This is a genomic window from Novosphingobium aquiterrae (assembly GCF_042434435.1).
Lineage (GTDB): Bacteria > Pseudomonadota > Alphaproteobacteria > Sphingomonadales > Sphingomonadaceae > Novosphingobium > Novosphingobium aquiterrae.
Window position 1 is genome coordinate 279,662 of record NZ_JBHLTL010000006.1, and the last position, 109,255, is coordinate 388,916.

At 65.3% G+C, this 109,255-nt stretch carries 113 protein-coding genes and 1 pseudogene (2 of these 114 cut by a window edge); 60 read left to right on the forward strand and 54 right to left on the reverse strand.

Features of this window, described 5'->3' with window-relative positions; all coding sequences use genetic code 11:
• From ACFFF7_RS11100 to ACFFF7_RS11110, 3 genes are all read right to left on the reverse strand, one after another.
• Window positions 1–98, reverse strand: the beginning of a protein-coding gene (locus tag ACFFF7_RS11100; RefSeq protein ID WP_379481417.1) for an ExbD/TolR family protein. 439 nt of this gene lie to the left of the window's left edge; only the first 98 of its 537 coding nucleotides appear in the window; the start codon lies at window positions 96–98; its stop codon lies off the left edge, out of view.
• 117 nt (window positions 99–215) lie between these two features.
• Window positions 216–986 carry a MotA/TolQ/ExbB proton channel family protein gene (locus ACFFF7_RS11105; protein WP_379481418.1) on the reverse strand — a complete coding sequence of 257 codons (771 nt, stop codon included), beginning with the start codon at window positions 984–986 and terminating at the stop codon, window positions 216–218.
• A gap of 87 nt (window positions 987–1,073) precedes the next feature.
• Window positions 1,074–1,730 carry an energy transducer TonB gene (locus tag ACFFF7_RS11110; protein WP_379481419.1) on the reverse strand — a complete coding sequence of 219 codons (657 nt, stop codon included), beginning with the start codon at window positions 1,728–1,730 and terminating at the stop codon, window positions 1,074–1,076.
• Window positions 1,731–2,065: 335 nt separating this feature from the next.
• On the opposite strand from ACFFF7_RS11110, the gene ACFFF7_RS11115 reads away from it, so the two are divergent.
• Window positions 2,066–2,926, forward strand: a complete 861-nt coding sequence (locus ACFFF7_RS11115) for a hypothetical protein (RefSeq protein ID WP_379481420.1) — start codon at window positions 2,066–2,068, stop codon at window positions 2,924–2,926.
• Window positions 2,927–3,032: 106 nt separating this feature from the next.
• Window positions 3,033–4,346 (forward strand): homoserine dehydrogenase, encoded by a 1,314-nt coding sequence (locus tag ACFFF7_RS11120; protein ID WP_379481421.1) that lies wholly within the window; start codon window positions 3,033–3,035, stop codon window positions 4,344–4,346.
• Here the strand turns inward: ACFFF7_RS11120 and ACFFF7_RS11125 are convergent.
• On the reverse strand, window positions 4,343–4,777 hold the full coding sequence (locus ACFFF7_RS11125; protein WP_379481422.1) for a hypothetical protein: 435 nt from the start codon (window positions 4,775–4,777) through the stop codon (window positions 4,343–4,345). The two genes, ACFFF7_RS11120 and ACFFF7_RS11125, sit on opposite strands and share 4 nt — an antisense overlap.
• 156 nt (window positions 4,778–4,933) lie before the next feature.
• Here ACFFF7_RS11125 and glpX point away from each other — a divergent pair, with 156 nt between their 5' ends.
• From glpX to ACFFF7_RS11145, 4 genes are all read left to right on the forward strand, one after another.
• On the forward strand, window positions 4,934–5,911 hold the full coding sequence (glpX, locus tag ACFFF7_RS11130) for a class II fructose-bisphosphatase (protein ID WP_379481423.1): 978 nt from the start codon (window positions 4,934–4,936) through the stop codon (window positions 5,909–5,911).
• A 91-nt stretch (window positions 5,912–6,002) separates the two neighbouring features.
• Complete coding sequence (locus ACFFF7_RS11135; protein ID WP_379481424.1) at window positions 6,003–6,938, forward strand: ribose-phosphate pyrophosphokinase; 936 nt, start codon at window positions 6,003–6,005, stop codon at window positions 6,936–6,938.
• Entirely contained in the window at window positions 6,938–7,720 is a 783-nt protein-coding gene (hisN, locus tag ACFFF7_RS11140; RefSeq protein WP_379481425.1) for a histidinol-phosphatase, read from the forward strand. The genes ACFFF7_RS11135 and hisN overlap by 1 nt, the downstream gene beginning before the upstream one ends.
• A 52-nt stretch (window positions 7,721–7,772) precedes the next feature.
• The gene (locus ACFFF7_RS11145) at window positions 7,773–9,515 is read left to right on the forward strand and encodes a DEAD/DEAH box helicase (protein WP_379481426.1); all 1,743 of its coding nucleotides are present in this window, start codon (window positions 7,773–7,775) and stop codon (window positions 9,513–9,515) included.
• Here the strand turns inward: ACFFF7_RS11145 and ACFFF7_RS11150 are convergent.
• Genes ACFFF7_RS11150 through ACFFF7_RS11170 form a run of 5 tightly spaced genes read right to left on the reverse strand, consistent with a single transcriptional unit; the run spans window position 9,512 to window position 13,353 of the window.
• The gene (locus ACFFF7_RS11150; protein ID WP_379481427.1) at window positions 9,512–9,973 is read right to left on the reverse strand and encodes a GreA/GreB family elongation factor; all 462 of its coding nucleotides are present in this window, start codon (window positions 9,971–9,973) and stop codon (window positions 9,512–9,514) included. The two genes, ACFFF7_RS11145 and ACFFF7_RS11150, sit on opposite strands and share 4 nt — an antisense overlap.
• Before the next feature lie 10 nt (window positions 9,974–9,983).
• Window positions 9,984–11,561 (reverse strand): GMC family oxidoreductase, encoded by a 1,578-nt coding sequence (locus tag ACFFF7_RS11155; RefSeq protein ID WP_379481428.1) that lies wholly within the window; start codon window positions 11,559–11,561, stop codon window positions 9,984–9,986.
• Window positions 11,562–11,600: 39 nt separating this feature from the next.
• Window positions 11,601–12,509 carry a sterol desaturase family protein gene (locus tag ACFFF7_RS11160; protein WP_379481429.1) on the reverse strand — a complete coding sequence of 303 codons (909 nt, stop codon included), beginning with the start codon at window positions 12,507–12,509 and terminating at the stop codon, window positions 11,601–11,603.
• A 3-nt stretch (window positions 12,510–12,512) separates the two neighbouring features.
• Window positions 12,513–12,914 (reverse strand): hypothetical protein, encoded by a 402-nt coding sequence (locus tag ACFFF7_RS11165; RefSeq protein WP_379481430.1) that lies wholly within the window; start codon window positions 12,912–12,914, stop codon window positions 12,513–12,515.
• A gap of 7 nt (window positions 12,915–12,921) precedes the next feature.
• Complete coding sequence (locus ACFFF7_RS11170) at window positions 12,922–13,353, reverse strand: protein tyrosine phosphatase family protein (protein ID WP_379481431.1); 432 nt, start codon at window positions 13,351–13,353, stop codon at window positions 12,922–12,924.
• Between the two features lie 296 nt (window positions 13,354–13,649).
• Here ACFFF7_RS11170 and ACFFF7_RS11175 point away from each other — a divergent pair, with 296 nt between their 5' ends.
• The 7 genes from ACFFF7_RS11175 to ACFFF7_RS11205 all read left to right on the forward strand — a co-directional run bounded on the left by ACFFF7_RS11175 (window position 13,650) and on the right by ACFFF7_RS11205 (window position 20,462).
• Window positions 13,650–14,426 (forward strand): cold-shock protein, encoded by a 777-nt coding sequence (locus ACFFF7_RS11175; RefSeq protein WP_379481432.1) that lies wholly within the window; start codon window positions 13,650–13,652, stop codon window positions 14,424–14,426.
• 149 nt (window positions 14,427–14,575) lie between these two features.
• Window positions 14,576–15,769: an aspartate aminotransferase family protein gene (locus ACFFF7_RS11180; protein ID WP_379481433.1), complete on the forward strand. Its 1,194-nt coding sequence runs from the start codon at window positions 14,576–14,578 to the stop codon at window positions 15,767–15,769.
• Entirely contained in the window at window positions 15,766–16,692 is a 927-nt protein-coding gene (gene argF / locus ACFFF7_RS11185) for an ornithine carbamoyltransferase (RefSeq protein ID WP_379481434.1), read from the forward strand. Before ACFFF7_RS11180 ends, argF begins: the two co-directional genes overlap by 4 nt.
• A complete protein-coding gene (gene hslO / locus ACFFF7_RS11190) occupies window positions 16,689–17,597 on the forward strand; it encodes an Hsp33 family molecular chaperone HslO (protein WP_379481435.1) in 909 nt (302 codons plus the stop codon). Before argF ends, hslO begins: the two co-directional genes overlap by 4 nt.
• Before the next feature lie 210 nt (window positions 17,598–17,807).
• Window positions 17,808–18,125, forward strand: coding sequence for a DUF3617 domain-containing protein (locus ACFFF7_RS11195; protein ID WP_379481436.1), 318 nt, complete (start codon window positions 17,808–17,810; stop codon window positions 18,123–18,125).
• Window positions 18,126–18,166: 41 nt separating this feature from the next.
• The gene (gene queC, locus ACFFF7_RS11200) at window positions 18,167–18,865 is read left to right on the forward strand and encodes a 7-cyano-7-deazaguanine synthase QueC (protein WP_379481437.1); all 699 of its coding nucleotides are present in this window, start codon (window positions 18,167–18,169) and stop codon (window positions 18,863–18,865) included.
• 19 nt (window positions 18,866–18,884) lie between these two features.
• Complete coding sequence (locus tag ACFFF7_RS11205) at window positions 18,885–20,462, forward strand: spinster family MFS transporter (protein WP_379481438.1); 1,578 nt, start codon at window positions 18,885–18,887, stop codon at window positions 20,460–20,462.
• 14 nt (window positions 20,463–20,476) lie between these two features.
• Here the strand turns inward: ACFFF7_RS11205 and ACFFF7_RS11210 are convergent, their stop codons facing one another.
• The 5 genes and pseudogenes from ACFFF7_RS11210 to ACFFF7_RS11230 form a co-directional block, all read right to left on the reverse strand.
• Window positions 20,477–21,007, reverse strand: coding sequence for a superoxide dismutase family protein (locus ACFFF7_RS11210; RefSeq protein WP_379481439.1), 531 nt, complete (start codon window positions 21,005–21,007; stop codon window positions 20,477–20,479).
• An 84-nt stretch (window positions 21,008–21,091) separates the two neighbouring features.
• Window positions 21,092–22,168 (reverse strand): OmpA family protein, encoded by a 1,077-nt coding sequence (locus ACFFF7_RS11215; protein WP_379481440.1) that lies wholly within the window; start codon window positions 22,166–22,168, stop codon window positions 21,092–21,094.
• A 201-nt stretch (window positions 22,169–22,369) separates the two neighbouring features.
• Window positions 22,370–22,804: a DUF2793 domain-containing protein gene (locus ACFFF7_RS11220; RefSeq protein WP_379481853.1), complete on the reverse strand. Its 435-nt coding sequence runs from the start codon at window positions 22,802–22,804 to the stop codon at window positions 22,370–22,372.
• Window positions 22,776–23,222: pseudogene (locus tag ACFFF7_RS11225) on the reverse strand (terminase large subunit domain-containing protein); the annotation flags it as partial. The gene ACFFF7_RS11220 and the pseudogene ACFFF7_RS11225, both read right to left, overlap by 29 nt.
• Window positions 23,219–23,704 carry a hypothetical protein gene (locus tag ACFFF7_RS11230; protein ID WP_379481441.1) on the reverse strand — a complete coding sequence of 162 codons (486 nt, stop codon included), beginning with the start codon at window positions 23,702–23,704 and terminating at the stop codon, window positions 23,219–23,221. The gene ACFFF7_RS11230 and the pseudogene ACFFF7_RS11225, both read right to left, overlap by 4 nt.
• A 183-nt stretch (window positions 23,705–23,887) precedes the next feature.
• Here ACFFF7_RS11230 and ACFFF7_RS11235 point away from each other — a divergent pair, with 183 nt between their 5' ends.
• From ACFFF7_RS11235 to ACFFF7_RS11245, 3 genes are all read left to right on the forward strand, one after another.
• A complete protein-coding gene (locus tag ACFFF7_RS11235; RefSeq protein WP_379481442.1) occupies window positions 23,888–24,193 on the forward strand; it encodes a YdeI/OmpD-associated family protein in 306 nt (101 codons plus the stop codon).
• 63 nt (window positions 24,194–24,256) lie between these two features.
• Window positions 24,257–24,898, forward strand: a complete 642-nt coding sequence (locus ACFFF7_RS11240) for a YqaA family protein (protein ID WP_379481443.1) — start codon at window positions 24,257–24,259, stop codon at window positions 24,896–24,898.
• Complete coding sequence (locus ACFFF7_RS11245; protein ID WP_379481444.1) at window positions 24,895–25,518, forward strand: glutathione S-transferase family protein; 624 nt, start codon at window positions 24,895–24,897, stop codon at window positions 25,516–25,518. Before ACFFF7_RS11240 ends, ACFFF7_RS11245 begins: the two co-directional genes overlap by 4 nt.
• Here ACFFF7_RS11245 and ACFFF7_RS11250 read toward each other — a convergent pair.
• The 4 genes from ACFFF7_RS11250 to ACFFF7_RS11265 all read right to left on the reverse strand — a co-directional run bounded on the left by ACFFF7_RS11250 (window position 25,511) and on the right by ACFFF7_RS11265 (window position 29,513).
• Window positions 25,511–27,163, reverse strand: coding sequence for a hypothetical protein (locus ACFFF7_RS11250; RefSeq protein WP_379481445.1), 1,653 nt, complete (start codon window positions 27,161–27,163; stop codon window positions 25,511–25,513). The genes ACFFF7_RS11245 and ACFFF7_RS11250 overlap by 8 nt on opposite strands.
• Window positions 27,164–27,225: 62 nt before the next feature.
• Window positions 27,226–28,014 (reverse strand): GDSL-type esterase/lipase family protein, encoded by a 789-nt coding sequence (locus ACFFF7_RS11255; RefSeq protein WP_379481446.1) that lies wholly within the window; start codon window positions 28,012–28,014, stop codon window positions 27,226–27,228.
• On the reverse strand, window positions 28,007–29,260 hold the full coding sequence (gene spt / locus ACFFF7_RS11260) for a serine palmitoyltransferase (RefSeq protein ID WP_379481447.1): 1,254 nt from the start codon (window positions 29,258–29,260) through the stop codon (window positions 28,007–28,009). Before spt ends, ACFFF7_RS11255 begins: the two co-directional genes overlap by 8 nt.
• Window positions 29,261–29,273: 13 nt before the next feature.
• Window positions 29,274–29,513, reverse strand: a complete 240-nt coding sequence (locus tag ACFFF7_RS11265; protein ID WP_379481448.1) for an acyl carrier protein — start codon at window positions 29,511–29,513, stop codon at window positions 29,274–29,276.
• A gap of 390 nt (window positions 29,514–29,903) precedes the next feature.
• Between ACFFF7_RS11265 and ACFFF7_RS11270 the strand changes: the two genes are divergently transcribed.
• Window positions 29,904–30,728: an AraC family transcriptional regulator gene (locus ACFFF7_RS11270; RefSeq protein WP_379481449.1), complete on the forward strand. Its 825-nt coding sequence runs from the start codon at window positions 29,904–29,906 to the stop codon at window positions 30,726–30,728.
• 31 nt (window positions 30,729–30,759) lie between these two features.
• A complete protein-coding gene (locus ACFFF7_RS11275) occupies window positions 30,760–31,665 on the forward strand; it encodes a CPBP family intramembrane glutamic endopeptidase (RefSeq protein ID WP_379481450.1) in 906 nt (301 codons plus the stop codon).
• A gap of 168 nt (window positions 31,666–31,833) precedes the next feature.
• Here the strand turns inward: ACFFF7_RS11275 and ACFFF7_RS11280 are convergent, their stop codons facing one another.
• Window positions 31,834–32,211, reverse strand: a complete 378-nt coding sequence (locus tag ACFFF7_RS11280) for a response regulator (RefSeq protein ID WP_379481451.1) — start codon at window positions 32,209–32,211, stop codon at window positions 31,834–31,836.
• A gap of 37 nt (window positions 32,212–32,248) precedes the next feature.
• On the opposite strand from ACFFF7_RS11280, the gene ACFFF7_RS11285 reads away from it, so the two are divergent.
• The 5 genes from ACFFF7_RS11285 to ACFFF7_RS11305 are packed head-to-tail and all read left to right on the forward strand — an operon-like array spanning window position 32,249 to window position 35,481.
• The gene (locus ACFFF7_RS11285) at window positions 32,249–32,518 is read left to right on the forward strand and encodes a DUF3572 family protein (RefSeq protein WP_379481452.1); all 270 of its coding nucleotides are present in this window, start codon (window positions 32,249–32,251) and stop codon (window positions 32,516–32,518) included.
• Window positions 32,519–32,522: 4 nt separating this feature from the next.
• Window positions 32,523–33,137, forward strand: a complete 615-nt coding sequence (locus ACFFF7_RS11290) for an HAD family hydrolase (RefSeq protein ID WP_379481453.1) — start codon at window positions 32,523–32,525, stop codon at window positions 33,135–33,137.
• Between the two features lie 10 nt (window positions 33,138–33,147).
• Window positions 33,148–33,609, forward strand: coding sequence for a RidA family protein (locus ACFFF7_RS11295; protein ID WP_379481454.1), 462 nt, complete (start codon window positions 33,148–33,150; stop codon window positions 33,607–33,609).
• A complete protein-coding gene (locus ACFFF7_RS11300) occupies window positions 33,581–34,360 on the forward strand; it encodes a glycerophosphodiester phosphodiesterase family protein (protein WP_379481455.1) in 780 nt (259 codons plus the stop codon). Before ACFFF7_RS11295 ends, ACFFF7_RS11300 begins: the two co-directional genes overlap by 29 nt.
• Window positions 34,357–35,481 (forward strand): GNAT family N-acetyltransferase, encoded by a 1,125-nt coding sequence (locus tag ACFFF7_RS11305; RefSeq protein ID WP_379481456.1) that lies wholly within the window; start codon window positions 34,357–34,359, stop codon window positions 35,479–35,481. The genes ACFFF7_RS11300 and ACFFF7_RS11305 overlap by 4 nt, the downstream gene beginning before the upstream one ends.
• Window positions 35,482–35,484: 3 nt before the next feature.
• Here ACFFF7_RS11305 and ACFFF7_RS11310 read toward each other — a convergent pair whose 3' ends face one another.
• A complete protein-coding gene (locus ACFFF7_RS11310; RefSeq protein WP_379481457.1) occupies window positions 35,485–35,823 on the reverse strand; it encodes an SEL1-like repeat protein in 339 nt (112 codons plus the stop codon).
• A 343-nt stretch (window positions 35,824–36,166) separates the two neighbouring features.
• Here ACFFF7_RS11310 and dksA point away from each other — a divergent pair, with 343 nt between their 5' ends.
• From dksA to ctrA, 5 genes are all read left to right on the forward strand, one after another.
• On the forward strand, window positions 36,167–36,625 hold the full coding sequence (gene dksA, locus ACFFF7_RS11315; RefSeq protein WP_379481458.1) for an RNA polymerase-binding protein DksA: 459 nt from the start codon (window positions 36,167–36,169) through the stop codon (window positions 36,623–36,625).
• A gap of 123 nt (window positions 36,626–36,748) precedes the next feature.
• Entirely contained in the window at window positions 36,749–37,108 is a 360-nt protein-coding gene (locus tag ACFFF7_RS11320) for a PilZ domain-containing protein (protein ID WP_379481459.1), read from the forward strand.
• A gap of 66 nt (window positions 37,109–37,174) precedes the next feature.
• On the forward strand, window positions 37,175–38,647 hold the full coding sequence (locus tag ACFFF7_RS11325; protein ID WP_379481460.1) for an ABC transporter substrate-binding protein: 1,473 nt from the start codon (window positions 37,175–37,177) through the stop codon (window positions 38,645–38,647).
• Between the two features lie 44 nt (window positions 38,648–38,691).
• Complete coding sequence (locus ACFFF7_RS11330) at window positions 38,692–39,117, forward strand: DUF4112 domain-containing protein (protein WP_379481461.1); 426 nt, start codon at window positions 38,692–38,694, stop codon at window positions 39,115–39,117.
• 193 nt (window positions 39,118–39,310) lie between these two features.
• Window positions 39,311–40,006, forward strand: coding sequence for a response regulator transcription factor CtrA (gene ctrA, locus ACFFF7_RS11335; protein ID WP_379481462.1), 696 nt, complete (start codon window positions 39,311–39,313; stop codon window positions 40,004–40,006).
• A gap of 160 nt (window positions 40,007–40,166) precedes the next feature.
• Here the strand turns inward: ctrA and ACFFF7_RS11340 are convergent, their stop codons facing one another.
• Window positions 40,167–40,988 carry a helix-turn-helix domain-containing protein gene (locus ACFFF7_RS11340; protein ID WP_379481463.1) on the reverse strand — a complete coding sequence of 274 codons (822 nt, stop codon included), beginning with the start codon at window positions 40,986–40,988 and terminating at the stop codon, window positions 40,167–40,169.
• A 127-nt stretch (window positions 40,989–41,115) separates the two neighbouring features.
• On the opposite strand from ACFFF7_RS11340, the gene trmB reads away from it, so the two are divergent.
• Window positions 41,116–41,832 (forward strand): tRNA (guanine(46)-N(7))-methyltransferase TrmB, encoded by a 717-nt coding sequence (gene trmB / locus ACFFF7_RS11345; RefSeq protein WP_379481464.1) that lies wholly within the window; start codon window positions 41,116–41,118, stop codon window positions 41,830–41,832.
• A gap of 6 nt (window positions 41,833–41,838) precedes the next feature.
• On the opposite strand, the gene ACFFF7_RS11350 is transcribed toward trmB, so the two are convergent.
• The 3 genes from ACFFF7_RS11350 to ACFFF7_RS11360 form a co-directional block, all read right to left on the reverse strand.
• Window positions 41,839–42,021 (reverse strand): hypothetical protein, encoded by a 183-nt coding sequence (locus ACFFF7_RS11350; RefSeq protein WP_379481465.1) that lies wholly within the window; start codon window positions 42,019–42,021, stop codon window positions 41,839–41,841.
• A gap of 17 nt (window positions 42,022–42,038) precedes the next feature.
• Window positions 42,039–42,368, reverse strand: coding sequence for a hypothetical protein (locus tag ACFFF7_RS11355; protein WP_379481466.1), 330 nt, complete (start codon window positions 42,366–42,368; stop codon window positions 42,039–42,041).
• Window positions 42,369–42,486: 118 nt separating this feature from the next.
• Window positions 42,487–43,083, reverse strand: a complete 597-nt coding sequence (locus tag ACFFF7_RS11360) for a group III truncated hemoglobin (protein WP_379481854.1) — start codon at window positions 43,081–43,083, stop codon at window positions 42,487–42,489.
• Here ACFFF7_RS11360 and ACFFF7_RS11365 point away from each other — a divergent pair.
• A complete protein-coding gene (locus ACFFF7_RS11365; protein ID WP_379481467.1) occupies window positions 43,078–43,485 on the forward strand; it encodes an RrF2 family transcriptional regulator in 408 nt (135 codons plus the stop codon). The genes ACFFF7_RS11360 and ACFFF7_RS11365 overlap by 6 nt on opposite strands.
• A gap of 89 nt (window positions 43,486–43,574) precedes the next feature.
• Window positions 43,575–44,342: a sulfite exporter TauE/SafE family protein gene (locus ACFFF7_RS11370; RefSeq protein WP_379481468.1), complete on the forward strand. Its 768-nt coding sequence runs from the start codon at window positions 43,575–43,577 to the stop codon at window positions 44,340–44,342.
• Between the two features lies 1 nt (window position 44,343).
• Here ACFFF7_RS11370 and ACFFF7_RS11375 read toward each other — a convergent pair whose 3' ends face one another.
• On the reverse strand, window positions 44,344–45,213 hold the full coding sequence (locus ACFFF7_RS11375; protein WP_379481469.1) for an HpcH/HpaI aldolase/citrate lyase family protein: 870 nt from the start codon (window positions 45,211–45,213) through the stop codon (window positions 44,344–44,346).
• 5 nt (window positions 45,214–45,218) lie between these two features.
• A complete protein-coding gene (locus ACFFF7_RS11380; protein ID WP_379481470.1) occupies window positions 45,219–47,501 on the reverse strand; it encodes an NADP-dependent malic enzyme in 2,283 nt (760 codons plus the stop codon).
• A gap of 109 nt (window positions 47,502–47,610) precedes the next feature.
• Here ACFFF7_RS11380 and mutS point away from each other — a divergent pair, with 109 nt between their 5' ends.
• Window positions 47,611–50,226 carry a DNA mismatch repair protein MutS gene (gene mutS / locus ACFFF7_RS11385; RefSeq protein ID WP_379481471.1) on the forward strand — a complete coding sequence of 872 codons (2,616 nt, stop codon included), beginning with the start codon at window positions 47,611–47,613 and terminating at the stop codon, window positions 50,224–50,226.
• 24 nt (window positions 50,227–50,250) lie between these two features.
• On the forward strand, window positions 50,251–50,445 hold the full coding sequence (locus ACFFF7_RS11390) for a hypothetical protein (protein WP_379481472.1): 195 nt from the start codon (window positions 50,251–50,253) through the stop codon (window positions 50,443–50,445).
• Here the strand turns inward: ACFFF7_RS11390 and ACFFF7_RS11395 are convergent.
• The 5 genes from ACFFF7_RS11395 to ACFFF7_RS11415 are packed head-to-tail and all read right to left on the reverse strand — an operon-like array spanning window position 50,434 to window position 54,702.
• A complete protein-coding gene (locus tag ACFFF7_RS11395; RefSeq protein ID WP_379481473.1) occupies window positions 50,434–51,687 on the reverse strand; it encodes a WcaI family glycosyltransferase in 1,254 nt (417 codons plus the stop codon). The genes ACFFF7_RS11390 and ACFFF7_RS11395 overlap by 12 nt on opposite strands.
• Window positions 51,684–52,853, reverse strand: a complete 1,170-nt coding sequence (locus ACFFF7_RS11400) for a nucleotidyltransferase domain-containing protein (protein ID WP_379481474.1) — start codon at window positions 52,851–52,853, stop codon at window positions 51,684–51,686. Before ACFFF7_RS11400 ends, ACFFF7_RS11395 begins: the two co-directional genes overlap by 4 nt.
• 12 nt (window positions 52,854–52,865) lie before the next feature.
• Window positions 52,866–53,441, reverse strand: coding sequence for an LptA/OstA family protein (locus tag ACFFF7_RS11405; protein ID WP_379481475.1), 576 nt, complete (start codon window positions 53,439–53,441; stop codon window positions 52,866–52,868).
• Window positions 53,441–54,085, reverse strand: coding sequence for an LPS export ABC transporter periplasmic protein LptC (locus ACFFF7_RS11410; RefSeq protein WP_379481476.1), 645 nt, complete (start codon window positions 54,083–54,085; stop codon window positions 53,441–53,443). The genes ACFFF7_RS11405 and ACFFF7_RS11410 overlap by 1 nt, the downstream gene beginning before the upstream one ends.
• The gene (locus ACFFF7_RS11415; protein ID WP_379481477.1) at window positions 54,082–54,702 is read right to left on the reverse strand and encodes a ribonuclease D; all 621 of its coding nucleotides are present in this window, start codon (window positions 54,700–54,702) and stop codon (window positions 54,082–54,084) included. The genes ACFFF7_RS11410 and ACFFF7_RS11415 overlap by 4 nt, the downstream gene beginning before the upstream one ends.
• Before the next feature lie 70 nt (window positions 54,703–54,772).
• Here ACFFF7_RS11415 and ACFFF7_RS11420 point away from each other — a divergent pair, with 70 nt between their 5' ends.
• A complete protein-coding gene (locus tag ACFFF7_RS11420) occupies window positions 54,773–55,462 on the forward strand; it encodes a uracil-DNA glycosylase (protein ID WP_379481478.1) in 690 nt (229 codons plus the stop codon).
• On the opposite strand, the gene ACFFF7_RS11425 is transcribed toward ACFFF7_RS11420, so the two are convergent.
• The 5 genes from ACFFF7_RS11425 to ACFFF7_RS11445 form a co-directional block, all read right to left on the reverse strand.
• Window positions 55,459–56,349: a DcsG N-terminal domain-containing protein gene (locus ACFFF7_RS11425; protein ID WP_379481479.1), complete on the reverse strand. Its 891-nt coding sequence runs from the start codon at window positions 56,347–56,349 to the stop codon at window positions 55,459–55,461. The genes ACFFF7_RS11420 and ACFFF7_RS11425 overlap by 4 nt on opposite strands.
• 44 nt (window positions 56,350–56,393) lie before the next feature.
• Window positions 56,394–57,830: a glutamate synthase subunit beta gene (locus ACFFF7_RS11430; protein ID WP_379481480.1), complete on the reverse strand. Its 1,437-nt coding sequence runs from the start codon at window positions 57,828–57,830 to the stop codon at window positions 56,394–56,396.
• Window positions 57,831–57,841: 11 nt separating this feature from the next.
• On the reverse strand, window positions 57,842–62,482 hold the full coding sequence (gltB, locus tag ACFFF7_RS11435) for a glutamate synthase large subunit (RefSeq protein ID WP_379481481.1): 4,641 nt from the start codon (window positions 62,480–62,482) through the stop codon (window positions 57,842–57,844).
• Between the two features lie 231 nt (window positions 62,483–62,713).
• Window positions 62,714–64,522 carry a hypothetical protein gene (locus ACFFF7_RS11440; protein WP_379481482.1) on the reverse strand — a complete coding sequence of 603 codons (1,809 nt, stop codon included), beginning with the start codon at window positions 64,520–64,522 and terminating at the stop codon, window positions 62,714–62,716.
• A 45-nt stretch (window positions 64,523–64,567) separates the two neighbouring features.
• Window positions 64,568–65,797, reverse strand: a complete 1,230-nt coding sequence (locus tag ACFFF7_RS11445; RefSeq protein WP_379481483.1) for a TIGR04063 family PEP-CTERM/XrtA system glycosyltransferase — start codon at window positions 65,795–65,797, stop codon at window positions 64,568–64,570.
• Window positions 65,798–65,861: 64 nt separating this feature from the next.
• Here ACFFF7_RS11445 and ACFFF7_RS11450 point away from each other — a divergent pair, with 64 nt between their 5' ends.
• The 6 genes from ACFFF7_RS11450 to ACFFF7_RS11475 all read left to right on the forward strand — a co-directional run bounded on the left by ACFFF7_RS11450 (window position 65,862) and on the right by ACFFF7_RS11475 (window position 71,011).
• On the forward strand, window positions 65,862–66,005 hold the full coding sequence (locus tag ACFFF7_RS11450) for a hypothetical protein (protein ID WP_379481484.1): 144 nt from the start codon (window positions 65,862–65,864) through the stop codon (window positions 66,003–66,005).
• On the forward strand, window positions 65,998–67,362 hold the full coding sequence (locus ACFFF7_RS11455) for a DUF5935 domain-containing protein (RefSeq protein ID WP_379481485.1): 1,365 nt from the start codon (window positions 65,998–66,000) through the stop codon (window positions 67,360–67,362). The genes ACFFF7_RS11450 and ACFFF7_RS11455 overlap by 8 nt, the downstream gene beginning before the upstream one ends.
• 2 nt (window positions 67,363–67,364) lie before the next feature.
• On the forward strand, window positions 67,365–68,465 hold the full coding sequence (locus tag ACFFF7_RS11460) for an acyltransferase family protein (RefSeq protein ID WP_379481486.1): 1,101 nt from the start codon (window positions 67,365–67,367) through the stop codon (window positions 68,463–68,465).
• Window positions 68,466–68,578: 113 nt separating this feature from the next.
• Entirely contained in the window at window positions 68,579–69,028 is a 450-nt protein-coding gene (locus ACFFF7_RS11465) for a MaoC family dehydratase (protein WP_379481487.1), read from the forward strand.
• Between the two features lie 51 nt (window positions 69,029–69,079).
• On the forward strand, window positions 69,080–70,264 hold the full coding sequence (locus ACFFF7_RS11470; protein WP_379481488.1) for an acetyl-CoA C-acyltransferase: 1,185 nt from the start codon (window positions 69,080–69,082) through the stop codon (window positions 70,262–70,264).
• 117 nt (window positions 70,265–70,381) lie between these two features.
• A complete protein-coding gene (locus ACFFF7_RS11475; protein WP_379481489.1) occupies window positions 70,382–71,011 on the forward strand; it encodes a DUF4126 domain-containing protein in 630 nt (209 codons plus the stop codon).
• Here ACFFF7_RS11475 and ACFFF7_RS11480 read toward each other — a convergent pair.
• Window positions 71,008–72,252 carry a polyhydroxyalkanoate depolymerase gene (locus ACFFF7_RS11480; RefSeq protein ID WP_379481490.1) on the reverse strand — a complete coding sequence of 415 codons (1,245 nt, stop codon included), beginning with the start codon at window positions 72,250–72,252 and terminating at the stop codon, window positions 71,008–71,010. The genes ACFFF7_RS11475 and ACFFF7_RS11480 overlap by 4 nt on opposite strands.
• Window positions 72,253–72,420: 168 nt before the next feature.
• Between ACFFF7_RS11480 and ACFFF7_RS11485 the strand changes: the two genes are divergently transcribed.
• From ACFFF7_RS11485 to ACFFF7_RS11495, 3 genes are all read left to right on the forward strand, one after another.
• Entirely contained in the window at window positions 72,421–74,250 is a 1,830-nt protein-coding gene (locus ACFFF7_RS11485; protein WP_379481491.1) for an ABC transporter transmembrane domain-containing protein, read from the forward strand.
• Window positions 74,251–74,253: 3 nt separating this feature from the next.
• Window positions 74,254–75,063: an undecaprenyl-diphosphate phosphatase gene (locus tag ACFFF7_RS11490; protein ID WP_379481492.1), complete on the forward strand. Its 810-nt coding sequence runs from the start codon at window positions 74,254–74,256 to the stop codon at window positions 75,061–75,063.
• Window positions 75,064–75,182: 119 nt separating this feature from the next.
• The gene (locus ACFFF7_RS11495; RefSeq protein WP_379481493.1) at window positions 75,183–75,482 is read left to right on the forward strand and encodes a hypothetical protein; all 300 of its coding nucleotides are present in this window, start codon (window positions 75,183–75,185) and stop codon (window positions 75,480–75,482) included.
• A gap of 81 nt (window positions 75,483–75,563) precedes the next feature.
• Here the strand turns inward: ACFFF7_RS11495 and phhA are convergent, their stop codons facing one another.
• A complete protein-coding gene (gene phhA, locus ACFFF7_RS11500; protein WP_379481494.1) occupies window positions 75,564–76,505 on the reverse strand; it encodes a phenylalanine 4-monooxygenase in 942 nt (313 codons plus the stop codon).
• A gap of 105 nt (window positions 76,506–76,610) precedes the next feature.
• Between phhA and ppk2 the strand changes: the two genes are divergently transcribed.
• The 5 genes from ppk2 (at window position 76,611) to ribA (ending at window position 80,647) form a co-directional block, all read left to right on the forward strand.
• On the forward strand, window positions 76,611–77,390 hold the full coding sequence (gene ppk2 / locus ACFFF7_RS11505) for a polyphosphate kinase 2 (RefSeq protein ID WP_379481495.1): 780 nt from the start codon (window positions 76,611–76,613) through the stop codon (window positions 77,388–77,390).
• 127 nt (window positions 77,391–77,517) lie between these two features.
• Window positions 77,518–77,685, forward strand: a complete 168-nt coding sequence (gene rpmG / locus ACFFF7_RS11510; RefSeq protein ID WP_086490179.1) for a 50S ribosomal protein L33 — start codon at window positions 77,518–77,520, stop codon at window positions 77,683–77,685.
• Window positions 77,686–77,737: 52 nt separating this feature from the next.
• A complete protein-coding gene (locus ACFFF7_RS11515) occupies window positions 77,738–78,385 on the forward strand; it encodes a LolA family protein (RefSeq protein ID WP_379481496.1) in 648 nt (215 codons plus the stop codon).
• A 418-nt stretch (window positions 78,386–78,803) separates the two neighbouring features.
• Entirely contained in the window at window positions 78,804–79,595 is a 792-nt protein-coding gene (locus tag ACFFF7_RS11520; protein WP_379481497.1) for an exodeoxyribonuclease III, read from the forward strand.
• The gene (gene ribA / locus ACFFF7_RS11525; RefSeq protein ID WP_379481498.1) at window positions 79,544–80,647 is read left to right on the forward strand and encodes a GTP cyclohydrolase II; all 1,104 of its coding nucleotides are present in this window, start codon (window positions 79,544–79,546) and stop codon (window positions 80,645–80,647) included. Before ACFFF7_RS11520 ends, ribA begins: the two co-directional genes overlap by 52 nt.
• Window positions 80,648–80,650: 3 nt before the next feature.
• On the opposite strand, the gene ACFFF7_RS11530 is transcribed toward ribA, so the two are convergent.
• From ACFFF7_RS11530 to ACFFF7_RS11545, 4 genes are all read right to left on the reverse strand, one after another.
• Window positions 80,651–81,598 (reverse strand): right-handed parallel beta-helix repeat-containing protein, encoded by a 948-nt coding sequence (locus ACFFF7_RS11530; RefSeq protein ID WP_379481499.1) that lies wholly within the window; start codon window positions 81,596–81,598, stop codon window positions 80,651–80,653.
• 73 nt (window positions 81,599–81,671) lie between these two features.
• Window positions 81,672–81,935 (reverse strand): hypothetical protein, encoded by a 264-nt coding sequence (locus ACFFF7_RS11535; RefSeq protein ID WP_379481500.1) that lies wholly within the window; start codon window positions 81,933–81,935, stop codon window positions 81,672–81,674.
• A gap of 1 nt (window position 81,936) precedes the next feature.
• A complete protein-coding gene (locus ACFFF7_RS11540) occupies window positions 81,937–82,140 on the reverse strand; it encodes a type II toxin-antitoxin system antitoxin (RefSeq protein ID WP_379481501.1) in 204 nt (67 codons plus the stop codon).
• Window positions 82,141–82,149: 9 nt separating this feature from the next.
• Complete coding sequence (locus ACFFF7_RS11545) at window positions 82,150–83,061, reverse strand: SPFH domain-containing protein (RefSeq protein ID WP_379481502.1); 912 nt, start codon at window positions 83,059–83,061, stop codon at window positions 82,150–82,152.
• A 273-nt stretch (window positions 83,062–83,334) separates the two neighbouring features.
• Between ACFFF7_RS11545 and ACFFF7_RS11550 the strand changes: the two genes are divergently transcribed.
• A complete protein-coding gene (locus ACFFF7_RS11550; RefSeq protein WP_379481503.1) occupies window positions 83,335–83,508 on the forward strand; it encodes a DUF465 domain-containing protein in 174 nt (57 codons plus the stop codon).
• Window positions 83,509–83,582: 74 nt separating this feature from the next.
• Window positions 83,583–84,593: a TerC family protein gene (locus tag ACFFF7_RS11555; RefSeq protein ID WP_379481504.1), complete on the forward strand. Its 1,011-nt coding sequence runs from the start codon at window positions 83,583–83,585 to the stop codon at window positions 84,591–84,593.
• On the opposite strand, the gene recQ is transcribed toward ACFFF7_RS11555, so the two are convergent.
• Entirely contained in the window at window positions 84,590–86,371 is a 1,782-nt protein-coding gene (gene recQ / locus ACFFF7_RS11560) for a DNA helicase RecQ (protein WP_379481505.1), read from the reverse strand. The two genes, ACFFF7_RS11555 and recQ, sit on opposite strands and share 4 nt — an antisense overlap.
• Before the next feature lie 82 nt (window positions 86,372–86,453).
• A complete protein-coding gene (locus ACFFF7_RS11565; protein ID WP_379481506.1) occupies window positions 86,454–87,236 on the reverse strand; it encodes a hypothetical protein in 783 nt (260 codons plus the stop codon).
• A 169-nt stretch (window positions 87,237–87,405) separates the two neighbouring features.
• On the opposite strand from ACFFF7_RS11565, the gene ACFFF7_RS11570 reads away from it, so the two are divergent.
• On the forward strand, window positions 87,406–87,828 hold the full coding sequence (locus ACFFF7_RS11570; protein ID WP_379481507.1) for a GFA family protein: 423 nt from the start codon (window positions 87,406–87,408) through the stop codon (window positions 87,826–87,828).
• Window positions 87,829–87,831: 3 nt separating this feature from the next.
• On the opposite strand, the gene metH is transcribed toward ACFFF7_RS11570, so the two are convergent.
• Genes metH through ACFFF7_RS11595 form a run of 5 tightly spaced genes read right to left on the reverse strand, consistent with a single transcriptional unit; the run spans window position 87,832 to window position 93,917 of the window.
• Window positions 87,832–90,447: a methionine synthase gene (metH, locus tag ACFFF7_RS11575; RefSeq protein WP_379481508.1), complete on the reverse strand. Its 2,616-nt coding sequence runs from the start codon at window positions 90,445–90,447 to the stop codon at window positions 87,832–87,834.
• Window positions 90,444–90,977, reverse strand: a complete 534-nt coding sequence (locus tag ACFFF7_RS11580; protein WP_379481509.1) for a GNAT family N-acetyltransferase — start codon at window positions 90,975–90,977, stop codon at window positions 90,444–90,446. Before ACFFF7_RS11580 ends, metH begins: the two co-directional genes overlap by 4 nt.
• Entirely contained in the window at window positions 90,977–92,038 is a 1,062-nt protein-coding gene (locus tag ACFFF7_RS11585; protein ID WP_379481510.1) for a homocysteine S-methyltransferase family protein, read from the reverse strand. The genes ACFFF7_RS11580 and ACFFF7_RS11585 overlap by 1 nt, the downstream gene beginning before the upstream one ends.
• Window positions 92,035–92,940, reverse strand: coding sequence for a methylenetetrahydrofolate reductase (metF, locus tag ACFFF7_RS11590; RefSeq protein ID WP_379481511.1), 906 nt, complete (start codon window positions 92,938–92,940; stop codon window positions 92,035–92,037). The genes ACFFF7_RS11585 and metF overlap by 4 nt, the downstream gene beginning before the upstream one ends.
• Window positions 92,937–93,917: an ArsR/SmtB family transcription factor gene (locus tag ACFFF7_RS11595; RefSeq protein ID WP_379481512.1), complete on the reverse strand. Its 981-nt coding sequence runs from the start codon at window positions 93,915–93,917 to the stop codon at window positions 92,937–92,939. The genes metF and ACFFF7_RS11595 overlap by 4 nt, the downstream gene beginning before the upstream one ends.
• Window positions 93,918–94,084: 167 nt before the next feature.
• Here ACFFF7_RS11595 and ACFFF7_RS11600 point away from each other — a divergent pair, with 167 nt between their 5' ends.
• The 7 genes from ACFFF7_RS11600 to ACFFF7_RS11630 all read left to right on the forward strand — a co-directional run bounded on the left by ACFFF7_RS11600 (window position 94,085) and on the right by ACFFF7_RS11630 (window position 100,085).
• Complete coding sequence (locus tag ACFFF7_RS11600) at window positions 94,085–94,297, forward strand: hypothetical protein (protein ID WP_379481513.1); 213 nt, start codon at window positions 94,085–94,087, stop codon at window positions 94,295–94,297.
• Window positions 94,298–94,382: 85 nt separating this feature from the next.
• A complete protein-coding gene (locus ACFFF7_RS11605) occupies window positions 94,383–94,619 on the forward strand; it encodes a hypothetical protein (protein ID WP_379481514.1) in 237 nt (78 codons plus the stop codon).
• A gap of 70 nt (window positions 94,620–94,689) precedes the next feature.
• Window positions 94,690–95,598, forward strand: coding sequence for an SDR family NAD(P)-dependent oxidoreductase (locus ACFFF7_RS11610; RefSeq protein WP_379481855.1), 909 nt, complete (start codon window positions 94,690–94,692; stop codon window positions 95,596–95,598).
• 12 nt (window positions 95,599–95,610) lie between these two features.
• Entirely contained in the window at window positions 95,611–96,777 is a 1,167-nt protein-coding gene (locus ACFFF7_RS11615) for an acyl-CoA dehydrogenase family protein (RefSeq protein ID WP_379481515.1), read from the forward strand.
• Window positions 96,778–98,010 (forward strand): CoA transferase, encoded by a 1,233-nt coding sequence (locus ACFFF7_RS11620; protein ID WP_379481516.1) that lies wholly within the window; start codon window positions 96,778–96,780, stop codon window positions 98,008–98,010.
• Window positions 98,007–99,221: an acetyl-CoA C-acetyltransferase gene (locus tag ACFFF7_RS11625; protein WP_379481517.1), complete on the forward strand. Its 1,215-nt coding sequence runs from the start codon at window positions 98,007–98,009 to the stop codon at window positions 99,219–99,221. Before ACFFF7_RS11620 ends, ACFFF7_RS11625 begins: the two co-directional genes overlap by 4 nt.
• A 12-nt stretch (window positions 99,222–99,233) precedes the next feature.
• Window positions 99,234–100,085: an HTD2 family dehydratase gene (locus ACFFF7_RS11630; RefSeq protein ID WP_379481518.1), complete on the forward strand. Its 852-nt coding sequence runs from the start codon at window positions 99,234–99,236 to the stop codon at window positions 100,083–100,085.
• Here ACFFF7_RS11630 and arfB read toward each other — a convergent pair whose 3' ends face one another.
• From arfB to pabB, 4 genes are read right to left on the reverse strand one after another with little or no spacing between them, the layout of a single operon-like run.
• Window positions 100,086–100,505 carry an alternative ribosome rescue aminoacyl-tRNA hydrolase ArfB gene (gene arfB / locus ACFFF7_RS11635; protein WP_379481519.1) on the reverse strand — a complete coding sequence of 140 codons (420 nt, stop codon included), beginning with the start codon at window positions 100,503–100,505 and terminating at the stop codon, window positions 100,086–100,088.
• The gene (locus ACFFF7_RS11640; RefSeq protein ID WP_379481520.1) at window positions 100,486–101,154 is read right to left on the reverse strand and encodes an RluA family pseudouridine synthase; all 669 of its coding nucleotides are present in this window, start codon (window positions 101,152–101,154) and stop codon (window positions 100,486–100,488) included. Before ACFFF7_RS11640 ends, arfB begins: the two co-directional genes overlap by 20 nt.
• A complete protein-coding gene (locus ACFFF7_RS11645; protein ID WP_379481856.1) occupies window positions 101,151–102,266 on the reverse strand; it encodes a pyridoxal phosphate-dependent aminotransferase in 1,116 nt (371 codons plus the stop codon). The genes ACFFF7_RS11640 and ACFFF7_RS11645 overlap by 4 nt, the downstream gene beginning before the upstream one ends.
• Before the next feature lie 47 nt (window positions 102,267–102,313).
• Entirely contained in the window at window positions 102,314–104,113 is a 1,800-nt protein-coding gene (pabB, locus tag ACFFF7_RS11650) for an aminodeoxychorismate synthase component I (protein ID WP_379481521.1), read from the reverse strand.
• Between the two features lie 112 nt (window positions 104,114–104,225).
• On the opposite strand from pabB, the gene ACFFF7_RS11655 reads away from it, so the two are divergent.
• Window positions 104,226–105,800: a helicase HerA-like domain-containing protein gene (locus ACFFF7_RS11655; protein WP_379481522.1), complete on the forward strand. Its 1,575-nt coding sequence runs from the start codon at window positions 104,226–104,228 to the stop codon at window positions 105,798–105,800.
• A gap of 102 nt (window positions 105,801–105,902) precedes the next feature.
• Window positions 105,903–108,563 carry a M1 family metallopeptidase gene (locus ACFFF7_RS11660; protein WP_379481523.1) on the forward strand — a complete coding sequence of 887 codons (2,661 nt, stop codon included), beginning with the start codon at window positions 105,903–105,905 and terminating at the stop codon, window positions 108,561–108,563.
• Window positions 108,564–108,566: 3 nt separating this feature from the next.
• Here ACFFF7_RS11660 and ACFFF7_RS11665 read toward each other — a convergent pair whose 3' ends face one another.
• Window positions 108,567–109,255 carry the 3' portion of a sensor histidine kinase gene (locus ACFFF7_RS11665; protein ID WP_379481524.1) on the reverse strand. The gene runs 724 nt beyond the window's last position, so only the last 689 of its 1,413 coding nucleotides appear in the window; its start codon lies beyond the right edge, outside the window — the gene reads right to left on this strand; it ends in the stop codon at window positions 108,567–108,569.

Below are 109,255 nucleotides of genomic sequence, written 5' to 3' on the forward strand. Positions count from 1 at the left end.
ATGATCAGAAGCACCAACATCACGTCCACCAAGGGCGTGGTGTTGATATCCGACATCGGCTTTTCATCGCCGCCGGCGTCGCCAACTGCCATAGCCATGTGTTACATCCTATTCTAGCGTTACCGGACCGGGATCATGCCGAAAGGCTGGTATCGATCCCGGCGGAAGCCGCGGACCGCGGCGGGACAGGTCCCGCCGCAGTCCGGGCATTATGCTTACGCCTTGGCGGCAGGGGCCGGCGCAGCAGCCGGCTTGGCGGCAGGAGCCGCAACAACCGACGGACGCACAGCGCCGCGCGAGTTGATGTAGGCCAGCACGTCGGTCGAGAAGCCCGAAAGCAGCTCGGAGATGCGCTTGTTGCGGGCCTGCAGGTAGTTGTAGGCAAGCACGGCCGGAACGGCGACGAGCAGACCAACCGCGGTCATGATCAGCGCTTCACCGACCGGGCCGGCGACCTTGTCGATCGAGGCCGAGCCGGCGATGCCGATGGCGATCAGCGCGCGATAGATGCCGACCACGGTACCGAACAGACCGATGAACGGCGAGGTCGCGCCGACGGTGGCGAGGAACGGCAGGCCGGTGGCGAGACGGGCGTTGACCGAAGCTTCCGAACGGGCCAGCGATCCGTGCAGCCAGTCATGCGCTTCCATCGAATCGGTCATCTTCGCGTGCTGTTCTTCAGCGGCGAGGCCGTCGTCGACGATCTGGCGCCAGGCGCTGTTCTTTTCCAGCTTGGCGGCGCCTTCCTTCAGCGACGGCGCGCGCCAGAAGTTGCTGCGCAGGTCGTTGTACTGGTTCAGGATGCGCTTCTGGTCGGCCCACTTGGTGAACAGGATGAAAAACGAACCGAACGACATGATCGCCAGAATGGCGGCAACCGCCAGGGCGATCCAGTTCGGCTTGCCATCCGGGAACATCATTTCCTGAATGCCGAACTTGTTCTGCGGGGCCGCGTTGGCTGCAGCGGCGAGAAGTTCAAAAACCATGCGATAGTCCTCTCAAGAGAAATAACTTAAAATCAAAACCAGGATTTTGCCACGTGACCCGGCGGGGACGCCGCGGCAGCGGAAAAATCAGTCCTTCGGAATCTGCCAGCGCACCGAGCTGGACCAGGCACCCGCCACCGGATTGCCTTCCCCGTCCATGGCCGGATTGAAGCGGCCGCGGCGGGTGATCAGCGAGCAGGTGGTCGAATCGAGTTCGCCCGATCCGCTTGACCCGGTGACGTCGCACGAGGTCACGCGGCCATCGGCGCCGACAGTGACGCGGAACCGGGTCACGCCTTCTTCCTCGCGGCGCAGCGGCCCCGAGGGATAGTCGTTGGCATTGGCCCACGAACCCGGATTGCCCTTGGGCTGTGCGCTCTTGGGCTGGAACCTGGGCGGCGGCGGCGGAGCCGGCACCGGCGCGGGCGGGGCGATGATCGGCACGACCGGCGCAACGGGCGGCGGCGTCGTCACCGTAGTGATCGGCGGCGGCGCGACGTTGACGTTGATCTTCACCGGCGGAGCCACGATCGGCGGCGCAGCAGCCTGCTTGGGCGGCGGCGGCGGCTCCTTCTTGGGCTCTTCCTTTTTGATGTCGACGGTCGTTACCTTCTTGAGGATGTTCCTCACACCCTCATAAGCCAGCCCGGTAATCAGCGCATAGCCGACCACCAGGTGGAGCAGGGCAACGACGACAAAGGCAGCAATGCGATTGCCACTCACTTCTCGGTCAGCGTAGGCCATTCAGACGGATCACTCCTAACAGTCCCACCGGGCCAAAACCCGGATCCGACGTCCGAAGCCGCAAAACGGATCCGGACGCCCAAATTTGTTTACATCCACCCTGTCGGTCAATCCGGAAATCCAGCTCGCTCCCGATGTGCTGACTGCCCGGATCGCGGACCTTTGTTGTATTTTGGCCCGGCTTTTCCCGTGCTTTAACCGCGCGGCGACAGGTGCGCAACGCTTTATCCATTAACGGACAATTCACCTGTGTTAAGATCAAAAACCCATAGTTTGCGCATGATTCCGTCAATTTTGATGATTTTTCCCGATTGCCCGATGGGGCAGGAGTACCCATGACCCGTACCGCCGCATTCCTATTTCCTGTCGCGATTGCTGCCCTTGCCCCGCTTGGCAGCGCCCCCGCATTGGCCGATTCGCAGAACGCTGCGGCGACTCGCGCGGCGCCGTCCTCGCCAACCTATGCCGATCTTGTCGACCTGGCCGATGGCGCCCCGATGGTGGTGCGCGCGCAAGTGCGCAGGGCCGTGCCGGTCGAGCCAGCGCGCGCCAAGGGCGTCCGGGCAGGCTGGATCCGCACCTATATTGAAGCGCGGACCGAGGCACTGATCGGGGGCACGCGCCCGTTGGGTGAAAAGCTGGTCTACCTTGTCGACGTGAAGGCCGATGCGAAGGGACGCCCGCCGAAGTTGGGCAAGCAGTCGGTGATCCTGTTCGCACGGTCCGTGGTTGGCCGGCCGAGCGAGCTGCAACTGGTTGCCCCCGACGCGCAACTGCCCTGGAGCGCACCGCTGGAATCGCGGGTCAAGAGCGTGCTCGAGGAGCTGTTCGCGGTCGGCGCACCCCAGCGCATCACCGGTGTGCGCGAGGCGCTGCATGTTGGCGGCGCCCTTGCCGGAGAAGGCGAGAGCCAGGTCTTCCTGAGCAGCGCCAATGGCGAGCCGGCGGCGCTCACCGTTTCGCGCGTGCCGGGGCAGGCGCCGCAGTTCGGTGCATCCTTTTCCGAGCTGGTCGGCGCCGCACAGGGCCTGCCCCCGCGCGATAGCCTGGCCTGGTACCGCCTGGCCTGCTTCCTCCCGCAGACGCTTCCGGCCCGAGCCAATATCGCAGAATCGGTCGCGGATCGCGCTGCCGCGGCGCTGGATTATGCCGCCATCGTCGAGCAGTTGGGGCCCTGCGCGCGCAGCCGCGGCTAGCCCAGGCACAGCGTAAGGATATTTCGCGAAGTCGGCAGAGAAGCCGCCGATTCTTGCTTGCCGCGGCAAGCCGGGCTGCCTAAGGCGCGCGGCAAAAGGGGATCATATGGCAGACACTCCCGCACCTTTGCGGATCGCGCTGGCCGGGCTCGGCACCGTCGGGGCCGGGGTCATCCGGCTGATCGAAGCGAACGCGGCGCTGATCGCGCGCCGCGCCGGTCGGCCGCTGCAAGTCACAGTGGTTGGCGCGCGTGACCGGACAAAGGACCGGGGCGTCGATCTGTCGCGCTATGCCTGGGAAGACGACATGGTCATCATGGGCGAACGCGCCGATGTCGACGTGGTCGTCGAGATGGTCGGCGGATCGGACGGGTCGGCGCTGGCCTGCGCGCGGACCACGATCGAGGCGGGCAAGGCGCTGGTCACCGCCAACAAGGCGATGATTGCGCACCACGGCCTGGAACTGGCTGCCAAGGCCGAGGAGGCCAAGGTCGCAATGAAGTTCGAGGCGGCAGTGGCCGGCGGGATACCGGTGATCAAGGGCCTGCGCGAAGGCGCCGCCGCCAACGAGATCGAGCGGGTCTATGGCATCCTCAACGGGACCTGCAATTACATCCTTTCGACCATGGAAGACACCGGGCGGGATTTTGCCGACGTCCTCGCCGAAGCGCAGTCCAAGGGCTATGCCGAGGCTGATCCGGCCTTTGATGTCGAGGGCATTGATGCGGCGCACAAGCTGTCGATCCTGGCGGCGATTGCCTTTGGCGCACGGCTCGATTTTGCGGCGGTCGACGCCGCCGGGATCACCCGGCTGCGTGCCGCCGATATCGCCCAGGCCGATGCGCTTGGCTATGTCATCCGCCTGATCGGCATGGCGGAAACCATGGAATCGCCGGCCGGCAAGGTCCTGTTCCAGCGGGTCCAGCCGCACCTGGTGGCTTTCGATCATCCCTTGGCGCACGTCGATGGCGCGACCAACGCCGTCGTGGCCGAAGGTAATTTCTCGGGCCGCCTGCTGTTCCAGGGTGCCGGTGCTGGCGATGGGCCGACGGCCAGTGCCGTGGTTGCCGATCTGATCGATATCGCCCGTGGTGAGATCGGCGCACCGTTCTCGGTTCCGGTTGGCGAGCTTGAAGCCATGTCAGCCGCCGATGCGGGCAGCCGCACGGGCCGCGCCTATGTCCGCCTGATGGCTGCCGACCGTCCGGGTGTGCTGGCAGAGATCACCGCCGCGTTCCGTGATGCCGGCGTGTCGATCGAAAGCCTGATCCAGAAGGGGCGGTCCGACGACCAGCCCGTCATGGTCGCGCTGGTTACCCATGAAGGGCCGGAGAGCGCGGTAGCCGAGGCTGTGCGCCTGCTCAGCGGCTCTGACAGCCTGGCCGAGCCGCCACTGGTACTTCACATCCTGGCTGACTAGCGCGCCGCCTTTTCACCCTTGGCGACAAGATCCGCATCGGACCCTTCCGGTGCTTCCGGGATCGCCTTGAGATCGATGTAATAGACGGGCGGCGGAACATAGCCGCCGATTATGCAGTTGGGCTGACCCTTGCACGATCCGCGGTCCAGTTGCGGCGCTGACGGCATGCCGGTGCGCAAGGCAGCGCGCGATGTGGGATCACTGTCGGCCGATGAGGGCACGCGATAACGCGCGCCATCCTCACGAGCGCAGACAACGATCTCGTCGCCTGTCACAGGTGCACAGCTTTTCTTGGGTGGAACAGCAGACAGCACGCGCTGCGCATTGGCCAGAACTTCGGCGACGCGTGCATCGGTACCGGCTTGCGATTGCGCGTGGGCAGGCCATGCCAGCACAAGCGCAGCAATCACAGACGTGGCTCGAACTGACACGCGATTCCCCGCCTGACCCTGCGTCAGGATCAAGCCCAACGGCAATTAACTCTCTGTGAACGCCAGACCTCGACATTGTCCGGCGGGCTGGCTAAGCGGCGCGCTACATAGGTATGCATTCCGTTCAGAATGCCGACGCGCAAGGATCAGACATTCATGACGACGCCCGCTTCAAAGGTCCTCGACCGCGTTCTTGTGCTGGAAATGGTCCGCGTTACCGAAGCGGCTGCGATCGGTGCTTCGAAGCTGATCGGTCGCGGCGACGAAAAGGCCGCCGATGCAGCGGCGGTCGAATGCATGCGCGCCGCGCTCAACGAATTGGCGATGGACGGGACCGTGGTGATCGGCGAGGGTGAGCGGGACGAGGCGCCAATGCTCTACATCGGCGAAAAGGTCGGCAGCGCGATCGGCACCGGCCCGAAGATCGACATCGCGCTCGATCCGCTGGAAGGCACGACGATCACCGCCAAGGCCGGGCCGAACGCGCTGGCCGTGCTGGCCGTGGCCGAAGAAGGCAACCTGCTCAACGCGCCCGACGTCTACATGGACAAGCTGGCGGTCGGTCCGGGCTATCCCGAAGGCATTATCGATCTTGCCAAAAGCCCGACCGAGAACGTCAAGGCCGTCGCCGCGGCCAAGGGCGTTGCGCCCGACGAAATCATCGTCTGCGTGCTTGACCGGCCGCGCCACGCCGATCTGATCGCCGAACTGCGCGGCCTGGGCTGCGGCGTCGTGCTGATCGGGGACGGGGATGTCGCCGGAGTGATCGCGGTGACCAATCCCGAAACCACCATCGATCTCTACATGGGCCAGGGCGGCGCACCCGAAGGTGTCCTGGCGGCAGCGGCGCTGCGCTGTGTCGGCGGGCAGTTCAATGGCCGCCTGGTCTTCCGCAACGAGGACGAGCGCGCCCGTGCCCGCAAGTGGGGCATTGCCGATCTCAACCGAATCTACACCCGTGATGAACTGGCCAAGGGCGATTGCATCTTTGCCGCGACCGGCGTGACCGATGGCTCGCTGCTCAAGGGGGTCAAGCGTTTGCGCGGCGGCTTGCTCACCACCCATTCCGTGGTGATGCGGGCCAGCACGGGGACAGTACGCTGGGTCAGCGGCGAACACCGCAACAAGGGCTGATACCCACCTTTCCGGACCGCGACGGCTTGCATTCGCGCGCGCCTTTGGCCAAGGCCCGCGCAGGCTGAATCGCGCGGGGAAGGGCGACGACATGAAGATCTTGGCCGGCAACTCCAACCTGCCGCTGGCGCGCGCGATCGCGGGCTATCTCGAACTGCCACTGACCCATGCCGACGTCCGGCGATTTGCCGACGACGAGGTCTTTGTTGAAATCCACGAGAACGTCCGCGGCGAGGACGTTTTCGTGGTCCAGTCGACCAGCGCACCGGCCAATGACAACCTGATGGAACTGCTGATCTGCATCGATGCGCTGCGCCGCGCCTCGGCCAAGCGGATCACGGCGGTTCTGCCCTATTTCGGCTATGCTCGGCAGGACCGCAAGCCAGGCCCGCGCACGCCGATTTCGGCCAAGCTGGTGGCCAACCTGATCACAACTGCCGGCGCCGACCGCGTGCTGGCGGTCGATCTCCACGCCGGGCAGATCCAGGGCTTTTTCGACATCCCGACCGACAATCTCTATGGTGCCCCGGTCATGGCGGCCGACATCCTGACCCGCTCGGGCGAGCAAAACCTGATGGTCGTCTCGCCCGACGTCGGCGGCGTGGTCCGCGCCCGCGCGCTCGCCCGTCGGCTCAATAACGCCCCGCTGGCGATCGTCGACAAGCGCCGCGACAAGCCCGGTTCGTCCGAAGTGATGAACATCATCGGCGACGTAACAGGACGCCATTGCATCCTGATCGACGACATCATCGATTCGGGCGGCACGCTTTGCAACGCGGCCCAGGCCTTGATGGATGACGGCGCCGCCAGCGTGACCGCATACCTGACCCACGGCGTCCTCTCGGGCAGCGCGGTGGAACGCGTGACCAATTCGGCATTGAAGGAATTGGTAATTACCGACACGATCCAGCCGACCGAGGCCGCTCTGGCTTCGGCCAAGATCCGCGTTCTCACCATCGCCCCGCTGATCGGCGAAGCGATCCACCGCATTGCCGAAGAAAGCTCGGTCTCGAGCCTGTTCGACTGATGGCGCTCGACGCGGAACTCGCACTAGCCAACCGGCTCGCCGATGCTGCGCGCCATGTCATCCTGCCCTTCTTCCGCACCGGACTCGGCAGCGAACGTAAGGCCGACCGTTCCCCGGTAACCGAGGCCGATCGCGCCGCGGAAGAGGCAATGCGGCGGCTGATCAAGGCCGAGTTTCCGCGCGATGCGATCCACGGTGAAGAGTTCGGTGCGGAGGCTGGCAATTCCGGGCGGACCTGGGTGCTCGATCCCATCGACGGGACCACCGCCTTCCTGGCCGGCCGGCCAATCTTCGGCACGCTTATCGCGCTGGTCCAGGAAGGATGGCCGGTACTGGGCGTGATCGACCAGGCCGTGCTTGGCGAACGCTGGATCGGTGCGACCGGGCAGGCGACCACCCTAAACGGCAGCGCGGTGCGGACGCGGGCTTGCCGCTCGCTTGCCGATGCGGCCATTGCCACCACCGGGCCGCACTATTTCGATGACCACGACGGCGCCCATTTCATGGGCCTGGCCGCCAAGACCGATCACAAGCGGATGGTGATGGGCGGCGACTGCTACAACTATGCCATGCTGGCGATGGGCCAGCTCGACGTGGTCTGCGAGGCCAATCTCAAGCTGCACGACTATGCCGCGCTGGTCCCGGTGGTCGAAGGCGCCGGCGGGACCATGGCCGACTGGAACGGCGAACCGCTCCACGCCGCCAGCGACGGCCGCGTCCTGGCCCTGGGCGATCCGGCGCGGCTGGAGGACGTGGTCGAAGCCCTGGCCTGCAACCACTGATTGAAAAGAACGCAAGCCAAAAGCGCCTGCACGCTGTAGGGGCGCGCAGATCATGACCTTCCCCGATGTAACGCCGCTTCTTGCCGAAGCGCTCACCGCCCATGGCTATACTGCGCTAACCCCCGTCCAGTCGGCGGTGATCGAAACAGGCGCGAAGGGCCGCGATCTGGTGGTTTCGGCCCAGACCGGATCGGGCAAGACCGTCGCTTTCGGGCTGGCCATGGCCGACGAGCTGCTGGGCGAATCGGGGCTACCGCAAGCCGGCGCACCACTCGCACTGGTGATCGCGCCGACCCGCGAGCTGGCCCTGCAGGTCAGCCGCGAACTGATGTGGCTCTATGCCAAGGCCGGTGCGCGCATTGCCACCTGCGTCGGCGGAATGGACCCGTCGAAGGAGCGCCGTGCGCTCAGCTATGGCGCGCATATCGTTGTCGGCACGCCGGGGCGGCTGCGCGATCACCTCGAACGCGGCGCGCTCGACCTGTCGGCGATGCGCGCGGTGGTACTCGATGAGGCCGACGAGATGCTCGACATGGGCTTCCGCGAGGACCTCGAAGAGATCCTCGATGCCACCCCGTCAGGCCGCCGCACGCTGCTGTTCTCGGCGACCATGCCCAAGCCGATCGTCGCCCTGGCGCGGCGCTATCAGCACGAAGCGGTGCGGATTTCGACCGTGGGCGAGGATCGCGGCCACGGCGACATCGCCTATCAGGCGGTGACGGTCGCCCCGGCGCAGATCGAGCACGCGGTGGTCAATCTGCTGCGCTTCCACGAAGCCGAAACCGCGATGCTGTTCTGCGCTACCCGCGACAACGTCCGCCACTTGCACGCGACGCTGATCGAGCGCGGTTTCGCGGCTGTCGCGCTGTCGGGCGAGCATAGCCAGAGCGAGCGCAACAACGCCCTGCAGGCCTTGCGCGACCGCCGCGCGCGGGTCTGCGTCGCCACCGATGTCGCCGCGCGCGGGATCGACTTGCCGACGCTGAGCCTGGTGATCCATGTCGAGATCCCGCGCGATGCCGAAGCGCTGCAACACCGCTCGGGCCGCACCGGGCGCGCGGGCAAGAAGGGCACCGCAGTGATCGTGGTCCCCTATCCGCGCCGCAAGCGCGTCGAATCGATGCTGCGCGGCGCGCGGATCGAGGCCGAATGGCGCGAGGCACCGACCCCGGACGACATCAGGCGCAATGACCGCGAACGCCTGATCGCGGCGCTGCTCACGCCGGTTGAGCTGGACGAGGAAGATCGGGAGATCGCTGCCCGGCTGCTTGCCGAGCGCAGCCCTGAAGACATCGCCGGTTCACTCGTCCGCGCGCACCGCGCCGCCATGCCTGCGCCTGAGGAGCTGATCGCCGGCACGCACGAGGCTCAGCGCGCCGCCCAGGCCGAACGGCATCGCCCGGGGTTCGAGGACGTGGTGTGGTTCCGCATGGACGTCGGCCGCCGTCAGAATGCCGACGCGCGCTGGATCCTGCCGCTGCTTTGCCGCCGCGGCCACATCACCCGCAACGAAGTCGGTGCAATCCGCATCGGTCAGGGTGAGACGCATTTTCAGGTGCCCACCGCGGTGGCGCGCAAGTTCGCCGACGCGGTAAAGCGCACCGCCGGGATCGACGGCGACGACGAAAGCGGAATCACGATCGAACAGTCGGAAGCCCCGCGCGAGCAGGCCCGCGAACGCCGCAAGGGCCCGCCGCCCAAGCCGCATCGCGGTCAGGGCGGACCCGGCGGCGCGGGCCCCAGAACGGGACCGCGCGTGTTCCACAAGGGCAAGCCGAAAGGCCCGCGCAGTTAGTCGAGGCTGATCGCGACCACTTCGATGGCCGCATCCTTCCCGCCAAAATCGAGCTGATCGCCAACCTCGGCACCGATCAGCGCGCGGGCAAGCGGCGCGGTGAAGGCGATCCTGCCACTGGCTGGATCAGCTTCGTCGTGGCCGACAATGTCGATCTTGCGCGGCTTGCCGCCCAGCAGCATTTCAACCTTGCTGCCAAAGCCGACCATGCCGTCGGCGCGCGGTTCGGTCAGCTCCGCCGTGGCCAGCCGGGTGCGCCAATAACGCAGGTCGCGCAGATGCGCCTTGCGCTGATCGTCTTCGCTCAGCGTGGGCAGCGCCACTTCCAGCTCTGCGACCTTGGCCTCCAGCAATCGCAAGCCGCGCGCCGTGACCAGGTTCGGCCCCGGCGGGATCGGCAGCTCGAACCGGGGTTCGAGATGCTCCTCATCGCTCTCGCGGCGGAAGGCGACGCTCATGGCAGGGTCATCACGCCAGCGCGGCCTTGACGAAATCGGCGGCGCGTTCGCCAATCATGATCGAGGGCGCGTTGGTGTTGCCCGATACGAGCCGCGGCATCACGCTGGCATCGGCGATCCACAGCCCGTCGATACCGCGTGCCTTCAGTGTCGGATCGACGACCGAAAAGTCATCGCTGCCCATCCGGCAGGTGCCAACCGGATGATAGACCGTGTCGGCCCGCTCGCGGATCAGCGCGTCCAGTTCCGCATCGTTGTCGAGGTCGATCGGATAGCGGTCCTTGGGCTTGTAATCGCTGAGTGGCGGCGCCTCGGCAATGCGGTGAGACAGGCGCACGCCCTTGCGCAGCACGGCAATGTCGCGCGGATCGTCGAGGAAGTTGGGATCGATCGCCGGCGCGGCGGCGGGGTCGCTCGACGCCAGCCGCACCGTGCCGCGGCTCTCCGGGCGCAGCACGCAGGCATGGATCGAAAAGCCGTGGCCCTTGACCTTTTCGCGGCCGTGATCCTCCAGCATTGCCGGGACGAAGTGGTACTGGATATCAGCAGCGGGAACGTCTGCCGAAGTCCGCCAGAACCCGCCGCCTTCGGCAAAGCAGGTGGTCATGATGCCGGTGCGCTTGAAGCGGTGCTCGATCACCGCCTTGGCCATGCGCCAGGTACCGGCAAGGCTGTCACCGAAGAAATCGCGCGACTGCGTTTCCCAGCTCGACACGTAATCGATATGATCCTGCAGGTCGCTGCCGACCGCTTCGCGGTGCAGCGCAACGGGAATGCCCTGTCCGGAAAGATGCGCGGCCGGTCCGATGCCCGACAGCATCAGAATCTGCGGTGATCCGAAGGCACCCGCCGACAGTACGACCCCGCCGCTGGCCCGCAGCACTTCCTGCTGGCCGCCGAACCGCACCGCCACGCCGGTAACCCGGCCTTCCTCTATCACCAGCCGCTCGACCAGCGCCCCGGTGCGGATCGTCAGGTTGGGACGCGGGGTGAGGTAGGCGCGTGCCGCGCTCCACCGCTCGCCGTCCTTCTGGGTGACCTGGTAAAGCCCGAAGCCGTCCTGTGCGGCCCCGTTGAAATCCGGGTTGGCGCCTAGCTGCAGTGCCGCGGCACTGGCGACGAAGGCCTTGCTGCCGGGATTGGGCCAGCGCTGGTCCATGACGTTGAGCGGCCCGTCCCCGCCGTGAAAGGCGTCGGCGCCGCGCTCATTGTGCTCGGCGCGGCGGAAATAGGGCAGGACATCGTCATAGGACCAACCGATGCAGCCCAGCGCGGCCCATTGATCGTAATCGAAGCGGTTGCCGCGGATATAGACCATCGCGTTGATCGCCGACGAGCCGCCCAGTCCGCGGCCGCGCGGCTGGTAACCCAGGCGGCCGTTCAAGCCCTTCTGTGGGACCGTTTCGAACCGCCAGTTCGACGCCTCGGGGATGAAAGGCATGAAACCGGGGGTCTTCACCCGGATCGTATCGTTGCTTCCGCCGGCTTCGAGCAGGCAGACCCGGCGGCGGCCGTCTTCACTCAGCCGGCCGGCCGCGGCGCTGCCCGCGCTGCCCCCGCCAATCACGATGATGTCGAACTGGTCCATTTCCCTCGGCTCCTCTGCCAAGGGGGATTAAGCGTTCGATTAATCGGGTGCAACCGTGCCGCCGCGATTATCCTGCAGCGCCTGCCAGCGCGCCCGGATCATGTCGGAGGTGTCGCGGCTGCCATCGTGGGTCCAACCCGGCGCGCGGACCATGTAGCCCAGCTTGGCAGACCATGGCGCATGCCACACGTCCCGGAAGATTCCGATCCATTCGTGAAAGGCGGTCCACAGCAGGTTGAAGCTGCCGAGCTGCTTGACGATGCCGTAGTGAATCCGCACCCCGTCCAGCTCGGGCTGGAACGTGCCGAACATCCGGTCCCAGACGATGAACACTCCGGCATAATTGCGGTCGAGGTACTGCGGATTGATCGCGTGGTGGACGCGGTGGTGCGCGGGGGTGTTCATTACCGCTTCGAACCAGCGCGGCAGGCGGCGGATCGCCTCGGTATGGATCCAGAACTGGTAGACCAGATTGACCGCGCCGACCGTCGCGATCATCGCCGGGTGGAAGCCGATCAGTACCGGCCAGATGCGGAACACGAAGGACAGCGCCGGAAACCCGGTCCATGTCTGGCGCAGCGCGGTCGACAGGTTGTAGTGCTGGCTGGAATGGTGATTGACGTGGCTGGCCCAGAACCAGCGGACCCGGTGACCCGTGCGGTGCGCCCAGTAATAGTTGAAATCGTCGAGCACGAAGCAGGCGATCCACGCCCACCAGGCCCAGCCAATTTCGGCCACGCGAAGGCCATAGAGCGCAAGGGCCAGCACGGTGAACAATCCGGCGAAAAGCGCCCCGGCAACGGTGCTGCCCAGCCCCATCGCCAATGATGCCAGTGTGTCGCGCGCTTCATACGAAGCGGGTGCGCGGCGCCGGGCCCAGGCGACCTCGATCAGGATCAGCAGGATGAAAAAGGGGACGGCATAGTCGACCGGGCTCAGTGCTGGCATGGTTCAGGTCCCCAGTCGGCGCAGGCTGCTGGCCCACAATTGGGCCTGGTCGCCAAGGTCTAGCGTGACCGAGCCAAAGCGGCGCTCTTCCGTCCCGATCGTCAGGAAATTGCGGTCGAGCCGCGCATGGGCATGGGAATCGAGCACCCGCGCGGCGAATTGCGCGCCGTGGCGGCGCAGCAACAGGACGCGGCCCGAGGCATCGCGCAGCAAGGCCCCGATGCCGGCCCGATCAAGAACGATTTCGGCGGGCTCGAACCCGCAGAGCGCGCCGCGCGCCAGTTCGGCTGCCTCGGCCTCGTCGCGCAGGCGCACGTCGCTGCCCAGCCGCAGCCGCCCGACCAGCCAGGCCACCCCGAGTATCGCGGCGAGCGAGGCGGCAAGCTTGATAAGCTCGAACAGCAAGACAGCGCTAGTCGGCATTGGCCGCCAGCATGTCGATAATCGCCTGCACCGGCGAAAGGTCATAGCCGGCGCGCGCCGCAGCCGCGCTCAGGGCCTGGGGGTTCTTGCCCCTGCTTGCTTCGGCCAGCGCCCACAGCAGGGTCGAACGCGTACCCGAGCGGCAATAGGCCAGTATCGGTTTGTCGGTGGATGCCAGCGCGGCGGCCATCGCCTTGAACTGGCCTTCGGAAAACCCGGCATGGGTAACGGGTATTGCGACGTATGCCATTCCGGCGGCCTGCGCCGCTGCCGCGATGGCGTCGCCAGGGGTTTGGTCCTCGCTCTCGTCCTCGGGGCGATTGTTGATGACCAGGCCGAAGCCCTGCGCGGCGGCGGCGGCGACATCGTCCGTTGTGATCTGCGGGCTGACGGAAAAGTGATCGTTCAAGGCGCGGAACATGGGGGATCGTTCACTCCGGACGGGGCGGCGCAGGTTCGCGCCGATTGCCAACTCCCTCTGCCAAGCGCCCCTTTCGGTGGCAAGCGCTTCGGCCGCGATCGCGTGTAAATCGTGCATAAATGTCACGGGGGGCGCACGCCGCAGCCACCTGCCTGAATCGATTCGCCAATCGCTGCAAGATCGGCTATCAGGCAGTGTGCGGATAGACGGCTTCAGGCCTGCAACCGCTTGGCCGTGACGATTCGTCCGCGTTTTGGCCATGTTTCGTGGGGCGATGCGAAGGTTTATTCGGGTTTATGGGTTTTGATAGAGGACGTCGCGGCCGGGGTCGCGACAAGCGGGACGGTTTCGGCGAAGAGAGCTTTGATCCGTTCGCTGGCGGCGGCGGTGGTGGTGGTGACCGTTTCGGCGGCGGCAGCGACCGTTTCGGTGGCGGTGGTGACCGCTTCGGCGGCGGCGGCGGTGGTCGTGGCGGTTTTGGCGGCGGTGATCGCGGCGGCTTCGGCGGCCCGCGTGGCGGCGGCGGCGGTGGTGGCGGCTTCGGCGGCCCGCGCGGCGGCGGCGGTGGTGGCGGCGGAATGCCGGCCCAGGTCGTTGGCGAAGGAACCGGCACAGTCAAGTTCTTCAACGGCGGCAAGGGCTTCGGCTTTATCCAGCGCGATGAAGGCGGCGAAGATGTCTTCGTCCACATCAGCGCGGTCGAGCGCGCCGGGCTGGAAGGCCTGGCCGAAGGGCAGCAACTCAAGTTCACGCTGGTTGATCGCGGTGGCAAGGTCTCGGCCAGCGACCTCGAAGTGGTTGGCGACGTGATTCCTGTGGCCAAGCGCCCCGAGGCACCGCAGCGCGAGCTGACCGGTGAACGGGCAACCGGCACGGTCAAGTTCTTCAATGCCATGAAGGGCTTCGGCTTCATCACCCGCGACGATGGACAGGCTGATGCCTTTGTTCACATCAGTGCGGTTGAGCGTTCGGGTATGCAGGGTCTCAACGAAGGCGATCGGCTCGAGTTCGATATCGAAGTCGATCGACGAGGCAAGTACTCGGCGGTCAACCTGGCGCCGCGTCAGGATTGATCCCGATTGCAGCCGCACCGGGGGTTGTCCCCGGGCCTGCCTAGTTATAAACGCGTGCAAATGGCGGCCCCTAAGTCTTCTCGGACTCTGGGGGCCGCCATTTGTCGTTTTCGTTTTCCCGCAATTCAAGTGAAGCGAAGGAAGTACCCATGTCGATTACCCCGCTGATGCCAGTCTATCCCCGCTGCGGCTTTCGCCCGGTGCGCGGCGAACACTGCCACCTGATCGGGGAAGATGGCAGGCGATATCTCGACTTTGCGGCGGGCATCGCGGTCAACCTGCTGGGCCATTCGCACCCCGGCCTGATCGGCGCGATTCAGAAGCAGGCCGAGACGCTGATGCACGTGTCGAACCTCTATGGAAGCCCGCAGGGTGAGCGTCTGGCCCAGCGGCTGGTCGACCTGACCTTTGCCGATACGGTGTTCTTCACCAATTCGGGGGCCGAGGCGGTGGAATGCGCGATCAAGACCGTGCGCGCCTATCACCAGCACGGCGGCGACGATCACCGGTTTGAGATCATCACCTTCAAGAACGCCTTCCACGGCCGGACGATGGCGACGATCAGCGCGTCGAACCAGGAGAAGATGCACAAGGGCTTCATGCCGTTGCTCGCCGGGTTCAAGTACGTCGACTTCGACGATCTCGAAGGCGCCAAGGCCGCGATCGGCCCCAACACCGCCGGCTTCCTGGTCGAACCGGTGCAGGGCGAAGGCGGTATCCGTCCGGCCTCCGATGCTTTCATGCAGGGGCTGCGCGCGCTGGCTGACGAACACGGCCTGCTGCTCGCACTGGATGAAGTGCAATGCGGTGTAGCCCGTTCGGGTACGTTCTATGCCTATGAACAATACGGGATCGAGCCCGACGTGCTGGCCACGGCCAAAGGTCTGGGCGGCGGCTTCCCGATCGGCGCCTGCCTGGCCACAGAAAAGGCCGCGCGCGGCATGGTGATTGGCACACATGGGTCGACTTACGGCGGTAATCCGCTGGCAATGGCCGCGGGCGAAGCGGTGCTCGATGCTGTGGCCAACGACGAATTCCTGGCCGAGGTCCGCGCCAAGAGCGAGCGGTTGCGCAGCCGGCTCGAGCAGTTCATCGGCAACTATCCGGGGCTGTTCGAACTGGTCCGCGGCAAGGGATTGATGCTGGGGGTCAAGATGACTCACGAAAGCCGCGCATTCGTTGCCCACCTGCGCGACAATCACCAGCTGCTGACCGTGGCCGCGGGCGACAACACGCTGCGCCTGGTTCCGCCGCTGGTGATCGAGGATGCCGAGATGGACGAGTTCTTCGACAAGCTGTCGGCTGGTGCCGCCAGCTACCAGCCGCCCGAGCCGGTGCAATGACCCGCCATTTCCTCAACCTGGCCGATGCCGGGGGCGACGCGATCGCGGCAATGCTGAACGACGCGATCGAGCGCAAGGCGGCGCGGCAGGGGTGGGCCAAGGGCAAGCCCGATGCCGATGCGCCTTTGTCGGGCCGCGTTCTGGCGATGATTTTCGAGAAGAATTCGACCCGGACCCGCGTCTCTTTCGACATGGCGATGCGTCAGCTTGGCGGCAGCGCCATTATCCTCGAGGCTGGATCGACCCAGCTCGGCCGCGGCGAAACCATCGCCGATACCGCGCGGGTGCTCAGCCGGATGGTCGATGCGATCATGATCCGCACCGACGATCACGCCAAGATCGAGGAGATGGCTGCCCATGCCACAGTCCCGGTGATCAACGGGCTGACCGACCAGTCGCACCCGTGTCAGATCATGGCCGACCTGCTGACCCTGATCGAGCAGGGCAAGGCACTGCCCGGGCTTGAGCTGGCCTGGCTGGGCGATGGCAACAATGTGCTGAGCTCGATCATCGAGGCGGCGGGGCTGCTCAAGTTCAATGTCCGCGCCGGAACGCCGCAGGGTTACGAGCCTGACGCGGATTTCGTCGCGCGCGCCCGCGCCGCCGGGGCGACGATCACCCTGACCCGCGACGCTGCCGAAGCGGTGCGCGGCGCAGATGTTGTGGTCACCGATACCTGGGTGTCGATGGGCCAGGAGCATGCGCATAATAAGCTTGCCGCGATGGCACCATACCAGGTCAATGCGACGTTGATGGCACAGGCCGCGCCCAAGGCAGCGTTCCTCCACTGCCTGCCCGCGCACCGCGGCGAGGAGGTGACCGACGCGGTGATCGACGGGCCGCAATCGGTGGTTTGGGACGAGGCGGAAAACCGCATTCACGCCCAGAAATCGGTGTTGCGCTGGGTCTTCGGTCAACTGTGAGCGCGCCAGAGCATATCCCGGCCGACGAAACCGGCTTTGACCGGATTCTCGGTTTTACCATCCCTTCGCGCAATGGCCGCGGCCGGGTGGTGCGGCTGGGGCCGGTGCTGGAGACGATCCTGTCGGCCCACGCCTATCCGGCGCCGATCAAGCACATCCTGGCCGAAGCGCTGGTGGTTGCGGCGCTGATCGGCTCGTTGCTCAAGGATGACGAAGGTCAGCTGACGATGCAGGCGCAAACCGAAAGCGGTGTCGTCGATCTGCTGGTCTGCGACTATCGCGGCGGAGAACTGCGCGGCTACGTTCGCTTCGATGCCGACCGGCTGGACTTGATCGGTGCCAATCCGTCGCTCTATGCCCTGTTCGGCAAAGGCTATCTGGCGATCACTCTCGATATGGCGACCACCGGCCAGCGCTATCAGGGTATCGTCCCGCTGGAAGGCAATTCACTGGCCGAAGCGTGCCAGAATTACTTCGCGCAGAGCGAGCAGGTGCCGACCCTGATCCGCGTCGGTGTTCGTTCCGATGGTCAGGGCTGCATCGCCGGAGGCTTGCTGATCCAGCATCTCGCCGACGGCGAGGAAGGGCGCGAGCGACTGCACGTCCGGCTCGATCATCCCGAATGGGAACACCTTGCCGTTCTGGCCGGGAGCACGCGTCACGATGAACTGGTCGATCCGGATCTGTCGCTGGAGGCTCTGGTCTGGCGGCTCTTCCACGAGGAAGACGAAGTGCGGGTTGAGGCTGGTCGACGGCTTTCGCGCGGATGCCGTTGCAGCGTGGCGCATTATCAGTCGGTGATCGGACAATTCGCCGAGGCGGATCGCGCTGAAATGCGCAATGACGCGGGTCTGATCCTGGTCGATTGCGCATTTTGCTCGAAGGTCTTCGAGATAGCCGACTAGCTGCTCAATTCGTCGACAAAAAAACACACTTGGTCGCGGATCGTCGCCATGTTACAAGGATGATGGCGAATCCCGCGCGAAATGCTGTGCGCGAAGCGTTCGATTGGATTGGAAGACGTGCGTAGGAAACTGTTCCGACAAGCTGCTGCAGCAACCGCGGTTTTCCTGCTTGGCCTTGCCCCGGCCAACGGGGGAGGTCAGTCGCTTGGCATGCTTGACGCACTCGATGCCGGCAACTGGGAACTTCGCGTGCGGGGTGAGGGCGGTGCGCCCCAGCGCATCTGTATCGATCACGGCCGCAAGCTGATCCAGCTGCGCCATCAGGCAGACATGTGCGACCGTTTTGTCGTGCAGGACGGCGCGAACGAAGTCACGGTGCAGTACACCTGCCGTGGACGCGGCTATGGCCGGACCCATATCCGGCGTGAGACCAACCGCCTGGTCCAGATCGACAGCCAGGGCATCGCCAAGGGTCTTCCGTTTGAGTTCACGGCCGAGGCGCGCCGGATCGGCGACTGCGCGAATTGAGCAAGGTTGCTTCGGCGGCATCCACCCGCTAGCCGGAAGGGATGATCGACCCTGGTACCGGATCGGAAAAGCGTGCGGTTGTCCTGTTGTCAGGTGGTCTCGATTCGATGGTCACCGCCGCCTTGGCGCGGGAGTCGGGCTTTGCCATCAACGCCCTGACGATCGACTACAACCAGCGTCACCGGATCGAGCTGGACGCGGCCAGCAAAATCGCCGCGGTGCTTGGCGCGGAACGCCACGTAACCTTGCCGCTCGATTTGCGGCAGTTCGGCGGGTCGGCGCTGACCGCGGATATCGACGTACCCAAGGACGGAGTCGGTCCGGAAATTCCGGTGACCTATGTTCCGGCCCGCAATCTGGTCTTTCTATCGCTCACCCTGGCCTGGGCGGAGGCGCTGGGCGCACGCGACGTCTTTATTGGGGTCAATGCGCTGGACTACTCTGGCTATCCTGATTGTCGTCCGGAATTCATCGCCGGCTTTGCCGAGCTTGCGCGACTCGCAACCAAGGCGGGCAGTGAAGGCGATCGCTTTACCGTCCATGCGCCGCTGCAATTCATGGGCAAGGCCGACATTGCACGTGAATGCATCCGGCTGGGCCTTGATCCGGCGCTGAGCTGGTCCTGCTACGATCCCTTGCCAGACGGACGCGCCTGCGGGCGCTGCGACAGCTGCAGGCTGCGCCAGGAGGGGTTTGAAAAGGCTGGGATTGTCGACGGAACCCGCTACGCTGCGGCATAATCGTTAGGGAGACTACGCGGTGTCGGATGAAAAGGATGCGGTTTCTGCGCAGGGAACCGCGACGCGTTATTCGTGGTACGTGCTCGGCGTTTTGGTGCTGGTCTATATCATCAACTTCATCGATCGGCAGATTCTCAGCATCCTGGCAGAAGACATCAAGGCCCACTTCGGACTCAACGATTCCGATCTCGGCTTTCTGTTCGGTGCCGCCTTCGCCGTCTTCTATGCGCTGTTCGGGATTCCGCTAGGACGGCTTGCCGACAACTGGAACCGCAAAAAGCTGCTGAGCGTCGGACTCGCCTTGTGGTCGGCGATGACTGCCTTGTCGGGCCTGGCGCGAAGCCACCTGACCCTGTCCCTTGCCCGGATGGGGGTGGGTGTCGGTGAAGCGACTGCCAGCCCGACCGCCTATTCGCTGATCTCGGACTATTTCCCCAAGCGCCAGCGCGCGACGGCTCTGGCGATCTATTCCTCGGGCCTTTATCTTGGCGGCGGCGTGTCGCTGCTGATCGGCGCGCGCATCGGGCAGGCCTGGAACCACACCTATCCCGCTGGCGGGCCATTCGGATTGGTGGGCTGGCAGGCCGCGTTTTTGATTGTCGGATTGCCTGGATTGATAATGGCGGCCTGGGTTGCAACGCTTCGCGAACCGATCCGCGGGGCGATGGACGGAACGGTAAGTCCCGTGGCGCCAACCCCGTTCCGCAGCTTCCTCACCGATCTGTCGAGCATCGTTCCGCCATTCACACTGTTTGGCGCGTGGCAGCGCGGCCCTGCTGCTTTGGCGATCAATCTGGCGGTGGCCGGAGCTGCTGCGCTGGTCGCGTGGCTGATGATCGCCCTGACTCACAATCTGCCGCAATGGTCCGCGATTGCGTTTGGCTATTACGCGGTATTCTCCTGGGCGTGTACGTTGAAGGCCCGCGATCCGGCCACGTTTCGACTTATTTGGGGGACGCCCGCGTTTATCTGCACGACGCTTGGCTACAGTCTCGTCTCGCTGGTGGCCTGGGCTCTGGGGGCCTGGTCTGCACCCTATGCCGAACGCGTTTTGCAGCTGCCCAAGCAGGAACTTGCGTTCTGGCTAGGTGCCAATGGCGCGATTGCCGGGTTCCTGGGCGTAATTATTGGCGGCTGGGTGGCTGACCGGCTGCGGGTCCGGAACCCGGCTGGACGTGTGCTGGTTATCATATTTGGAGTGATCGCTCCGATTGTGCCAATCTGGATTGGCTATTCGACCGAGAACGGGACTCTGTTCTACGCCATGAACTTTGTCGCCGGAATGTGCGGGGCGGCAGCCCTTGGTGCCGCTGCTGCAACGACGCAGGATCTGGTCATGCCAAGGATGCGCGGAACGGCAACGGCTGCCTTCTTCCTTGGCACAACCTTGGTCGGCTTGTCCTTTGGGCCTTATATGGTTGGGCAGATTTCCGATCTTGCCGGCGAGGTGGTGAATGGCAAGCCGATGGGTGACCTGCGCACCGGCATTCTCTCGCTGATCGGCGTTGCGCCGGTCGCCCTGGCGCTTCTGATCTACGCTTACCGCTCGGTCCCCGAAGCCGAACGCACCCTGGTCGAGCGCAGCGGCGAGGTTTAGCGAGCTGGCCCGCTTCAGTCCCGCTTGATCACACCGCAGGCGATGCGGGTGCCGCTGTTGCCCGACGGATCGGTCTTGTAGTCATCCGGGGCTGCATGGATGACCAACGCCGTCCCGTCGCCATCGAACAGCGCGGATTCGGTATCGCTGCGCAGGCCATTCAATGGCGCGCTCAGGCTGGCAAGGCCTGCAGTATTGGCAATCAGGTTCGGCAAATCGCCAAGATGGCTGCCTGCCGGGTTGGCCGTTCCGTGTTGATGTCCGGCGGGATTAAGGTGACCGCCCGCGCTTGCGAATGTCGGTGCATCGCAGCTTCCGGTCGTGTGCAAATGTATGCCGTGCGCGCCAGCAGGCAGTCCGATCGCGGCGACGGAAAGCGTCAGCCGTTCGCCAGACGCGGTAATGAAGGCTTCCCCGGCGGGGGTGCCATTGGCGAGGCGCAATGTCGCTGATGCAACGCGCTTGGTGGGTATGTCACCCAAGGTTGTACAGCCGGCGAGACCAACCAGAGCGGTAGCGGCAGCAGCAAATCCACGCATCGTCATGTCCTTCTTGAAGCCTCGACAGGGCTATAACGAAAAAGGGGCCGGATTGCTCCGGCCCCCCAATCGTTTTGCTGCAAAGGCAGCTTACATGCCCGAACCCGGACCGTAGGTGATTTCCACCCGGCGGTTCTGGAGTTCGCGAACGCCATCGGCGGTCGGCACGCGGGGGTTGTTTTCCCCGAAGCCCTGGCTGGTGATCGCGCCGTCCGGCACGCCATGCGAGCTGAGGTAGCCGCGCACCGAGGTGTTGCGACGTTCCGACAGGCCCTGGTTGTAGGTCGGGCTGCCCGAACGGTCGGCATAACCGGCCAGCATGATCGGGGTGTTGGCGCAGTTACCATAGGCGGTAATCGCGCTGTCGAGGATCGACGCGGCTTCCGGCGTGATGTCCGACTTATCCCAGTCGAAGAACACGATGTAGGGGCCCTTGTTGCATTCCACGACCGGCGGAGGCGGCGGGGGAGGCGGCGGGGGCGGCGGGGGCGGCGGCGGGGGAGGCGGCGGGGGCGGAGCCACCGGCGCACCGAAGTTGTAAGCCAGAGTCGCCATCAGCGAGTGCGAACGCAGCTTGGTCTGTACGTCCGAACCATCGACCGCGATCAGGTTGACGTCGTTCTGGTTGAAGAAGCGATACTTCAGGCCCAGATCGACATTGTCGCTGACCGGGAAACGGATGCCGGCCAGAGCCTGCCATGCGAAACCGGTGTCGGAATCATCGAGCAAGGTGCCCACATCGTCGTTCGCCGTGTACTTGGCACGACCAACGCCGACACCGCCGCCGACAAAGCCCTGAAGGCCATCGTCAGGACCGAAGTCAAGAAGGCCGTTCAGCATGAAGCTGAGGTCGCTGACACTGCCACCGGCATCAGCGCCGCTGAAGGTCTGACCGCCAGCGGTCAGAGCATCGACGCCCGCACGACGATAGCTGGCTTCGGCTTCGAGACGGAAGGCGCCGAAGTCGTAACCGACGATGCCGCCGAAATCATAGCCAGTCTTGTAGTCTGCCTTAACGACGTCAGCGACGCCATCGATGTTGAAATGACCGTCTTCAACGATCATAGCGCCCGCATCAGCCTCAACATACCACGAGTCGTCGCGAGCGAGAGCCGGCGACGCAAGGGCAGTGGAGGCAAGCGCCATTCCAATGACCAGTTTGCGCATTTTGGATTTCCCCTTTTTTAGGATTAGAGCCACCGAGTACAATTCGTCTAACTCCATAGAGTTCCCGAAGCAAGCGCTCAAAAATGCGCAGTGTGGCATTTATGTCGCTGTTTCTGAACCGTCCTGTTGAAATGCGACCGGGCGCTCAAGGTTCCTATGCGACGCAAAAAGATCAACCACGCAAGTGGTCAGGCGGAACGTTCACGTGGTGATGCCCGCAGCCGAGAGCGCCGCAAGGATCTGGACTACGGCCGCTCGTGCCTCGGCATCGACGGTCGTTCCACCGGACGGAGACGACGGTTTCGGCACTGACGTCCAGCCATTTCGGTACCGCAGGTCCTGCCCTGTGGTTCTGTTGAGTGCCCTCATCCCGTCGCACCCGACGAAAAACTGCCAGCTTCCGCCCTGGCGTGCCGCAATCTGCCCCGATCGGCCAGACCAGTCCCCAGTTGCGCCTGCGCCGATGAGCCACGCCTGGCCATCGACCGGCGTTGCCGGAGGATCGGGGCGTTCCCCCTCGATAGCGAGATGTACCAGTGCGTCCAAACGGGACACCGCCTCGTTCACGAACAGCTCTTTCTGGGCCTGGCCAGAGAGCGTGGCTGTGCTGCGGACCGCGCAGGCTTTCTGGTTCACCCGCCGAATAGAGCAGCGCCTGGGCCCCGTTGGGCCAGGTCAGCCGCTTGAGGCTCGGCTCGAACTGCGGCACCCGTCCGGGCGAGGCGCGCTCGATCAGCCCGCTCTCGCCCTCGACCATCACCGCGCGCGCTTCGCCCAGGTTGGCGGCGACCAGCGCGATGCGCGCCTCGGGCGTCTTTTCGGCGACGTGGCGGATCCATTCCGCTCCGGCGCGGGTCTTGCCGAAACCGCGCCCGGCCAGGATCAGCCACAGCCGCCAGTCGGGCCCGGCGGGCGGCAATTGTTCGTCGCGCGCCCAGGCCGGCCAGAAATGGCGGATTTCCTTCTTTTCCTCGTCGCTCAAGGCGCGCAAGGCCCGCAGGCGCTTGGGCGTTTCCATGCCCAGCAGGGTGTCGACCAGCGGATTGCGCTTCATTCCGCGCCCTCGCCCGCGCCTTGCTTGGGGGCGGGCAGGGCCAGGCGGCGTTCGCGGATCTTTTCGAGCTTGGCGTTGATCTCCTGGACGATCGCCTCGCTGTCCTCGTTGTCGCGGATCGCCCGCTGGCGCGATACGCTGTCCTTGTGGGCCAGCAGCAGGCGAAAGGCGATGCCGTTGTCGAAGCTGCGCACCCCGCGCTTGGCCCCGCTGGCCGGCTTGACCTCGCCGGTGCGCAGGCGGTGGAGCAGCTCCATCTCGAGGTACTCATAGCCTTCGCACAGCGCCCGCTGCCAGGCGCGGTTGAACTCGGGTTTGGCCCGGCGGGCCTCGTAGACGGTGCTGGTCACCACCCCGGCGCGTGTGGCCGAGGCGGTGACGTTGGAGGTGCGGGCCAGTTCGCTGAGGAACTTCGGCGACCATACCTTGAATGTGGGCTGCGCGGTCTTGCCGCACGCCTTGTTGGAAGCGCGTTTCGCCATTGTCGGTCCGGTGATCGAGGGGGAAGCGCCGAAGCTGCCCGCCGGGGCGACTCGGTCTATCGCGATGTTCCCTGTATGTACCGAATGAGCGTGACGATGTCAAGCACAAAAAACCAAATAGGTTCGCTACTGTTGCGACGTTGGCCGATTGCCAAGCGCAGTCCCGCGCCGTAACCTGCCGATATGACCGCAGACTTGCTCGATGGCACGGTTCACCTGCTGCCCGATGACCTCGGCCAGGCGATCGCTGCCGATCCCGCGCTGGCCGCGCTGTGGCAGGGGCTGACCCCGCTCGGCCGCAACGAATTCATCTGCTGGGTCGAGGATGCCAAGCAGCCCGCCACCCGCCAGCGCCGCATTGTCCGCACCGGAGAGGAACTGCACGAGGGCAAGCGCCGCCCGTGCTGCTGGGCCGGATGCATCCACCGCACCGACAAGGCGCCTTCAAAGTGGCAGCAGGCCGTGCTGGTCGAGGGCAAGCGGCGCTAGCGCTTGCAGTTGCGCCGCGCGTCGGACAAAGCAGCCCGGTTCGACACGACCGGGGACCATCCTATGCTGCGCCGCCTTTACGACTGGACCATGGACAAGGCGGCGCACCGCCATGCCGAATGGTGGCTGGCGCTGTTCGCCTTTGTCGAAGCGAGCTTCTTCCCGATCCCGCCGCATCCGGTGCTGGGGGTGATGTGCCTGGCCCAGCCGAAAAAGGCGGTGCGCTTTGCCCTGGTCGCCACGCTGGCCTCGGTCGCCGGGGGTCTGCTCGGCTATGCCATTGGGCACTTCCTCTACGACACTGTCGGTGCGCAATTGCTCCACCTGCTCGGGCTGAGCGAAAGCTTCCCCAAGGCGGCGTGCTATCTGCGCGAATACGGGGCCGAGATCATCATGATCAAGGGCGCCACCCCGATCCCGTTCAAGCTGCTGACGATAACGGCCGGGTTCATATCAATGCCGCTCGTCCCCTTCGTGCTCGCCAGCCTGGTCAGCCGGGCGATCAGCTTCATGATCGTCGGCGTGTTGTTCCGGATATTCGGGGCGCCGATCAAGGCGTTCATCGACAAGTACCTCGCGCTCGCCACCGCCGGCTTTGCCGTGCTGGTCGTCGGCGGATTCGTTGCCGCAGTGATGCTCAGTGGCGGCAATCACAAGACCGAGGAAAAATGTGCCGCCGCTGCAGCACAGGTGGCTACGGCATGATCACGCTGTACCATTGTCGCGATGCCCGCTCGTTCCGCGCGCTGTGGGCGCTGGAGGAACTGGGGCTGGATTATGCGCTGGAAGTGCTGCCCTTCCCGCCGCGCGCCCGGGCCGAAGGGTTCAAGCAGATCAACCCGCTCGGCACCGTGCCCGCGCTGGTTGCGGACGGCCAACTGATGACCGAAAGCGCGGCAATCCCGCATTTCCTCGCCACCCGGTATGGTCCCAGCGATCTGGCGGTCGCCCCGGATGAGGCAGCCTATCCCGCCTACCTCAACTTCCTCCACATGGGCGAGGCGACGCTGACGTTCCCGCAGACGATCCACCTGCGCTACACCCGCCTCCAACCCGGCCGCGCCGAGGCGGCGGCGCAGGACTATGCCGAATGGTTCGGCAGCCGCCTGCGCAATGCCGAGGGGCTGATGGCCCCCGACTACGCCTGCGCCGGACGCTTCACCATGGCGGATATTTCCGTGGGCTATGCGGTGATGCTGGCGCTCAGCATCGGACTGGAAGCGCAAGTGACGCCAGGCATGCGCGCCTATTTCGAACGGCTGAGCTCGCGCGATGCGTTCCAGCGCGCCAAGGCGGCGCAGGGTGAAGGTGCCATCGCTACCTGATCAGGGGCGAATCCTTGGCCAGCGCCGCCTGCGCGGCAGCCAGTATCTGCTCGGCTACCGGATCGTGCTTGCGCAGCACCAGTGCCGTTTCGGCCTCGCGCTGGGCACCGCCGGCATCGCCTGACGCCAGCAGCGCGGCAGCAAGGTCGCGGCGCACCGGGTACCAGAAAGCCGGAGGATCGGTGAAGTCGGAGAAGTCCTTGGTCTCTTCGAGCAGCGCGCCGGTGCGGAAGGCGGCGGCGGCGTCGGCCCAGCGCTTTTCAGCCATGGCGATCCGTCCATCGAGGACGGCACGGGTGATGCCCAGCATGGCTTCGGCGGCGACGGTCGCATCCTTGGGCCAGTCCTTGCGCGGCCCCTTGGCGATCTGTTCGGGGATCGCGTCGCGCTCGATCCTGGCGGCGGCAAGATCGCCCTGCCAGACCATCGCTTCGCCGCGGGCATAGTGCCGCGCCGCCTTGAGGTAATCGAGCTTCGGCTCGCCCAGCGCCAGCACGCTGGCCGGATCGAACCGGGCCAGCACGAAATAACCCGAGGCGCTGAGCAGCTGGCTGCCCGGCCCGCCCTTTTCCCGCGCCATCGAGGCTTCGACCAAGGGCCGGGCGAGATCGAGCGCGGTGCGCGAATCCCCGGCCATCAGCGCGCCGCCCAGGCCGTAGATCACGTTGTGCGCGTGATAGGGCAGGTCCCACACGCCTTTCGGATCGGGGTTGCCCAGCGCCCGGGCGTTGGCCTTGCCGATCTCGACCGCGCGGCGATTGGTGTCGGCGGCGTCCTGATACCGCCCGACCCAATAGAAGGTATGGCTGGGCATGTGGACCAGATGGCTGGCGCGCGGGGCCAGTGCCGCAAGCTTGTCGGCATAGGGTTCGGCCAGGGCCGGCCTGCCCGCGACTTCGCTGGCGTGGATGTAGAAATGGATCGCCGGGGTGTGATCGGGCGCTCTTGCCAGCACGGGTTCGATCAGTGCGATCGCGCGGTCGATCGCGGCATGGTCGAAGTCGTCGCTGTCTTCGCTGAAGGCCGAGACCATCTGCGCGTCGGCGGCGAGCACGGCAATTTCATTGTCGGCCGGAAAAGTCTTTGCGACAGTCAGCATCGCCGCGGCATAGGCTTGGTCGGCCTTGTGGACAGCAACGGGGCGATAGCGGGTGACTAGCGCCGCAGTCAGCGCGCGCTCCTTTGGGCTGCCGCTCTTCGCCGCCGTTTCGGCCTGCCGCGCCAGTGCAAGCAGGGGCATGCGTTCCTTGGCATCCTTGCCGTAATTGATCGTCGGGCCATCGGTCAGCGACTCGCCCCACTTGCACATCGCGCAAGCCGGATCGAGGCGCACCGCCTCTTTCATCGCCAGCACCGCGGCGCGGTGAGCGAAGGCGGCGTGCAGCTCCAGCCCGTTGGAGAAAAACGCCTGGGCCTGGGGATTGGCACCCGAAATGGTGAAGCCGCCGTTGCCATAACCGGTCAGCAATTGCGGGTTGCGGGGGGCAGTGCTGTCGGCATGGTTGTGCTCTTCGTGCTTTGCCTCTGCCGCCTTGATCGCAGGCACCGCCGGTGTCGCCGCGTGATCGTGGATGTCCTGCGCTGCGGCGGACAGAGCCGTCCCGGCCAGCAGGGCCGCCAGTGTCAGTGTGTAAGTGCGGCGCATCAGTGTTCCCCCCTTGCCGCGGGAGACTTGCAGAAAGCGTGGCCCGTGTCACGCTGCGGCGCTCAGCGCTTTGCTTTGTCGCCCTGCTTCTCCGCCTCGGCAAGCGCGCGTTCCGCGATTGGCCGCATCACCGCATAGCCTGCGGCATTGGGGTGGACGCCGTCCGGCCCATATTGCGCCGGCAGCTCGCCCTCCGGTCCAGCCAGCGCGGCGTGATAGTCAGCGAAGACCAGTCCCTCGCCTGCGGCATAGTCCTTCAGCCATGCGTTGAGCCGGGCGATCCACGGCACGGGTTTGAGCGTCGGGGCCCAATCAAAGCGGTTTGAAGGCGGGATGGCGCCCAGCACCACGGCGATGCCGTTGGCCTTGGCCAAGGCCACCATCGCGCGCACCGCGTTCTGGTAGGCTTCGGGGGTGGTCGGCCCGGTATTGCCGGCGATGTCGTTGGTGCCGACCATGATGTGGACCATACGCGGGTGCAGCGCGACCACGTCCTGCCAGAAGCGAACCAGCAGCTGCGGGCTGGTCTGGCCCGAAATGCCGCGACCCAGGTTGCCGTGGGCGAAGAAGTCGCCATCGGCTCCGACCCAGTTCTCGGTGATCGAATCGCCGATGAACACCACTTGTGGCGGGTCGGCCGGATCGATCGCGGCATTGTCAGCGCGGTAGCGGCACAGCCAGGCCCAGTCGCTTTGCAGCACCTTGGGATCGAGCGCCCAAAGCCCGTCGCGGCTGGCTGGGCAGCTCGCCTCGCTCATCCCGGGCGCGGGGTAGGGGTTCACCGGTTCAGCCGCCGCAGCCGGGACGGACCAGGCAGCCAGCAGCGCGGCGGCCGTCAGCCACCTAGCCAATGATCCCGACCGCCTTGCCGGCGCGGGTGAACATGCCGATGATGGTCTGGACCTGCTCGGCCGAATGTTCGGCGCAGAGCGAGCAGCGCAGCAGGGTCATGTTCGCCGGGGTCGCCGGCGGGCGGGCCAGGTTGACGTAGAGCCCTTCGTGCAGCAGCGCTTCCCACATCATCGCTCCACGTTCCAGATCGGGCATGATCACCGCGATGATCGCCGACTGCGGGGTTTCGGTACCCAGCTGGAACCCGGCATCGCGCAGCCCCTGGTGGAGGACCTTGGAGTTTTCCCACAGGTGCGCGCGCTTGTTGCCGGCGTGCATCAGCTTGCGGATGCTGGTCGCGGCGGTGTGGACCACCGAGGGCGGCAGGCTGGCGGTGAACACGTAAGGACGGCAGACCAGCCGCATGATCTCGAACTTGGGATGGTTCGAAACGCAGAAGCCGCCCACGGTGCCGACCGACTTGCTGAAGGTGCCGATAACGAAATCGACGTCTTCGAGGCAGCCCTGGTCCTCAGCCACGCCGCGCCCGTTGGGGCCGATGAAGCCCATCGAGTGCGCCTCGTCGACCAGGACCATCGCGCCGTTCTCCTTGGCAACGCGGATCATTTCCTTGAGCGGGGCGACGTCGCCCAGCATCGAATAGACACCTTCAAGGATCACCAGCTTGCCGGCGCCCGCAGGAATGCGCTTGAGGCGCTTTTCCATCGCCTCGATATCGTTGTGCTTGAACGGCACGACCTCGGCGTCGCCCATCTTGCAGCCGTCCCAGATGCTGGCGTGGCTGTCGATGTCGAGCACGATGTAATCGCCCTTGCCGGCGATGGTGCTGATGATCCCCAGGTTGGCCTGATAGCCGGTCGAAAAGACCATGGCGTGGTCCATCGCGTAGAATTCCTTCAGCGCCTCTTCGACCAGGCGGTGCCCGGCATAGGTGCCGTTCAGCACGCGGGAGCCGGTCGTGCCGCTGCCGAAATCGTCGAGCGCCTGCTTGCCCGCCTCGATCACGTCGGGATCGAAGGTCATGCCCATGTAGTTGTAGGTGCCCAGCAGGATTGTCTCGCGCCCGTTGCACACCGCGACGGTCGGGCTGACGACCCGCTCCATCACCAGGTTGAACGGATCGGTCACCCCGGTCGCCAGCAGCGCGCGGCGCGTTTCGATCAGCGGATCGAACTTGCTGAACAGGTCGGTGCCGTGGCCTTCCAGCACCTGCGGACGGTCGGCTTCGTCGATGCCTTCGCTCATGTCGGTAAAGTCCTTAAGCCTGCAGTTTGACCACGGCGTCGATCAGCTGGCCATAGGTCTCGATCTCGGCCTGCTGGTTCATGGTGATGATGATGTCGAACTCGTCCTCGATCGCGGCGACGAAATCCATCACCGTCAGGCTGTCGAATTCCAGATCGCCGGCAAAGGTCGATGCATCGGTGATCGCGACGCCCTTCTTGTTGAAGGGTTCGATCAGCGCGGCGATCTTTGCGGCGGTTTCGGCGCGGTCCATGAACATACTCCGGTAAGTGTTGCCGGCCCTTTGGCCGATGAATGGGGCGGAATATAGGCGAAACTTCGCCGTAAGGCGCGCGGACAATTACCAAGGCATTCGGAATGTCGGCTATCCGCCATTCAAGCCAAAATGCCGTCGTTCCGGACACGCCAAGATTGCCGCCTATCGACACCGGGGATGTACCCATGGATTGCTGCCATCCATTCAGATGAAGCGCCAACAGATGGTTTGTTGGAAATGCCGCACCGACGGACCGCCCACAACCAAAGGAGGCCGCTTCTTTTTGCAGGAATGCAACAGGAGCCTGAAAGTTATGCGAACGATCGGACAGGCAGACTAGAATTTGCAAGGTTTGCCATCCTGCTTTTTACATCCGATATATGACCGATGCACTCAGCCACGCCTTCCTCGAACCCGTCTCGACCTGTCGACTCGTTCGAGCCGATCGAGCGAGTCGCAAACCGGATGGTTGGGGTCGGGTTTTCGCCGCATCGGCATGATACTTACACAATTGCGCTGACTATGGCTGGGGTACAAGCGTTCAACTATCGCAAAGTGATGCGACACTCGCTGCCAGGACAGGTGCTGATCCTCCATCCTGACGAAATACACGATGGGTATTGCCGCGATGAAGCTGGCTTCAGCTATTGGGCAGCCTATGTTCCGCCGGCTCATGTGCAGACAGTGCTTGGAGGTGCGGAGCTGCCGTTCGTGTCCAATGGCGTCTCGACGAATCCCGCCTTGATCGCCGCGGCCATGAGGATGGTGATAGACTGCGCGGGCGTCGCAGAGCCCGGTGCCTATGAAGATGCTCTGTACGATCTGGCGCAGGCCATGAACGACGCGGCTGGCAAGGCGGCAAAGGTGAGGATAGCCAACCGAACAGCTGTGATGCGGGCACGTGAAATTCTCGACGCCACTTTCGTTTTCGGTGCGCGACTGGATCACCTGGAAAAAGTTGCCGACTGCGACCGCTGGCAGCTTTCACGCGATTTCAGGGCGTTGCTGGGCACCAGTCCCTATCGCTATCTGCAGCACCGCCGGGTCGATCTTGCCAAGCGGCTGTTGCGCGAAGGCGTGACGCTGGCTGAGGCCGCCCATGGCGCTGGCTTTGCAGATCAGAGCCATTTCGGCCGCACATTCCGCAAAGCCGTTGGTCTTACGCCAAAGGAGTGGCTGCGTTCGGACCTGTACCGCACGATCATTCTATAGCCGTCTTCGGCGGGCGGCTAGCCTTCGCGGCATGACACAGATCATCTTTTCCGACGAGACGCCCAAGGGCTGGATAGCGCCGAGTATTGCCGCCCCCTTCATCTGCATTTTCCTCTTTGCCATCAGCATGACGCCGGGCGATCTCGGACTTGAATATCTCGGTTTGACTGACGCGAAGGGTTCGCCGCGGGGGCCTTTGGGCTTTTGCCTTCTCCTGGCTTCGTTCACCGCCATGGGGCTTACGGCATTAGGCTGGGTGCGCTGGGTCGAAAAGAGAAGCCTCGCAAGTGTTGGACTGCGCGGCGAACGACGGCTCAAAAAGTTCCTTATGGGACTGGCTGTCGGCATCGCCATGATGGGCGCGATCGTAACGGCGATAGCCCTTTCCGGCGGATACCGTGTCGCTGATCTGACCCCAGCCTTTGCCAGCCCTGTTGCGCTCGGCTGGATCGCCTTGTTGCTCGCCGGCTTCACCGTGCAAGCGAGCATTGAGGAGTTCGTTTTTCGCGGCTGGTTGTTCTCAACCATCACGCGGCGTTGGAACACGACTGCCGCCTTCATATTGACGTCCGCCGCCTTCAGCTTTCTTCACTTTTCGCCCAGAACACCGCTGCTGATGCTGGTCACGACCTTCGTCTTCTCGATTTTCGCCTGCGCTTGGGCGCATCGTTCGAATTCCATCTGGGGGGTGATGGGCTGGCACACCGGCTGGAACTGGTTTGGCGGCACCGGCTTTGATGTGCCGATTACGGGTTTGGAGAGCGATCTACCAGCATTGGTGGTGAAATTGGTACCTGTCGGGCCGGCCTATCTCAACGGTGCCGGGGAAGGGCCGGAGGGGAGTGTGTTTGCAGTTGCCCTGCTGACTGTCGCCAGCCTGATCGTCCTGTTGTTTGCAAGGCCGCGCGAACGCGACGCAATCGATCCGCAAGGTTGAGGACGCCAACCCTGGCCGCCGCGCTCCACAAGATCCCGGGGACGGCAGCTTTCGCAAGTTCCCGTCTAACTTCAGACATTCCGGACTCCCGACATTCCTGGCCTTTGAACCGATTGAATCGCCTGTCAAAGCCGACCAGCCGGGCAGAACCAAGTCCGTCAGCGTAGTCTAAACCGCAGCCTTCTCCACCAGCCCCCGCACCGCAGCCATAAACGGCCCGATCGACACCGGCTTGGCGAGGTAGCCCTCGGCCCCGGCATCGCGGATCCGCTCCTCGTCGCCCTTGCCGGCATAGGCGGTGACGGCCAGCACCGGGATCGCGCGCAATGTGGCGTCGGCCTTGGCCGCTTCGATCAGGTCGAGGCCGCTGATATTGGGCAGCTGGATGTCCATGATGATCAGGTTGGGGACGAACTGGCGGGCGCGCTCCAGCGCTTCCAGCCCATCGGCACAGGGCTCCACCGCATAGCCCTGGCTTTTCAGGACATCGCAGAACAGCTTGCGGTTGAGGTCGTTGTCCTCGACAACAAGGATGCGCTTTGCCATGGGCAGAGCCCTAGCCCAAACTCCGAGTGCCTGACTAGTGTTGCGCGAACCGTCGTCCCCTGCTGCCGATCCCGCCGCCCTGGCATTGGGTGCGCTGGGCTGGGTGCTGGCCGACCAGGGCCGGGCCGAGCGGCTGCTGGCGCTGACCGGGCTCGATGCCGATGCCCTGCGCGCCGGGCTGGGCGATCCGGCGGTGCTGGGCGCGGTGCTGGAATTCCTTGGGCAGCACGAACCCGATCTGGTCGCCGCGGCCGACCATCTGGGCGTCGCACCGGCCGCGCTGATGGCCGCACGGGAAAGGCTTTAAGAACATGGTAAGGCCGCTGATCATCAGCGATTGCGACGAAGTGCTGCTGCACATGATCGTGCCGTTCGGCGAATGGCTGGAGGAAACCCAGCCGGTTTCGTTCAAGCTGGTCGGCAACGATTTCGGCAAGGCGATCCGCGACAAGGCCAGCGGCGAGCCGATCCCGCCCGATCAGATCTGGCACTATCTGGGCCTGTTCTTCGACAACGAGATGGGCCGCCAGACCCCGATCGCCGGGGCGGTCGGCGCGATCAACACGCTGAAAGACCACGCCGACGTCGTGGTCCTGACCAACCTGTCGGACAAGCACAACGCTGCGCGGCGCCAGCAGCTGCTCGATCACGGGATCGACGTGCGGGTCTTCACCAATCAGGGACCCAAGGGCCCGGCGCTGCAGGCGATTCTTGACGAATACCAGCCAAGCCACGCGGTGTTCATCGACGATCTGGCCCAGCATCACGGCTCTGCCGCCGATGTGGTTCCTCATATCGACCGACTTCACCTATGTGGTGAACCCACCCTGGCCCCGCACATCACCTGCGGTTTCGAGGCGGGCCACGCCCACGCCCGGATCGACACCTGGGAGCATGCCTTGCCCTGGCTGCTTTCGCGATTGTAGGATGACCCACATGAGCATCGACGCACGCCTGGCCGAACTCGGCATCGTTCTCCCCGCAGCTGCCGCGCCGGTCGCGGCCTATGTCCCGGTGGTGATCGCAGGTAACATGGCCTTCGTTTCGGGACAGATCTCCTTCGTCGACGGCCAGCTGGTCAAGGGCAAGCTCGGCGCTGACGTGTCGGTCGAACAGGGCATCCTGGCGGCGCAGGGCTGCGGCCTGATGATCCTGGCCCAGCTCAAGGCCGCGCTCGGCTCGCTCGACCGGGTCGAACGGGTGGTCAAGCTGGGCGCCTTCGTCAATTCGACCGACAGCTTCACCGACCAGCCCAAGGTTGCCAACGGCGCGTCGGAACTGATGGTCGCGGTGTTCGGCGAAGCGGGCAAGCACGCCCGCGCCGCGGTCAGTGCCAACAGCCTGCCTTTGGGGGTAGCCGTAGAGGTCGATGCCGTTGTCGCCATTCGCCCTGCTTGATCGCTGGCGCGCGCCGGCGCCCAGGCCGGACAAGGTCGCCTGGCTGGGCAGCGCCGACTATGCCCACCGCGGCTTGCATTCGGCAGGCGTGCCGGAAAACAGCCCGGCCGCCTTTGCCGCAGCGATTGCGCGGGGCATGGGGATTGAGTGCGATGTCCAGCGCTCGTTCGACGGGCAGGCGGTGATCTTTCACGATGCCACGCTTGAGCGGCTGACTGCCGAAAGCGGCGCGATTGCCGAGCGCAGCGCCGAACAGCTGGGCAAGATCGTGCTGTCGGGCGGGAGCGATACGATCCCGACGCTGCGCCAGCTGCTCGATCAGGTCGGCGGGCGCGTTCCCTTGCTGATCGAGATCAAGTCGGGCCGCAAGAGCCACGCCCGCACCAGCGCGATCTGCCTGGCGGTGCGCCGCGTGCTGGAAGGCTATGCCGGGCCGCACGCGATCATGAGCTTCGACCCGCGGATCGTGCGCTGGTTCGACAATCGCTCGCCCCTGACCGTGCGCGGGCTGGTGGTGACCGAGGAGAACGACACCGCGCTGCCCGGGATGATCCGCCGCCGCCTGGCGCTGTGGCACGCCCGGCCGGATTTCCTCGCCTATGACGTGCGCGACCTGCCCAGCCGCTTCGCCGCCGCCCAGCGCAAGCGCGGACTGCCGCTGCTGACCTGGACGGTGCGCAGCCCGGACCTGCGCGAGCGCGCCGCGCTTTACGCCGATGCGCCGATTGCGGAGGGCGCGGGGGTTCCGTGATCGAAGCGCAGGTCTGGCCTTCGGTCGGGGCATTGCCGGCGGGCGAGTGGGATGCACTGGCCGGCGGAAATCCTTTCGTCAGCCATGCTTTCCTCAGCGCGATGGAGGACTCAGGCAGTGTCGGCCCGGGCAGCGGCTGGGCTCCCGCGCCGATAACGATCAGCGATGCCGCCGGCCGGTTGATCGCGGCGCTGCCATCGTATCTGAAAGATCACAGCCAGGGCGAGTACGTCTTCGACCACGCCTGGGCCGATGCCTGGCACCGCGCCGGGGGCGCCTATTACCCCAAGCTGCAGATCGCCGCGCCGTTCACCCCGGCCACAGGTCCGCGTCTGCTGCTGGCCGATCCGGCGCTGGCCGGACCGCTTCTGCGTGCCGCCGAGCAGCTGTGCGGACAGAACGGATTGTCATCGGCCCACGCAACCTTCATCGAGCCAGCGCAGGTGCCCTTGTTCGAATCTGCTGGCTGGCTGTTGCGCAGCGACATCCAGTTCCACTGGTTCAATCGCGCTTATGCGGACTTTGAGGGCTTCCTGGCCGACCTGTCGTCGCGCAAGCGCAAGGACCTGCGCAAGGAACGCGCCGCGGCGCAGGACGGGGTGGAGATTCGTCACCTTACCGGGGCGGACATCCGGCCCGAGCACTGGGACGCGTTCTGGCAATTCTATCAGGACACCGGCGCGCGCAAATGGGGCCGGCCCTATCTGACCCGCGCCGCCTTCGATCTGCTGGGGGAGCGGATGGGGGAGCAGATCCTGCTGATCCTGGCTTTCGCCGGCGACCGGCCGATTGCCGGGGCGCTCAACCTGATCGGGTCTGACGCGCTATACGGGCGCTATTGGGGCGCGCTGGTCGACAAGCCGTTCCTGCATTTCGAGCTGTGTTATTACCAGGCGATCGATGCGGCGATCGCGCGCGGCCTGGCGCGAGTCGAAGCCGGGGCGCAGGGCGGACACAAGCTAGCCCGCGGCTATGAACCGGTCGCCACCTGGTCCGCGCATTATCTGGTTGATCCTGGCTTTCGCGAAGCCGTGGCCGGCTTCCTCGAGCGGGAACGGGCTGGGGTGGCGTCCGACCAGGTTTATCTGTCCGGGCGAACGCCGTTCAAGAAGCAAGGGTAGGGCTCAGGCGGCGCGACGGGCCGAGGCGGCGATCCATTCGCGGGCGCGGCGTTGAGCTTCGGCGATTTCGCGGGCGGTCATTTCATCGGAAATGTCGGCGCGGCACATCTGGGCTTCGCCGTGGCCGTTTACCGCAGCCAGGTTGAACCACTTGTGCGCTTCGATCAGGTCACAGTCGACGCCGTGGCTGCCGGTCGAATAGGCGACGCCAAGATCGTAGTAGGCGCTGGTATCGCCAGCCGCCGCTGCGGCCAGGCAGCTTGCCACCAGCATGTCTTCGGTCTGTGCCCCGACCAGTGCCGGTGCAGTTGCCGCTTCGCTATGGATCCAGACTGCATTCATTTCGTGTACCCCCTGCCGGCGGTCCCCCCGGAACGATCCCCGGCCACCGACAGGCCCAACTTTGACGATCATGGTCAACAAAAGGTTAACCCCTATCCGACTTTCTTGCCGGCCACCCCGCCGCGTCGTTGCAGGATAGTGTGACGGGGCGATGAATTGGCCGCTCAATTGTCCGGGGTGTCGTTCATAAAGCTCTAAGGCAGAACAATGTAATGGCCCCGCGCATTGGCGCTTGTGCGGGATTCTAGCCAGCACTATAGGCGCGCTCGAACGGGTGGGGTGGTCACCGGGAGTACCCGGGACTGCAGGACCTCAGGCCGTCCGGTTTTGAATTGGAGAGTGTATGGCGACGGTTCTCGGGGATGAGATTGACGTCCTTGCCAAGGCGAAGCGGGCGATTGCCGGCGATTATGTTCCAAGTGACAGCGAACCCTACATGTCCGAAGCGCAGCTCGACTACTACGGGCGCCTGCTTCAGGAATGGAAGAAGCTGATTCTGTCGGCGGCGCAGGATACCCTGCAGTCGCTGCAGGACGGCCCGATCCGCGAGCCCGATCTTAACGATCGCGCCTCCAGTGAAACCGACTGGGGGATCGAGCTGCGCACCCGCGATCGCCAGCGCAAGCTGATTTCCAAGATCGATTCGGCTTTGCGGCGGATCGAGGAAGGCGAATACGGCTATTGCGAGGTTACGGGAGAACCGATCGGCCTCGGCCGTCTTTCGGCTCGCCCGATTGCGACCATGACGGTCGAGGCGCAGGAGGCGCACGAACGGCGCGAAAAGATTTCACGCGACGATTGACCCCTGTGGCGGTATTAACCTGGTGTTGGGCAATTCGGTTTAGGACTGTCCAAACCAGTAGCCGTTAAAAGGGCACGGCAACGCGGGCGCACCAAAGGACACACAAGGAGCGATATTGTGGACATGGGCGATAGCCGACCACGCCAGATTGCGCGCGACAGCCTGTTCGTCATGGCCGAGCTGCGTATCGACGGCATGCCCGGCGAATTGCGCGTCCGCGTGCGCAACCTTTCTGCAGGCGGCCTGATGGCCGAAGGCGCGCCGAATGTGCAGCGCGGCCAGATGGTGTGGATCAACGTGCGCAATATCGGCTGGGTCGAAGGTTCGATCGCCTGGGTCCAGGACAGCCGCTGCGGCATCGCATTCCGCGAAGAGATCGATCCGCTGGTGGTTCGCGCACCAGTAACCGCGGGCGAATCGACCCCGCGCTTCGTCAAGCCGCCGCTCGGCACTTTTGACCAGGGTCAGCTGCGCAAGATCTGACCGGCACGGCCTGCCGGTGTCGCTGCGCTCTGTCCGGCTTTCGCAAATTGGGCTAGGGCAGCCGGCATGATGCCGCTTCGCATCCGCGCCCTGTTACTGGTCCCGCTTTTCGTCGTCATCGGCGGCTGCGGATCGGACAGTGATCGTCCGGTCGAAGTTGTCGTGCTGGGCGATCCTGGCAGTCCCTTTGCCGTCTCGCCGCGCCTGCCCGTGGCCGCCAGACTGGTGCGTTCGGCAACCGCTGACGGTTTGGTCGGGCTTGACGAGCAGGGCCGCGCCATTCCCGCATTGGCCGATCGCTGGATCGTTACCGATGACGGCCTTTCCTATATTTTCCGTCTCCGTGACGGAACCTGGCCGGACGGCAGCCCGATTACCGGGGACAGCGCCCGCGCCGCCCTGATTGATGCCATGACCAAGGCCCGCGCCGGACCGCTGGGGGGTGACCTTGCAGTGATCGACGAGGTGCGCGCCATGGCCGGGCGCGTGGTCGAGATCCGGCTGCGCCAGCAAATGCCGGACATGATGCAGCTGCTTGCCCAACCGGAACTGGGAATCGTCCACAACGGACGCGGCGCCGGGCCGATGCGGCTGACCCGCCACAAGGATGTGGCGATCCTGCGTGCTGTCGCACCCGAAGATCGCGGCCTGCCGGAAGAGCCCGGCTGGAAAGACCGGGTGCGCCGCCTTGAGCTTGAGGCGATGCCGGCAGACAAGGCGATCGACCGGTTCAACGCCGATCAGGCCGATGTCGTTCTGGGCGGCCGTTTCGCGGATTTTCCAAGACTCGACGCCAAGGGCGTGCCGCGCGGCGCAGTTCGTCTGGATCCGGTCGGCGGCCTGTTTGGCCTTGCCGTAGTGCACGACGACGGCTTCCTTTCCAAAGCGGAGAACCGCGAAGCCCTGGCCATGAGCATTGACCGCGATGCGCTGGCCACCGCGCTGAATGTCGGCGGCTGGACCGCGACCTCGCGGGTGGTCAATCCCGGGCTGGCAGGCGATCCTGGCTCGGTCGGGGAGCGTTGGCCCGGACGCAGCCTTGCAGAGCGCCGCCAGGTCGCTGCCGGCCGCGTCGCGCGATGGAAGGCCGCAGGCACCGGTCCTGCGCCGCTGCGCATCGCTTTGCCTGCTGGTCCCGGTGCGGACTTGCTCTTTGCGGGGCTGCAAGCCGATTTCGCGGCAATCGGCCTGGACACGCGCAGGGTGGGAGAAAATGCCGAGGCCGACTTGCGGCTGATCGATGTTGTCGCCCGCTATGGCCGGGCCTCGTGGTTCCTCAACCAGCTCAGCTGCGCATCGGGCCGGATGTTGTGCAGCCCCGAGGCCGACCGGCTGGTCGCGCAGGCGCTTGAAGAACCCGATCCGGTCAAACGGGCCGATCTCTATGCGGATGCCGAAGCCCGCCTGACTATTGCCAATAGCTACATTCCCTTCGGCGTACCGATCCGCTGGTCGCTTGTTTCGGGCAAGGCTACGGGCTTCACGGCCAATGCCTGGAATGCGCATCCCTTGATGGCGCTGGCGCTCCGCCCCAAATAGGCACCCGCGGCCGACTTGGCCGCATCCCGCGAAAGGGCGCTGCAATGAACGGTACCAATGGCCAGGACAATCTCCGGCGCATGACGGCCTCGCTGCCGACCGGCACCGATCCGCTTTCGGTCCGTCAGCGGATCGAAGGGCTGGAGCGCTTGCTGGAGGGCCTGTTCGAGGTTCCGCTGATCGGCCGCAGGGTTGGACTCGACGCAATTGTCGGACTGGTCCCTGGCATTGGCGATGCTGTGACAGCCGCCATGGGCCTGTACCTGGTCTGGGAAGCACGCAATCTTGGCATGTCGCGTTTGCAGGTCTGGCGCATGATCGGCAACGTCGGGATCGATGCGCTGGTCGGTGCGGTGCCCGTCGCGGGCGATCTGTTCGATTTCATGTACCGCTCCAACAGCAAGAACCTGAAGATCATCCGCCGTCACCTCGACAAGCATCACCCGCATACCCGGATCATCGAAGGCTAGGACCGGCGCGGAACGGGACACTAGGGGAAGAACCGGAGCAACATCGCCACCACCGTGCAATGGGTGCGACGCGACTCGCCGGATTCCCGCCATTTACGAGAAATTAACCTTTCATCTTCATTGGTCATATGGTTAATGGCGGGCAACGACCCTTACGAAAGGGTTGTCGACCGGGGGCAAAGGGGGATTACCCATGCGCGTGTTGTTGATCGAGGACGAGCCGACTACGGCCCGGGCTATCGAACTGATGCTGACGACCGAGGGGTTCAATGTCTATTCGACCGATCTGGGCGAAGAAGGCCTGGATCTAGGCAAGCTGTATGATTACGATATCATCCTGCTCGACCTCAATCTGCCCGATATGCACGGGTACGATGTCCTGAAGAAGCTCCGCGTCGCCAAGGTGCAGACGCCGGTGCTGATCCTGTCGGGCATTTCGGAAATGGATTCGAAGGTCCGCAGCTTCGGCTTCGGGGCTGACGATTACGTCACCAAGCCGTTTCACCGCGAAGAACTGGTTGCCCGCATTCATGCCGTGGTGCGCCGGTCCAAGGGCCATTCGCAATCGGTCATCCGCACCGGCAAGCTGGCGGTCAACCTCGATGCCAAGACCGTGGAGGTCGATGGCGCGCGGGTGCACCTGACCGGCAAGGAATATGCGATGCTGGAACTGCTCTCGCTGCGCAAGGGCACCACGCTGACCAAGGAAATGTTCCTCAACCACCTTTACGGCGGGATGGACGAACCCGAACTCAAGATTATCGACGTGTTCATCTGCAAGCTGCGCAAGAAGCTGGCCCATGCCTGCGGCGGCGAAAACTACATCGAAACCGTCTGGGGCCGCGGCTATGTTCTGCGCGATCCGGAGGACAAGGCCGAAGCCGCCTGAACCAGACCGACTATCAGTTTCACCCCAATCGGGACCCGCCGGTACACCGGCGGGTCCTTTTTTGTCGGATGCCGCAAGATATTGGCGGGAAACAGGGCAGGACAATCACGCCCTAACCGGGCGGCGTGGGAAGTCCGCCGCCCGGGCAGGTGGGGGCTGCTCAGGAAATTCGGTTGAAGTAGGTGGTTTCCAGTTTCGGAATGCCGCCCGACGCCCAGATGATGGTTTCGGTCATCGTCTTGCCGTCCTTTGCCACCGTGTAGACGCGGGTCGAAACCGGCGCGCCGTTCTTGGCAAGGGTCATCACCAGAGTATTGGGTGCGGGCTGACGGACCGAACCTGTGTCGATGAAGCCCATGTTGCCGCTGACCGGCACCAACACCCCATCCGGGGCAGCGGTTGATTCGGCGCGCTGGACGCTACCGTCGGGCGCGACGATCTCGACCTGGGTGTTCCATTTCCCGCCCACCTGGGTGAATGCAATCGTGACGCTGCGCGGGCGTTCCTCGGTAGGGATGCGCATCACATCAAGCGACCATTTGCCAACCAGGGGCGAATGCGCCTCGGCAGCGGCAACTGCTGCTTGGGACTGTGCGATCTGCGGGGCAGAGTCGGTCGCGGCAACAACCATGCCGATTGCGGCAAGAGGCAGGGCAAGAAACATAAACAGGGTTCCTTTCGATCTCAAACGCTTCGTGTCTGAAGGCGTCGCCGTTCTCTCGGGTGGAGAATGCGGCAGCGAAAGATCGAAATTCCTGTCCCAGATTTTCTGTTCAGACAGCATGCGGGCCAGTTCGCGGCTGCTGCCGACCCCGGTCTTGCGCCGTGCATCGCGCAGTCGTTCGTTGATCGACGCTTCGGAACGGTCCAGTTGCACGGCGATCGATTTGACGGTGTGGCCGGCCGCAAGCAGCCGAAGTACCTCCAGCTCCTTGGGCGTCAGCGCTGCGCGCGACGTCGATAGGCTTTCCATCATCGACATGGCGCCTGCTCACCACAGCGACACCGGGGCGTCCATCCCAATTTTATTGTGGAACGGCCGAGGCAGGACGACAGCCATCCGACCGCAACTTGACCCTGTGCAGGGTGCCTGCCAAGGCCCGCGGGCCATGACAGCGAACAAATCCGGCGATCCGACCACGATCAACCGTCTTTACGGGCGCGCCAAGGGCAAGCCGCTCAGGGCCGGTCAACAGGCCCTGGTCGATACTCTGTTGCCGCGCATCGCGATGCCGCAGGATGGACCGGTCACGGCCACAGCGCTGTTTGGCGACGACCGCCCGCTCCACTTCGAGATTGGCTTTGGCGGCGGCGAGCACATGGCGGCGCGGGCCGACATGCTGCCCGACCATGGCTTCATCGGGGCGGAGCCGTTCCTCAACGGCGTGGCCCAGGCGCTGACCCATGTTGACGGGGACAACGGCGCGCGCCCTCCACTGGGCAATGTCCGGATCCATCACGGCGATGCGCTGGACGTGCTGCGGCGCATTCCCGACGGCTCGCTGTCGTTCCTCTACCTTCTGCACCCGGACCCCTGGCCCAAGGCGCGCCACGCCAAACGGCGGATGATGAACGACGGGCCGGTCGACCTGTTCGCGGCAAAGCTCAAGCCGGGTGGAGAGTTCCGTTTCGGCACCGATCATGCGGTTTATGTGCGCCACGCCTTGATGGTCATGCGCCGCCATACCGATCAATTCGAATGGTTGTGTAAGGAACCCGCCGATTTTCAGAACCGCCCTGGCGGCTGGCCTGAAACGCGCTACGAAACCAAGGCCCGCACGGTCTATGCTCACGAGGTCTGGTACTTCCGGTATCGTCGGCGGTGACTTGCATCATGCCGACGCGATCGTCTGCGGCGGTCCTGCCAAGCGCCGTTCCGCCCATTGCTGGGCAGACATGATTTGCGTGAAGTGTGCCGCCTGATCGGGGTCGAACAATTCGATCAGGAAGGCAAACCAGGCTTCCGGTCCGGCTGGCTGATCGGCTGGGATCGAGGCGTGAACCATCTGCGCCATGGCTGTTGCCCCCTTGCTCAGCCGACAACGACGCGGCGGATGACCGCGACTGCGATCCCGAACAAGGCCAGGCAGGCCGGTACGGTGAGAAGCTGGGCGGCCACTGCGGTTGTCTCCATCGGACCGGTCCAGGTTTGCAGCGGCGCCAGGCCGCGGGCAAAAGCAGAGGATTTCCGTGGCGGGCTTACTGAAAGCATGATTCTGGCGCTGCCGAAATACATCGCGGTGTAGCCAATGCTGATGACAAGGGCGAACAGGGCCTCGCCGTCGCGGCCAGTGGCCGCGATGAGGCCGCTGAAGAAGATGCCGAAGCAAAGCAGCATCGTGCTCCAGATCCAGCGCGGCATTTGCAGATCTGCGGGATCGCCATGTCTCGGGTGCGTCGCTTCGGCAGAACATGCCACCGCAAGGGTCGTCGTATCGAAGCCGTCTGCCAGATCGGCGTGATCGCAGATGGGGGAAAGTTCAAGCATGGCCCAATCCTTTCATCGCATGAAGATCGCGACGGCCGTCGCGGTGAATGTGGATTCCGGTAAGCAGACTGTCGGCGATGTTTCTGGCGCGCCTCGCCACCAGTGCGGTTGCCGCGGGATCGCCCTCCAGCTCGCGCAGGGTTGCTTCGAACAGGGCCAGCCAGCGGCGAAAGTGGAACTGATCAATGCCGGGGATTGCCGCGTGCAGCGCCATGGGGCTGCCGCTGAAAGCGCCCTCGCCGCGCAGGATGACGCCCCAGAACGTCTTCATCCGCGCCAGATGCGGCGCCCAGTCGGTGATTCGCGCGGCGAACACCGGGCCAAGGACCGCGTCCGTCCGGACTTTGGCGTAAAACTGCTCGACCAGACTGTCGATGAACGCTGCATCGATACCCAAGGCATCGGCGTGAGCGCGCTTTTCGGTGCGAACGACATTGGCGTGCTGGTGCGTAGCGGTCATCTGTTCGACTCGATAAGTGGCATTTGAAGTGCTTCTTATCTCGGCTTGCGCAGATAAGCAATATGTGAAATACCACTTCAGATGCGATTGAACCTGCACACCGATTTCGCCCTGCGCATGTTGATGCATCTTGCGGTCCGCCAAGGACCGACTTCGGTCGATACCATAGCGACCGATTTCGGCCTCTCGCGCCACCACCTGATGAAAGTGGCGCAACAATTGACAGCCCTGGGCTATGTCGCGGCGCGGCGCGGCCGTGGCGGGGGCCTGATGCTGGCCCAGCCCGCGGCGAGCATAAATCTGGGTGACATTGTCCGAAAGCTTGAGCCGACCGGCCAATTCGTCGAATGCTTCGATGGGGCGCGCAACACCTGCGTCATTGCCGGTGCCTGCGGTTTGCAGGGTGCGCTGAACCTTGCTCTGGGGGACTTCATGGCGCGACTGGATCGCTACACCCTGGCGGACCTCGTGCCGGATCCAGCGCGTTTTCGCGCCATGATCAAACCTGCAAGTTCGGCCGTCGCACCATAACTTCGCTTCGGCGCACCACTGAAAATCTTTCTGGTTAGCGAACGCGTCTATCTCTATCGTTTTGATCGACAATTGACCCAGCGGAGTCGATGATGGATTTCGGCGCTTTCGATATTTCCGCCTTGCTGCCTTTCATCGGCGTGGGCTTTGCGGCTCAGCTGGTTGACGGCGCGCTGGGCATGGCCTTTGGTGTCATCTCGAACACCCTCTTGGTCGGAGTGATGGGCGTACCCCCTGCGCTGGCTTCGCAGCGGGTCCATATCGTCGAGTGTTTCACCACCGCGACGTCGGGGATCAGCCACCTGCTCCACGGCAATGTCGACAAGACGCTGTTCTTCCGACTGCTGGTGCCGGGCGTGATTGGCGGCGTGCTGGGTGCCTATGTGCTGACTTCGCTTGACGCCAGCGTGGTCAAGCCGTTCGTCCTGCTCTACCTCTCGCTGATCGGCATCTACATCCTGATCCGCGGGATCTTCTGGCCGCCGCAGATCAAGGAAGCCAAGTTCATCGCCCCGCTGGGCCTGTTCGGCGGGTTCCTCGATGCCGCCGGCGGGGGCGGCTGGGGGCCGGTGGTCACTTCGAACCTGCTTATCCAGGGGGCCGATCCGCGCAAGGTGGTCGGCACGGTCAACACCGTCGAATTCTTCCTGACCCTGACCGTTTCCGCGGCCTTCATCTGGAAGCTGGGTCTGGCCGATGTCGCCGGCGCCACGCTGGGCCTGTTGATCGGCGGGCTGCTCGCCGCGCCGCTGGGTGCCTGGGCGGCCAAGCATTTCAACCCCAAGGTCATGCTGATCCTGGTCGGGATCGTCCTGACCCTGACCAGCGCCTACGGCGTCTACCGCGCCTGGGGCTGATCTAACCGGCGGCGATCATGTCAGCGATGGCGAGTATTTGCTTCGCCTGATCGCGGTGCAGCAGTTCGACCATCTTGCCTTCAACCCGCAACGCGCCCTTGCCCGAGGCATCGGGCTGGGCAAAGGCCGCGACGACCGAGCGCGCCCACGCGATTTCGTCTGCGCTGGGCGTGAAGACCGCGTTGCACGCATCGATCTGTGCCGGGTGGATCAGGCTCTTGCCATCGAAGCCGAATTCCAGCCCCTGCGCGGCCTCCGCCTGGAACAGCGCTTCGTCATGGATCGCGTTGCAAACGCCGTCGATCACCACCAGCCCCTGCGCCCGCGCTGCCGCGACGGTCAGCGCCAGGATCGGCAGGAACGGCGCGCGCCCCGGCAGGATCCGCGCGCGCATCTCCTTGGCAAGATCGTTGGTGCCCATGGCAAAGCCGGATAGCCGCGTTTCGCGCGCGCAGGCGGCAACCTCGCTCAGCTGCGGTACCACCGCGCAGGTCTCGATCATCACCCACAGCTGGGTCTGCGCCGGCGCAGCGGCCAAGGCGGCGTCATAGCGGCGAACATCGTCGGCCGAGAGGATCTTGGGGACCAGCACGGCGTCGGGTCCGGCGGCAGCGGCAGCGGCGAGATCGTCCGCGCCCCATTCGGTATCCAGCGCATTGCAACGGATCACCACTTCGCGCCGCCCGAAACCGCCTTCGCGCACCGCCGCAACCGCCGCGCTGCGCGCCTCGGCCTTGGCATCGGGGGCAACCGCATCCTCAAGGTCAAGGATGATCACATCTGCATCAAGCTCGCGCGCCTTGGCCACGGCCTTGGCATTGCTGGCCGGCAGGTACAGCACCGAGCGGCGCGGGCGGGGTGGCGGTTGCATCGCCTTTAGCCCGCGACGCCGGCTGCGGCGAGCACGGCGAGGGTGAGGACATCGGGGGCGATGGCGGTCATCGGGGCGATCTGGACGGGCTTTTCCATACCGATCAGCATCGGCCCGATCGTGGCGTTGCCGGTCAGTTCGCGCAGCAGTTTGGCCGAGATGTTGGCCGATTGCAGGCCGGGGAAGACCAGCACGTTGGCCGGCTGCGACAGCCGGCTGAACGGATAGTTCTTCATCACCGTGGGGTTGAGCGCAGCATCGGGGGCGATGTCGCCTTCGTATTCGAACCCGGGATTTTCGGCATCGAGGATCGCCACCGCGTCGCGGATCGGCTCGAGCCAGCGCCCCGGCGGATTGCCGAAGGTCGAATAGGACAGGAACGCCACCCGCGGTTCATGCCCCAGGCGCCGCGCCACCGCGGCGGTCTCCTTGGCGATCCGGGCCAGATCCTCGGCGCCGGGGCGCTCGTTGACCGTCGTGTCGGCGAGGAACGTGGTATAGTTCTTGCCGATCATCAGGTGGATGCCAAAGGGCAGCTGGCCCTCCTTGGGATCGATCACCTGGCGCACTTCGCGCATGGTCTGGGCAAAGGTCCGGGTCATGCCCGTCACCATCGCATCGCCGATGCCCAGCTTGAGCAGCATCGAGGCGAAGACGTTGCGGTCCTGGTTGACCATGCGCCGCACGTCGCGTTCCAGAAAGCCGCGGCGCTGCAGACGCTCATAGAGCATCTCGACCATGGCCGGCACGTGCGCGCTGATCGCCGAGTTCTCGATGTGCCAGGTCTCGGGCTTTTCGACGCCCAGCTCGACCAGCTTGGCCTTGACCGCCTCGGTCCGCCCGACCAGCACCGGCTCGCCATAGCCATAATCGCGGTACTGGATCGCCGCGCGCAGCACGATCTCGTTCTCTGCCTCGGCAAAGATCATCCGCTTGGGATCGGCCTTGACCCGGTCATAGACCTGGGTGAGCACCGAGGTGGTCGGGTTGAGCCGGGCTTTCAGGCTGGTGCGGTAGGCGGCAAAATCCTCGATCGGTTTCTGCGCCACGCCAGTGTCCATCGCCGCCTTGGCCACGGCGGAGGAGACCACTTCCATCAGCCGCGGATCGAACGGGGCGGGGATGATGTAGTCAGGACCGAACTGATGGTTCTTGCCGTAAGCCGCGGCGACCTCGTCGGGCACGGTCTCGCGGGCCAGCTCGGCGATCGCCTTGGCCGCGGCGATCTTCATCTCCTCGTTGATCGCGGTCGCCCGCACGTCGAGCGCGCCGCGGAAGATGAAGGGAAAGCCCAGGACGTTGTTGACCTGATTGGGATAGTCGCTGCGCCCGGTGGCGACGATCGCATCGGGGCGCACCGCCTTGGCGTCGGGCGGGGTGATCTCGGGATCGGGGTTGGCCATGGCGAAGATGATCGGCTGGGGCGCCATCTTTTCCACCCATTCGGGCTTCAGCGCGCCCGCCGCCGACAGCCCGAGGAAGATGTCGGCACCAACCAGCGCTTCTTCCAGGCTGCGGTGGACAGTGTCGATCGCATGCGCGCTCTTCCATTGGTCCATGCCGCCTTCGCGGCCGCGATAGATCACGCCGGAACGGTCGCAAACGGTGACGTTTTCGTGGCGCACACCCATCGACTTGATCAATGCGGTGCAGGCCAGCGCCGAAGCCCCGGCGCCGTTGACCACCACCTTGACGTCCTCGAACGTGCGCCTGGTCAGGAAGCAGGCGTTGAGCAGACCGGCGGCGGCAATAATGGCGGTGCCGTGCTGGTCGTCGTGCATCACCGGGATCTTCATCCGGTCACGCAGCGCCTGTTCGATCACGAAGCATTCCGGGGCCTTGATGTCCTCCAGGTTGATTCCGCCAAAGCTCGGCTCCATCAGCGCGATCGCCTCGATCAAGGCGTCGGGATCCTCGCTGGCCAGTTCGATGTCGATCGAATCGACGTCGGCAAAACGCTTGAACAGCACCGCCTTGCCTTCCATCACCGGCTTCGATGCCAGCGCGCCGAGGTTGCCCATCCCCAGGATCGCGGTGCCATTGGAAATCACCGCGACCAGGTTCCCCTTGGCGGTATATTCGTACGCATTCGCCGGATCGTCGGCGATGGCCTGAACCGGCACCGCCACCCCAGGCGAATAGGCCAGCGACAAATCCCGCTGCGTCGCCATCGGCTTCGACGCGATGATCTCGATCTTACCCGGGCGGATCGTGCTGTGATAGAACAGCGCCTCGCGCTCGGTAAAACGGACGTTGCTTTCGTTGGTCTGGGTAATGTCTTCGGCCACGCGGAATCTCCAGTTCGCAATCGGCACTAACCCAGCGAAACGCGACGCGATAGGGGAAAGCTTGGGCTTGCCGGTTCGCGAATCGCCGCGCCCCGGCTAACCCGCAATCATGTCCGCGCCCGCAACCCCGATGATGACGCAATATCTTGCGCTCAAGGCCGAGGCGGCGGATTGCCTGCTGTTCTACCGCATGGGCGATTTCTTCGAACTGTTCTTCGATGATGCCCGCCAGGCCGCTCAGATCCTCGACATCGCGCTGACCAGCCGGGGCGAGCACATGGGCGTGCCGATCCCGATGTGCGGGGTGCCGGTCCATTCGGCCGAGGGCTATCTGGCGCGGCTGATCAAGGCGGGCTGCCGGGTGGCGATCGCCGAGCAGATCGAAAGCCCCGAAGAAGCGAAGAAGCGTGGCGGATCGAAGGCGCTGGTGGCGCGCGATATCGTCCGCTTCGTCACTGCCGGGACCCTGACAGAGGAAGCCCTGCTCGAACCGCGCCGGGCCAATGTATTGGTCGCGGTCTGCGCGGTGCGCGGCATGGTCGGAATCGCGGCCTGCGACATTTCGACCGGACGGATGGAACTGGAGGAATGCGCCGAAGACCGCGCCGGGGCGGCGCTGGCGCGGCTCGGGGCCAGCGAAGTGGTCGTGCCCGAAGGTTGGGAAGGCGCTCCGGCAGAGGCGATCGTTCGTCCGGCACGTGATTTTGCCAGCGAGGGCGGCGAAGCGGCGCTGAAGGCGGTCCACGGCGTGACCACGCTCGACGGTTTCGGCATGTTCTCGCGCGCGATGCTGGCCGCCGCGGGCGGGCTCATCGCCTATCTGCGCCACGTCGGGCGGGGCAATCTGCCCTTGCTGCTGCCGCCGGTGGCGCGCACCGGTGACGCACACCTGGCGATGGACGAGGCGACCCGCGCCAGCCTGGAGATTCTGGTGGCGAGCGGCGGCACCCGGCGCGGCAGCCTGGTCGAAGCGGTTGATCGCTGCGTCACCGGGGCCGGCGCGCGTCAGCTGGCCGATGACCTGTCCGCGCCGCTGACCGACCGCGGCGCGATCGAGGCGCGGCTGGCGCTGGTCGGCTGGCTGCACGACGATGCCCTGCTGCGCGGTGACTTGCGCACCGTGCTGCGCGCCTTGCCCGATGTCGGTCGGGCCTTGGGCCGGATCGTTGCCGGGCGCGGCAGCCCGCGCGATCTGGGCCAGCTGCGCGACGGGCTGGGCGAGGCGCGGCGGATTCACGATCATCTGCGTCAGAAGGTCGATCGACCGGCGCTGCTCGAAGCCCTGCTGCCGGAGTTGACCGGACACGGGGCTTTGACCGATCTCTATGCCCGTGCCTTGGTCCCCAGCCCGCCGACGACACGCGATCAGGGCGGCTATATCGCCGAAGGCTATGATGCAGCGCTGGACGAACTGCGGCGCATTTCGGGTGATGCCCGCCGCGCGATTGCCGCGCTTGAGGCGAAATACCGCGACCAGACCGGGATCGCCGCACTGAAGATCCGCCACAACGGCGTGCTTGGCTATTTCATCGAGGTCCCGGCGGGACGGGCCGATGCGCTGATGGTTCCCGACAGCGGCTTCACCCACCGTCAGACCATGGCCGGCGCGGTGCGTTTCAACGCACTGGCGCTGCACGAGGAAGCCAGCCGCATTGGCGAAGCAGGTGGACACGCTCTCGCCGCCGAGGAAGCTCATTTCGAGGACCTGGTCGCCCACGCGGTCGCCGCGCGGCACGCCATCGCCGCTACCGCACAGGCGCTCGCCCGGCTGGACGTTGCCGCCGGCCAGGCCGAGCGTGCGGCGGAAGGCGGGTGGTGCCGCCCCGTTGTGGTCGACGATGCCGTGCTCGATATTGCCGGCGGCCGCCATCCGGTGGTCGAAGCGGCGCTGGCGGCCAGCGGCAAGGGCGGGGGCGAACGCTTCGTCGCCAACGACTGCCGGCTGTCCCCGCAGGACCGCCTGTGGCTGGTCGGCGGGCCGAACATGGGCGGCAAGAGCACGTTCCTGCGTCAGAACGCGGTGATCGTGCTGCTCGCCCAGGCCGGTGGTTTTGTTCCGGCTGCTTCGGCCACCATAGGGCTGGTCGACCGCCTGTTCAGCCGGGTCGGTGCATCGGATAATCTGGCGCGCGGGCGCTCGACCTTCATGGTCGAGATGGTTGAGACCGCCGCGATCCTGGCCCAGGCCACGGAACGCAGCTTTGTCATCCTTGACGAAGTCGGGCGCGGCACCTCGACCTATGACGGGCTGGCACTGGCCTGGGCGGTGGTCGAGGCGGTCCATTCGGTCAACCGCTGCCGCTGCCTGTTCGCGACGCACTATCATGAGCTTGTCCGCTTGGCCGAGAGTTGTGATGCGCTGTCGCTCCACCATGTCCGCGCCCGCGAATGGAAAGGCGAACTGGTCCTGTTGCACGAGGTCGCGGAAGGGCCCGCCGATCGCTCGTACGGCCTTGCCGTGGCCAAGCTGGCAGGCGTTCCCGCGCCGGTCGTGGCGCGGGCCAGGTCGGTGCTTGAGCGGCTGGAAAGGAACCGCACCGAAAGCGGCGGCCTGGCTGCGGGTCTGGGCGACCTGCCGCTGTTCGCCGCCGCGGCCGAGATCAAGGAAGAGGCTTGCGACACGCTGCGCGACCGGCTGGCCGCGCTCGATCTCGATGCCCTGACCCCGCGCGACGCGCTCGATCTGCTCTATGACCTCAAGCGTGAGGCAGAGATCCTTCCTTAACGCGTGTGTGGCAGGCTATTCGCCATGTTCGGGCCAAGCATCTTTTCCGTCTTTCGCAGCCGCTGGAAGGCGCTGTGGTGGGCTGCGGGTATCCTGCTGACGGCCTATTGCACAGTGCCATCGGTTGAAGAGAGTAAACCGCAGGATCAGCCCAAGGCGGCCGATCTGCAGGCCGTCCAGAGCGCCCTGCACGATGCGGAGAATGCGTCAAACGAGTGAGCGGCTGTCCGCCAAGGCGTCCAGTTCTTCGGCCCAGCGGCCGACGATCGCATCTTTCTGCCAGCGTTCAATCGCCCGTTGGCGTGCGGCCTTGCCCAAGGCGCTGCGCCATGCCGGATCGTCAGCAAGCGCTGCGATCGATTGCGCCAATGCAGCGGGGTCGCCCGGTGGGGACATGACACCGCAGCCATCGACTTCGGCAGACAGTCCGGTGCCCGGCTCGCTCGTCGCCACCACCGGCTTGCCCGAAGCGAGCATGTTGGTCAGTTTCGATGGCAGGACCAGATCGGCAGCGCCGGCGATCTGGGGTAGCAGGTGGAGGTCGGCCATGGCCAGCATGGCGCCCATTCGCGCGGCCGGCTGCAGATCGCGCAACTGCAAATTGTCGAGGCCTGCGGCGTGGTGTTCGAGCACGGCGCGGCTTGGTCCTTCACCACAAATGACAAAGGCAATGTCGGTACGGTCCTGTAGCAACCGGGCGGCGTCGACCAGTACCTCGATCCCCTGCTTGAGCGCGATATTGCCCGAATAGAGCGCAACGGTTCTTGTCCCCAGCCCCCATTGGCTGCGGAGCTGGGCAGCCCCGGCTGGATCAGGGATGAACCGCGCATCGGCCCAGTTGCGCAGCTCGGTCACGCGGCTTGGCGCGACCCCTTTGGCGACCAGTCTTGACGCCATCTGCGGGCCGATCGTCGAGACGCGGTCGGCCAGGCGAAGAATGTGCCGCTCGCACCACAATGCCAGACGGGCGGGCAGGCTGTCACGGCGCAGCAGACCGGTCGCCACCGCGGCTTCGGCTTCGAAGTCCTGGACATGGACCCACAGTTTTGCCCCGGCGATCCGCGCCGCAAGCCAGGCGGTCACCACGCTGAGCAAGGCCGGGGCGACCGCGATAACCACGTGCGGTCGTGCGCCTTTGCCGCGCAGCGCAGCCCGCAGCGCGGCAGGCAGGGCAGACAGGGCGAAGCTGGCGAGATGGACAATCCGCTTGAGCCCGCCCGGTTGCGCAGGGATGTAGTGTGGGCAGCGGGTGACAGAGACGCCACCTTCATATGCCTTCGTCCAGCCAGCCGAAAACCCCGGATAGCGCTGCCACCGCGGATAATAGGGCTGGCCGCAGATCACTGCGACTTCGCGGCCCTGTGCCGCCAACGCCTCGGCCAGGCCTTGCGAATAGGGGCCAATGCCGACCGGCTCGGGCGCATAGTTGAGCCCGACCACAAGAATGCGCGTCGCGCTCACGCGTCGAACCAGCGGCTCAGCCGGGCGAGATTGCCGGCCTGGCGCCGCACGTCGGACGTTGACAGGTCCCGCATCACCTGCGCGGCGCGTCCGCTGGCCCAGCGCAGGCCGCCACCCGGAGCGCGTACCGCGTCGCTTGCCGGTTCCCCTGTCACCGTGCGGCGACGCAGCATCCGGCCCAGAAGCGCGCCCATTCCACCCTTGAGCGCCGACGCCGCGACCCCGGCGCTGGCGCGGCGATCCTGATCGATCAGCAACAGTTCGATCGCGCCGTCACGCACTTCGGCGGGAACCGGCCTGCCCCTGTCAGAGGTGAAGTCGATGGTCACGCCGGCGCGGCTTGCGGCAACCAGTTCGAGCACCAGCCGCGCGCCGTCACGCCAACCCTCGCACGCCGCACGGGTCCAGAACCCTGTCCAGTCGATCGCAACCTGGCGCAGCAGGAAGTCGATGTCGGCCAGTACCCGCGGCCCACAATCGAGCCGGTGGCTGTAGGCGGCATGGACGATCAGGTGGATCAGCATATCCTCGCCGCAGGGATAGCGCAGGCCATCGACCGTCACCGCGCGCGCGCGGATCGCGTTGTCCTGCCCGGCGGGAGACAGGTGATCAAGCCGCCCGGGCAGCTCCCACAGGCGCTGATGCAGCTCGACCAGCGTGCCGCGCGGGCTGACCAGCGGCGGCAAGTGCTTGTCGAGGCGAAGGATGTCGGCCAGCGGCATTTCCGCTTCCATCACTTCGGCATAGCCCTGGGCCCGCAGCAGGTCCCACGCAGCCATCACGGTCGCCGGGTCGAGCAACAGGTCGATGTCCAGCATCGGGCGCTGCGCCGGTTCGGGATAGGCGTGGCGGGCGAGCCAGGCCCCTTTCAGCGCAATGGGCTGCAAGCCCGCATCGGTCAGGCTGGCGACGCAGGCCTTGAGATCGGCTTCGCGCGCCAGGGCCTGCATTGCGGCTGTGCGAAAGGCGGACTGCCAGCGCGCCGCGATGTCGCCGGGAATGCGCGCGTCGCCGCGATGCTGGACATGGAGCAGCGGCTGCATGTGGGCTGCTGCGGCCATTGCGTCGAGCGCTTGCCAATCGTGCGTATCAAGACCGGCCAGGTCGGGAAAACGCACCGTGCCGTAAAGGTCGAACAAGACGCGCCGCAGCGCCGCAACCTGCATGGCCGGCGCGGCTTAGTTGGACTTCTTGGGTACCGAAAACGTCCCAGTCACCCGGCCGCCGCCAGTGGACGATCCAACCGGCGCACCGACCGCGGACGAGCCGCCGCCAGCCCGGCCGTCGACGCTGGACACGCCGCTGGCCAGGTCGATCGTCAGGCGTCCGCCGTTGAGCGTATCCGAACCGCGGCGCAGCGCGACATTGCCGGCCATGGTGATGATTCGGCGGTTGAAATCGTAGATCGCGACGTCGCCGCGCGCGCTTTCGTCACCGCGGGTCACCTGGACACCGCCAGTCGCGTCGATCCGCTGGATCTTGAGGCTGCCGGCATCGGTATAGGCCACCGTGGTCCGCGCCGCGCGCAGGTTGAGCCCGGCCTGGTTGATCGCAACATTGCCTGACAGGACAACGCGGTTCTGCCGGTCCTGCAGCTCGATCCGGTCGGCGGCATAGCTGACCGGCGCGTTGCTGTTGTGCCCGGCAATTGCCTGGGCATCGGTCCGCGCGATCGACAGCATGGCCACCGTGCCTAAGGCAAGGCCAGCACCAAGCGAGCGCAACGCGGTTGAGGTCAACGAGCTTTCGGGCATCACGGCATCCTGAGCTTGCCCGGCGCCATCAGCAGGCGGGCGTTACCTTCCAGCGCGACGGTCCGCGCACCAAGATCGGCCACTATCCGGTTGGCGCTGAAAGTGCCAGCCGGAATGGAGCCGTTGACCCCGCCGCCGCCAACCACGCGGCGGGTCTTAAGGTCGATCGAAACGTTCCCCGCGGCCAACCGGTACCCGTCGGCGGCGGTGAACAGCACCTGTCCGGGAACGGTCACTTGTTCGCGGTCATAATCGTAGGCGCCGTTGGCTGCGGTCAGTTCGGCCGGGCCGTCGCTCATCCGGATACGCGCGGACAGATCGTCCATCTTGACCACCGGTTCGCGCGCGCTTTGTTGGACGGCATTGCCCGCGGTCACCGTGAAGGGGCGGCCCTGATTGTCGATCCCGCGGTACATCGCGTCTGCCACGCGGACCCGGTCCTGGGTCACGGCCACCTTGGTCCGGTCGAGCAGGAAGCTGACCTCACCGCGCGGAAACAGCGGCTGGATGATCATCGCCGCGACGATCACCCCGACCATGCCGGGCAGCCAGCGTGCCATGAGCCGGACGCGCCGATCGTGCGAACCGCCGGGGGCCGCCCAGTGGCGCCGCTTGTCGCGGTTGAGATCGGCGGCCTGGCTCATGATTCGTGGCTGAAGATGTCCTTGTCCGGCCATCCCGCCAGATCGAGCCGGGCCCGCGCGGGCAGAAAGTCGAAACAGGCCTGAGCCAGAGCAGTGCGGCCTTCGCGCTCCAGCCGTTCGGCCAGAATCGTCTGCATCGCGTGGAGATAGCGCACGTCGGATGCAGCATATTCACGCTGCGCCTCGCTCAGTTCGCCGCCGCCCCAGTCGCTCGACTGCTGCTGTTTGGACAGTTCCTTGCCCAGCAGTTCGCGCACCAGGTCCTTCAGCCCATGGCGGTCGGTATAGGTTCGCACCAGCTTGCTGGCGATTTTAGTGCAGAACACCGGCGCTGCCGTGACCCCCAGGTAGTGTTCGATCGCAGCCAGGTCGAATCGGGCAAAGTGAAACAGTTTGACCCGCGCCGGGTCGGCCAGCACCGCCTTGAGGTTGGGCGCGGCATAGCTTGAGCCGGGCGAAAAGCGGACAAGATGCTCATCGCCCTGGCCGTCGGAAATCTGGACCAGGCACAATCGGTCGCGCGGCGTTATCAGCCCCATGGTTTCCGTGTCGACCGCGACCGGGCCAGGGGCCAGAACGTCAGCGGGGAGATCGTCTTCGTGAAGGTGGACAGCCATATGGCCAAGGTGCTTAGGCCGTTAAGCGCGGCTAGGAAAGCCCCCGAGCGACGTATGGAGCAATCGAACGATGGGTAGCAGCGATGCCATCCCGGCTGCGTGGCGCGCGGCGCTGGATCCTGTGCTGGCGACGCCCGAGGCGCGCCAGCTGGGCGGCTTCATCAGCGCCGAGGAAGCCGCTGGCAAGGCGATCTATCCCCCGCGGGGCTTTCGGCTTGCGGCCTTGCAGCTAACCCCGCTTGACCAGGTCAAGGTCGTGATCCTGGGCCAGGATCCCTATCATGGCCCGGGCCAGGCCCATGGCCTCGCATTTTCCGTTCAGGACGAAGTCAAAGTGCCGCCCAGTCTGGTCAACATCTACAAGGAACTGGAAAGCGACCTGGGCCTGCCGCGACCGGCTCACGGCAACCTGACGAAATGGGCACAGCAGGGGGTGCTGCTGCTCAATACCGCGTTGACGGTCGAGGATGGCAAACCGGCCAGCCACGCCGGCAAGGGCTGGGAAGCGATAACAGACGCCGTGATTGCCGCCGTCGCCGCCAAGAGCGATCCGTGCGTGTTCATGCTGTGGGGCAACCATGCGCGCAAAAAGGCCATGACCGTGCCGGGCCTGGGCGCGGACACTCATCATCTTGTTCTGACCGCGCCGCATCCCAGCCCGCTGTCGGCGCATTCTGGCTGGTTCGGCAGCGGGCACTTCGGCCAAGCCAATGCCTTTCTTGAGGCGCAGGGGCGAGGGCCGGTTGACTGGCGGGTCTAGGCGATCCGCTTCAGCATCCCATCGGCCAGCAAGCGCCCGAATTGCAGTCCCTGCTGAGGGTAAAGATAGGGCTCGATCAGTTCGGCTTCGATCACCGCAAGTTCTCCGTCGTCCAGCCTGACCATGTCGATCCGGGCATAAAGCGGCGGCTGGTCGAACGGCAACGCCGCCATCACCGCTTCAGCCGCAGCGCGGTCGGCGGGGGCAGGGTTGAGCGGCACCTCGATGCCGCCGTAAAGCGACTGGATGCGGTAATCGCCCTTGGCGGCCTGCTTGATCAGGCCATGGCTGAACGCGCCGTCGATGAAGATGAAGCTCAGCTCGCCCTCGTGCTGGATTGCTGCCAGAAAGGGCTGGATCATTGCCGGCTGGTCGATCCGCCATGTCGCGGCTGGCAAGGCATCGCGGCTGAAACTGTCCTGTCCGATCGCCCCGGCACCGACCCGCCGCTTCACCACCACGCGGTCGGCGCCGAAGTGGTCAAGTGCGGCTGCAATGGCGGCTGGACCGGCGCTGTCCGGCCACAGGGTTGGTATCGATGGCACGCCGCGTTCGGCCAGCTCCTTGAGATAGAGCTTGTCGGCGTTCCAGCGCACCACCGCAGCGGGGTTGGCGACCACGACTCCGGCCGCTTCCAGTGCGTCCAGTCGATCAAGGAATTCATCCTTGGCCTCGGTATAGTCCCATGGCGTGCCAAGATAGGCGAGGTCGAAGTGGCCGAGTTCATCCAGCGGCGCTCGCCAGTCGATCGCGGTCACTTCGCCGCGGGTTCCCAGCCCCTCGCGCAGCGCCTCGATCAGCAAGTCATGCTCAAAGGCATCGGGCCGCCGGGTGGGCGATCCGGGCAGGGTGGTCGGACAGGCGAGAAAGGCGATACGCGCGGTCATGCGCGCCGCGATAGGGTGTCGCGCCGCGTCTCGGAAGCCCGGCGCTAGCGCGGCAGCTCGCTTACCCCCATCAGTGCCTCGTCAACCGCGCGGGCGGCCTGGCGGCCTTCGCGGATCGCCCATACGACCAGCGATTGGCCGCGGCGCATGTCGCCGCAGGCAAAGATCTGCGGGTCGCTGGTGCGATAGCTGAAGGTGTCGGCAAAGACGTTGCCGCGCGCGTCAAGGTCGACCCCCGCCTGATCGAGCAGACCCTGCTTGCGCGGACCGACAAAACCCATGGCGAGCAGGATCAGGTCGGCCTTCAGCGTGAATTCGCTGCCCGGCACTTCCTGCATCCTACCGTCGATCCATTCAACGCGAATGCATTCCAGCCCGGTAACCTTGCCGTCCTGCCCGGCCACACGCTTGGCATTGATGGCCCAGTCGCGCGCTACGCCTTCTTCATGGCTGGATGACGTTCGCAGCTTGAGCGGCCAATCCGGCCAGACCATCGCCTTGTCTTCCCGCTCGGGCGGACGCGGCATGATTTCGATCTGGGTTACCGAAGCGGCGCCCTGGCGGTTTGACGTTCCGACACAGTCGCTGCCAGTGTCGCCACCGCCGATTACGATGACGTGCTTGCCCGTCGCGGTCAGCGTGCCGCGCGGCGCGGCGCGCAATTCATCGTCGCCGGCATTGCGCTTGTTCTGCTGGGTCAGGAATTCCATCGCCAGCCGCACACCTGGCAGTTCGGCGCCGGGAATGGTCAGCTGGCGTGGCTCCTCTGCGCCGCCTGCCAGGACCACGGCGTCAAAGTTCTCGCGCAGCGAATCGACCGAGACGTGAACCCCGACCTCGGTGCTTTCCTTCAGCACCACACCTTCGGCCTGCATCTGCATCAGGCGGCGGTTGATCGCATCCTTTTCCAGTTTGAAGTCCGGGATGCCGTAGCGCATCAGCCCGCCCATCCGGTCGTTCTTCTCGAACAAGGTCACGGAATGCCCGGCGCGCGCCAGTTGTTGCGCTGCGGCCATGCCCGCCGGCCCCGAGCCGACGACCGCAACGGTCTTGCCGGTGCGCTGTGCCGGGACCTGGGGCACGATCCAGCCGTTTTCCCAGCCCTTGTCGACGATAGCGCATTCGATCGATTTGATGGTGACCGGCTGATCGACGATGTTGAGCGTGCAGCTCGCCTCACACGGTGCGGGACAGATGCGCCCGGTGAATTCCGGGAAGTTGTTGGTCGAATGCAGCACTTCCAGCGCGTTCTGCCAGTCCCCCTCGTAGACCAGGTGGTTCCAGTCGGGGATGATGTTGTTCACCGGACAGCCGTTGTGGCAGTACGGAATCCCGCAGTTCATGCAGCGGCTGGCCTGCGCGCGCAGCGCCGGTTCGCCCTGCGGAACGATGAATTCCTTGTAGTGCTTCACCCGTTCCCGGGGATCGGCATAGGTGCGATCCTGGCGGTCAAGCTCGAGAAAGCCGGTTTCCTTACCCATCGTGCAGACCCTTATTCCGCCGCCACCGAGGCGGCTTCAAGCCGCTCGGCCTCGAGTTGCTTCAGCGCCTTGGCATAGTCGCGCGGCATGACCTTGACGAACTGGCCGACCGTGGCCGACCAATCGTCGAGCAGCGCCCGGGCGCGGGGCGATCCGGTGTGGAGGTGGTGGCGCTCCAGCAGCACGCGCAGGCGTTCACCATCGTGGCGCAGCATGTCGCCCATGCCGCTGTCGCTGGCGCTGACGGTGCGCTGCTGCGGGCGTCCGGCGCCGTCTTCCTCGTCGCGTTCGGCGCTGACTGGCAGCAGGTCGACCTGGGCCGGATTGCACAGCTTGGCGAACTGGCCGTCGGGATCATAGACATAGGCGATCCCGCCGCTCATCCCCGCGGCAAAGTTGCGCCCGGTCTTGCCCAGCACGGCGACAACACCGCCGGTCATGTATTCGCAGCCGTGATCGCCGCAGCCTTCCACCACCGCGACTGCACCAGAATTGCGCACCGCAAAGCGCTCACCGGCAACGCCGTTGAAGAACGCCTCACCGGCAATCGCGCCATACAGCACGGTGTTGCCGACGATGATGTTCTCGGTCGCCTCGCGCTCGACATGGCCCGGCTGGCGCACGATCACCCGTCCGCCCGACAGGCCCTTGCCAACATAGTCGTTGGCATCGCCGGTCAGGTCGAGCGTGATCCCGTGGGCCAGGAACGCGCCAAAGCTCTGCCCCGCCACCCCGGTCAATTTGATCTTGATGGTGTTGTCGGGAAGTCCGGCGTGGCCAAAGCGGCGGGCCACTTCGCCCGACAGCATCGCCCCGACCGTGCGGTTGACGTTGATCACCTTGCGTTCGATCACTACTGCCTGCTTCTTATCAAGCGCGTCTGCCGCCGCCGCGATCAGATCGTTGTCCAGCGCCTTGTCCAGCCCATGGTCCTGGGTCAGCGACCAGTTGAGGCTGGGGCTGTCGCCCAGCGGGACCTGGTGCAGGATCCGCGACAGATCGACGCCCTTGGCCTTCCAGTGTGTAATCGCCGGCGCCATGTCGAGCTTGTCGACCCGGCCGACCATTTCGGCCACGGTGCGGAAGCCCAGTTCGGCCATGATCGCGCGCAGTTCCTCGGCGACGAAGAAGAAGTAGTTGATCACGTGCTCCGGCTGGCCGGTGAAGCGCGCGCGCAGCACCGGATCCTGGGTTGCCACGCCGACCGGGCAGGTGTTGAGGTGGCACTTGCGCATCATGATGCAGCCCGCCGCGATCAGCGGCGCGGTGGCAAAGCCGAACTCGTCGGCGCCAAGCAGCGCCGCCACCGCGACATCGCGCCCGGTGCGCAGCCCGCCATCGGCCTGGACGCAGATCCGGCTGCGCAGGTTGTTGAGCAGCAGCGTCTGCTGGGTTTCGGCCAGGCCGATCTCCCACGGGCTACCGGCGTGGGTCAGGCTGGTCAGCGGCGAAGCGCCGGTGCCGCCTTCGTAGCCCGAGATGGTGACGTGATCGGCCTTGCACTTCGATACGCCCGCGGCGACCGTGCCGACGCCGACTTCGCTGACCAGCTTGACTGAGACCCGCGCCCCGCCGTTGACGTTCTTGAGGTCGTGGATCAGCTGGGCCAGATCCTCGATCGAATAGATGTCGTGGTGCGGCGGCGGGCTGATCAGCCCGACCCCGGGGGTCGAATGGCGGGTCGCGCCGATGGTCTTGTCGACCTTGTGCCCGGGCAGCTGGCCGCCCTCACCGGGCTTGGCGCCCTGGGCCATCTTGATCTGGATGTCGTCGGCATTGACCAGGTATTCGGTGGTCACGCCAAAGCGGCCACTGGCGACCTGCTTGATCGCGCTGCGCATTGAATCGCCATTGGCCAGCGGGGTGAAGCGGGCCGGATCCTCGCCGCCTTCGCCGGTGTTCGACTTGCCGCCGATGCGGTTCATCGCCACCGCCAGGGTGGTGTGGGCTTCCCAACTGATCGAGCCATAGCTCATCGCCCCGGTGGCGAAGCGCTTGACGATTTCGCTGGCCGGTTCGACTTCGTCGAGGCTGATCGGGGTCGCCGCCTTGCGGAACTGCATCAGTCCGCGGATCGTCAGCATGCGCTGCGACTGGTCGTTGATCGAGCGGGCGAAGTCCTCGTAGTTCTTGAAATTGTTGCCGCGCACCGCGTGCTGGAGGCTGGCGATGTTGTCCGCGGTCCAGGCGTGCTCTTCGCCGCGCAGGCGCAGGCCGTACATCCCGCCGACGTCGAGCATGTGGCGGTAGATCGGATTGTCGCCATAGGCGGCGGCGTGGCGGCGCACGGTCTCTTCGGCCACCTCAGCCAGGCCAACACCCTCGATCATCGTCGCGGTGCCGGTGAAATACTTCTCGATAAAGACGCTCGACAGCCCGACCGCGTCGAAGATCTGCGCCCCGCAGTACGACTGGTAGGTCGAGATGCCCATCTTGGACATGACCTTGAGCACGCCCTTGCCGATTGCCTTGATGTAATTCTTCTTGGCCGTTTTCGCGTCGAGCTCAGGATGCTTGCGCGCCCGGATGTCCTCGATTGTTTCGAAGGCGACATAGGGGTTGATCGCCTCGGCACCATAGCCGGCCAGCACGCAGAAGTGATGCACTTCGCGCGCTTCGCCGGTTTCGACGACCAGCCCGGTCTGCATCCGCAATCCCTGGCGGACCAGGTGGTGATGCACGGCCGCAGTAGTGAGCAGGGCAGGCATGGCGATACGGTCCGGCCCCTGGGCGCGGTCGGACAGGATCAGGATGTTCTTGTCCTGCAGCACCGCCTCGGTCGCCGCCCAGCACATCTCCTTGATCGCCATTTCCAGGCCCGCGGCGCCGCTGGCGGCATCCCAGGTGCAGTCGATCGTCTCGGTGCGGAACGCGCCATCGAGCGCGGCCTCGACCGAGCGGATCTTGGCGATCTCGTCGTTGGTCAGGATCGGCTGGTCGACCTCGAGCCGCTTGTGGGTGCCGGCTTCCATGCCGAGCAGGTTGGGGCGCGGGCCGATCATGGAGACCAGGCTCATCACCAGTTCCTCGCGGATCGGATCGATCGGCGGGTTGGTGACCTGGGCGAAGTTCTGCTTGAAGTAATCGTAGAGAAGGCGGCTGCGGTTCGACAGCACCGCGATCGGGGTGTCGGTGCCCATCGAGCCGAGCGGATCGTCGGCATTGACGGCCATCGGCTCAAGGAAGCGGCTGATGTCTTCCTGGGTGTAGCCAAAGGCCTGCTGGCGATCGAGCAGGCTGGTCGTCTCGACCGGCAACTGGGCCAGTTCGGGCTCGATCAGGTCGAGGTCCTTGAGCTTGTACTGCGCGGCTTCGAGCCAGCTTTCATAGGGTTCCGCCGCGGCGAGCTGGGCCTTGAGCTCCTCGTCCTCGATGATCCGCCCTTCGGCGAAATCGATCAGCAGCATGCGGCCAGGCTGCAGCCGCCACTTGCGCACGATCCGCTCTTCCTTGATCGGCAGCACCCCGCTTTCCGATGCCATGACCACCAGATCGTCATCGGTGACCAGGAAGCGCGCCGGGCGCAAGCCGTTGCGATCGAGCGTCGCGCCGATCTGGCGACCATCGGTGAAGGCAACCGCGGCGGGGCCGTCCCACGGCTCCATCAGCGCGGCGTGGTATTCGTAGAAGGCGCGGCGTTCGGCGCTCATCAGCGGGTTGCCGGCCCAGGCCTCGGGGATCAGCATCATCACCGCGTGGGCGAGCGAATAGCCGCCGGCCAGCAGCAGTTCGAGCGCATTGTCGAGGCACGCCGTGTCCGACTGGCCGTGCGGGATCAGCGGCCACATCTTGTCGAGATCGGCGCCGAGCAGATCGCTTTCCATCGTGCGGCGGCGCGCGTTCATCCAGTTGACGTTGCCGCGCACCGTGTTGATTTCGCCGTTGTGGGCGATGAAGCGATAGGGGTGCGCCAGCTTCCAGCTGGGGAAGGTGTTGGTGCTGAAGCGCTGGTGGACCAGCCCCAGCGCCGAAACGCAGTCGGGATCGCGCAGATCGTCATAGAACGCACCGACCTGGGTCGCCAGCAGCAGCCCCTTGTAGACCACGGTGCGGGTCGCGAAGCTGGGCATGTACAGCTCGGTCAGGCCGGGCAGCGCGTGCTTTTCGGCGAGTGCCGCCAAGGGGTTCTGGGTCTGCTTGCGGATCGCCAGGATCTTGCGTTCGAAGGCGGCTTCGTCGGGGCAATTGTCGCCCCGGGCGATGAAGCACTGGCGGATCACTGGCATCTGCTCGAGCACGGTCTTGCCCAGCCCCTCGGTCGTGACCGGAACGTCGCGCCAGCCGATCAGGCGCTGGCCTTCCTTGGCGATGAACTTTTCGAAGGTGCCGATAACGAAGTCGCGTGCGGCCTGGTCCTGCGGCAGGAAGCACATTGCCACGGCATAGTAGCCCAGCACCGGCAGCTTCAGTCCTTCGCTGGCAGCCCACTTGCGGAACAGCGCGTCCGGGGTCTGGATCAGGATGCCGGCGCCGTCGCCCAGCAGCGGATCGGCACCGACCGCGCCGCGGTGATCGAGGTTTTTGAGGATTTCCAGGGCCTGGGATACGATTGCATGACTCTGTTCGCCCTTGATATGGGCGACAAAACCGACGCCGCAGGCGTCATGTTCATTGCGCGGATCGTAGAGCCCCTGGGGCGCCGGAAAACCCATCGAACGTGTCCATCCTTTCGTGCCGGACAGTGCGATTCGCCGCGTGAAGCACGCAAATCGCGGAAATCCGGCAATTAAGCGCAATTATCCCTGCCGCGAAACGCAGCGAAAATTGCGTGAGACACCCCCATGACGACAGGAAGCTGTTTTTGCAACTGCGAATAGACGCGCCGGTGCGAGGCGCCGTGCGGGCGACCGGGTGAATAGCAATGCGGGACGCCGCGGGCGCGGTCAGGCGGCGCCGCTGATCCGTTGCAGGTTGGCCAGCGCGGCACGCAGCGAGCGTTCTGCTTCGTCGGCATCCAGCATGGGGGCCGCGGTATTTCCGGCGATCGGTTGTCCCTGGCCAGCTGAAGCGGGGGCGTCGAACCGGCGGAACGCGGCATGCTCTTCCGCGACCGGCGAAATGACCGGCGCGACCTCGGACGGTGCACTCGGGATCTGCCCCGGGAAGATCACGACGGGCTCGTAATGATCGGTTGCCGCTTCGGGCTCGTCGATCCGAACGAATGTCGGGCGCATGGCGGGGGCACTGACGCCCAGCAGCGACGCGTAGGCGGTGTCGTCCGTCTCGGCGCCGTCTTCGGCCTCTTCCTCGATCTGCGTATCCGCGTCCCGGGATGGAGGCGGGCTCGGCTCTGCCGGCGATAGCGCTGCTTCGGTCTGGGGCAGCGCTATGTGGCGCGGCGGAACTAGACCTGCCAGGGCTTCGCCATCGTCATCCTCGTCGTCAAAATCATCGAACGAAAGGGGTCGCATGGCGGGGGGCAGTTCGGCGGGAATCCTGGCGGGTTGGGCCGCGGAAGACGCTCCCGCCTCAACCGCAGGCGCAAAGCGCGCAAGTACTGGTTGCGGTTCATGCGCTACGACCGCTTCGGTCTGCGCCGCAGCCCGTGCGGCTCGGCGGCGCCTCAGCGATTCCTGCAGCCGCAGGGCAAGCGCAGTCATGTCGAGATCCGCAACCGGCGATAGCGGTTCGGTTGTTTCGGGGGCCAATGGCGCGATCGCCACTGTGATGGCAGCCGGCGCGCGATCCGCTGCGGCAGGCAGTTGCGGCAGGGGTTCGCTACGCTTGGCAAACAGGGGATCGGCCGCCGGCCTATCGAAAACCGACTTCGGGATACCATGGGCGCTGACAGGATCGATAGAAGGTCCGTCACCGGGACCGCTTTCGCCAAAAATCTGACGTGTAGATGGGTCCTGGGGTTCGACCGGCGTCATGCCAAAGACCTGGCGCCCCTCGAGACCATGGTCGATAACGGCGATCTCTTCCTGTGGTTCATCCGTCACTGCCGCGAATTGCGGCTGGAAGGGCGATGGCGCAGGGGCAGGGGCAGCGTCTTCGCTGCTGCTTGCCGGACTATCGGAATAGGCGTTGAGATCTGTCGCATCCTCGGTAATCGGAGCCGCAGCGTGCTGCGGTGCGGCAAGCGGGGCGGCAGTCAATGCCGGCTCGGCCCTGACCGGCTCGATTTCCGCTCCGGCAAGGTCAAGAATTTGCGGGTCTCCGCCAGGTAGCCGCGCAAATTCCGGCGGCACGAAATGGCCCTGATCTGCTTCGACGGTCAGCGCGCGACGGCGACCGGCCAGCAGGCCGGGCGTTGCAGCGGCACCGACCGCGCCGCCTTCGCCCAGCTCCTCGTGCGCCGAGATCGGCCGCCGAGCGGGCGCATCGGGATGGCTGTCGCGTACCCGCACCGATTGCTGTGGCGCATCCTGACCATGTACGTTGCGCTTGCGTTCGCGGACTTCTGGAGATGGCCGCGCCAGGCGGCGCGCAATCATCGCGCCGATCAGCGCGCCAACAGCCGCCAGGAGCAGTGCCATAAGGATGCGGGCGGTGATGCCCAATGGCGGCGCAGCGGCAGGAACGATCAAGTCGATCCCGCTTGCCATCACCAGCGATTCGATAACGGAGACGCGCACGGCCAAGCTGCTGAGGCCGAACAAGGCACCAAACCACAGGGCCACGACCGCAGGAAACAGCGGATTGGCGGTGATCGGCTTGTTCTTCGGCGCAGGGCGCTGCTGCTTGGCCACGATTAGACGTCCCGTTTCCTGTTTTGTCCCCGTCCCGGTTTGCCGTCAGGCGGCGGCGCGGGTGCGGAAATCCAGTGTTTCGCCTAACAGGACTTGGTAAACATCTTGATAACGATAGACATTGCGAGCCCAGTCGTGGCTGGCTGCAACATGCGCGCGCCCTGCCGCGCGGCGGGCGTCCCAAAGGTCGCTGTTGCCCAGCAGATCGGCCAGCGCAGCGGCGCAGGCCGGCGGATTGTCAGGCGCGAACAGCGTGCCGGTGTGGCCGTCGCTGATCAGTTCGCGGTGCCCGCCGACGTCGGACGCGGCGACGAGCTTGCCCTGGGCCATGGCCTCCAGCGGCTTGAGCGGCGTTACCAGATCGGTCAGCCGGCTCCGCTTGCGCGGATAGGCCATGACATCGACCAGCGCGTAATAGCGCTCGACCTCGCTGTGCGGAACGCGGCCGACAAAGCGGATTGCGCTGCTGACCGGACTTGTTTCTGCCTGGGCCTTGAGCGCGGCCTCCATCGGTCCGCCGCCGACCATCAGCAAACGGGCAGCGGGGATCCGTGCGATCAGATCCGGCATGGCCGCGATCAGATCGTCCAGACCTTCATAATCATAGAAGCTGCCGATGAAGCCGATGACCGGACCGGTGCCCAGGTCCAGCGCGTCACGCAGCAACGGATCGGGGCTGGCCGCTTCACCGAACAGCGCCAGATCGACCCCATTGGGACTGAGCGCGATCTTCGCCGGCGCGACGCCGCGTGCCACCAGATCGTCCTTCAATCCCTGACAGATCGTCACGACCCCATCGGCGCGGGCGACAACGTGGTTTTCCAGCGCACGGGTCAGACGATATTTGACGCTGCCCTCGCTGCCGGTGCCGTTCGACACCGCGGCGTCTTCCCAGAAGGCACGGATCTCATAGACGACGGGCAGCCCCAGGCGCTTGCCCGCGATGACTGCGGCCATCCCGCACAGCGCCGGCGAATGGGCGTGCAGCAGGTCGGGCCGCCACTGCCTGGCCAAAGCGCAGATCGCATCGGCCAGAGCGGAAACCTCGCGCCATTCGCGCAGGCCCGGCGGGCCGCTGGCTGCACCCGGGGTGCGGTACAAGGTCAGGCCTTCGACCTGTTCCGGATCGGGTCCTGCGGACAGGTGGCGCAGCCCGGTTATGCCGCGCACCTCCAACCCCATGGCCTGCTGGGCCGTCAGGATGGCGCGCGTGCGAAAGGTATAGCCACTGTGCAGCGGCAGCGAATGGTCAAGGACGTGGAGCACCCGGGTCATCCAGCATTCCCTAAGCGAACAAGGCTTAACGCGGCGTCAACCGCGTCCTGCTAAGCCGCGCGGCATGATCGATATCTTTGCCCTGTCGGTGTCGCACGCCGTCCTGCTGTTCGCGCTATGGCGGCTGGTTCAGGATGGCACGCTGGACCGCGAAGGGCCGGAAGAGGCGCCGCGCGCCGCGCGCAAGCCGGAGCCGCCGCGTGCTTAATCTGGCGCTGACTGCGATCGTCGGGCTGTTCTTTGCGCTGGGCCTGCGTCGGCCCTTCGTTTGGGTGCTGGCCTATCTCTACATCGACATCCTGTCTCCGCAGAAGATTGCCTGGGGTTTCCTGTCGGTCATCCCGATCTCGCTGATTGCGTTTATCCTGGCCTTCGCCGGCTGGGCCCTGCTGGATGACAAGCGCGACAGCCGCTTCACGCTGCGCCAGGGCCTGATCGGTGTGCTGCTGGTCTATTGCGGGCTGACCACGCTGGGCGCCGACTTCCCGGTAAACGCCGCCGAAAAATGGGCCTGGGTGTGGAAAGCGCTGGTCTTTGCGCTGTTCCTGCCGCTGACCTTGCGCACCCGGCTGCGGATCGAGGCGGCGGCACTGGTGATGACCCTGGCCGCCGCGGCGATGATCATCGACGGGGGGATCAAGACGCTGGCCGGCGGGGGGGGCTACGGCACGCTGCGGGTGCTGGTGAACGACAATTCCGGCCTCAGCGAAGGGTCGACCCTGTCAACCGTGGCGATCGCGATCATTCCCTTGATCTGGTGGCTGGTCCGGCATGGAACGATCATTCCGCGCAGCAGCCTGTCGGTGCTGTTCGGGGTCGCCCTGACCTTTTCATGCCTGCTTATCCCGGTCGGTACCCAGACCCGCACCGGCTTGATCTGCATAGCCTTGGTCGGTCTGCTGACCCTGCGCAGCGTCAAGCGCCGCTTGTTGTATGTAACCGGGGCTGCCGTGGCGCTGCTGGTGGCGATCCCCTTGCTGCCAGCCAGCTATACGCAGCGCATGAGCACGATCGAGGACCATCGTTCCGACCAGTCTGCCTCGACCCGGGTCGAGGTGTGGAAATGGACCCTGGACTATGTGCGTGATCATCCCTTCGGCGGCGGTTTCGATGCCTATCGCGGCAATTCGATCCGGGTCGAAACCCGCAAGGAGCTGAGCGCCGGCGACAACAATGTCGCGGTCGAGGTGGGCCAGACCTTTGACAAGGCCCGCGCCTATCACTCGGCCTATTTCGAGATGCTGGGCGAACAGGGCTGGCCGGGATTGATCCTGTGGCTGTGGCTGCAATTGCTTGGCCTGTGGCAGATGGAGCGGATCCGCGCGCGCTGGAAGAAGCGCAGCGGTCCCGGTCAGGAATGGCAAGCCCCGCTGGCCAATGCCTTGCAGCAGGCGCAGTTCGTCTATCTGTTCGGCGCGCTGTTTGTCGGCATTGCCTTCCAGCCGTTCATGTTCATGCTGATCGGCATTCAGTGCGGGCTGTGGACCTATCTGCGCCGCGTCGACACGCCGTCGCGGCCGCCGGTCCGCCGCGGTCCCCTCGTAATGCGGACAGGGACAGCCTGAACATGGCGCAGGCACAGGCTCCGCGTCATCTCGACGCGCTTACCGGCATTCGCGGCATCGCAGCCTGGGGGGTTGTGCTGTACCATATCCGCCTGTCGCTGGTCATGATCTGTCCGCCATGGCTGATCGCGATCCTGGGCCGCGGCTATCTTGCGGTTGATCTGTTCTTCATGCTGTCCGGCTTCGTCATCTGGTACAACTATGCCGAGCGGATCGCCGCGGGCGGCTGGGCGGCGGCGCGGCTGTTCCTGTGGCGCCGGTTCACCCGCGTCTGGCCCTTGCACGGAGCAATCCTGCTGGCCTTCATCGGCTTGGTCGCCGTTCTGGCCGCAACCGGGCGCGACACGGCCGGCTATCCGCTGGCCGAGCTGCCCTTGCATGTCCTGTTGCTGCAGAACTGGGGCTTTACGCCGCGGCTCAGCTGGAACCATCCGGCCTGGTCGATCAGCACCGAAATGGCCGCCTATCTGGTCTTTCCGGCACTGGTCGTCGCCATGCAGTGGGCGCGCGTGCCGACTTTGGCCCTGCTTGCGCTGGCCGGCGCAGTCGCCGTTGCACTTCACGCCGGGTTCGCCGCGCGGGGATATGACGGGCTTGGCGGCGATATCACCCACCTTGGGCTGTGGCGGTGCCTGGCGGGCTTCGTGCTCGGTTGCCTGATGTGCCAGCTGTGGCAACGCTGGCGGGCCTATCGCATTGCCTGGCTGATCGCGGCGACCGCATGCGCGGCAATCCTGGGCCTTGCGGCCATGCTGTCGCTGGCCGAGACGGCTTTTGTCCCGGCCGCGTTCTTTGCCGGACTGCTAGCCCTTGCCTTGGCCCACGGACCGCTGTCCCGCGTCCTGGGTGGGGGCGCGCTGCATTATCTGGGCGAGATCAGCTATTCGACTTATCTGGTCCACTTCCTGCTGTTCATCCTGTTCAAGCTCGCCTTCGTTGATCGCTCGCTGCAGATCGGATGGTTCGGCCTGGCTGCCTATCTCGCCATGGTTCTGACCGCGTCGGTGGTGCTTTACCATGGACTCGAAAAGCCGGCACAGCGCTGGCTCAACGCCAATCCGCCGCGTTGGCGCAGACCAATTCAACGTCCGCTGGCCGACTGATTCGCCTTTCGCGGCGCCGCGCGTGCCGCTTGCCGTAGCGGCAGCGCCGGGCGTGTTGCGCCGCCGCGCGGCTTGGGCCATGACAACGCCTTTCCAAAGCCAGGAGAGGCATGATGACCCCGCAAGAACTGCAAGCCAAGACCGGTGAAGTGATCGGCGTGTCCGACTGGTTCCAGGTCACCCAGGAACGCATCAACATGTTCGCCGACGCGACCGGCGACCACCAGTTCATCCACATCGACGAGGAAAAGGCCAAGATGACCCCGTTCGGCGGTACCATCGCCCACGGCTTCCTGACCCTGTCGCTGCTGCCGGTGCTGGGCGCGATGACCGAAGGCGCGCGGATCGACGGGGTGAAGATGGGCGTCAACTATGGCGGCAACAAAACCCGTTTCATCAGCCCGGTGCGCGCCGGCAAGCGCGTGCGCGCCCACACCAAGTTGCTCGAACTGGTCGAAAAGCGCCCGGGCACCTGGCAGCAGACCAACGAGATCACCATCGAGATCGAAGGCGAGGACAAGCCCGCGCTGATCTGCGAATGGATCACGATGCTGTTCGTTTGATCGCATTCCTCCCCGGAAGCGTTCAACTCAAACGTCTATAAGGATCTTCTCATGTCACGTGATGCCGTCATCGTTTCCACTGCCCGCACGCCGCTGACCAAGGCGGCGCGCGGTGCCTTCAACAACACCACCGGCGCGACGCTGGGGGCCTGGTCGATCAAGGCCGCGGTCGAGCGTGCTGGCCTCGACGGCGCGGAGATCGACGACGTCCTGATCGGCACCGCGGCCCAGCAGGGCTCGACCGGCGGCAACGTCGCGCGTCTTGCCGCGCTGCGCGCCGGGCTTCCCGTCACCGTTCCGGCGATGACGATCGACCGTCAGTGTTCGTCGGGCCTGATGTCGATCGCCACCGCCGCCAAGCAGGTGATCGTCGACAACATGGACATCTGTGTCGCCGGCGGCCTGGAAAGCATTTCCAAGGTGGTCGGCAGCGGCCGGATGTTCGTCGAGCCCGACCGCGAGCTGCTGGAAATGCATCCGCATATCTACATGCCGATGATCGGCACCGCCGAAGTCGTCGCCAAGCGCTACAACATCAGCCGCGAATACCAGGACGAATACTCGCTCCAGTCGCAGCAGCGCACTGCCGCCGCCCAGGCTGCCGGCAGGTTCGACGCCGAAATCGTCGCCTGCGAGGCAACCATGGCGGTGGTCGACAAGGAGACCAAGGAAGTTTCCTACAAGCAGGTCACTGCCGACCGCGACGACTGCAACCGTCCCGACACTACGCTGGAAGGCCTGGCCAGCCTCAAGCCGGTGGTGGGCGAAGGCGGGGTGATCACCGCCGGCAATGCCAGCCAGCTGTCCGACGGGTCTTCGGCCTGCGTGGTGATGGAAGCCAGGGTTGCCGAAAAGCGCGGGCTGGCCCCGCTCGGCCGCTATGTCGGCATGGCGGTTGCCGGGACCGAGCCCGACGAAATGGGCATCGGCCCGGTTTTTGCTATCCCCAAGCTGCTCGAAAGGACCGGCCTCAAGATGGACGACATCGGGCTGTGGGAACTGAACGAGGCCTTCGCCGTCCAGGTGCTCTATTGCCGTGACAAGCTGGGCATCCCCGACGAACTGCTCAACGTCAACGGCGGCTCGATCTCGATCGGGCACCCCTTCGGCATGACCGGCGCGCGCTGCACCGGCCACGCGCTGATCGAAGGCAAGCGTCGCGGCGCGAAGTACGTGGTCGTCACCATGTGCATCGGCGGCGGGCAGGGCGCGGCGGGACTGTTCGAAGTTCTCTAAGCATCGCCGCCCTTTAAGGCGCCAAGGGCCGCGCGTTCCGACCGGGAGCGCGCGGCCTTGCCATTTCAGCGCTTTGCCCGCATCGTCCGCGTTCCGAACGAAGAAGGGGCGGGCGGAATGACCGAACATCTTGGTATCATCGAGATTCTCGGCGTGGCTGGCAGCGTCAGCCTGCTTGCCGGCTGGCGGCTGTATCTCTGCGTCCTGGCGACGGGGCTTGCGATGCATTACGGCGCGCTACCGCTGCCCGAACATCTCGCCTCGCTGCAGGTCCTGGCCAATCCCTGGGTCATGGGCGCTGCCGGCGCTGCCGCCTTCCTCGAATTCTTTGCCGACAAGGTGATCTGGCTCGACACCGTGTGGGATACGATCCACACCCTGATCCGCCCGCTGGGCGGGGCGCTGCTGGCCTTGGCCGTGGTCGATCCGTCCGATCCCGCGACGCAGGCAATCGCCTTCATCCTTGGCGGCGGAGCCAGTCTGCTGGCCCACGGCGGCAAGGCCAGCGCCCGCGCGGTGGTCAATACCAGCCCCGAACCCTTCAGCAACGTCGCCGTTTCGACCATCGAGGACGTGGCGACCACCGGTCTGCTCTACCTCGCCTACAGCCACCCGATCGCCGCCGGCGCGGTGGCGGCGGTGCTGCTGGTGCTGGCGATCGCCTTGATGATCATAGCCTGGCGGGTGCTCAGGCGGATCTTCCTGCGGGTCCAGCCTGAACCCGCGGGCATGGTGGTTGAAGGTTAGGCCACCACTTTCAGCGCCAGCTTGTCGAAGCGGGTGATCCATTCTTCCAGCACCGGAGCAATCTGGGTGCGCCATTTGCTGCCGTTGAAGATGCCGTAATGGCCCACTTCAGGGGCGAGCAGATATTGCTTGCGGCTTTGCGCCAGTCCGGTGGCCAGATGCAGCGCGGCCTTGGTCTGGCCGATCCCGGAGATGTCGTCGCGCTCACCCTCGACCGCAAGGATGGCGGTATCCTTGATCTGGCCCAGATCGACGCGCTTGCCGCGGTGCACAAACGTGCCGTTGGGCAGGCTGTGCTTCTGGAACACTTCCTCGACCGTCTGGAGGTAATAGGCGGCGTTAAGGTCGCAGACCGAGCGGTATTCATCATAGAATGCCTTGGTCGCATCGGCACTGTCGTCGTCGCCGTCGATCAGGTGCTTGAACATGTGGTAGTGGCTCAGCATGTGATTGCCCAGGTTCATGCTCATGAACCCGGCCAGCTGCATGAAGCCCGGATAGACCCGCCGTCCGGCACCGGGATACTGCAGCGGCACAGTGGCGATCACGGTGTGCCGGAACCATTCGATCGGGCGCTGCATCGCCAGATCGTTGACCGATGTCGGTGCCTCGCGGGTGTCGATCGGCCCGCCCATCATGGTCAGGGTCAGCGGCCGGCAAGGATGCTTGATATCGGCCATGATCGCGGTCGCAGCCAGGGTCGGGACCGACGGCTGGCACACCGCCAGGGCGTGGGCGCCGGGGCCGATGTGTTCGAAGAATTCGATCAGGTAGTCGATATAGTCGTCCAGGTCGAACTCGCCCGCGCTCAGTGGCACCATCCGTGCGTCGGCCCAGTCGGTGATGTAGACTTCGCAGCGTTCGATCATCCGCGCCACGGTGCCGCGCAGCAGGGTGGCGAAATGGCCGCTCATTGGCGCTACAATTAGCAGTCGCGGCGCGTCTTTGGGCAGGCCCGGGTGGGTGAAGCGCAGCAGGTTGCCGAACGGCTTGTGGACCACGATCGCTTCGGTGACGGGGAACGACGTGCCGTCGACCTCGACCGTTTCGATGTCGAAAGCGGGCTTGCCGTAATTGGCCGAGGCGTGGGCGAAGACCTCCAGCGCCGAGGCCATGACCGAGCCGCCAGCGCCGTAGCCGAACGGCAGCGCCGGGTTGCTGAGCATCTCCGCCCCGACCGAGGCCCAGGTGCTGGCGGCGTTGAGCCACGAGCGATTGAGTTCGTAAACCGTGTAAAGCACTGTGCTGCGTTCCCTGCCTGGCCGCTTTCATGCGGCTGATTTGCGTCGCATCGTGGCGGCAATCGTTTCATTGTGCAATGCAATAAATCATGCCGCAGTGCACACTAGGGCCGCCAGGTTCGTAATTGCCACTTACGTCATAGCCAGCCTGTGCTAGGAGCGCGGGCCATGAGTTCCGACACCTCGGCTGCCCCCGCGGCGAGCCAGCCCACCCCCGATCCAAAGCCGGCGCGAAGCCTCGGGCCATTGCGGATGATCTGGCGCGAAACCGCCAAGTATCCGCGCCAGGTGCTGTTTGCCGGGCTGGCGCTGCTTGTCACCGCCACGGCTACCATTGCGATTCCGGCGGGCTTTCGCCTGATCATCGATCGCGGCTTTGCCCAGGGCGGCGATGTCGCGGCGATCGGACGCTGGTTCCGTTACCTGCTGCTGCTGGTCGCAGTGTTGGGGTTGGGCACAGCGACCCGGTTCTATTTCGTGTCATGGCTGGGGGAGCGCGTCGTCGCCGATATCCGCCTGAAAGTGCAACAGAACCTGCTGCGGCTGTCGCCCTCGTTCTTCGAAGCCAACAGCCCCAGCGAGATCTCCTCGCGGATGACTGCCGATACCGGGCTGATCGAGCAGGTCGTCGGCACGACGGTGTCGGTCGCGCTGCGCAACCTGATCATGGGCACGCTGGGGATCGGCTATCTGTTCGTGCTGGCGCCGAAGCTGGCCGGGGGGCTGGTCATCGGCATTCCGCTGGTGATCCTGCCGATCGTCTTCTTCGGCCGCCGGGTCCGCTCGGTCTCGCGCTCCAGCCAGGACCGGGTCGCCGATATCGGCACGATCATCGCCGAAACTTTGGGCGGGATGCGCGTGGTCCAGGCCTTCAACCAGGAAGCGCGTGAGCAGGAACGCTTCGCCGGCGCGGTCGAACGGACCTTCGATACCGCACGGCGCCGGATCCGCCTGCGCGCGGTGATGACCGCGGTGGCGATCACCGCGATCTTCGGCTCGATCGTCATGCTGGTCTGGGACGGCGCGCTGGGCGTGGCCCGCGGCACGGTGTCGGGCGGGACGATCTTTGCCTTCGTCGTCACCGCCGGGATTGTCGCCGGCGCATTCGGCGCCCTGACCGAGGTCTATGGCGATCTGCTGCGCGGCGCGGGCGCGGCCAGCCGTCTTAACGAGCTGCTCAACGAAAAGCCCGCCATTGCCGCGCCGGAGCGTCCGCTGGCACTGCCCAGCCCGGGGCGTGGCAAGCTGGCTTTCGAGCACGTCAGCTTTCGCTATCCCACGCGCCTTGAAACCGCGGCATTGTCCGACTTTTCGCTGACGGTCGAGCCAGGCGAGACGGTGGCCATCGTCGGCCCGTCGGGCGCGGGCAAGTCGACGCTGTTTCAGTTGGCGGAGCGGTTCTATGATCCCCAGGCCGGCACCATCAAGCTCGACGGCGTCCCGCTGACTGCGGTCGATCCCGCAGAAATTCGCCGCCGCATGGCGCTGGTTCCACAGGAAGCGGTGCTGTTTGCGGCCAATGCCCGCGACAACCTGCGCTATGGCAACTGGCAGGCCAGAGAGGACGAAATCTGGGACGCCGCCCGCGCCGCCAATGCCGAAACCTTCCTGCGCGACTTGCCCGAAGGGCTCGACACCTTCCTGGGCGAGGGCGGCGCGCGGCTGTCGGGCGGGCAGCGCCAGCGCATGGCGATCGCCCGCGCGGTGCTGCGCCAGGCGCCGATCCTGCTGCTCGACGAAGCGACCAGCGCGCTCGATGCGGAAAGCGAACGCCTTGTTCAGGACGCGCTCGACCGATTGATGCAGGACCGCACCACACTGGTCATCGCACACCGCCTGGCGACGGTCCGCGCGGCCGACCGGATCGTGGTGATGGACCAGGGCCGGATCGTCGAGACCGGAACCCACGAGCAGCTGAGCAAGGCCGGCGGGCTCTATGCGCGATTGGCCGCGCTGCAATTCGACGACAAGGCCTTTGCGGCCGCACTGAAGGCATAGTCCATGGACCTGATCATCACCGCAATCCTGCTCGGCATTGTCGAGGGCCTGACCGAGTTCATTCCGGTCTCCTCGACCGGGCACCTGATCCTGGCCTCCGAAGTGTTCGGCTACGATGCCAAGACCTGGGCGGTGTTCAACGTGGTGATCCAACTCGGCGCGATCCTGGCCGTGGTGGTGCAGTACTGGCGCACGTTCTGGGCGGTGGGCATGGGCCTGCTGCGGATGGAGCGGGTCAGCCTGATCTTCGTGCGCAACGTGCTGCTGGGTTTCCTGCCGTCGGCGGTGCTGGGGCTGCTGCTCAAGGACCAGATCCGTGCCATGCTTGGCAGCCCGATGATCGTGGCCTGGGCGCTGATCCTGGGCGGGATCGCGATCCTGGGAATCGAGCGCGTGGCCAAGCCGGGCGGGCCAAGCGGCGTCGGCCAGTTGCCGATGCGCCAGGCGCTGGGCGTGGGCCTGTTCCAATGCGTCTCGATGATCCCCGGGGTCAGCCGATCGGGCGCGACGATCATGGGCGCACTGGCCATGGGGATCGAGCGGCGCACCGCGGCGGAATTCAGCTTCTTCCTGGCGATCCCGACCATGTTGGGGGCGACCACGCTGGAACTGTGGGATTCGCGCGCCGAACTGATGGCCGGGACCGGGCCGGTCGGCTGGACCGAAATCGCGGTCGGCTTCGTCGTCGCGTTCATCGTCGCGCTGGCCGTGATCAAGGCCTTCGTCGCCTATGTCAGCCGCGCCGGTTTCGCGCCCTTTGCTTGGTACCGGATCGCGGCCGGCGCGCTGGCGGTTTTTCTGCTGAGCCGCTGACACATTCGGGAACCATCCCGGTCATCGTTCATTGTTGAGCCTGTCGGCGAGGGATTTCCCGCCGCCAATGCGTTCCACGCGCACCGCAGTTACGGTGGGCATCAACAAGGGATGAGATCATGAAGGCTTTCTACAAATCCGTAATGCTGGCTTCGACCGCCGCCATGGCCCTGGGCCTTTCGGCTTGCGACAGCGCCAAGGAAAACGCCGACGAAGCCGCGGCACAGGCCGTGCGCGAATCGGGCGAAGCGACTGAAGCGTCGATCGACGCCAGCGCTGCCGCGCTGGAAGCGTCGGGCGCGACGTCTGATCAGGTCAAGGCTGTTGAAGCCAAGGGCGACGCCGCTGCCGAAGCCGCGGATGCCAAGGCCGACAAGATGGAAGACCAGGCCGACAAGCGCGACGCCAAGCCGGAATAAGTCTTGCGCGCCTGACCGGGTCAAACCGGACGGGCCACCGAGGGGCCGGCGGATGCAGCGACCGCCGGCCTTTTTGCATGCTCAGACCGGGCTGGCCCCGCTACCCCGACCGCCGCGCAAAAAGTATTCGAGGCTGCCGCGGTGCAGGACATCGTCGATGTCGATCACCGCTGTGTTGGCATAGGTAAAGCCCGGTGCCAGGCTTCGATAGAGCCGGTCGAAATCGCGGTCGACGGTCTGGTGATAGAGGTCCTGAAAGCTCTCGATCACGAAATAGGTCGGCTGCAGATCGTCGATCACATAGTCGGTGCGCATCACCCGGTCGACATTGAGCATGATCCGGTTGGGGCTTTGCGCCTCCAGGCAGAACACCGCCTCGGCCGGTCCCGAGAGTATTCCCGCTCCGTATGTGCGCAGGTCCTTTCCTTCGAGGATTAGTCCGAATTCGACCGTGTACCAATATAGCGAACCCAGTGCCTTAAGCCGGTTATAGCGCATCGCCTTCCATCCGGCGCGGCCATATTCCTGCATGTAATCGGCATAGGTCGGATCGGCGAGCATCGGCACATGGCCGAACACGTCGTGGAACACATCGGGTTCCTGGATATAGTCGAAGGTCTCACGCGTGCGGATGAAGTTGCCGGCGGGGAAGCGCCGGTTGGCGAGGTGCCAGAAAAAAACGTGATCGGGGATCAGCATCGGCACCGGCACCACCGACCAGCCGGTCAGCGCGCCGAGTTCTTCCGATAGCCGGGCAAAGGCCGGCACCCCGCCGCGGCCCAGCCCCAGTTTCTGCGTTCCGGCCAGGAACGCGCTGGCCGCGCGCCCGGGCAGCAGGTCCATCTGGCGGGCATAGAGATCGTTCCAGATCGCGTCTTCATCGCTGGAATAGATGCGCTGCTGCGGTTCGATCCAGTCCTCGCCGATGTGATCGGGGCGCTTCAGCGGCGCGGTGTAAACTGCGGGATCGCCATCGGGCAGGCGCGCAAAGTCGGGCTGGTCAAGAGTGGCTCCGTCGGACATGGTTACAGGTGTAACTTGTTCAAAGCGGGACAGCAACGCCCTTCGCAGGAGCATTGCCTGGCGCTGATTGCTGGCGCAAGCTGGCCGGTGAAAGGACCTTCCCCGATGAAATCGCTCAAGCGCAAGAAGTTCGACGCGCTCTACGCGTCGCTCGAAGAGGAACTGGTGGCGATGTCGCGCTGGGTCGCCAAGACCGGGGCGCGGGTGCTGGTGTTGTTCGAGGGCCGCGACACGGCGGGCAAAGGCGGGGCGATCGATGCGGTGCGCACCCCGCTCAACCCGCGCCAGTGTCGCACCGTGGCCCTGCCAAAGCCCGACGAGCGCGAGAAGACCCAATGGTATTTCCAACGCTATGTCGCGCACCTGCCTGCAGCGGGAGAGATCGTGCTGTTCGACCGCAGCTGGTACAACCGCGCCGGGGTCGAACAGGTCATGGGCTATGCCACGCCCGATCAGGTCTCCGCCTTTCTGGATCAGGTTCCAAGGTTCGAGGAGCTGCTGGTGGCCGACGGCATCCTGCTGTTCAAATACTGGCTCACTACCGACCAGAAGCAGCAGGAAAAGCGCTTTGCCGAGCGTCTGGAAGATCCGCTGAAGCGCTGGAAGCTCTCGCCGATCGACCTTGCCGCGCGCGAGAAATACGATGCTTATACACTGGCGCGGGAAGACATGCTCAAGGCTACCCACACCAAGAAGGCGCCGTGGACCCTGGTCGATTTCAACGACCAGCGCCGCGGCCGTCTGACCCTGATCCGCGACCTGCTCGACCGGCTGCCGGATACGACCGTCCCGCCCGAAGCGATCGACCTGGTTCCGCTGGGCCATGTTCCGTCGGAGGAAGGCTATACCGTGCTCAAGCCGATCAAGAGCTTCGACATCGACTGAGCGGCTGCAACCCTTGACTTTCGCCCCTCGCTGACGCATTGGCGCGCACTTCCGGGGCGGCGCACGTGTGCCGCCTTCCGCAGTTTCATGGGCCTTCGCGCCCGAATCGAGAGTTCAGGACAAGACCATGGCGAAGCCCGCAACCGTCAAGATCCGGCTGGTCTCCACCGCCGACACCGGTTTCTTCTATGTCACCAAGAAGAACCCGCGCAACACGACCGAGAAGATGACCTTCCGCAAGTACGATCCGGTCGTGCGCAAGCACGTCGAGTTCAAGGAAGCCAAGATCAAGTAAGGAACCCGCGGGTTCATTCAGAGTTCAAGCCTCGATCCTTAACGGAGTTGGCATGAACCGCTTGATCAAAAATGTCCGCCTTTTCGCAGGTGCCGCCGCTTCGGCGGCGCTTGTCGTTTCCGCCGCAGTCGCCGTCTCGGCCCAGGCTCCTGCGGCCCAGGGCGATCTCGCCCAGGCCGTCGGCGCGCTGCGCGCCATCGGCACGATGCGCGCCAATTTCGTCCAGACCGACCGCAACGGCCGCAAGCTCTCCGGCGTCCTGACGCTCAAGCGCCCGGGCCGGATCCGCTTCCAGTACGAAAAGGGGGTACCGATTCTGGTCGTGTCGGACGGGTCGGCGCTGACCTTCATCGACTATTCGGTGCGCCAGGTGCAGCGCTGGCCGATCAGGAACAGCCCGCTGGGCGCTCTGCTCGACCCCAATCGCGACGTGATGAAGTACGGCCGACTGATCCCGGTCGACAATCGCAACGTCGTCGGGATCGAGGTGCGCGACAAGGCCCATCCCGAATACGGGGTGATCACCCTGCTGTTCGTGCGCAAGGCTTCGGCCCCGGGCGGGCTCGAGCTGTCGAGCTGGGCCTCGCTCGACTCGCAGAACAACCGCACGGTGATCAGCCTCTCGGGACAGCAGTACGGCCTCGCGGTTCCCGACAGCACGTTCAGGTTCAACGACCCGCGCGCTACCACTCGTCGATAGGGGCGAACGGCCTATCGTGGGCCGTGCCCACGGTGCGACAAACTGCGACAATTGCGTGGCGATTGTTCATGGGCCAGCAAGCCAAATTGGCCTAGAACTGTTCTCGACGGCGCGGCCTGAGGCGGGTTTCCCCCCTGTTGCCCGCACCTCCAGTACGGACGCTCCGTCAAAGCGTGACGAACGCACAAAGGAACCCCTGCTCCAATGCCCCCGGAGCAGGGGTTTTCTTTTGTCTTGGGCTGGATTGCTTGAACCCGGGCTGCGAACGGCATCGGCATGCGCTTCCGGTGCTCACGGCCTTTATGGCCGCTGCGCTCCGGTTCTCTTCCGACGCCATTCTCGCTCCGGCTTGAAGCAATCCATTCCCAAGCCAAGTCTCGGCCTTGCCGCCCCCCGCCTTCGCACCTAAAGCCCGGTCATGGTCTCGATCGCAACCTGGAACATCAATTCCGTCCGCCTGCGCGCCGATCAGGTCGCCCGCTTCCTGACCCAGGACGCGCCCGATGTGCTGTGCCTGCAGGAGATCAAGACCGAGGAGAAGCACTTCCCCCACCAGGTCTTCGAAGACCTGGGCTACACCCACCGCGCAGTCCATGGGCAGAAGGGCTATCACGGCGTCGCCACCGTCAGCCGCCTGCCGTTCCGCGAGCTGCACCGGCACGATTGGCAGGCCAATGGCGAAGCCCGCCATGTCGGGGTCGAGCTGCTCGGCCGGGGGCAGGGCGTTGTTGTCGAAAACGTCTATATCCCTGCCGGCGGCGATATTCCCGACCGCGAGCAGAACGCGAAGTTTGGCCAGAAGCTCGACTTCCTTGAGCGCATGGCCGTCTGGGCCGATGCGCTCGACCGGCCGACCCTGATCGTCGGCGATTTCAACATCGCCCCGCTCGACTGCGACGTCTATGATCACAAGGCGCTGCTCAAGGTGGTCAGCCATACGCCCATCGAAATCGCAGCGCTCCACCGGTTCCGCGATGCCCACGGCTGGGAAGACCTGGGCCGCAAGCACATCCCCGCGCCGCAGCGCAACTGGACCTGGTGGTCGTACCGCACCTATTGGCAGGACAAGGACCGCGGGCGGCGGCTCGACCACATGTGGGCCTCGCCCGATCTCGCGGCGCAATCGCGCAGCCACCGTTTCGTCGAGGAAACCCGCAAATGGGACCAGCCGAGCGATCACATCCCGCTGGTGACGGAGTTCGACATTTGACAAGCCCGGCGCGGCGGGTGGCGCTGGCGCTCGACGCGCTGCGCCACGGTTGGCCTATCGCGGTCGAAGGCGGGGCCACGCTGCTGCCGGCGGAGACCGGCTTTGCCGCCGGGGCGACCAGTTCGACCATGCTGATCAGCGCCGCGCGCGCCGCCACGCTGAAGCTGGCCAACCAGCGCGAAGCGGCAGAGCCCCACGCCCCGGTGCTGATCCGCGCTGCCGAGCCTTTCGACCTGGCCCAGGCGCGCGCCCTGGCCGATCCGGCGCTGGACCTGCGCTATCCCCTGAAGGGGCCGTTCCGGGCCGAACATCTCGATTGGCCGGCAGCGGCCGCCGCGGCGATGGATCTGGCGCGGCTGGCCGGAATCCTGCCGGCCTTCCTGGTTGATCCCGGCAATGGCGGCGAAGCGCAGGGCGTGTCGGCTGCGGATCTGGCCACATGGCAGGATACGTCGGCGCTGTCCGTTGCCGCCCGCGCGCGGCTGCCCGTTGCCGCTGCCGATGACGCCGAGATCGTCGCTTTCCGCTCGGCCGACGATCTGCGCGAACATGTCGCGCTGGTGATCGGCCAGCGCTCGGGCGACCGGGCGCCTTTGGTCCGGCTTCATTCCGAATGCCTGACCGGCGACATTCTTGGCAGCCTCAAATGCGATTGCGGACCGCAACTGGACGCCGCGCTCGAAGCAATGGCCGAAGAGGCCCGCGCAGGCGGCTGGGGCGTACTGCTCTACCTGCGCCAGGAAGGGCGCGGGATCGGCCTGATCAACAAGCTGCGCGCCTACCAGTTGCAGGACCAGGGCTTCGATACGGTCGACGCCAACAACCGCCTTGGCCTGCCAACCGAAGCGCGCGATTTTCCGGTGGCGGCGCGCATGCTTGAATTGCTGGGCGTCGGCGCAATCCGTTTGATGACCAATAATCCCGCGAAGGTCGAAGCGCTGTCAGCTGCCGGGGTAACAGTGGCCCAACGGGTCCCGCACCAACTTCCGGCCAATCCCCACAACGCCCGCTACCTTGCCACAAAACGCGATCGTTCCGGGCACCTGCTCTAGCGATCAGCGCCGGTCGCGCGGGGTCAGTTTGGCGGCAAGCCGATTCTGGCCGAGCTGGACCGTTTCGTCGCCCCACACCGCCACAAAAGTGCTGGGCCAGGTCGCAGCAGGAACGAAGCGGGCATCGTTGCCTTCGATCACCAGGCCCGAACTGTCGTGCTGGCGGCCCTCGGGGGCGACGGTGATGAAGGCGGAATGGTTTTCCTTGTCGGCGCCCTGGACGAACCAGTTGCCCGCTATCCTTCCCGACGCGCCGCCGGGCAGGTCGATCATGTAATTGGTGCCCTTGCCGGCGCTGTCATCGAAGCTGTTGTTGCTCACATCGATCTTGCCCGCGCGGCTTTTCAGATAGTGGCCGCCGCGCCCTGCCTCGAAACGGCTGCGGGTGACGCGGACCAGGCCGTAATTGCCGGTATAGACCGAATGGGCGCAGCCGCCCGGTCCCTCGCAAGTGCCGAGCCGGGTAAAGGTCGATTTGTCGATGCTGAGCGTTGCCGACTCGTCGTCGCCGGTGAGGATGCCCTGCTGGCTGTCGCGGAACCATGCCTGGCTGACGGCAAGTGCGCCCTTTTCAAGTCTTATCCCGGCACCATTGAAGTCGGACACCTTGATATTGGCGAAGACCAGCCCCTCGACCCGGGCGCCGCGGCCGCGTAGCACCAGCGCCGCCTTGCCCTCGCAGGCCGTCCCGTCGAAAACCGCCTGGCCATTGACTGCCGCGACAAAGGCGACCTCGCCCACGCTCTGCACAGCACAGTCGGCGTGGCGGCCGCTGGCGACCCGGATCGTGCCGGTGCCCGCGCCGATCGCGTTGACTGCGTCCTGCAGGCGCGAATAGCCCTGCCCGGTCTCGGCCAGCACATAAGGCGCGCCCTGCTGGGCCAGGGAAACGGCGGGAAGGGCAATGGCCAGGGCAAGCGTGGCGGCGGCAAGGCGGAGTGCGTTCGACATGGCCGCGCCATACCACCCGGCGCTCAGCAAATGGTAAAGCCTGTCGGCGCTGTCCCGCGCGGGGACATTCCGCCTAGTCGCGCCCGCCCCAGCGCCATTTCCACCCGCCCCTGGTCTTGGCGCGCGACAGGGCGACCAGCACGACGGTTGCGCCAAGCATCATGACGATGGCCAAAGCCCTTGGCGCTGCACCAGGTCCCTGCATCAGGAAATGGAACGGGATCAGCAGGCTCAGGTAGCCCAGCAGCACGGCCCAGCCTTGCCAGCGGACAGGCAGACCGGCGCCATAGCCGAACCGCTTTGGGGCGAACCACGCGCTGTCGTCGTTATCGCGCATCTCACGTCTCCTTGGGCGGGCGCCCGCGCCGCACCGGCTCGGGCAGGGCGACCTTGGTACCGCGCCGGGCTAGCGCCTCGCGCAGCAGCACTTCGATCTGCACGTTGACCGAGCGCAGGTCGCCCGCTGCCGACCGTTCCAGCGCTGCATAGAGCGCGGGATCGAGCCGGAGCGGGAAAGCCTTGCGGGCGGTCGGCGGGGGCACAAGCCGGCCTTACTGGTACAGCGAGCCGGTGTTGACCACGGGCTGGGTATCGCGCTCACCGCACAGCACGACCATCAGGTTGCTGACCATCGCCGCCTTGCGTTCGTCATCGAGGTGGACGACGCCCTTTTCGGACAGCATCGCCAGCGCCATCTCGACCATGCCGACAGCGCCTTCGACCAGGGTCTTGCGCGCCGCGACCACGGCCTCGGCCTGCTGGCGGCGGAGCATCGCCCCGGCGATTTCCTGGGCATAGGCCAGATGGGTAAAGCCGCATTCATCGACCGTGATCCCGGCCATCGTCAGCCGCGCGATCAATTCCTTGCGCAGTTCGACCCCGACCTCGTCGTGGTTGCCGCGCAGGGTGATTTCCGAATGCGTGAAGTCGTCATAGGGATAGCGCGAGCCGATGGTCCGCACCGCGGCCTCGATCTGGACCATGACGAAGGCCTTGTAATCGTCGACGTCGTAGAGCGCCTGGGCGGTGTCGGTGACCCGCCAGACCACCTGGGCGGCCATCTCGATCGGGTTGCCGCGCAGATCGTTGACCTTGATCTTGTCAGACACCAGGTTGTTGGCGCGAACCGAGATCTTGGTCTTGCCCATCCACGGCCAGACCCAGCGCAGCCCGGTGGCGCGATCGGTGCCGCGGTACGATCCGAACAGCGTGATCGCCGCGGCCTGGTTGGGTTGGATCATGTAGAACCCGCTGGCCAGGACCACCAGCGCGACCATGCTGAGCCCGGTCGAAACCAGAAACCCGAACACCGCGCTGTCTTCGGGATTGCTGCCAACGAAGGAAATGATCCGCCAGACGGTCAACGCCAGCAGCGCCAGAAAGGCCACGAATATCAAGTAGCCGCTGGTGCTCCACGCGCGGCGTTCAACGCTCGCGGTCATTGGTGCATGCGAATCGGTCATCGAAGTTCCCCTTAAATCTGATATCACATTAATATCAGTTCAACGGGCCGCGTCAACAGCCTTGAAATACGAACGAATCGGTCGTATATCAGTGGGGCGGGACCGGGCCCCTCTGGCGCGGCATTTGCCCAAACGGGAAATGCAGCGTGATGTCGGACCGCATCGGATGTTGCCGATGCCGTGGTCCGGGTTCTTTTCCCCCCTCCTTGAGCATCCGTGGCCGGGCTCGGCACATCCGATCGTACGCAACCTTGTGCGATAGGAGCATGACCCATGTCAGATCGTGTGTTCCGCCTGATGGAACGTCACCAGAAGCTCGATGAGATGCTGCGCCGCCTGCAGGCGCGCCGCACCGCCGATCCGTTCGAGATCGCGCGGCTCAAGAAGCTGAAGCTCGCGCTGAAGGACCGCCTGATGCGGCTTTCGGCGCGCCGCTTGCAAGCCTGACAATCCGGCCTGAAACCGGCGCTTCCCTCGTGGGAGCGCCGGCTTTTTTCGCGCATCCCACAGAGGGGCAATCCATGGAATTCCTGAATGCCGACTGGCTCGGCACGCCGCTGTGGTTCTGGCTGTCGTTCGCCGGAATCGTTTTCACTCTGACCGCCTTCGACCTTGGCGTACTGCACAAGGACGACCGCGAGATGGGCATCGCCGAATCGCTCAAGCTGACCGCCTTCTACATCACCATCGCCCTGGCTTTCGGGGCCTGGGTATGGGTCGCCAGGGGCGCCGATCTGGGGATGAAGTACTATACCGGCTTCTTCATCGAAAAGGCGCTGTCGATCGACAATGTCTTCGTCATCAGCCTGATCTTCACCTTCTTCGCCATCCCGCCAAAGTACCAGTACCGCGCGCTGCTGTGGGGCATCCTGGCGGTGATCGTGCTGCGCGGGGCGATGATCGCGGCGGGTGCCGCACTGGTTGAGCAGGCCTATTGGGTGCTTTACATCTTTGCCGCATTTCTGGTGTTCACCGGGATCAAGATGTTCTTCGCCGGGGACCACGCCCCCGACATCGCCAAAAACCCGGCGGTGCGCTGGATCAGCACCCATATGCGGGTGACCAAGGATCTTCACGACCAGCATTTCTTCGTGAAGGTGCCCGACGACAAGACCGGCAAGCTGGTGCGGGCGGCCACCCCGCTGTTCCTGGCGCTGGTGGTGATCAACCTCGCCGACCTGGTCTTTGCGGTCGATTCGGTGCCGGCGATCTTCGCCATCACCACCGATACCTTCATCGTCTATACCAGCAACATCATGGCGATCCTCGGCCTGCGCGCGCTCTATTTCGCGTTCTCGGCGATGATCCACCGCTTCTACTACCTCAAGTATGCATTGGCCGCGGTGCTGGTGTTCATCGGCAGCAAGATCTTCGTTTCCGACTTCGTGCTGGGCGGAGCCAAGTTCCCGCCGGTGCTGAGCCTCGGCGTCACCTTTGCCCTGATCGCCAGCGGGGTCGGCTATTCGCTGTGGAAGACCCGCCACGGCGAAGATGCCGCGCCGCAGTTGCCGCACGACGCGATCCGGCCCTAGAACTGCTGGATAACGGTAAGAAAGGCCTCGCCATAGGCTTCCAGCTTGCGCGCGCCGACCCCGCCAACCTCGCCCAGCGCGGCCAGGCTGGCGGGGCGGCGCGCGGCCATTTCGCGCAGCGTCGCGTCGTGGAAGATGACATAGGGCGGAACCCCGCCGTCTGCCGCCAGATCACGGCGCAGTGCGCGCAGCGCGTCGAACAATGGGTCGCCGACCGGGTTGATCACATCGCCGCGCCCGCGCCGGTTGCGGCTGCGCTCGCGTTTGGGCGGCAGCACGATCTGCACCGGAACTTCGCCCTTGAGCATCGCCCGCGCCGCGCCGCCCAGCGCCAGACCGCCATGCTCGGTCGGCACCAGCACGCCGCGGGCCTGCAGGGCGCGGGCGAGCGGGCGCAGCAGCGGCGCCTCATCGGCAGGGACGATGCCGAATACGCTGAGCTGGTCATGCCCGCGCTGGGTCACGCGCTCGTCGGCCACCCCGGTCAGGACTTTCTCGATATGCCCGAAGCCGAAGCTCTGGCCGGTGCGATAGACCGCCGACAGCAGCTTTTGCGCCAACTGCCCGGCATCGACCACCCCCGGCGTGTCGAGGCAATTGTCGCAGTTGCCGCACTGCGCCGGCGGCTCTTCGCCGAAATGGCGCAGCAGCACCGCACGGCGGCACTCGCCGGTCTCGACCAGCGCGGCCAGGGCATCAAGCCGAGCGCGTTCACCGGCCTGGCGGTGCGGCTCGACCTCGCCCAGGCGCTGGCGGGCGCGGGCAAAGTCTTCGGCTCCCCACAGCATCAGCGCCAGCGCCGGATCGCCGTCGCGCCCGGCGCGGCCGGTTTCCTGGTAATAGCCCTCGATCGACTTGGGGATGCCGGCGTGGGCGACAAAGCGCACGTCGGGCTTGTCGATGCCCATGCCGAAGGCGACCGTGGCGACCATCACCATGTCCTCGCTGGCGACGAACGCGGCCTGGTTGGCGCTGCGCACCTGCGGGTCGAGCCCGGCGTGATAGGGCCGCACCGCCCGCCCGGTCGCCGCCGCCAGCTTTTCAGCCAGCTCCTCCACCTTCTTGCGAGTCGGGGCATAGACGATCCCCGGTCCCGGCTGTTCGTCGAGCAGCGCGCGCAATTGCTGCAGCCCGCCGTCGCGCGGGCGGATCGCATAGCGGATATTGGGCCGGTCGAACCCGGCAACGATCAGTCCGTCCTCGGCGATCCCCAGCTGGGCCAGGATGTCGGCGCGGGTGTGGGCATCGGCGGTGGCGGTCAGGGCGAGGCGCGGAACGTGCGGGAAAGCATCCATCAGCGGACGCAGCATCCGGTAGTCGGGGCGGAAATCGTGGCCCCATTCGGAGACGCAGTGCGCCTCGTCGATGGCGAAAAGGCTGATTTCGGCCTTGGATAACAGCTCGCGGAAATGGCCTTGGCTGGCGCGTTCGGGCGCGACGTAGAGCAGGTCGAGATCGCTGCCGCGAAAACGGTCGATCGCCTGCTCGCGGTAATCCTCGCTGTCGGCGCTGGTCAGGCTGGCGGCGCGGATGCCGTTGGCCTCGGCGCTGCGTAGCTGGTCGTGCATCAGCGCGATCAGCGGCGATACGACGACGCAGGTTCCCGGCATGATAACGGCAGGCAGCTGGTAGGTCAGGCTCTTGCCTGCCCCGGTCGGCATCACCGCCAGGGTCGATTGCCCGGCCAACACGCGGTCGACCACGCGCTGCTGCACCCCGCGAAACGCGGAAAAGCCGAAGGTGGCGTGAAGCTGATCGAGCAGGGCGGGCGCGGACACGTGCCAGCGCCTAGCCTGCCCCCGCTATTTGCGGAAGGCCGCGCGGCCCGCTCTCTCCACAATTACCGCCTGGGCAAAGTGCTTAGGCGAAGACGTCGGTCAGCGCGCCCGATGTCACGCCTTCCTTGGCGAGGCGGCAATCGAGATAGATCGAGGCGAGCAGCGCGTTGAGGAACATGCCGACCACCCAGCCGTAAACCCCGCTGAACAGGTAGAACAGCGGCGACAAGGCTTCGCCGCTCATCAGCCTTGCCGATGAGCCGAGCATCGCGCCGCCGAACAGCACGACCGGGATGTACATAATGATCAGGGCGACGATCAGCGTCCCGAAGATGGTCCAGCGATAGCCCTTGGTCAGGGCCCGGCTGCGGCCGAAACTGGCGATAACACCCTGGCCTTCGGCAACCAGTGCCGGCAGCGCGGCGCTCCACATCGTGATCAGGATCAGTCCCGGGATCAGGAACAGAACCCAGCCCAGGCCAACGCCGAGGATCCACAGGATCAACAAGCCAAGCCCCGGCAGGAACGTCGACAGGCCGAAGGTAAAGCACTCCCCGATCGACAACGGCGCCTTGCGCTCAACCGCAAGGTAGCCGTGGATCGACCCGGTATAGACGATCACCCCCAAGACCAGTCCGACGATCACGGTCAGCCAGTACCACAGCGATGAAAAGACCGCCAACGGCTCAACTAGTCCGGCTGCCGCCCGCTGCTGAAATTCGGCAGCCATCTGCCCTTGCAGGCCGAATGAGAAGATGGTGTTGATCACCTGGACGATCAGCAGGAAGACCCCGACCGTCGGCAGTCCGTCACGGATCAGGCCGAAGGTGCGCGATAGCGTGCGCCCGAAACTGAAGCTTTCCATGATCTTTCCCCCTATCTGCAGAACGTCAAGCTAGCGGAAACAATACAGAAATCCAGCCAAGGTTTGTGCCCGGCGCATCGGCCGAAAATAGCGCCGGCCATCACCCGCTTGCAGCCGTGGGCCGGGCTGATAATCTGATAGCCGGTCGCAAGCGATGGAGGATTGCCGAATGACCTATTCCGGCGAATGTTTCTGCGGCGCAGTCAAGCTGACCGTAACCGGCGAACCCGAAGGGATGGGCTATTGCCATTGCCAGTCGTGCCGATCGTGGTCGGGCGGCCCGGTCAATGCCTTCACGCTCTGGCAGCCAGGCAATGTGGAGATTACCCAGGGCCGGGACAGTGTCGCCACCTTCAACAAGACCGAGGGCAGCAGCCGTACCTATTGCCGCAAATGCGGCGGGCACCTGCTCACGGATCATCCCGGCCTGGGTGTCGTCGATGTCTTTTCGGCGACCTTGCCCGGACTGGCCTTTCAGCCGGGTCTGCACATCAACTATGCCGAAACGGTGCTGCCGATGCAGGATGGCCTGCCCAAATTTGCCGATTTTCCCGCCGCGTTTGGCGGATCGGACCGCCAGATAGCGGAATAACCGTCAATCCAGGTTAGGCCGCAACCACCGTTCGGCCACGCTTTCGTCGATCCCGCGCCGCGCAGCATAGTCGGCCAGCTGATCGCGCCCTATCCGCGCCACGCCGAAGTATTCGCTTTGCGGGTGCGCGAAATAGAAGCCCGATACCGCCGCCGTGGGCCACATCGCGAAGCTTTCGGTCAGGGTCAGCCCGGTCCGCGCCTCGGCTTCGAGCAGGTCGAACAGCACCGGTTTGAGGCTGTGGTCGGGGCAGGCAGGATAGCCCGGGGCGGGGCGGATGCCGCGGTATTGCTCCCTGATCAGCGCTTCATTGGTCAGCTGTTCGCCGGGGGCATAGCCCCACAGCGTGGTCCGCACGTGCTGGTGCAGGCGTTCGGCAAAGGCCTCGGCAAAGCGGTCGGCCAGGGCTTTGAGCAGAATGTCCGAATAGTCGTCATGCCCGGCGCGGAAGCGTTCGAGGTGCGACTCGATCCCGTGGATGCCCACGGCGAAACCGCCGATCCAGTCGCCATCGGGATCGATGAAATCGGCCAGGCAATAGTTGGCGCGGTCGCGGCTCTTGCGGATCTGCTGGCGCAGGAACGGCAGTCGCACCGGAGGAACATTGCCTTCCAGGTGCAGCATCACATCGTCGCCTTCGCGCGCGCAGGGCCAGAACCCGGCGACGCCCTTGGCGGTCAGCCACTTCTCCGAGACGATCTTGTCGAGCATGGCCAAAGCATCGGCGTGGAGCGCACGTGCGCTTTCGCCGACGACCTCGTCGTTGAGGATCGCCGGATAGGTGCCGGCAAGCTCCCACGCGCGAAAGAACGGGGTCCAGTCGAAGCATTCGACCAAATCGGCCAGCGGCCAGTCGGGAAAATCGTGCAGCCCGGGCTGTTCGGGCGGCATCGGCTTGTCGCTGAAATCGGCCTTGAAGGCATTGGCGCGCGCGTCCTCGAGGCTGAGCAGGACCGAGGGGTCCTTGCCGGCGCGGACGTCGCGGACGTGCTGGTAGTCGGCAGCGGTGGCGGCGACGAAGGGATCCCGCTGGGTGTCCGACAGCAGCTGGCTGGCCACGCCGACCGCACGGCTGGCGTCGAGCACGTGGATCACCGGTCCGTCATAGGCGGGGTCAATCCGCAGTGCGGTGTGGACCTTGCTCGTGGTCGCTCCGCCGATCAGCAGCGGCACGGTGAACTGGCTGCGCTGCATTTCCTCGGCGACGGTGACCATCTCGTCGAGGCTGGGGGTGATCAGCCCGGACAGCCCGATGATGTCGGCCTGGCTTTCCTGCGCGGTTTCGAGGATTTTCGTCCACGGCACCATGACGCCCAGATCGATCACTTCATAGCCGTTGCACTGCAACACCACCCCGACGATGTTCTTGCCGATGTCGTGGACGTCGCCCTTGACCGTGGCCATCACGATCTTGCCCTTGGGCTTCGACGCCGCGGTCTTTTCCGCCTCGATGAACGGGATCAGGTGCGCGACCGCCTTCTTCATCACGCGGGCCGACTTGACCACCTGCGGCAGGAACATCTTGCCGCTGCCGAACAGGTCGCCGACAGTATTCATCCCTTCCATCAGCGGGCCTTCGATCACTTCGATCGGACGCCCGCCGCGGGCGAAGATGTCCTGCCGGGCGAGTTCGGTATCCTCGACGATATGGGCATCGATGCCCTTGACCAGCGCGTGCTCGATGCGCCGGACCACGTCCCAGCCGCGCCATTCCTCGGCTTCCTTCTCGGTCTTGGCGTCGGTGCCCTTGAAGCTTTCGGCGAGGACGATCAGGCGGTCGGTCGCACCCGGATCGGTGTTGAGGATCACATCCTCGCAGGCCTGGCGCAGCTTGGGATCGATGGTGTCGTAGACGTCGAGCTGCCCGGCATTGACGATCGCCATGTCGAGGCCCGCGGGGATTGCATGATAGAGGAAGATCGAATGCATCGCCCGGCGCACCGGCTCGTTGCCGCGGAACGAGAATGACAGGTTGGAAAGCCCGCCGCTGAAATGGACATGCGGGCAGCTGGCGCGGATTTCCTTGACCGCCTCGATGAAGTCGACCGCGTAATTGTTGTGTTCCTCGATTCCCGTGGCGACGGCAAAGACGTTGGGATCGAAAATGATGTCCTCGGGCGGGAAGCCGATGCTGGTCAGCAAGGCATAGGCGCGCTGGCAGATTTCGACCTTGCGTGCCTTGGTGTCGGCCTGGCCCGCCTCGTCGAAGGCCATCACCACCACCGCCGCGCCGTAATCCATGCATTTGCGCGCGTGATCGAGGAAAGCCTCCTCGCCTTCCTTCATGCTGATCGAATTGACGATCGGCTTGCCCGACACGCATTTGAGCCCGGCTTCGATCACTTCCCACTTCGAACTGTCGATCATCACCGGAACCCGGGCGATGTCGGGTTCGGCGGCGATCAGCTTGAGAAAAGTGGTCATGGCGTGGACCGCATCGAGCAACCCTTCGTCCATGTTGACGTCGATCACCTGGGCGCCGTTCTCGACCTGCTGGCGCGCAACCTCGACCGCGCGGGCATAGTCGTCGGCCATGATCAGCTTCTTGAACGCCGCGCTGCCGGTGACGTTGGTGCGTTCGCCGACATTGACGAAGCGGGCGGAATTGGCGGCGGTCATGACTGTTCCAGTGACTTGGCAAGGATGTAGTCGTCGAACACTTCGTGGCCGACGGTGAAATTGCGGGTACCGATGATTTTGAACCCGGACTTGCGATAGAACGCCAGTGCCCGCGCGTTGTCGCGATTGGTGCCCAGCACCAGCCGCTGATAGTCGGCGGCAGCGGCGACGACCGTCTCAAGCAGGACGTTCGCCAGCCCCTGGCCCTTGCAGCGATCGAGCAGGTAGATGCGCTTCAATTCGATATCGCCGGGCCGCGGGTCGGGCAGTGCAGACTTCGTCAGCAAGGCAAAGCCCAGGGGTGCACCGGTCGTCTCGGCCTCGACCAGCCAAGTGCGTGCGCCTTCGGCCATGGCACTGCGAAAGGCCTGCACGCTGTTCTGCGCTTCGCAATGGGCGATCATGTCGGCAACCTGGACCAGCCCGGCATAGGCTTCCAGGAAGGTCGCCTGCGCGACCAGCGCCAGCGCCGCGACATCATCTGCCTGCGCCGGGCGGATAATCGCCTTGAGGGGACCGTCAATCCCCATCACGCGGCCATGATGAAGGGTTCAAGCCCGGCCAGGCGGGTCGCGACGGGCACCTTGGGGGTCTGTCGCGGGGCCAGACCGGTAACGGCCGCCGCCATTGCCGCAATATGCGCCGGGGTCGATCCGCAGCAGCCGCCAAGGATGTTGACCTGGCCCTTTTCGGCCCATTCGCCGACCAGCGCGGCGGTCGTTTCGGGCTCTTCGTCATAGGCACCCAGTTCATTGGGCAGGCCGGCATTGGGATAGACCATGATCAACGCTTCGGCAATTTCGGCCAGCGCCTTGACATGGGGGCGCAGCTGCTGCGCGCCGAAGCTGCAGTTGAGTCCGATGGTCACCGGGCGGGCATGGCGCACCGCATGCCAGAACGCCTCGACCGTATGGCCGGAAAGGTTGCGGCCCGACAGGTCGGTCAGGGTCATCGATAGCATCAGTGGCACTTCGCGGCCCAACGCCTGTTCCAGCTGGCGCACTGCCATGATCGCGGCCTTGCAGTTCAGCGTATCGAACACCGTTTCGACCAGGATGAAGTCGGCCCCGCCGGCGACCAGCGCATCGGCCTGTTCGCGGTAGACCGCGACCAGTTCGTCCCAGTCGATCTCGCGAAAGCCGGGATCGTTGACGTCGGGGCTTAGCGACAGGGTCTTGTTGGTCGGGCCGATCGCCCCGGCGACAAAGCGCGGACGGCCATCGCGGGCGGCATATTCATCGGCGACGCGGCGCGCCAGCCGGGCGCTTTCGATATTGATCTCGCGCACCAGATGCTCGGCGCCATAATCGGCCTGGCTGATCCGGTTGGCCGAGAACGTATTGGTTTCGGCAATGTCCGCTCCGGCGTCGAAATAGGCGCGGTGGATCGCTTCGGGTACGTCTGGGCGGGTCAGGGCAAGAATATCGTTGTTGCCCTTCTGGTCGTGGGTCAGACCCAGAGTGCCGGCATAGTCGGCCTCGGCCAGCTTGCGGTTCTGGATCTCGGTGCCGAACGCGCCGTCGGTAATCAGGATGCGCTGGGCCGCCTGGGCCAGCAGGGCGGCGCGCGCGGCGCTGGGGATCAGGGTCATTGCGGGCGCACTCCCAGAAGGTGGCAGATCGCGTAGCTCAGCTCGGCGCGATTGAGGGTGTAGAAATGAAACTGGCGGACTTCGCCAGCATACAGCCTGCGGCACATTTCGGCCGCGACAGTTGCTGCAACCAGCTGGCGCGCGGCGGGCAGGTCGTCCAGTCCGTCGAAAAGATGGGCCAGCCAGTCGGGTACGGAGGTGCCGGTCATCCCGCTCATCCGCCTGACTGCGGCAAAGTTGCTGACCGGCATGATCCCTGGAACGATTTCGGCAGCAATCCCGGCGGCGGCGGCGGCATCGCGGAAGCGGAAGAAGGTATCCGGTTCGAAGAAGAACTGCGTGATCGCGCGGTCGGCCCCGGCATCGATCTTGCGCTTGAGGTTATCCAGATCGGCGACCGCGCTGGCCGCTTCGGGGTGGGTCTCTGGGTATGCGCCGACCGAAATCTCGAACGGGGCGATCGCCTTCAGCCCGGCGACCAGATCGGCTGCGCTGGCATAGCCGTCGGGTCGTGCTTCGAAGCGCGCCCCCGCGGTCGGCGGATCACCGCGCAAGGCCACGATGTGGCGCACCCCGATGTCCCAATAGGCGCGGGCAACCTCTTCGATCTCGGCCCGGCTCGCCTCGACGCAGGTCAGGTGCGCTGCGGCGGGAATGCGGGTTTCCTTGACGATCCGCTCGACCGTGGCGTGGGTCCGTTCGCGCGTCGAACCGCCCGCGCCATAGGTTACCGAAACGAAGCGCGGGGCCAGCGGGGCCAGCGTGCCGACCGCGTCCCACAGCGTTTCGGCCATCTTTTCGGTCTTGGGCGGGAAAAATTCGAACGATACGCCGATATCGCCGTCCAGCCCGGCAAACAGCGGCGAGGCAGCGGCACGGCGGGCTTCGCTGACGGTATTCATGCGGGTATGGCCTTTCGGGTCGGGGTCAGCGCCGCGCGGCGCGCGGTCCAGATCTTTACGGTCAGCGGCTTGCCCGGCAGCGCCACCGGCGGTGCGGCGACATAACCCGCGGCGCTGAGCAACGCGAGCATCTGCTCGTCCGAAAAGCCCAAGCGCGCATGGGCGTGCTTCTCGCGCAGTTCCTCACGGTCATGCGCGGCAAAGTCGATCACCGCCACGGTGCCGCCCGGCCGGGTTACCCGCGCCGCTTCGCCCAGCACCAGCTCGGGCGCTTGGGCATAGTGCAGCACTTGGTGGAACAGCACCGTATCGAAACTTTCGTCGGCAAAGGGCAGTGCGGCAAAATCGCCCTGGACCAGCGCGACACAGTCGGCCGGCAGGTTCTGCAGCCGGGCGCGGGCAATGCGCAGCATTTCCGGGCTCTTGTCGAACGCGGTGATGTGGCGGCTGGCCGGGGCGAACAGCTCGGCCATGCGCCCGGTTCCGGTCCCGACATCGAGCAGGGCGCCAAGATCGGCCTTGCCCAGCGCCTTGGCCAGCGCAGCTTCGACCGGGCCATCGGGACTATGCAGTCCGCGCAGGGTGTCCCATTCGGCGGCGTGGCGGGCAAAATAGGTTTCGGCGCTGCTCTCGCGCGCGGCGCGGATCGCGGCGAGGTGGCGGCGGTCTTCGCTGCAGCGCGCGGCAAAGGCGGCGTCGTCGGCCTCGGCCACGTCGAGCAGGCGGGCGGCGGCGGCACCCAGCGGCGGGGCGCGGTGCGCACCGATCGCACTACGCAGGAACACCCAGCTGCCTTCCTTGCGCCGTTCGGCCAGCCCGGCATCGCACAGGATGCGGATGTGGCGCGATACCCGCGGCTGGCTTTGCCCCAGCACCTGGGCGAGTTCGCCCACCGCCAGCTCCATGGTGGAAAGCAGGCGCATGATGCGCAGCCGCGTCGGGTCGGCCAGTGCGCGCAAGGTAGGATCGATCCGCATTTCCACATCATATAAAGAAATCTTTATATGTATACAACCACCTTGCTGGGAGCATCCTGGAGCCGCTTTGGGTTTGTTACCTTGGCAGGCAGGCACCGCTTGGCTAGATCAGGGTCTTGGGGGTCGCACCCGCCGCCACTCCTTTGCCATTATTCGAGGCTTGAACCATGAAGAAATACGCCGCCCTTGCCTTCTTTTCCGCTGCCGCGCTTGCTCTGTCGGCCTGCGGCAAATCGGACAGCGCCAAGGAAGAGGGCCAGCCCGAAAACGTTGAAATGCCGGCGGAAGAGGCGGTGGGCGATATCGACGCCACCCCGGTTGCCGACGCCGCTGCCAATGCTGCCGATGCCGCCCCGGCCAGCGAGGCAGCGCCGCAGTAACGTTCGAAAGCAGTTCAGAAGGCGGGTTGCTCCAGCAAAGGGCGGCCCGCCTTTCGCTTTTGTGCCAACGCGGTATGGTGGTGTCATGCGCACGATCCTCCTGCTTCCACTGCTCGTTCTGCTCACGGCCTGTCAGAAGGCGGACAATCAGCCCGGTCCCGGCGGCGTCACTGTCGGCGAAGCCAAGGCGCTGGATGAAGCGGCGGAGATGATCGAGGATCAGCGATTGACGAAGGAGGCGCTGCCCAATCCCGGCGCGCGCGCCCCGCAAGCCGCCCCGACCGCGCCGGCGTCGACGCCTGCCGCCAAGCCCGCCGGTTGATTTTCGCGGACGCCGCCGTAATGACCGCTTAAGCGATCGATTAAACGGCAGGGGATTCGCCGCCATGGGCATGCTCGAAGGCAAGGTTGTTGCTGTAACCGGCGCGGGCCGCGGGGTGGGGCGTGAGATCGCCTTGCTCTGCGCGGCGCACGGCGCGGCGGTGGTGGTGAACGATCCCGGGGTCGGCGGCGGTGGAGAGGGCGGCGATGCCGGCCCGGCGCAGCAGACTGTCGACGATATCGTCGCTGCCGGCGGCAAGGCCTACGCCAATCTCGCCTCGGTAGCCGATCCGGCGGGGGCCACCTCGATCATCGAAGACGCGGTCCAGCGCTTCGGCCGGATCGATGCCGTGGTCAACAACGCCGGGATCCTGCGCGACGCGATCTGGCACAAGATGAGCTTCGAGGACTGGCGCGCGGTGATCGACGTCCACCTCAACGGCGCGTTCCTGGTGTCCAAGGCGGCGACGCCCTATTTTCGCGAGCAGCAGTCGGGCAGCTTCATTCATTTCACGAGCACCAGCGGGCTGATCGGCAACGTCGGCCAGGCCAACTATTCGGCGGCCAAGTTGGGGATTGTCGGCCTGTCGCAGTCGATTGCGCTCGACATGGGGCGCGCGGGCGTGCGCTCCAATTGCATTGCGCCCTTCGCGTGGAGCCGGATGACTGCCTCGATCCCCGCCGAAACCCCTGAACAGCAGCAGCGGGTCGAACGGCTCAAGACCATGAGTGCCGACAAGATCGCGCCGCTGGTGGTCTATCTCGCCGCAGATGCCAGCAAGGACGTCACCAATCAGATCTTCTCGGTCCGCAAGAACGAGATCGTGCTGTACAACAAACCGCGGCCGGTGCGCTCGATGACCAAGCTGGAGGGCTGGACGCCGGAAGCCATTGCCGACGAACTGATCCCCTCGTTCCGCCCCAGCATGGCGCGCGGCGACGAGGTCAGCGCACACGTCTTCCCTTACGATCCCATCTGAGGAACCTGCCCAATGAATCCAGGTATGGACGCCGACGTCTTTGACCAATTCATCGACCAGCTGCGCCGCTATGTGCGTGAACGGCTGGTTCCGGCGGAAAAGGAAATCCTCGAGACTGACCGGATCCCCGACGATATCATGGCCGAAATGCGCGACATGGGACTGTTCGGGATCACCATGCCCGAACAATACGGCGGCGCTGGGATGAACGTCTCGCAGTACGTACGCACGATCCGCGAGCTCAGCTATGCCATGCCATGCTACCGCTCGATCACCTCGATCAACATCGGCATGGTCTGCTCGGCGATCATGAAGGGCGGGACCGAGGCGCAGAAGGCGGAATGGCTGCCGCGCCTTGCCGCGGGCGAAGTGGCAAGCTTCGGGCTGACCGAGCCGGGATCGGGATCGGATTCTGCAGCGATGCAGACAATGGCGGTGCGTAGCGGCAACGGCTGGGTGGTCAACGGGACCAAGCGCTACATCACCAACGCGCCCTTTGCGAATGTCGCCTTGATCATGGCCCGGACCAGCAAGGAAGCCCTGCCCAAGAACGCCCACGTTTCGGCCTTCCTGGTGCCGATGGACACCCCCGGCATTTCGGTGGGCAAAAGCGACAAGAAGATGGGCCAGGCCGGCAGCCACATCGCCGACATCGTCATGGAAGATGTCCACTTGCCAGCCGATGCGCTGCTTGGCGACGAGGAGGGCAAGGGCTTCGTCACCGCGATGCAGAGCCTCGACAATGGGCGTCTGTCGGTTGGCGCGGCTGCGGCCGGCTATGCCCGCCGCGCGCTCGATTCGGCGCTGCGTTATGCCAACGAGCGCAAGGCCTTTGGCGAACCGATCGCCAATTTCCAGCTGATCCAGCAGATGCTGGCCGACAGCGAGATCGAGATCTACGCGGCCGAATGCATGATCGAGGATGCCTGCCGCCGCGCCGATGCCGGGGAGAAGGTGCTGCGCCAGGCCGCCGCGGCCAAGGTCTTCGCCACCGAAATGTGCGGCCGGGTGGTCGACCGCGTGGTGCAGATCTATGGCGGCGCGGGTTACCTGGCCGAATACGACGCCGAGCGCTTCTTCCGCGATGCGCGGATCTACCGCATCTACGAAGGCACCACCCAGATTCTCCAGCTGCAGATCGCCAAGCACATGCTGCGCGAATGGGCTGCGAACCAGTAAATGTACGATCTGCTTTCCGGGCTGAAGATCATCGAGGTGTCCTCGTTCGTCGCCTCGCCCACCGTTGGGCTCTATTGCGCGCAGTTCGGAGCCGAGGTGGTGCGCGTCGATCACAAGGCCGGGGGGCTCGACTACGACCGCTACATGCAGACCCGCGAGGGTCGCTCGCTCTCATGGGAAAACCTCAACCGCGCCAAGAAAAGTGTCGCGCTCGACCTGCAATCGGGCGAAGGGCGCGAACTGCTGGTCGAACTGGTGCGGGCGACAGGGCAGATGGTCACCAACCTGCCGGTGAACAGCTTCCTGGCTCATGACAAAGTCGCCGAGGGCCGGCCCGATCTGATCTCGGTGCGGATCATGGGCTGGCACGACGGGCGCCAGGCGATGGATTTCACCGTCAACGCCGCCAGCGGCTATCCCTTGATGACCGGCCCGGCCGAATGGGACCCGGCCACTGCGCCGCCGATCAACCAGGTCATGCCGGCGTGGGACTTCATCACCGGCGCCTATTGCGCCTTTGCCCTGCTGGCGGGCCTGCGCCACCGCGACGCCACCGGCAAGGGCGTGGAAATGCGCGTGCCGCTGGGCGATGTCGCCATCGGCACCATGGCCAACGCCGGGGCCATGGCCGAAATGCTTTATCGCGGCAGCGACCGCGAGCGGCTGGGCAATGCGATCTGGGGCGCCTTCGGGCGTGATTTCATCAGCCGCGACGGCAAGCGCTTCATGGTCGCCGCGCTCACCGCCAAGCAGTGGAAGGCCACGGTCGATGCGTTCGGCGTGTCCAGCGCCGTGGCGGCGATCGAAGCCGAACTCGGCGTCGATTTCGCCGCCAGCGACCACCACCGCTTCGTCAACCGCGAACGCCTGTTCGATCTGTTCCAGAGCGCCGCGTCCGGGTTCGACTATGATGCGCTGGCGATGCGACTGACCAAGGCCGGGGCGACGTTCGAACGCTATCGCACGATGTACGAGGCGGCGACCGATCCGGAACTTGTCGCCAACAATCCTCTGTTCGGCCCCTCGCCGGCCAACCCCAGCGGCTTCGTCTATCCCGCCACGCGCTCTTTCGCCAATTTGCCGAGTGAGCCGGTGGGCGACCCGCAGCCCGCGCCCTATCTCGGTCAGCACAGCGAAGAGATCCTGGCTGAGCGACTCGGGCTTTCCTCCGGCGACATTGCCCGGCTGATCGACCGCGGCGTGGTCGCCGCTTCCGACAAGGATTCCAAATGACCCAGCTTCGCCGCGCCGCCATCGTTGCTCCCATCCGCACCCCTGTTGGCAAGTTCGGCGGGACGCTGTCGTCGCTGACTGCCGGGCAGCTTGGCGCGGTGATCCTGAAGGCGCTGGTCGAACGGACAAAGATCGATCCCAACAGGGTCGACGATGTCGTCTTCAGCCAGGGCTATGGCAATGGCGAGGCGCCGTGCATCGGCCACTGGTCGTGGCTGCTTGCTGGCCTGCCCGAGCAGGTTCCGGGTTACCAGCTCGACCGCCGCTGCGGCTCGGGCCTGCAGGCGGTGGTCAATGCCGCGATGATGGTCCAGACCGGGATGAGCGACGTTGTGGTCGCCGGCGGCTGCGAATCGATGTCCAACGTCGAGCACTACAGCACCGACATCCGCAAGGGCGTGCGCGCCGGCAACCTGACGCTGCATGATCGGCTGACCCGCGGCCGGGTAATGAGCCAGCCGATCGAACGTTACGGCGTGATCAGCGGTATGATCGAAACGGCCGAGAACCTGGCCAAGGACTGGAACATCAGCCGCGAGGCCTGCGATTCCTATGCCGTGCGCAGCCACCAGCGCGCCGCCGCCGCCTGGGCCGAGGGCAAGTTCGCCGACGAGCTGGTTCCGGTCGCAGTCCCGCAGAAAAAGGGCGATCCAGTCGTCTTCGATCACGACGAGGGCTATCGAGCCGATGCGACGATGGAGTCTTTGGGCAAGCTGCGCGCGCTCGAAGGCGGCGTTGTCACCGCCGGTAACGCCAGCCAGCAGAACGATGCCGCCGCCGCCTGCCTGGTGGTGGCCGAGGACAAGCTGGAGCAACTGGGGCTGGAGCCGATCGCATGGTTCCATTCGTGGGCCGCAGCGGGCTGCGATCCCAGCCGGATGGGCTTCGGCCCGGTCCCGGCGAGCGAGCGGCTGTTCGCGCGCAATGGCCTGACCTGGTCCGACATCGGCCTGATCGAACTCAATGAGGCCTTCGCCCCGCAGGTGCTCGCCTGCCTCAAGGGATGGGGCTGGAGCGATGATGACAGCCGTCACGACATGCTCAACGTCAACGGCTCGGGCATTTCGCTGGGCCATCCGATCGGCGCGACCGGCGGCCGGATCCTGGCCAACCTGACTCGCGAGATGCAGCGCCGCGACGTGCGCTATGGCCTGGAAACGATGTGCATCGGCGGCGGCCAGGGTATCGCCGCTGTGTTCGAGAAGGCGTGAGCGACGTGTCGCATGCCTGACTGGAACGCCTGGATCGGCCGTGAGGAGGTCCGCGACGATTTTGCCGATCCGGGGCTGTTCGCCCGCTGGCTGGCCACGCTTGATCGTGCGGCGCCGGGTATGGGCGTGGCAGCACAGGGCTTTCACTGGTGCCTGTGCACGCCTGATGCCCCGACGGCGCTGCTTGGCACCGACGGACACCCGCTGCGCAGCGACCGCCCCGACAGCTTTCTGCCGCCCCTGCCACTGCCGCGACGCATGTGGGCTTCGAGCAAGGTGGATTTCCTCGCGCCCATCGCGCTCGATCGTGATGTGCGGCGCAAATCGCGAGTGGTTTCGATCACAGAGAAAAGCGGCGCGTCGGGGCCGCTGGCCTTTGTCGAGATCGCACACGAAACGTGGTGCGAAAGCGCGACTGCAATCCGCGAAGTGCAGTCGCTGGTCTACCGCGCCGAAGCCGCTGCCGATGCGCCGCTCAGTCCGCCCGCACGAGGTGAAGGTACGTTCAACCCAGGTGAATGGCAGGCGCACCGCGCACTGGTTCCAGGCGAAGCGCTGCTGTTCCGTTACTCTGCGCTAACCTTCAACAGCCACCGCATCCACTATGACCTGCCCTACGCCCGTGATGTCGAACGCTATCGCGGTCTTGTGGTTCACGGTCCGCTTATGGCGACCATGCTGCTTGACCTTGCCGCGCGCGAATTGGGCGATAACACTCTGAAAAGTTTTGCCTTCCGCGGGATATCACCTGCCGTAGCCGGGGAAATGCTGCACCTGGTGCTGCGCAGCAAGGATGCAGCATTCGAACTGGGTGCCTACGCCGCCGACGGCCGCCAGGTGATGAGCGCCAGCGCGGCCGTTTGATCAGTCGAGCCGGACCTTGCCGCGCCCTGCCTTGATCGTTCCACGCTTTTTCTTGCCTTCCAGCCGCTCGCCCTTGTTGATCCGGTTGAGGCGGCTCTTGGCGCGCTTTTCGGGGAGGTTGAAGGCCTCCTCGATCAGCTTGCCCAGCCGCACGCGGGCATCGTCGCGGTTGGCTTCCTGGGTACGAAAGCGCTGTGCAGAAAGCAGCAGTTCGCCCTTGGCGGTCATTCGGCTCCCCGCGAGCTGCTTCAGCCGCGCGAACACCTCGACCGGCAGGCGCAAGGCATAGACGTCGAGCCGCAGCTGCACCGCGCTGGCGACCTTGTTGACGTTCTGTCCGCCGGGGCCGGAGGCAGTGATGAAGCTCTCGCTGGCCAGCGCGATCGCACGGTCGATCGCTTCAAGCGGGGTGGTCGACATCGCCAAAACCCAGGGCATGAAAATCTGCCGGCACCGGCGCGCGGGCCGCGACCGGCGGTTTGTCGCCGCGCGGAACCGTCAGCGCCAGGGCATGAAGCATGGCCCGCTTCGCGCCCTTGCCGTCGCCATAGACCGGATCGCCCAGCAGGGCATGGCCAAAGGCCTCGGCGGCATGGATCCGGATCTGGTGGGTGCGGCCGGTTTCAGGGCGGAACTCGACCAGGGTATTGCCACCGGTCTCGGCCAGCTTGCGCCAATGGGTGACCGAGGGCTTGCCCTTCTTTGCAGCAATCATCCGCCAGCCCTTTTCGGCGCTGCTGATCTTGCTCAGCGCCAGGTCGATGGTACCGGCGTCTCCGCTCACCGCGCCGGCGACCACGCCGAGGTAGACCTTGTCCACCTCGCGCGCCTCGAAAGCGGCATTGAACCGCTTGAGCGCCTTGGGATTGCGCGCCAGCAGCAGGCAGCCCGAGGTGTCGGTATCGATCCGGTGGACCGCAACCGGCACGCGCTGGAAGCCCAGCTTCAGCGCTTCGAGATAGTTCTCCAGGCTGAGCCCGCCTGCGCGTGGGCGCTCGATCGACAGGCCTGCGGGCTTGTTGATGATCAGCGCTTCGCCGTCTTCGAACAGGATCGGCAGCTGGATCATGCCAGCGCCCTGGCGATGCGGCGGCAGGCTTCGTCAAGCGCCTCCTGGTCGGCGGCGAAGCTGATGCGAAAACCGTCCTTGCCGCCGAAGGCCGAGGCGGCGACCACCGCGACGCCGTGATCGAGCAGGTGCAGGCACAGCGCCTCGTCATCACCGAAGCGCGCCATGTGCGGCGCGGCATCGACCAGGCAATAGAACGCGCCGTCGGGCACCGGGGTCGACAGCCCGGGGATGGCATTGATTGCCGCCACCACCGCGTCGCGGCGTGCGCGGAACACGTCGCACCAGGCGGCTAGATAGTCCTGCGGCCCTTCGAACGCGGCCACTGCAGCGGCCTGGCTGATCGAGCAGGGATTGCCCGACGAATGCGATTGCAGCTTGCCCATGGCCTTGATCAGCCAGTCCGGCCCGGCGGAAACACCGATGCGAAAGCCGGTCATCGCATGGCTTTTCGACACCCCTGAAACGGTCAGCACGCGGTCGGCAAGATCGGGGCATTGCGCCGCCAGAGTGGCGTGGGCGCCGGGCGTGTAGCGCAGCATCGCGTAGATATCGTCGGACAGCACCATGACCTGCGAATGCTTCCGCAGCACCGCCCCGATCGCATCGAGTTCAGCCGCCGGATAGGTCGATCCGGTCGGGTTGCCGGGGCTGTTGAGCAGCAGCCAGCGGGTGCGCGGGGTAATCGCGGCATCAAGCTGCGCCGCAGTGATACGGTAACCGCCGGGGGCATGGGTCGGCAGGTCGATCGGCACGCCGCCGGCAAAGCGGACGATTTCCGGGTAGCTGACCCACCACGGCGCCGGAATCAGCACTTCGTCGCCGGGATCGAGCGTGGCCAGCAGCGCGTGGAAGATCGCCTGCTTTCCGCCCGAACTGACAATCACCTGCTCCGGCAGGGCAGCGATCCCCAGGTCGCGGGCAAAATGCAGTGCTGCCGCCCGGCGCAGCGCGGCGGTTCCAGCAACCGGGGTATAGCGCGTCTGCCCCTCGTCGATCGCGCGCTTGGCCGCTGCGGCGACGTGGGGCGGGGTGGCGAAATCGGGCTCGCCCACCGCCAGCGAGACGATGTCGGCCCCGGCCTCGCGCAGGGCGCTGGCCCGGTCGCTCATCGCGGCAGTGCGCGATGGCGCAATCCGCGAAAGGGCGGCGGAAGTCTTCACAGCAGGCGCGCCGGCATAAGCCCGCGCAGGGCATTGCCGACGAAGAACCCGTTCGCCAGATCGTCGAGGGTAACCGGTCCTTCGGTCGCCGTGCCCGCTTCGATCAACGAATGGCGCAGAACCCCGGGAAGCAGGCCGAGCGCGGCAGGCGGCGTGATCAAGGTATCGCCGCGCGCCACGAACAGGTTGGTGAAGCAGCCTTCGGTCAGCAAGCCGTCGTCGCGGATCAGCAGCGCCTCTTTCGCCCCGGCGCCGCGTGCCACGGCCAGGCCGTCCTCGTAGAAACCGCGGTCGCTCGTCTTGTGGCGCAGCCGCCAGTCGCCCGGATCAACCGGCAAGCGCAGCACCGCGCAGGGCAGCGGATCGGGAAGGGGATCGGGCAGCGCGGCAAGATCGAGCACATAGGCGCCGCTGCGCGCCACGCAGAGCCGTAGCCTGGCTGGCGCCTCGGCATCGAAACACAGCGCCTGAATCGCGTTGCGCACCGCGTGGCGGTCGAAGGCGAAGCCCAGCTCTGCCGCGCTGGCCTTGATCCGTTCGAGATGCAGTTCGAGCAGCGGCACACCCTCGTCCGGGGTAAAGCGCATCGTTTCGATCAGATCGGCCCCGGTGGCACCCAAACGCACGAATCCCCCCTTGATCAGGCTTTCGCGCCATTCGGGCAGGCAGTCCGAATCCGCGACGATGGCCGATCCAACGCCCAGCACGGCCCGGCCCCGTCCGTTCTCTTCGGGCGTCAGGCGCAGGGTGCGGATTGCCACATTGAAGGCGGTCTCGGAAGCCCCGCCGTCGCCCGGCGGGTCGATCCGTCCGATCGCCCCGCAATAGGGACCGCGCGCGTCGCGCTCGTTGGCCTGGATCAGCTCCATCGCGCGGATCTTGGGCGCGCCGGTGATCGATCCGCAGGGGAACAGCGCGCGCAGCACAGCAGCGGCGCCGCGACCGGGCTGGAGCCGCGCAGTGACGGTGGTGACCATCTGGTGCACGGTCGGGTAACTCTCGACCGCAAAGGGCCGGTCCACCTTGACGCTGCCCGCTTCCGCCACGCGCGACAAATCGTTGCGCATCAGATCGACAATCATCAGGTTTTCGGCGCGGTCCTTTACCGATGCAGCCAGCTCGCCCTTCAGCAGCGCGTCCCCTGCCGCATCGCGGCCGCGCGGACGCGTGCCCTTCATCGGCTTGACCCGTGCCATGCTGTCCTTGAGCGCAAAAAACAGTTCGGGCGAAAGGCTGAGCAACCAGTGAGACCCGTCGAACAGCACACCCCCATAGCCTGCCCCCGCTGCCGGACGCAGCGCCGCATAAAGCCCCAGCGGGTCGCCGCGATACGATCCAGCCAGGCGGAAGGTCAGGTTGGCCTGATAGATATCGCCCGCTGCGATCGCTTCTTCCATCGCGGCAAAGGCGCGGGCGTAGCCCCCGGGTGAAAGCTGCGGATCAAGCGGGCCGACACTGGCTGGCCCCAGGCTACGCGCAGCCAGCCATGCCGGAACATCGGCAGCGGCAATCGTCTCGTGATTGGCAAAGGCCCCGAACCAAAGCAGCGGTCCATTGGCGCCGGTGCGCGTCGCGGCGAGCGGTGCCAGCCTTTCTTCCAGCGCAAGCCCGGCCTCATAGGCCAGATAGCCCGCCAGGTGATGTCCGGCACAGTGCAGCGATTCGATTTGCTCAAGTGCGCCTTCAACCTCATTCGGGCGTCGGGCAATGACGACATGAAGCGGATTTTCGTACAGTCGAGCGGCGCTCGCCCCGTCAGGTCGGGCATCGTCAAGCAGGATGAACGGCGCAGCCATGACGCCGCTCTAGCCGCGGCGCGCGCGACTTGCAAAATGCCTCTCGTGCAGGAACTTCACGCGGTCTATGCGGCAGTTCGTGACGGAATTCGAAGCGGGAGCGCAGTTACCCATGGATGACATATACATTGGCTTGGCCGGCAATGGTGAAAAGCAGGTTCTCAAGCTGGGTAAGGCCAACCGCCACGGCCTGATCGCCGGGGCAACAGGAACCGGCAAGACGGTAACGCTGCAGACCATCGCCGAACAGTTCAGCCAGGCCGGGGTGCCGGTTTTTCTGGCCGATGTGAAGGGCGACCTTTCCGGGATCTGCATGGCCGGCAGTGACAGCTTCGCCCATGCCGACAAGATCAAATCGCGCGCTGCCGAACTGGGCATCGATCCTTTTGAATACCACGATAATCCGGCGGTGTTCTGGGATCTCTACGGCAAGAAGGGCCATCCGATCCGCACGACGATTTCGGAAATGGGTCCGCTGCTGCTGTCGCGCCTGCTTGGTCTCAACGATACCCAGGAAGGGGTGCTGACCGTCTGCTTCAAGTGGGCCGATGACAACGGATTGCTGCTGCTCGATTTCGACGACCTGCAGCAGGTCCTGATGACCTGCGGTGACAAGGCCAGTGAACTGGCGACCACCTACGGCAACATTTCCAAGGCCAGCGTCGGCACGATCCAGCGCCAGCTGCTGTCGTTCGAAAGCCAGGGCGCAGACATGTTCTTTGGTGAGCCGGCGTTCGAGATCAACGATTTCCTGCGCTGCGACGACAGCGGCAAGGGGATCATCAACATCCTCGCAGCCGACCAGCTGATGCAGAACCCCAAGCTCTATTCCACCTTCCTGCTGTGGCTGATGAGCGAACTGTTCGAAGCGTTGCCCGAAGTCGGCGATCCGGAAGAGCCCAAGCTGGTGTTTTTCTTCGACGAAGCCCACCTGCTGTTCGAAGACGCGCCCAAGGCGCTGTTCGACAAGGTCGAACAGGTCGTCCGGCTGATCCGTTCCAAGGGTGTCGGGGTCTATTTCATCAGTCAGAACCCGATCGACATTCCCGAAAAGATTGCCGGGCAACTGGGCAACCGGGTGCAGCATGCACTGCGCGCTTTCACCCCGCGCGACCAGAAGGCGATCAAGGCCGCTTCGGAAACCTTCCGGATCAACAAGGACCTTGATGTCGAAACCGCGATCACCGAACTCAAGGTCGGCGAAGCGCTGGTTTCGACGCTGGACGATGACGGCGCGCCGACCGTGGTCCAGCGCACTCTAGTGGCGCCGCCGCGCAGCCGGCTTGGCCCGGTGAGCGACAAGGAGCGCGCGATCATCCAGTCGATCAGTCCGTTCGACGGCAAGTACGACACTGCGGTCAATCGCGAGAGCGCCGCCGAAGTGCTGAGCCAGAAGGCGGCCGATGCGGCTGCCGCGGCCCAGGTGGTCGACGAGCAGGGCGTCGACGCCCAGCGGGCCCAGCCGCGCGCCACGCCCAGCATGTGGGAAAGGGCCGGCAAGGCCGCGTTCGGCGCCGCGGCTGCTTCGGCCGGGACGATGATCGCGCGCAGCGTTACTGGACGCCGTTCGAGCGGCAATGTCGGCGCTTCGGCGGCCAGCGCCGCGGCGGGGGCGATTGGTACTGCGTTGGGCGGGGCCATGCTGGGCCGCTTCGCGCGCGGATTGCTGGGCGGACTGCTGCGCTGATCGAAGGGTAAGCGCTCTTCGTCGAGCGGGACCGTTGCATTTGCAACCAAGCTGGGGTGATAGGGCGGCAAAGCCGTCACACACTTCAGGGAACGTTACTCCATGCGCCGCTTGCTGCTTGCCTCCTCGCTGATTTCGCTTGTCTGTGCCGCCCCGGCGCTGGCTCAGGCACCCGTTGGCGCCGCCGCGACGCTGCCCGACGTGCCGAAGGGGCAGTTGACCGACGCGGTGAGGCCTTCGGCCTATCGCCTCGATCTGACGGTCAATCCGGACAAGGACCGTTTCAGCGGCAAGGTCGAGATCGACGCCGTGCTAAAGGCGTCAAGCAGCTATGTCGATCTGCACGGCCGCGACCTGAACATTACCAGGGCCGTCGCCACGGTGGGCGGCAGGACCTATGTCGGAACCTGGCGTGACGTCGATCCCAGCGGGGTTGTTCGCCTGAGCTTTGCCGAAACCCTGCCTGCTGGCGCGGTTACCTTCGCTTTCGATTATGATGCGGCGTTTCAGAGCAGCCCTGCGGGCATGTTCCGGGTCAAGGTCGGTGATGACTGGTATTCGTGGACCCAGTTTGAATCGATCGATGCGCGTGCCGCTTTCCCGTCGTTCGACCAGCCCGGCTACAAGCAGCCGTTCACGGTGACCTTGCGCACCAAACCCGGCCAGGTTGCGGTCAGCAATGCGCCGGAGGTGTCGAAGACCCTGGAAGACGGCCTGGAGGTTCACCGCTTCGCCCCGACGCTGCCGCTGCCGACCTATCTGGTGGCGATGATGGTCGGGCCGTTCGCGGTAGCCGAAGGCACCGTTCCGCCCAGCCCGCAGCGCGCCACGCCGCTGCCGCTGCGGATCGTCACGACCAAACAGAATGCCAAGCAGATGACCTTTGCCCTGGAAGGATCGAAGGGCATCGTTCGCCATCTCGAAGCCTATTTCAACCAGGCCTTCCCCTATCCCAAGCTGGACCAGATCACGACGCCGATCTTGCCCGGCGCGATGGAAAACGCCGGCGCCGATCTCTATGCTGACCCGATCCTGATCATGGATGAGACCGCCTCGACCAGGCAGAAGCGCGATTTCGGCATGATCGTCAGCCACGAACTGGCGCACCAATGGTTTGGCGATCTGGTGACGCCGACCTGGTGGGACGACATCTGGCTGAACGAAAGCTTTGCCAACTGGATGGGCTATCGCATCGGCGGCGAATGGCGGCCGGATCTCAACATCGGGGCAGGCGCCCTGGTCGAAGGCTTTGGCGCGATGAGCACCGACGCACTTCTTGCCGGACGGCCGATCCATCAGGCGATTACGACGAATGCCCAGATCGACGAAGCCTTCGATTCGATCACCTATGGCAAGGGCGGCCATGTCGTGGCGATGATCGCGGGTTATATGGGCGACACCAAGTTCCGCGACGGCGTGCGTCGCTACATGGCCGCGCACAAGTACGGCAATGCCACCAGCAAGGACTTCTTCGCTGCCATGGCCGAAGCGGCCGGCGATCCCCGGATTATCCCGGCGATGCAGAGCTTCACCGATCAGCAGGGCGTTCCGCTGGTGACATTCAGCCGCGGCAAGGGCGGTGCTTATACCGCCACGCAGAGCCGCTATGTCCGGCTGGGCACGCAGGGGCCGGACACGCGCTGGGGCGTGCCTCTGTGCCTTCGCCGGATCGGCGCGACCACGCAGAGCTGCCAACTGCTGACCGACAAGAGCGCGGCTGTGAAGCTGCCGGGCAAGGGCGCCTTCATTCCGAATGCCGGGGGCACGGGATATTACCGCTTCGAATTGCCCACGGCCGATTGGGACGCACTGATCGCACGGGCCTCGGCCCTGTCCAGCGGGGAAGCGCTGGCGCTAGACGATTCGCTGCTGGCCAGCTTCCGCGCCGGCCGGGCCAGTCCGGATCAGCTGATCGCATCGGCGCGCGAACTCGCCAAAAACAAAGACAGCTATGCCAGCGCTGCCGGGATCGACACCCTGCAGGCGCTTTACGGCAGCGGCATGCTCGATGAGGCGGGCAAGGCCGGCTATCGCCGTCTGGTGGAAAGCCTTTACCGCCCGCGCCTCGCCGCGCTGGGCTTCGATCCGCGCGCCGGGGCCTATGCCAAGGAAGATCCAGAGAAGTCGGAACAGCGCGCACAGATCGTCGGCCGACTGGCCGTCACGGCCCGCGATGCAGCGGTGCGCAAGCAGCTTGGCCAGGCTGCGCGGGACTATCTTGCTGGCAAGTCCGACGCGATCGACCAGTCGTGGCTGGGCCTGGGCCTTGGCATCGTCGTTGAAGAAGGCGGTCTGGCCGCGGCCAAGGACCTGGCCGACAAGGCGCTTGCCTCGCAGGATTCGGTGTTCCGCCCGGCGTCGCTTGGCGTGATTGGCGGCAGCGGCAAAGCCGATGTGGCGAAGTGGATCCTGACCGAATTCCAGGACAAGCGGCTGCGCCCCAATGAACGGCTCAGCCTGATCGGCGGCGTGGTCCGGACAAGCGAAACCCGCGACATCGGCTTTGCCTGGCTCAAGTCGAATTTCGACGCACTGATGAACAGCGGCGGCGGCATCTTCTTTGCCTCGCGGCTGCCGCAGATCGTCGGCGGGTTCTGCTCGGTCCGTGATGCGGACGAGATCGCCGCGCTGATGCGGCCCAAGCTGGCGGGCAAGACCGGTGCGCTGGAACTTGAACGGACAATCGAGCGCGTGCGCAGCTGCGGCGTGCTCAAGGACGCGCGCGGGGCCGAGGCATCGCGGGCCTTCGCCAAGCTGAAGTAGAATTCAAGCCGCAGGCAGGCGGATCGTCGCGGTCAGGCCGGCAATCGCGCCAGTCGCGGCGGGGCGGTTGGTCAGTTCCAGCCGGCCGCCATGCTGTTCGGCAATGGCGCGGGCCAGGGCCAGACCCAGGCCCGCTCCGCCAGTGGCGCTGTTGCGCGACGGATCGCCGCGGACGAAGGCTTCCTGCATGCGGCCGATGTGCTCCTCGGCAATGCCCGGGCCATCGTCCCCGATCCGGATCACGATGTCGTCGTTGTCCCGGGTTAGCGCGATCCGCGCGGTCTTGCCGTAACGCAAGGCGTTGGCGACCAGATTGCGGACCGCGCGGCGCAGCCAGGTCGGACGGACGTTCAGGACAATGCGCTGGACAGGCGTAAATTCGACTGCTTCACCCAGATCTTCGAACTCCTCGGCGACCTGGCCGATCAGCGCGGTGAGATCGGTCGGTTCGCGCGGATCGCTTGGCCGCCCGACCCGCGCAAGCGAAAGGATATCGTCGAGCGTGCGGACAATGTCCTCGATCGTCGCGGCCATCCGGCTGCGTTCGCCTTCGTCCTCGACGCCTTCGATACGCACCCGCAGGGCCGCCAGCGGAGTCTTGAGATCGTGGCCGATCGCACCGAGCATGACGTCCTTTTCGTCCAGCAGCGAAGCGATCCGCCCCTCCATCGCATTGTGCGCGGTGATCAGCC

Excerpts from the sequence above, each read along its gene's own strand:
- ACFFF7_RS11570 (WP_379481507.1), top strand. The coding sequence starts at position 87,406 with ATGACCTATTCCGGCGAATGTTTCTGCGGCGCAGTCAAGCTGACCGTA.
- ACFFF7_RS11600 (WP_379481513.1), top strand. The coding sequence starts at position 94,085 with ATGAAGAAATACGCCGCCCTTGCCTTCTTTTCCGCTGCCGCGCTTGCT.
- ACFFF7_RS11145 (WP_379481426.1), top strand. The coding sequence starts at position 7,773 with ATGACCTTCCCCGATGTAACGCCGCTTCTTGCCGAAGCGCTCACCGCC.
- ACFFF7_RS11550 (WP_379481503.1), top strand. The coding sequence starts at position 83,335 with ATGTCAGATCGTGTGTTCCGCCTGATGGAACGTCACCAGAAGCTCGAT.
- ACFFF7_RS11365 (WP_379481467.1), top strand. The coding sequence starts at position 43,078 with ATGCATCTTGCGGTCCGCCAAGGACCGACTTCGGTCGATACCATAGCG.
- trmB (WP_379481464.1), top strand. The coding sequence starts at position 41,116 with ATGACAGCGAACAAATCCGGCGATCCGACCACGATCAACCGTCTTTAC.
- ACFFF7_RS11210 (WP_379481439.1), bottom strand. The coding sequence starts at position 21,007 with ATGACGATGCGTGGATTTGCTGCTGCCGCTACCGCTCTGGTTGGTCTC.
- argF (WP_379481434.1), top strand. The coding sequence starts at position 15,766 with ATGACCCGCCATTTCCTCAACCTGGCCGATGCCGGGGGCGACGCGATC.
- ACFFF7_RS11110 (WP_379481419.1), bottom strand. The coding sequence starts at position 1,730 with ATGGCCTACGCTGACCGAGAAGTGAGTGGCAATCGCATTGCTGCCTTT.
- ACFFF7_RS11270 (WP_379481449.1), top strand. The coding sequence starts at position 29,904 with ATGCACTCAGCCACGCCTTCCTCGAACCCGTCTCGACCTGTCGACTCG.
- arfB (WP_379481519.1), bottom strand. The coding sequence starts at position 100,505 with ATGTCGACCACCCCGCTTGAAGCGATCGACCGTGCGATCGCGCTGGCC.
- ACFFF7_RS11290 (WP_379481453.1), top strand. The coding sequence starts at position 32,523 with ATGGTAAGGCCGCTGATCATCAGCGATTGCGACGAAGTGCTGCTGCAC.
- ACFFF7_RS11520 (WP_379481497.1), top strand. The coding sequence starts at position 78,804 with ATGGTCTCGATCGCAACCTGGAACATCAATTCCGTCCGCCTGCGCGCC.
- ppk2 (WP_379481495.1), top strand. The coding sequence starts at position 76,611 with ATGAAATCGCTCAAGCGCAAGAAGTTCGACGCGCTCTACGCGTCGCTC.
- ACFFF7_RS11630 (WP_379481518.1), top strand. The coding sequence starts at position 99,234 with ATGCCTGACTGGAACGCCTGGATCGGCCGTGAGGAGGTCCGCGACGAT.
- ACFFF7_RS11150 (WP_379481427.1), bottom strand. The coding sequence starts at position 9,973 with ATGAGCGTCGCCTTCCGCCGCGAGAGCGATGAGGAGCATCTCGAACCC.
- ACFFF7_RS11310 (WP_379481457.1), bottom strand. The coding sequence starts at position 35,823 with ATGAATGCAGTCTGGATCCATAGCGAAGCGGCAACTGCACCGGCACTG.
- ACFFF7_RS11530 (WP_379481499.1), bottom strand. The coding sequence starts at position 81,598 with ATGTCGAACGCACTCCGCCTTGCCGCCGCCACGCTTGCCCTGGCCATT.
- ACFFF7_RS11160 (WP_379481429.1), bottom strand. The coding sequence starts at position 12,509 with ATGCCAGCACTGAGCCCGGTCGACTATGCCGTCCCCTTTTTCATCCTG.
- ACFFF7_RS11410 (WP_379481476.1), bottom strand. The coding sequence starts at position 54,085 with ATGAGCCAGGCCGCCGATCTCAACCGCGACAAGCGGCGCCACTGGGCG.
- ACFFF7_RS11555 (WP_379481504.1), top strand. The coding sequence starts at position 83,583 with ATGGAATTCCTGAATGCCGACTGGCTCGGCACGCCGCTGTGGTTCTGG.
- metH (WP_379481508.1), bottom strand. The coding sequence starts at position 90,447 with ATGACCGCCGCCAATTCCGCCCGCTTCGTCAATGTCGGCGAACGCACC.
- ACFFF7_RS11535 (WP_379481500.1), bottom strand. The coding sequence starts at position 81,935 with ATGCGCGATAACGACGACAGCGCGTGGTTCGCCCCAAAGCGGTTCGGC.
- ACFFF7_RS11485 (WP_379481491.1), top strand. The coding sequence starts at position 72,421 with ATGAGTTCCGACACCTCGGCTGCCCCCGCGGCGAGCCAGCCCACCCCC.
- ACFFF7_RS11300 (WP_379481455.1), top strand. The coding sequence starts at position 33,581 with ATGCCGTTGTCGCCATTCGCCCTGCTTGATCGCTGGCGCGCGCCGGCG.
- ACFFF7_RS11640 (WP_379481520.1), bottom strand. The coding sequence starts at position 101,154 with ATGATCCAGCTGCCGATCCTGTTCGAAGACGGCGAAGCGCTGATCATC.
- dksA (WP_379481458.1), top strand. The coding sequence starts at position 36,167 with ATGGCGACGGTTCTCGGGGATGAGATTGACGTCCTTGCCAAGGCGAAG.
- ACFFF7_RS11230 (WP_379481441.1), bottom strand. The coding sequence starts at position 23,704 with ATGGCGAAACGCGCTTCCAACAAGGCGTGCGGCAAGACCGCGCAGCCC.
- phhA (WP_379481494.1), bottom strand. The coding sequence starts at position 76,505 with ATGTCCGACGGAGCCACTCTTGACCAGCCCGACTTTGCGCGCCTGCCC.
- ACFFF7_RS11265 (WP_379481448.1), bottom strand. The coding sequence starts at position 29,513 with ATGGACCGCGCCGAAACCGCCGCAAAGATCGCCGCGCTGATCGAACCC.
- ACFFF7_RS11350 (WP_379481465.1), bottom strand. The coding sequence starts at position 42,021 with ATGGCGCAGATGGTTCACGCCTCGATCCCAGCCGATCAGCCAGCCGGA.
- ACFFF7_RS11330 (WP_379481461.1), top strand. The coding sequence starts at position 38,692 with ATGAACGGTACCAATGGCCAGGACAATCTCCGGCGCATGACGGCCTCG.
- ACFFF7_RS11325 (WP_379481460.1), top strand. The coding sequence starts at position 37,175 with ATGATGCCGCTTCGCATCCGCGCCCTGTTACTGGTCCCGCTTTTCGTC.
- ACFFF7_RS11580 (WP_379481509.1), bottom strand. The coding sequence starts at position 90,977 with ATGGGGATTGACGGTCCCCTCAAGGCGATTATCCGCCCGGCGCAGGCA.
- ribA (WP_379481498.1), top strand. The coding sequence starts at position 79,544 with ATGGGACCAGCCGAGCGATCACATCCCGCTGGTGACGGAGTTCGACAT.
- ACFFF7_RS11215 (WP_379481440.1), bottom strand. The coding sequence starts at position 22,168 with ATGCGCAAACTGGTCATTGGAATGGCGCTTGCCTCCACTGCCCTTGCG.
- ACFFF7_RS11170 (WP_379481431.1), bottom strand. The coding sequence starts at position 13,353 with ATGTTCCGCGCCTTGAACGATCACTTTTCCGTCAGCCCGCAGATCACA.
- queC (WP_379481437.1), top strand. The coding sequence starts at position 18,167 with ATGATCGACCCTGGTACCGGATCGGAAAAGCGTGCGGTTGTCCTGTTG.
- rpmG (WP_086490179.1), top strand. The coding sequence starts at position 77,518 with ATGGCGAAGCCCGCAACCGTCAAGATCCGGCTGGTCTCCACCGCCGAC.
- ACFFF7_RS11515 (WP_379481496.1), top strand. The coding sequence starts at position 77,738 with ATGAACCGCTTGATCAAAAATGTCCGCCTTTTCGCAGGTGCCGCCGCT.
- ACFFF7_RS11370 (WP_379481468.1), top strand. The coding sequence starts at position 43,575 with ATGATGGATTTCGGCGCTTTCGATATTTCCGCCTTGCTGCCTTTCATC.
- ACFFF7_RS11475 (WP_379481489.1), top strand. The coding sequence starts at position 70,382 with ATGACCGAACATCTTGGTATCATCGAGATTCTCGGCGTGGCTGGCAGC.
- ACFFF7_RS11155 (WP_379481428.1), bottom strand. The coding sequence starts at position 11,561 with ATGGACCAGTTCGACATCATCGTGATTGGCGGGGGCAGCGCGGGCAGC.
- ACFFF7_RS11320 (WP_379481459.1), top strand. The coding sequence starts at position 36,749 with ATGGGCGATAGCCGACCACGCCAGATTGCGCGCGACAGCCTGTTCGTC.
- ACFFF7_RS11195 (WP_379481436.1), top strand. The coding sequence starts at position 17,808 with ATGCTTGACGCACTCGATGCCGGCAACTGGGAACTTCGCGTGCGGGGT.
- ACFFF7_RS11275 (WP_379481450.1), top strand. The coding sequence starts at position 30,760 with ATGACACAGATCATCTTTTCCGACGAGACGCCCAAGGGCTGGATAGCG.
- ACFFF7_RS11390 (WP_379481472.1), top strand. The coding sequence starts at position 50,251 with ATGTTCGGGCCAAGCATCTTTTCCGTCTTTCGCAGCCGCTGGAAGGCG.
- ACFFF7_RS11610 (WP_379481855.1), top strand. The coding sequence starts at position 94,690 with ATGCTCGAAGGCAAGGTTGTTGCTGTAACCGGCGCGGGCCGCGGGGTG.
- ACFFF7_RS11295 (WP_379481454.1), top strand. The coding sequence starts at position 33,148 with ATGAGCATCGACGCACGCCTGGCCGAACTCGGCATCGTTCTCCCCGCA.
- ACFFF7_RS11655 (WP_379481522.1), top strand. The coding sequence starts at position 104,226 with ATGGATGACATATACATTGGCTTGGCCGGCAATGGTGAAAAGCAGGTT.
- ACFFF7_RS11585 (WP_379481510.1), bottom strand. The coding sequence starts at position 92,038 with ATGACCCTGATCCCCAGCGCCGCGCGCGCCGCCCTGCTGGCCCAGGCG.
- ACFFF7_RS11495 (WP_379481493.1), top strand. The coding sequence starts at position 75,183 with ATGAAGGCTTTCTACAAATCCGTAATGCTGGCTTCGACCGCCGCCATG.
- pabB (WP_379481521.1), bottom strand. The coding sequence starts at position 104,113 with ATGGCTGCGCCGTTCATCCTGCTTGACGATGCCCGACCTGACGGGGCG.
- ACFFF7_RS11135 (WP_379481424.1), top strand. The coding sequence starts at position 6,003 with ATGAAGATCTTGGCCGGCAACTCCAACCTGCCGCTGGCGCGCGCGATC.
- ACFFF7_RS11120 (WP_379481421.1), top strand. The coding sequence starts at position 3,033 with ATGGCAGACACTCCCGCACCTTTGCGGATCGCGCTGGCCGGGCTCGGC.
- ACFFF7_RS11420 (WP_379481478.1), top strand. The coding sequence starts at position 54,773 with ATGGGTAGCAGCGATGCCATCCCGGCTGCGTGGCGCGCGGCGCTGGAT.
- ACFFF7_RS11240 (WP_379481443.1), top strand. The coding sequence starts at position 24,257 with ATGCTGCGCCGCCTTTACGACTGGACCATGGACAAGGCGGCGCACCGC.
- ACFFF7_RS11620 (WP_379481516.1), top strand. The coding sequence starts at position 96,778 with ATGTACGATCTGCTTTCCGGGCTGAAGATCATCGAGGTGTCCTCGTTC.
- gltB (WP_379481481.1), bottom strand. The coding sequence starts at position 62,482 with ATGGGTTTTCCGGCGCCCCAGGGGCTCTACGATCCGCGCAATGAACAT.
- ctrA (WP_379481462.1), top strand. The coding sequence starts at position 39,311 with ATGCGCGTGTTGTTGATCGAGGACGAGCCGACTACGGCCCGGGCTATC.
- ACFFF7_RS11355 (WP_379481466.1), bottom strand. The coding sequence starts at position 42,368 with ATGCCGCGCTGGATCTGGAGCACGATGCTGCTTTGCTTCGGCATCTTC.
- spt (WP_379481447.1), bottom strand. The coding sequence starts at position 29,260 with ATGAGCGAAGGCATCGACGAAGCCGACCGTCCGCAGGTGCTGGAAGGC.
- ACFFF7_RS11460 (WP_379481486.1), top strand. The coding sequence starts at position 67,365 with ATGGCGCAGGCACAGGCTCCGCGTCATCTCGACGCGCTTACCGGCATT.
- metF (WP_379481511.1), bottom strand. The coding sequence starts at position 92,940 with ATGAATACCGTCAGCGAAGCCCGCCGTGCCGCTGCCTCGCCGCTGTTT.
- ACFFF7_RS11465 (WP_379481487.1), top strand. The coding sequence starts at position 68,579 with ATGACCCCGCAAGAACTGCAAGCCAAGACCGGTGAAGTGATCGGCGTG.
- ACFFF7_RS11425 (WP_379481479.1), bottom strand. The coding sequence starts at position 56,349 with ATGACCGCGCGTATCGCCTTTCTCGCCTGTCCGACCACCCTGCCCGGA.
- ACFFF7_RS11235 (WP_379481442.1), top strand. The coding sequence starts at position 23,888 with ATGACCGCAGACTTGCTCGATGGCACGGTTCACCTGCTGCCCGATGAC.
- ACFFF7_RS11625 (WP_379481517.1), top strand. The coding sequence starts at position 98,007 with ATGACCCAGCTTCGCCGCGCCGCCATCGTTGCTCCCATCCGCACCCCT.
- ACFFF7_RS11360 (WP_379481854.1), bottom strand. The coding sequence starts at position 43,083 with ATGCATCAACATGCGCAGGGCGAAATCGGTGTGCAGGTTCAATCGCAT.
- ACFFF7_RS11565 (WP_379481506.1), bottom strand. The coding sequence starts at position 87,236 with ATGGAAAGCTTCAGTTTCGGGCGCACGCTATCGCGCACCTTCGGCCTG.
- ACFFF7_RS11415 (WP_379481477.1), bottom strand. The coding sequence starts at position 54,702 with ATGGCTGTCCACCTTCACGAAGACGATCTCCCCGCTGACGTTCTGGCC.
- mutS (WP_379481471.1), top strand. The coding sequence starts at position 47,611 with ATGTCCGCGCCCGCAACCCCGATGATGACGCAATATCTTGCGCTCAAG.
- ACFFF7_RS11660 (WP_379481523.1), top strand. The coding sequence starts at position 105,903 with ATGCGCCGCTTGCTGCTTGCCTCCTCGCTGATTTCGCTTGTCTGTGCC.
- ACFFF7_RS11180 (WP_379481433.1), top strand. The coding sequence starts at position 14,576 with ATGTCGATTACCCCGCTGATGCCAGTCTATCCCCGCTGCGGCTTTCGC.
- ACFFF7_RS11595 (WP_379481512.1), bottom strand. The coding sequence starts at position 93,917 with ATGCGGATCGATCCTACCTTGCGCGCACTGGCCGACCCGACGCGGCTG.
- ACFFF7_RS11430 (WP_379481480.1), bottom strand. The coding sequence starts at position 57,830 with ATGGGTAAGGAAACCGGCTTTCTCGAGCTTGACCGCCAGGATCGCACC.
- ACFFF7_RS11105 (WP_379481418.1), bottom strand. The coding sequence starts at position 986 with ATGGTTTTTGAACTTCTCGCCGCTGCAGCCAACGCGGCCCCGCAGAAC.
- ACFFF7_RS11375 (WP_379481469.1), bottom strand. The coding sequence starts at position 45,213 with ATGCAACCGCCACCCCGCCCGCGCCGCTCGGTGCTGTACCTGCCGGCC.
- ACFFF7_RS11405 (WP_379481475.1), bottom strand. The coding sequence starts at position 53,441 with ATGCCCGAAAGCTCGTTGACCTCAACCGCGTTGCGCTCGCTTGGTGCT.
- ACFFF7_RS11490 (WP_379481492.1), top strand. The coding sequence starts at position 74,254 with ATGGACCTGATCATCACCGCAATCCTGCTCGGCATTGTCGAGGGCCTG.
- ACFFF7_RS11115 (WP_379481420.1), top strand. The coding sequence starts at position 2,066 with ATGACCCGTACCGCCGCATTCCTATTTCCTGTCGCGATTGCTGCCCTT.
- ACFFF7_RS11400 (WP_379481474.1), bottom strand. The coding sequence starts at position 52,853 with ATGCAGGTTGCGGCGCTGCGGCGCGTCTTGTTCGACCTTTACGGCACG.
- ACFFF7_RS11615 (WP_379481515.1), top strand. The coding sequence starts at position 95,611 with ATGAATCCAGGTATGGACGCCGACGTCTTTGACCAATTCATCGACCAG.
- hisN (WP_379481425.1), top strand. The coding sequence starts at position 6,938 with ATGGCGCTCGACGCGGAACTCGCACTAGCCAACCGGCTCGCCGATGCT.
- ACFFF7_RS11245 (WP_379481444.1), top strand. The coding sequence starts at position 24,895 with ATGATCACGCTGTACCATTGTCGCGATGCCCGCTCGTTCCGCGCGCTG.
- ACFFF7_RS11645 (WP_379481856.1), bottom strand. The coding sequence starts at position 102,266 with ATGAGCGACCGGGCCAGCGCCCTGCGCGAGGCCGGGGCCGACATCGTC.
- ACFFF7_RS11450 (WP_379481484.1), top strand. The coding sequence starts at position 65,862 with ATGATCGATATCTTTGCCCTGTCGGTGTCGCACGCCGTCCTGCTGTTC.
- ACFFF7_RS11605 (WP_379481514.1), top strand. The coding sequence starts at position 94,383 with ATGCGCACGATCCTCCTGCTTCCACTGCTCGTTCTGCTCACGGCCTGT.
- ACFFF7_RS11470 (WP_379481488.1), top strand. The coding sequence starts at position 69,080 with ATGTCACGTGATGCCGTCATCGTTTCCACTGCCCGCACGCCGCTGACC.
- ACFFF7_RS11250 (WP_379481445.1), bottom strand. The coding sequence starts at position 27,163 with ATGCGCCGCACTTACACACTGACACTGGCGGCCCTGCTGGCCGGGACG.
- ACFFF7_RS11175 (WP_379481432.1), top strand. The coding sequence starts at position 13,650 with ATGGGTTTTGATAGAGGACGTCGCGGCCGGGGTCGCGACAAGCGGGAC.
- ACFFF7_RS11445 (WP_379481483.1), bottom strand. The coding sequence starts at position 65,797 with ATGACCCGGGTGCTCCACGTCCTTGACCATTCGCTGCCGCTGCACAGT.
- ACFFF7_RS11280 (WP_379481451.1), bottom strand. The coding sequence starts at position 32,211 with ATGGCAAAGCGCATCCTTGTTGTCGAGGACAACGACCTCAACCGCAAG.
- glpX (WP_379481423.1), top strand. The coding sequence starts at position 4,934 with ATGACGACGCCCGCTTCAAAGGTCCTCGACCGCGTTCTTGTGCTGGAA.
- ACFFF7_RS11340 (WP_379481463.1), bottom strand. The coding sequence starts at position 40,988 with ATGTCGATGATGGAAAGCCTATCGACGTCGCGCGCAGCGCTGACGCCC.
- ACFFF7_RS11545 (WP_379481502.1), bottom strand. The coding sequence starts at position 83,061 with ATGACCGATTCGCATGCACCAATGACCGCGAGCGTTGAACGCCGCGCG.